Raw genomic sequence first — 86,126 nt, 5'->3', positions numbered from 1 at the left:
CCAGAGCGCCGTCTTCCAGTTCCGCTACCAGGAACGGATCCGGGCCGCCTCCGTGGCCATGAAGGACTACACCTTCAGGAACCCCGCCTACGCCCTGATGCACGAACACCAGGCCGACAGGCTTGAGGCCCAGCGGGAAGACTACCAGCACTACGATTACCCCGGCCGCTTCAAACAGGACGCCAGCGGCCAGCCGTTCACCGAAAGCCGCCTGGAGGCCCTCAGGAACGACGCCACAACGGCCAACGGCCAGAGCAACCGTCCTGATTTCACCGTGGGTGCCAAGGTCGAACTCACCGAACACGACAACCCGCGCCTGAACCGGGAATGGCTGTTCACCCGCATCAGCCACACCGGTGAACAACCCCAGGCCCTGGAAGAGGAGGGCAACAACGGCGCCACCACCTACCACAACGCCTTCAACGCCATTCCCGCCGACCGCACCTGGCGACCACAGATCCAGCACCGCCCACTGATGGACGGCCCCCAGATCGCCATCGTCACCGGCCCCGAAGGCGAAGAGATCCACTGCGACGAACACGGACGGGTGAAAGTCAGATTCCCGTGGGACCGCTACTTAAAAAATGATGAACACTCCAGTGCCTGGCTCAGAGTCAGCCAGGGCTGGGCCGGAGGCCAGTATGGCTTCATGGCCCTCCCAAGAATCGGCCACGAAGTCATCGTCAGCTTCCTGGACGGCGACCCGGACCAACCGATCATTACCGGCCGAACCTACCACGCTACCAACACACCGCCGTACGCGCTGCCGGAACACAAGACCAGAACCACAATAAAAACCCAGACCCACAAGGGCGAGGGCAGTAACGAACTGCGGTTTGAGGACGAAGCTGACAAAGAACAGATCTACGTCCACGCCCAGAAAGACCTGGACCTGTTGACCGAGAACAACCGCACCGAAGTCATCAAGAATGACAGCCACCTGACTGTGGAAAACCACCGCAAGGCCCACATCAAGGGCAATGACCACGCCACCGTGGACGGTGAGAAACGGGAGCAAACCGGCAAAGACCGCAGCTTCAACGTCACCGGCACCCTGCACCTGAAAGCCGGCACCGCCTGGCTCAGCGACTCCGGCACCGAACTGCACATCAAGGCCGGCCAGAAAGCCGTTATCGAAGCAGGTGCGGAAATCACCCTGAAGGCGGGCGGCAGCTTTGTGAAGATCGATCCGAGCGGCGTTGCGATGGGTGGCGCGGCTATCAAGCTTAATGCCGGTGGTTCGCCGGGTAAGGGGAGTGGGCAGGCGGTTCAAGCGCCGGAGATGCCTGGGTTGGTGGAGAAGAATGGTGGGGCTGTTGCGCCGGTGGACCTGTCGGAGACACCCCAAAGACCGATGGCCAAGCCAGATCAGATACGCGCCATCAAGAATGCAGCGAATCAGGGTAAGGGGATCTGCCAGGTCTGCTCACCAGAAACACAAGGTGCGGTCTGATGGGGAATCTGGCTAACCTTCCCGGCAACGGTAAGACGTTCCTGCTTATTGATGGCGCAAAAGTGAATGGCTTGTCTCAGGTCATATATCGTGAAATCGAAACCCCTCATTGCGAGGCGTTATACAGGGGGACCGAGCTCGCTGACCTGTTGGAAATCTCACCGTGGCTGGTTGAGGCAGGAATGAACAGTTCCCTGGCCCTGAAGTGTTTCGAGGAGTGGCAGCATCAGGGAGCTGCTATTGCCTTTCAGGCTGATTGCGATTTTGAAGAACTGACGGGGCACTTGCGTGGATTGCTTATGGCCAGGTTGGTCACGGGCGATGAGGTGGTATTCCGGTTCTACGACCCTGAAATCGCAAGACATTTGCTGAAACAGGATTCCATGGGTGAAGATACGAGGCGGCTGATGGGGCCTTGTAGCCTGTTTGCCATTCAGGATCGCCGCACGGGTGAGTGGGAGCACTTTTACAATGACCAGCCGTCAGGTGAGCGGCAAACAGAAGTGTTCAATATTCGTGAGGAACACCTGGTTGCCATGGAAAGGTCGGCAGAGCAGACAGCCCTCAGGAAGCTCGAGCTTCACACTTCGAACTACTTCCCCCACCTGCTTCAACAACCTGACGCAAACGAACAGGATTGGGGGGTGGTCTCTGTGCTAGTCGACGCGGCGAAGGCGCGGGGGCTGTACAGTACCCGCGATATCGCCCTGTATATCAATACGATTGGCTGGCTTGGGCACCAAGCATTCGAAGACAGTGATGTGCAGAGCCTGTGGAAAGAGAATTCCGCAGCGCCAGGAAAAGCCATAGCGCGAATTGCAGAATTCGCCGAGAAAAAGTCAACGGAGGGACTGGTCCATGGGTAGTGCTAACAGCTCAGCGTTCTTACAGGGTGGAGATGACATCGATTCAGCGGCACAGATGTGCCCGCTCCAGCTCAAAACAGTCGCGTTGTACCCGGTTCGTTGGGCGATCAGTCAGGAAGAGGTTGCTTTGCCCTCCAACTTCCGTCCGCCTTTCGTCGCGCTTGGAACCACTCATTACTGTGTTCGCAAACTGACGCCCGGTTGGGTCTACATGTTCTCCGACGTTTTCGGAACACTGCATGAATACCGAGTCAATGAGCAAGGCCTGATAACCGAAGTACAGCCCGGTGTGAACTCGGTACTGCTTCCAGATGCCGACGCACAAAGCGCTTTGCCCGCCATACACCATCCTGCGGAAGGCAAGGTGCTCCTGAAATTTGTACAGCATCGGTGGACTGTGCGTTTGCAGGAACTTGTACGAACGGATGCCCAAGTCCGTGAGGAGCACATGCAATCGTTCGACTTGAACGGCCTCCCGGAAAAGCGTGAAGGGATAAATATCAGTGAAACCGAGACTATAAACGGAGTGGTTGAAGACTTTCGGCCAGAGCCAATGGATTTCGAGTGGAGTCTGACGGGTTTTGCACAAGGTATCAGTGAGTCGGATTTGCAGGGGCAGTGCAAAAAAGAAACTGAATTTTCGTACTGCGTTGCCCTTGACGATGAAATCGGTATCACCTCCGAGCTAGGCCAACTGCATGCCCTTCATGTAAATCTGATTACGAATTACGCGGAGGAGAACGCGTACGCCTACACTACTTCCCAGATGGTGGACGCGCTCATCGCCCGCGAGGCCAGCAAGAAGGAATCTGAAGACGACCAACAAGAAGTGACCGAGGAACTGAAAGAACGAATTCGTTCAGGGGAGAAAGACGCATTCGTTGAAAGTTACCACAAACAGATTGAAGAGTATGACCAGTCCCGGGCATTGGTATTCGATGACTGGAAGCGATGGATTGACTCCGACCAGTTGGCCCGGAAATTGGAGTTCAACGACTGTTACTGCGCGGAAGGGTTCGAGGCGGTTGAGCAGGAACTGGCAGATATACTGGATGGCTATGTCGGTGCGGAAAAGGGCAAGGAAGACGCCGAAAAGTGGTTGGCTGCGGACGAAGGTGAAGCCGGTACGGTCGGGAACATGCTAAATACCGCGCTGTTCCTGGCATCTGCCACCAACGGTATTACTCAGAAACTGAAAGATCTCCCCGGTTTTGACTATGGCAGCCTGAAGATTGTGGACAGTATCTTCGACATGCCGGCGTATGTGCGCGTGAGCACCACCACCGACGTCCTGATGCTGGAATTTGCCGCCCCCGCCGCCAAGATGGGAGCCTGGGCAAAAGACCCCCAAACCTGGCCGCAGTGGAAAAAGTGGACCAAAGCCATCCAGAAACGCTATGGCATTGATGTCCATCGGCAGGGAGTAACGCTGAAAACCGCGACGGACCTGCTCACGGCGGTGCACCGCAAATCACTGGAAGCCTCCGGCCATAACCTTTCCGAACTTGCAATGACCCCCTTGGCCGCCGGTATGGCGGATGCAAGGATCAGGAACTACCTGAACGCTACCCTGATAGACATGTTCCACCTGACCCCGGACTTCAAGGACAATCCCTTTGGCTGGCTTCATACCCGGCTGGACCCGGTAGTTGAAAACATCAAGCAGAACCGGGGCAAGTTCATTGGGGCCGTAACCTTCTTCCACGCAATTAATGTGGCGAGCCTGTTCTCCGCCCTGGATAAAACCCAGCAGGATGTAATGCTGGGCGACCGATCCGTCATCGACCGGTGGGGGTATTTTGTATCTGGCCTGTGGAGCATCGGCGAAGGTGTGGTTAACCTCAGCGGGTTGCTGATCAAGGAGGAGTACGCGAAAGCTCTCGGGGCAAACCTGTCGGCAGCTGGGGCGAGGGTGTCGGTGGCTCTAAGTATCTTAAAGGATGTTAAGATTTTGTCTGTTGCTGCAAAGGGCTTCGTGACAATCACCACAAAGACCCTTCCCTACGTGGGTGTTTTACTGTCGATAGGTCTGGAAGGAAGGCGGGGCCTCAAGGCCTTGGACACAGGCCATCACGCTATGGTGGCCCTGTCCGGTGTCCAAATAGGGCTGAGCATCGGTATCACCTACCTGGCTACTCTGGCGGTGGCGGGTGCGGTTACCACCGGGGTAGGCGTGGCCGTTGTGCTCGTGGTAGGCGCGGTTCTGATTGCCATCTCCTTCGTTATCAGCGTGGTACAGCTATACATCGCCCGGTCCCGGATCGAGGATTTCCTTTCTATGTCATTCTGGGGCAATGCGCCCACGTTGCGTTACTGGGATGAGCAGTCCAGGCCATCGAGCGCGGAACTGCTGGAGGAAAGCCGAACCGTTATTTCTCAGGATGAAGGCGTCGATGTCAGGCGTTATTTTGAAGCGGAATTGGATGCGTTTTATTACATGCTGTTTTCTCCCATTGTTCGGATAACCGAGCACATCGGTCGACATTGGGATATAAACCGGGGTGAGCATCAGGTCATGTCGGAAATGACTTCTTTTCTGGTGTATTTGCCGGGTTACAGTGATGGGAGTTGCACGTATTCCATCAGGCTGTTTGAGGTGGATACCAACTGGTTTGAGAAAGATGAACCGAAGGATATCTCAGGCTTGTTTCATAGGAGGAAGCAGTTAGACGCTTCTACTGGGGGTGTTTTATTTCGGTTTGACCACTACAACCACAACAAGTGTGATCAGCTTGAAATGCTGATTGAGTACGAGAAGGACGGCCGGAAAGTCACGGGTGAAAACGGGCTTCGTATCATCCTGGACGGTAACGATGTGGAGGAATTGGGTGTCGATGAAAGACTCGCCTTTGAAGTGTGATTTTCCGGAGACGGACCTGGAGCAACAGCTGGAAAAGAAGCTGTACCGTACTCATGGTGCGCGGCTTGCCAGTTCGCCGGCCAGGAAGGTGGCGGGAGTGTCCGATTCCTCGGAAGATATGGATCAGGGCGTTGCTTACATTAGTGAACGGTTCATAGACATTAGAACGGCCTTCTTGTCTCTTCGAAGAGCCATGCCAGTTATCGTAAGTATGTTCATGATAATTGTCCTGGCGTTGGGTTGGGTCGTTAGCTTGTTCTACTCAAAGGCGTTGCTTGGAGTATTGATCGCCTTTGGTCCTGTATGGGTGGCCGTCTACCTGTTCGAGATCTTCTTTCCGTACACGCTGCCGGTCCGGATCGACCGTAAGGAGGGGTTCGTCTACATAGGGCACCGCGGTACCTTCTACCGGATTCCCTGGGACGAGCTGGAAGTGACCTTTTCCTACAACTGGCAGTATCTGGGCTCTGGCGTAGTGTGGGAGCGGCAGTACTACACCCACCTGTTCATGCGGGAAAAGCATTACTTTTGCGGGAAGCCCCCTAAGATGCCCCTGCAGCGCAAGAAGATCTCTTCTGGGTTTAAAGAAGAGGATATGTATCGGAAATGGAATTTTATTGTCAGGTATTACAATGAGGGGGTTGTTGAAGAGGATAAGGAGAATCTCTACGGAGCAAATTATGACTCATATAATCAGCACGTGGCTGGCCAAATGGGTCGTCGTACTTTGGGGCATGTATTATTTTTCTTCTTTATGCCGACCATAATATGGTCGAAGTATACACCCTTAAAGTACAAGTGGCCGAAGGAGATTGAAGAGATGTTTGGGAAGATTAACTATTACTGATCCAGTAATCGAGGTTTTCCGGACATTGCGTTCTGCCCTATTGAACTGACGACCGAGAGAGAAGGATAGCCGGAAAGTCACGGGTGAGAACGGGCTCCATATCATTCTGGACGGTAACGATGTAGAGGAGCTAGGTGTCGATGAAAGACTCGCCTTTGAAGTGTGATTTTCCGGAAACGGACCTGGAACACGAGCTGAAAAAAAAGCTGTACCGCACTCATGGTGCGCAACTTGCCAGCCCCCCGGCCCGAAAAGTGGAGGGGATATCTGATTCCTCGGAGGATATGAGCTACTGTGTCGCTTACGTTGGCGAGCGGTTCATGGACATCCGGACGGCCTTCTTGACTTTTCGAAGGGGTCAACTAGTTGTTGTAAATCTGTTCATGACGGTTGCGTTGGCTTTGGGTTGGGTAATTAGCCTGTTCTATTCAAAGGTGTTTCTGGGAGTATTGATCGCTTTCGGGCCCATTTGGGTAGCCATCTACCTATTCGAGATATTCTTCCCACTCACACTGCCGGTCCGGGTCGACCGCAAGGAGGGGGGTGTCTACGTAGGGCACCGGGGCACCTTCTACCGGATCCCTTGGGACGAGATGGAAGTGACCTTTTCCTACAACTGGCAATATCTGGGTTCTGGTGTTGTGTGGGAACGGCAGTACTACGCCCACCTGTTCATGAAGGAAAAGCACTACTTTTGCGGGAAGCTCCCCAAGATGCCCCTACATCGCAAGAAGATCTTTTCCGGGTTTAAGGAGGAGGACATGTATCGGAAATGGAATTTTATTGTCAGATACTACAACGAAGGGGTTGTTGAAGAGGACGCTGACAACCTTGTTATGGCCAATTACGACTCATATCGTAAGGACATACCATCTAAGTCAATGGCAGCACGTATCGTTGATACTTTATTATTAATAATTTTTATGCCAACTATGTATTGGTGGGCGTTCTCACCCTTCAAGTATAGGTGGCCACAAGAGGTTGAAGCAATATTTGGGAAGATTAACTATTACTGATTAATTGACCAGAACCAAAAGATTTCATTTTTTCTTTCTGCTAAATGGTATTTTTCCATTGAGTTGCTAATCAAAATAAGAAGGGTGGCTAAAAAAATAGGGAATTATGGTCTCGCTACTACCCTAGGCTATAACAATGTGAATTAGTTAGGTCGATAATTATCGAGGATAAGAATGCAACACCAAGACTTAGAAGATATTCGGTCTAGAAATAAAAGAGTAGCTTTTAGTGCCAAAGAGGCACTGGAGCTCAAAGACTTCATAGAAACGAGTATAGATAGAGGCTGCTATTTCTCTTTAGATTCAATAATTGGAAGAAATAATGCGGAAGTAAAAAAGGCCCTTCTCGATGGCGTTATTATTATTCGCACTGATATGTCAGATGTTTGTATTTTATTTATTAAGATGGACCTTGGTAAAGGAATTTTTGGTGGACAAAAAAGTAAAGTTATGTCCTTTACCGGAAGCTCTTCTGAGTCCTCATATACTCCGGGCCGTGTTTTCCGGAACCTGTCAGCCGCTCTTAACCGAATACTCCAGTTATGAGGAGTTGTGTATCGGTGAAAGACTCGCCTTCGATCTGTAATGTTCAAGAAATTAGAGCACTTCAAGAAACTATATCGCAACGACTACGATCAGTTCGGCAGACATCCTACTTGTAAAGTGTAACTGTAATCCCGTATACGGAGATTAAAATTGATGAAAGGACTCCTAATCCTCCTCTGCCTGTTAATCACCCCCATCACCCAAGCCGGAACCTACCGCTGGGTCGACGAAAACGGCCAGACCCATTTCGGTGACCGTCCGCCCGTGAACACAGCCTCTGATGAGGTGACGCTGAAAAGCGCAGCCCCGTCCTCGGACGCAGCCGCCCGTGAGCGTAAGCAGCGGATGAACGAGTTCCTGGAGCAGACTGAGCGGGAGCGCACTGAGCGCAATGAGGCGAAAGCCAGGCAGGAGGCGCAGGCAGCGAAGCATGAGGCCCGCTGCCAGGCTTTGCGGGCACGTTTGAAGTACCTGAAAAGTGTCTCGGGAATTTACCGGCTCAACAGCGAGGGCGAGCGGGTGTTTGTCGACGATGAAGAGAACGAGCGGATTCGTCAGGAGTTTCGGGCCAGGGTGCAGAGTGAATGCGACGCCTGATTCTGCTGTGGTTTGCCTTTGTCCTGGCTGCCACGCCCTGTGCTTACGCGGAGCCACCGGAACTGGCGCTTGCCGGCGTCTATGAAGAGGGCGTAGCCCTCGATGACTATTGGGTCAGTGAAAAGCTGGATGGTGTTCGGGCCTACTGGGACGGTGAGCGGTTCTGGTCCCGGGGTGGCAATGAGTACCGGGCGCCCCAGTGGTTTACAGACGGTTTTCCCGATATGCCGATGGACGGTGAGTTGTGGATGGGGCGGGGCCGGTTTGCGGAGTTGTCCGGGGCGGTGCGCCGGCTGGACCCGGTGGACGGTAGCTGGCGGCAGGTCCGGTTTATGGTGTTTGACCTGCCGGAAGTCGAACGGCCGTTTTCGGAGCGTGTCCGGATGATGGAGTCGGTGTTGATGCCATCACCGTCGCCGTTCCTGGCCATGGTGGCGCAGCGCAGGGCCACGAACCATGACAAATTGATGGCGGCTCTGGACAAGGTGGTGTCCGACGGTGGCGAAGGTTTAATGTTGAGGCGCGGCGCCAGCTTTCACTCGGTGGGCCGCTCGGACGATCTGCTGAAGGTTAAGCGTTACGACGACGCGGAAGCGGTCGTTGTCGCTCATTTGCCCGGCAGTGGAAAATACCGGGGAATGATGGGGTCGATACGGGTGGAGCGGGACGATGGCCGGCGGTTTAGCCTTGGTACGGGGTTCAGTGATGAACAACGCAGGAAACCACCGCCGGTTGGCGCGACCATTACCTACAAGTACTACGGTTACACTTCAACGGGCCTGCCAAGGTTTGCCAGCTTCATGAGGGTTCGCAATGACGAGCCGGGCGCGCCCTGAACCGGCGGGTTCCCGTTACGAGGTCTTAACATAAGCCCCGCGCTCGTGTGCTACAGTCATATTAACCATGGTTATTCTTCACGATGCCATGGTGCCTGAATGTCTGTCTGGAGATGATCGGACTTTCTTTTACAGGTATTCAGTCAACAGTTCGTGTCGTTACCAAAAGCCGAAATAGCAGTATTGTTTACTGATAAGGAGGCAACAAATGGAAGCGAAATCCAACCAGAACGATTATGAGCAGGTCAAAGAGGACCTGCAGAAACTCCGCGACGATCTCTCCAAACTCACCAAAACCGTTGCTGAAGGGCAAAAGAGCAACATCAGCAATCTGCGCGATGAAATCCGCCGTGAAAGCCGTGAGGCATTTGACCAGGTGAGGCAACGCGGAGATGAGGCCTTCAACCGTGCCCGTGACGCCGGCAGTAAGGCTGTACACGATGCCGAGCACAAAATAGAGGAGCGGCCGTTCCTCAGCATCGTGATCATGTTTCTTGCCGGACTGCTTGTTGGCCGGTTGCTGGATCGCTGATCATGCCCGATTCAGCCTGGTTACAGGGCGTCCTGCGTAAGGCAGTCGCGGCCGTTATCGGCTTTATGCTGGCCTTCGTGCTGCTGGTCGCCCTGTTGATCACCGGTTTTTATATGCTCGTCAATGCCGCCACACTGGCGTTGGCACCCGCCATGGGTGAAGCCGGTGCCATGGCGGTGACGGGCTTGTCCTGTCTGTTGTTGCTGGCGTTGTTCTTCTACCGAATGACACGGCCGGCCACTTCCAAAAAGCCTGCCAGTGAGAGAGAAGGGCAGTCATCGGCCTCTCCAATTGATGCCATCAGGGACCTTGTTCGCAACAATCCGCTGGAAGCGGTTTTTGCGGCGTTCACTCTTGGTGTGGTGGAACAGGGCGACCCTCGCCTGAAGTCGCTGCTGTTGCGGGGTGGCATGGTCTTGATGAAGGAGGCGGAGGCCGAGCAGGCCAGAGGGAAAGAAAAAACGGACTCACGGGAAAGCGGCACGGACGCACCAGTCACATGATCGTCACCACAACGTAACCCCCCGCGCCGACAATAACCGTGCAGTACCATTCATCGCACAGGGAGCTTGTTATGAAGTTACGTACGTTGCTGGTTATGGCATTACTGATGTCTCTATCCTCCGTTGCCAGTGCGGCACCGGATTGGCAGGGCAAGGGCGAGCACTGGACGCCGCCAGGCCTTGAAAAATGGCACGACAAGTGGCCGGATCTGAAAGACAGATTCCACCGTGGCAAACGCGAGGTCCATCTGGGGCCAAGGCCGTTCTGGCTGGTGGAAGACATGGATGAGGGGCGTCTGAAAGACAGATTGCAGTCCTGCCGCGCCGAGAAAGTCCGGCCCACGGATTTCTCCATCGGCCATCGCGGCGCGCCGTTGCAGTTCCCGGAGCACACTCTCGAATCCTATGTCGCGGCCGCCCAGATGGGTGCCGGCATCGTGGAGTGCGATGTCGCGTTCACCAAGGACAGGGAACTGGTCTGTCGCCACGCCCAGAACGACCTCCACACCACTACTAACATCGTGACGATTCCCGAATTGAACGCCAAATGCACACAGCCGTTTGTGCCGGCGGATCCGGGAAGCGGTACCGAGGCACAGGCGGAATGCCGCACCAGTGATATCACGCTGGAGGAGTTCAAGTCCCTTGAAGGCAAGATGGATGCGTTCAACCCCATGGCAACCACTCCCGAGGAGTACCTGGAAGGAACAGCCGACTGGCGTACCGAGTTGTACAGCAGCCGTGGCACGTTGCTGACCCACAAGGAAAGCATTGAGTTGTTCCAGGCGCTGGGTGTGAAGTTCACTCCGGAACTGAAAACACCGGTGGTGGAGATGCCGTTTGAAGGGGATTACAGCCAGCAGGATTATGCGCGCCAGATGATTCAGGACTATATCGACGCCGGCGTGAACCCGAAGGATGTCTGGCCGCAGTCGTTCCTGCTGGACGATGTGCTTTTCTGGGTCAACAACATGCCCCGCTTTGGCAAGCAGGCGGTTTTCCTGGACCAGGAGCCGATAACGGCGGAAAACTCGTCCCTGGCCTGGATGGAAAGCCTCTCCGCCCGGGGAGTGAATATCCTGGCACCGGCGTTGTGGAAAATGCTGACCCTCGACGGCCATCAGCAAATTGTGCCGTCGGAGTACGCGGAAAATGCCAGGGCTGCGGGGCTGGAGATGATCGCCTGGACGGTTGAACGCAGTGGCCCACTGGCCAGTGGCGGTGGCTGGTATCATCAGACCATCACCGATGCCATCAATAATGACGGTGACGTGTTCAATGTGATCGATGTGCTGGCGCGGGATGTCGGGGTTATCGGTATCTTCTCCGACTGGCCGGCGACCACTACCTTCTATGCCAATTGCATGGGGCTTGCGGGTCGGGGCCACTAGGGAGCGGTTGCCCCTACGCCGGAAACGGGTGCAAATTCAGCCAATCGCTGGTGTGGTTATCAGAGTAGACTGGTAGCAACAGCATCAGACGGTAGCGATTGTGTATGCAGACAGACACCAGTCCGGTATGGCAAAGACACGCCTCAGCCATTCTCAGCGGGTTCCTCGGGGACTGGCTGGAGGCTCGCAATAATCCCCTGACCATGCCCATGGCATTTTTTCATGGGCGCAACCCAGTCGAGCCGGACTCCCCTGATGTGGTCGAGGAGCCCGGCTCAACTTTGTGCCTCTGTATTCACGGGTTGATGGAGCTGGAATCAATATGGACTATTCCCCATGGTGACGGCGCTCACTACGGCTCCCTGCTTGCGGCCGGGAACAGTGACATCACACCCCTGACCCTCCGTTACAATACTGGCCGACCGATCTATCGCAATGGCGAAGATCTTGCCGACCTTCTGGAAACCCTGGTCAGCCATTGGCCGTTGCCTGTCGAGCGGATCATCCTGATCGGTCACAGTATGGGAGGGTTGCTGATCCGCAGCGCTTGCCACCATGGCCAACTTCGCGGCAATCGCTGGGTGGAGCAGCTCAGCGATTGCGTTTACATTGGCTCCCCCCATGATGGCTCCTGGTTGGCAAAAGGCGCCAAGGCAACGGCGGAGCTGATGAATGGGGCTCCACGGGATTATTTCCGGGTACTCGGTGAAGTGATTGATTTGCGCAGCGAGGGCATTCGCAATCTGTCCCGCGGTGACGTTGTCAACCCGGAAGATGGCGAGCCACCTTTGCTGCCGGGTGCCAGGCATTACGTTGTCTGTGGTTTGCTGGCTCGTTCCCGTCAACATCCGGTTAATGCGCTGTTCGGGGATGCACTGGTACACGAGTCCAGCGCCTGCGGCAGCGAGCGCAAGGGCTGGACACTCAGCGACGTGGCCAGCTTTCCGGGTATTGATCATATTCGCCTGGCTCATCACCCCGATGTGGCCGCCCAGCTTAAGGAATGGTTGTTATGAACGAGCAAAACCGGAACTGGTGGGTCGGGGTTGCTGATATGGCAGCCAGTGGTATCAACCATGGTGCGCTCAAGCTGGAACGGGTCCACCTGTCCATTGCGGATGAAACCTTCAATATCCTGCAGCAGGTGCCGGTGACCAGGCCCTGGAGTGAGAGCGTCCGCTATATTCACCACGGTATATCCCGCCTTTCCTACCGCAGTGTGTCGCTGGCGGCCGCTGGCCTCGGTGCCTTGGCCAGACGCGCAAATGTTACGAAAAGTTATGAAACTCACATTAAATAGCATGAAAAGGAGGTGAACAGACTGTATTGCGCATTTAATGCACATCCTGCTCATTTGTAGGTAGCCTGAGTTCAGTAACCGGCATAAAGCTTTACCGGTTAATCCATTAGGAAGTGATCAGCCTCTGAACTCAGAAGGATGGATGATATGAGTTATAAATCGGGTTTTGCATATGTAACGGTCCTGACATCGGCCATGCTGGCGGCTCCGGTTGTCTGGGCGCAGGATAATACCGACCGGGACAGTTCTGGCGTGTTTGTCAGCGGCAGTTATGGTGGCTATAAGTCCCATGGCGGCGAATTTGATGATGAGAACGATTTGTTCGGCGTGGGTCTGGGTTACCAGTTCAATGAATTCTTTGCCCTGGAGGCGGAGTACATTGATTTTGGCAACTTTGGTGATGACGAGGTCGATGGCAAGCTGAAAGGGACGTCCCTTGGCCTGCTTGGGCGGTTGCCGTTGACGGACACCTTTGGCGTTTACGCCAAGGCCGGCGCGTTTGCATCATCGTTTGATGTGGAGGCCTTCGATGAAAGTGAGACTTACGACGAGGTGAACCCGTTTGTCGGTGCCGGTGTTGATTTCAGGGTAACCGAGCAGTTAACCGCGTTTGCGGAATACAACCGCTACAACGTTGATATCGACGAGGACGACTTCAATGGTCAGGTCACCAACGACGGGCCGGATTTCGATACCGGCCGCGTTGGCATGCGGTTCCAGTTCTAAGGCGCCGGTATAATGGCCATTGCCCGGGGCAAATCTGCCCCGGGCCTCTTCATTACTGCACGTTTTCCAGGTCACCGAACCTGTCCGTGAACAGCGCGGACGACAGGTAACGCTCGGCGGAATCCGGCAGTACCACCACGATGTTCTTACCCTGAAACTCCGGTAGCTTTCCAATCCTGACGGCAGCCACAACCGCCGCGCCGCAGGAAATACCGCAAAGAATGCCCTCCTCCTGCATCAGCCGGTGCGTCATGTCCATCGCCTCCTGATTGCTGACCGTTTCCACCCGATCCACCAGGTCCATGTCCAGGTTGCGCGGTATAAAGCCGGCGCCAATGCCCTGGATTTTATGGGGTGACGGTTTCGGTTCTTCGCCGTTACGGGTCTGGGTAATGATCGGTGAGTCTTCCGGCTCCACGGCAACGGTCGTGATACCCTTGCCTTTGGTGTTGCGGATATAGCGGGTAACGCCGGTCAGGGTACCGCCGGTGCCTACCCCGGAAACCAGGATGTCCACGGCGCCGTCGGTGTCGTTCCAGATTTCCGGACCAGTGGTGTCCTCATGGATACGGGGATTGGCCGGGTTGTCGAACTGCTGTGGCATGAAGCAGTTGTCCGGGTCTTCCGCAACGATTTCCTCGGCCTTGGCGATCGCACCCTTCATACCCTTGGCCGGTTCCGTAAGGACCAACTCCGCCCCCATGGCCTTCAACACCTTGCGCCGTTCCAGACTCATGGAGGAGGGCATGGTCAGCTTCAGCTTGTAGCCCCTGGCCGCTGCAACAAAGGCCAGGGCGATGCCGGTGTTGCCACTGGTGGGCTCAACAATGGTCATGCCGGGCTTGAGGACACCACGTTTTTCCGCATCCCAGATCATGGCGGAGCCGATCCGGCATTTGACAGAGTAGGCCGGGTTGCGGCCCTCAATCTTGGCCCAGATGGTGGCGCCTTCGTTAACACGGTTGAGTTTTACGAGGGGGGTATTGCCGATCGATAGTGAGTTGTCGTCATAGATCTTAGCCATGGTGATCTCCTTTTCGTTGTCCTTGTGGCGTCAGGATAACACCCTGTGGCACGGTCTGGCTGCCGTTTAATCAGGCCGGGTCTTCGATGGTCATGGCCTCCATTCGATTGCGGCCGTTTTGCTTGGCAAGATACAGCGCCTTGTCGGCCCGCCTGAGAAATTCAGCAGGCACAGTGTCCTTGAGGGGGATGCCGGTAGCCAGGCCAATACTCACGGTAAAGTGAATCTGTTGGCCATTGCAGGTAGTCGTCTGCCCGGCCAGGCCCTCACGGAAACTCTCCAGACGCGACATCAACTCCTCACGATCACTAAAGCTGGTAAATATGACGAATTCCTCTCCGCCAAATCGGGTAAGACGGTCAGTATCGCGTCGGAAATGGCTCCGCATGGTATCGGCCAGCGCTACCAGGCATCGGTCGCCTGCGTCGTGACCATAGGTGTCGTTGATCTTCTTGAAATGGTCGGCATCCACCATGGCAACGGCAAACCCGGCTTTGTGTCTCTGGCACCAGTGAAAGCTTTTGCTGAACTCCCGGTCAAAATAGCTGCGGTTGCCAATCTGGGTCAGGTCGTCCGTTACGCTGAGATGGGCAAGGCGGCTATTGGCCGCGGCGAGTTCCCGGTTCAGCCGGCCGAGCTTTCGGTTCCAGTAGAACAACAGGCCCAGCACAACCATTGCGCCGATGATTAACTGGAACACCAGGGTGTAGTCCACGGCTTGTTCCAGCTTGAGGCTGGCCCATTGCTGTTCGATGAATTTGCGCTCGTCTTTCGTAAGGCTGGCAACCAGCTTTTGCATGATGCTGAACAGTTGGGGTTCGTCATTGATGGTGGCAACCCCAAGGGACCAGTCCACCGGAACTCGCCCAAGGACTTTCAGGTCCGCCAGGCCTAACTCCTGCATGTTGTAGCTGGCTGTGGGTAGCGTGCCCACATAACCAGCCAGCTCGCGTTCCTGGACCATGCGCAACCCCATCTTTTCATTAGGGACTGTCACCAGGTTGAGGCCGGGATTCGATGTTTTCAGCAGTTCCAGGAAGGCGTATTCCTCCACAACGCCGACCGGCCTGTCTCCCATATCATCAAGGGTATTGATAAACGGGGCCTCTACCCGCCCCAACAGCACACTTGGAATCTGGATATAGGGTTCTGTAAAGCTCAGGTAGTCAAGTCGCTCCGGTGTTTCCATGGCCATGGAAAGCAGGTCGCATTGGCGTTTCCTGGCTGCCTGGATGGATTCGGCCCAGGTGTCGACGGGAAGGGGGGTGAATTCTATACCGGAGCGTTCAGAAAACAGGGCGAAGATGTCGGCGGAAATCCCGACGTGTTCATTGCCTTCGTTAAGCCCCTCGAGGGGGAGCCAGTCAGGATCCACACAAATGGTAAGCTGCCGTTGCCGATCGGCCAGCCATGCCTGTTCGGCATCGGTGAAGGTCAGCGGGCCGGCGGCAGGTGGAGGGTGGCGGCTGGCAGAGGCGCCGAGCCAGCGGTTCTCGATGGTTCGCATTTCCGTCGGGCTGATGGCCCCCAATGCCGCATCCATAATGGCGGCGAGCGGTTCAAGGGCGGGGCGAACGCCGAAACGCAGATCTTCCCCGGGCATACCTTCAAGCGTTACTTCACCGGCAATAGTCACACCAGCGATGCGAAGTTCCCTTACCCAGTAGTTGCCATTGGGCAGGGCTGCCAGCGCCACATCCACCGACCCCTCCGCCAGGGCCTGGAACAGGGCCCGCTGCGAGGTAAAGGAGAACACGTTGTCACCCAGCGCCTCCCGCAGGGTACTTTCATAATAGATGCCCGCGCCGATGGCGACCTTAAGTCCTTTCAGGTCTGCGGGTGTATCGAATTGAAGGCTGTCATCCAGGGTGAAAGCGACGTTGGGCAGGATGTGATAGGGCCTGGTAAACCGTGTGAACTCCAGACGTTCTTCGGTCCGCGACATATTGGCCATGATGTCGATGTCACGTTCCAGGAAGCGGGGGTAGAGTTCAGACCATTGCCCCGTGACCGGTACCACCTGCAAGCCGGTCAGGTCGGATATCCGGTCCATTACGTCGACAGCCAGGCCCTGGGTTGCGCCTGCATCGCGGAAGCTGAAAGGGGCATAATCCCTCATGAACCCAACTCTCACAGGGCCGATCTCACTGATATAACGTTGGTGGGCATCACTGAGGGTAAATCCTGACGACTCGGCAATACTGGTACCACCGTATTCCTGCCAGCGCTCGAACAGTGCCTCAATGCGCTCCTCCGGAACCGCTGCCAATCCCTCACTGATCACTTCAAACAGTGCATCGTTTCCTTTCAGCACGCCAAGGCGAAAGTCCTCCCCGGACAACTCCCCCAGAGGGGCGGGGCCGGCAATTTCCAGAAACCGGAAGCCGGCACGGTTGGCGTAGTATTTCAGGGTCAGTTCCGGCCCGATGATGCCATCCACCCAACCGAAAGCGAGAGCACGCACCAGGCCGGGAATGGAATCGTAGGTGGCGAATTCAACGCCTGCATCTGTCAGCACATCGCGAAAATAAACGTCCCGTACCACACCGATGCGATAGGCCGAGAGCGCTTCCAGGGAACTGATGTCCCCCAGCGGGTTCACCGGATCGTGCATCAGGTAGGTCTGGCGGATGTGATAGGGCTCGGTGAACTGGATGGTTCTGGCCCGTTCCTCACGGTAGGAAATACCTTCAATGACATCAATTTCGCCACGCACGAAGGCCCCGAATACCTCGGGCCAGCTGCCTGCCCGAAACTCCAGGTCCACACCCGATTGTCGGGCCACTTCCCGAAGAACGTCGATGGAGAAACCGGAGGGCGTGCGGCCCTCAATAGAGGTATAGGGCTTGTTGTCGGCAACAATGCCCACGGAAACAGGCCCGTTAACCGATGGCCAGGCGGGCACAGACAGGAAAGTGAGCACCAGTACAGCAAAAAAGGCAGTAAGCAGTGTGGTCAGAGATGGCCGTTGCCAGGCAATTCCAGCGCTCATCGGGTGGTTCACAATCCTGTGTTGATTACCTTCTGAGTGTAGTCGTTGTATGCCGATTTCCCAATGGGAACTTGTGGTGCGGCCTGCGATTGGCCGTTTCCGGTGGTAGGATGTAGCGTTGCCAGTACGACACGGGAAATACCATGGGCCTTTTGTTTGAACAGATCGACAGCCAACCGTCAAAGTTGGGAGAGATTACCCTCCGTCGTCGCCGGATTCCGGCGCTGGGTGACCGCGATATCTACGAGGTAAAACTGGGTGAGGAATTTCTCATGTCCAGCATGTTCGTGGACGCGGAAGTGGCACTGGCGGACCTGGGCCTGAATGCCGTTGAAGGTGACCAGCCACGGGTTGTGGTTGGCGGTCTTGGGCTGGGCTACACCGCGGAAGCGGCCCTGAAGCACAAGAGGGTGAGCGAACTGCTGGTTGTTGACGCCCTGGACACGGTTATCCACTGGCACCAGCAGGAGAAAGTGCCGTTGGGCAAGGTGCTGAACGACGACCCTCGCTGCCGCTATGTACTGGGCAGTTTCTTTGACATGGCGGTGTCTGAAACCGGTTTCGATCCACAGTCGCCGGGCAAGGTTTTCGATGCCATCCTGCTGGACATCGACCACTCACCCCGGGCCCTGCTGAACGAGTCCAATGCCAGTTTCTACAATGCCGAAAGTCTGGGCCGAATGGCCGCCCACTTGCGGCCCGGCGGTGTCTTCGCCATGTGGTCCAATGATCCGCCCGACGAACCGTTTATGGAAACCTTGCGTACGCTGTTCACAGACGTGGAGGCCAAGGTGGTGGCTTTCTACAATCCCTTCCAGAATCGTGAATCAACCAACACGGTGTTCCTGGCCAGAAAGCCGCTCAGCTGACAGAGCGGCCGGTGTAGCTTGAGAAGTCCGGCTTTTTTGGCTGGTGCTGGTCGTCGGTCATGTAGGCGGACGTGAGGATGAACTCGGCGGTGGCGCGGTTGCAGGCCACGGGAATGTTCCACAACGCCGCGATGCGCAGCAGGGCCTTGATGTCCGGGTCGTGGGGCTGGGGCTCCAGCGGATCCCAGAAGAACACCAGCAGGTCGATCTCCCCCTCCGCGATCTTGGCGCCGATCTGCTGGTCGCCCCCGAGTGGGCCGCTGAGCAGGCATACAATATCATCCCGCCCCAGATTCTCCTTCAGCAGCCGGCCGGTGGTGCCGGAGGCGTAGAGCCGCAGGGAGGCGAAGCGGGTCTGGTTTTCGGCAACCCAGTCCACCAGTTCTTTCTTCTTGTTGTCGTGGGCGACGAGGGCGACGGATTTAACGGCCATTTGCGGTAAAGTCTCCTTTTTGGGGTAATGTCCGGTATCGGGCTCCAGTGTTTCATATTCATCATAAACGCGGAACAGGAAATAAGTGTTATGGCGACCGACCAATCCATCGACTGGGAAAAGACGCCGGCCGCCGTGTGGCGCCGCCATCGCCAGGGGCTGCGGGCCATCCGTCGGCTGGACCCGGTGGGCTGGAATGACCTGACCGGCATCGGCCGACAGCAGCAGGCACTGGCCCGTAACACCGAACGCTTCCTCGCTGGCGAGCCCTCGAATAATGCCCTGCTCTGGGGTGCCCGGGGCACGGGAAAGTCATCGCTGATCAAGGCACTGCTGAACCGTTACCAGGGCCAGGGCCTGCGCATGATCGAGGTGGACAAGGACGACCTCGTGAACCTGCCGGAAATTGTCGACGATATTGCCGGGCTGCCCTGGCGCTTCGTGATTTTTTGCGACGATCTCTCCTTCGAGGTGGGGGAGTCCGGCTACAAAGCGCTGAAAAGTGTGCTGGAAGGCTCGCTGGAACTGCCGCCTGAAAACGTGCGGGTCTATGCCACCTCCAACCGCCGCCACCTGATGCCGGAGTTCATGGACGACAACCTGAAAAGCGAGATGCGCGGGGGCGAGTTGCACCCGGCGGAGGCCATAGAGGAGCAGGTTTCCCTGGCCGACCGGTTTGGCTTGCAGTTGTCGTTCTATGGCTTTCCCCAGGATGTTTACCTGCAGGCCATTGATGCGCTGTTTCCCCAGGTGGGGGATCGCGAGGCGTTGCACCGGGAAGCCATCCGTTTCGCCACCAGCCGCGGCGCCCGCAATGGGCGTACGGCACAGCAGTTCTACCGCCAGTTTGCCGGCGACACTGAAGCCTTTGGTGGCTAGGAGGCGGGCTACTGCTGCCGTGCCAGTTTGATAAAACGGCGGTGAACCAGCCGTACCCCGAAGAACACCAGGCCCATCACGACCGGTATGGCAAGGCCGAGCACCAGCGACTTGTTGAAATCAAAACCGGCATCATGGGCCGAATCCAGTGCCAGTTTCAGCAGCCCGACCAGGTAGTAACTGATGGCCACCACGGAAAGTCCCTCCACGGTGTGCTGCATCATCAACTGTATTTTCGAACGCCGGTCCATGGAGCTTAATAGTTGCTGGTTCTGACTCTGGATCGCCAGCTCCACCCGCGTGCGCATCATATCCGAGGCGCGGTCCACCCGCCGGGACAGGTCTTCCAGGCGGTCCTTGACCGATTCACAGGTTTCCACCGCCGGTGTCAGCCGCCGGGTCATGAATTCGGTGATGGTGAGGTGCCCGGAGAGCTCGTCCTCCCGCAGTTCGTCCAGGCGCGTCAGCACCAGTTGGTGATAGGCGCGGGTGGCGGAGAAACGGAAGGTGGAGTGGGCGCGGAAGGCCTCGATACGTGCCGCGATGTTGGTCAGGTCCGCCAGCACCTCCCGTTCGTTGATGTCCTGGTGATCGGCCAGGGACTGGGTGATCACCGCCAGTTGCTGGTCCATGTCGTTCAGGTCGGGTGTCATTTCCCGCGCCAGTGGCAATGCCAGCAATGACATCAGGCGGTAGGTCTCGATTTCCATCAGGCGCTGGGTCAGGCGGCCAAGCTGGCTGTCGGACATGTCCCGGTTGAGCACCATGAAACGGCCAAAGCCGTCGCTATGAAGCTTGAACGTTCCCCAGACACGCGCCTTGCCTTCCCAGGGGCTGCTGCCCACCAGCCGTTCGCCCTCGAACCAGTGGCGGATCTGCGCCAGGTCGGTTTCCGGGCCATTGGTGGCCTGTTGCATGTCAATGTGAAAAGCGGCCACCACGGTGCCAGTAAGCTTTTCGAGCCATCCCTTGGGCAAGGATGAGATGCCGGTGCCCTGAAACGGCTGGTGATCGTTCCCGGCGCCCAGGTTGATAAAGGTGTAGGACGCAAACTCCATGTGCATTTCACGGCGGATACGGAGGGAGCCGAAGGTAGCTTCGTAGCAGCTGACATCCTCAAGGGGTTCCGGTTCTCCCAGCATGATATGCAGGTCCTGCCAGTGCCGGAACTGGGCGGCACGCTGCTCTGGCGTGGTCAGCAAGGCGATATGGGTAACCTGTGCCGGGCAGGGCAGCACGTGGAACGGCCGGGAGTGGAGTTCGTTGTAGAGTTCTGCCCGGAGGGGGTGCAGATCCAACTGGTCAAGCAGGCGGTTCAAGGTGTGTTCCTCTGACGGCGATGTGGGCCGGCGATTTTCAGTGTCAGGCTGAACATGAACATTAAAGGGTCTTGCGGTATCCCGAAAGGCGACTTGTGGCTTACGACTCTTGTCGGGGTGCCGGGGGCTCAGGGCACCGGTGGCAATAGTACCGTAAAGCGCACGCCGCCCGCTTCGTTGGTGGCCAGTACCTGGCCGTTGTGGTGTTCGGCAATCAGCCTCACGATCAGCAGGCCCTGGCCCAGGTGACCTTCCTGGTTGCCGGTTCTCATCGACACAAAGGGACTGAAAATATCGCTGGCGAGGTTTTCCGGCAATGACGAGCCCTCATTGAACACACTCAGTTCCAGCTGTTTCTGGCCCTGCCGCAGACGCACCTCAATCCTGCCCGGCACCGGCGTGAAGTCCCGGGCATTGTCCACCAGCTTGTCCAGCAACTGAACCAGTAGTTCCGGGGAGCCGTGGCAGGGGCAATCGCTGGCGGGGCCGGAATAGTGAATGCGGTGGTCCGGGTCCAGCGCCTGATAGGCATGGACGGTCTGGGACGCGACTTCGGCCAGGTCAAAGGTTTCTTTCTCGGCATGGTCAAAACTCTGTTCCAGCCGGGCTGCCTCGCTCATGCCCTGCAGTATCTGGCTAAGGCGTTCGGTGGCGGAGCGGGCGCGTTCGATGTAGCTGGCCTGGTCGGCCGGGTCCGTGGTCTGGCCCAGGTTTTCCAGGGAGGAACGCACCACTGCCACTGGGGTTTTGAGTTCGTGGGACAGGCGCCGGGAAAAGCTTTCCAGGTAATCCGTGTAGCCCTGAAGGCGATCAACCATATGGCTGAACTGTCGCGACAGGTCGCCGAGCTCGTCTTTTGCCCGGGCAGGCGGCAGGGCACCCAGAACGCGGCCATCGTCATCAATGCTGGCACTCACTGCCCTTTGCAGGCGGGTGATGCGCCAGGAAAGCCAACTGGCATACCCCAGCAGCACCAGCATAAGCCCGATGATCAACAGCACGCTGCGGGCAATTACCGAACCGAGTGTGCTGCCGGACAGGGCCAGCAACTGGTCCAGGGATTCTTCCAGCACCAGTACGCGGCCATCGTCCAGGGGCTGCTTCACCAGCATGTAGGTGTCGCCGTCCCGATGACGAACCAGGCCCTGGGGCGGCAGGCCTCCGGCCTCCATGCGATGGGTTTCGTCGTCCAGTGGGACTGGATCAGGCTGGTAGAAACGCACCAGTGCCCGCAGGCCATTCAGGCTGATGCGCTCAAGGATCTGGAGCGGGCTCAGGCTGTCGAACGCTGGTTCGTTGGTTTCAGAGTCACGGGTCTGGCGCGCAATCACCCATCCGTCCGGCTCCAGGACCCAGGCGCCCTGGCCCGGCGCGATCATTGCCTCAAGCCGGTTTTCGAGTTGCGGCAGCCGGGTAACGAGCTTTGCCGAGGCGGGGCCCGCAACAACGCGTTCGTCGCCGGTGGTATCGGTTTCGTCTGCAGGCCATGTCACCTGGAAGCCAAAACGGGACGAAGGATCAGGGCGGGGAATTCTCAGTTCGGCCTGGTAGCCGTTGCTGACAGCTTGCCAGTAGCCGCTGATGCGATAGTCTGTCGACCCTTCGCGCCCGGTTTCAACGGCGTTTATGGCACCTGGCGCCTGGGTACGAATAAGGCGCCGGGTTGTCTGCCTGTCGTCAATGAAGTAGAGCTCGATCTGGTCATGGGGCTGGCCAGGGTTGCCCGGGTTGAAAAAGTCCGCGGTCCTGCCGTTGACGCGGATCAGAAGGTAGAGATGATTGCGGTTCACGGCTGCCTGCCAGGAGAGCTCTGGCCCATTGTTTTCGCTGACTCTTTCGGTGCTTTGCCACTGCTGGCGGGATTCTTCCTCGTCGTATCCCGGCCAGTCGTCACCGTAGCCGTCCAGGTTGGGCGTGCGGGAGAGCAGGTCGGCATAAATCACGCGAGTACCCGGTTCAACGGCCGGGCTTTCCTCCAGCTGCTCGGTTGCCAGCCCGGCTGTACGGCCGGCCTGGCTTTGCAGTTGCCGGGCCGCCTGGTCCCGTAGGGCCTGGTCCAGCTCCAGAACGAACTGCAGGCCTGCCCAGGGAATCAGCAGCATCAACAGGCTGGCGATAAAGAGTTGGCGTTTAAGGGTCAAAACTCAGGCCTCATGGGCGTTCCAGCGGTAACCCATGCCATAGGCGGTGTGAATGCCGTCGAAGCCCTCATCGATCTGCAGGAATTTGCGGCGTATCCGTTTGATATGGGAGGTCACCGTATTGTCGTCCAGTACCGTGCTGGCGGCTTCCATCAACTGGTCACGGCTGCGCACATGGCCCGGGTGCTGAACCAGGGAGTGCAGCATCCAGAATTCGGTCACCGTCAGGTCGATGGGCTGGCCGTTCCATTCCGCGGTCATCCGGTCCACATTCAACACCAGCCGGCCCCGGTGTACCACTTCGTCTGGCTGTTTCAGGGCTTCGGCCCAGGCATCGGCGCGCCGCAGCAGGGCGGTTACGCGAGCCAGCAGGTGGTCCATGCTCATGTCCTTGGTGACATAGTCGTCGGCCCCCAGTCGCAGGCCGTGCACGGAATCGATGTCGCTGTCGCGGGCGGTCAGGAAGATGATCGGCAGGGTCTTCGACAGGCTGCGCAGGTCCTGGCACAGGGTAAAGCCGCCTTCGGGCTCGTCACCCAGGCCCACGTCGATAATGGCCAGGTCCGGCAGGGCGGTGCGCAATACCTGGAAGGCACTGGTGCGGTCACCATAGGCGGACACCCGGTAGCCCCGGCGCTCGAAGGCATCACGGTAGTTCTCCCGGATGGCGGGTTCATCTTCAATCAGCACGATGTGTCGCTTCATAACCTGCAGCCATTTCCCTGTTAATACGGGCTCCTATTTAACCATGGCCTGCGGCCAGAACAAGGTAAAGCCGCAGGTTTGCCACAATTCATCATTTTTTCATCGCCGGATCGCCAGATTGTGACACCGGATCGCCGCTTCCATGGGCTGAAATAGTCGCCAGTTGCCACCAGGCGTGCTTTTTCAACCACATTGAGACAAGGAAGCAAAACGATGCTGCTGACCAACCTGGGACTCTCTTCAACGGGCATTGTGAATGCCCGGCATCGGAACACCGGATTGACGGGGCGGAGGGTGTCTCCCCGAGCGCGACGCTGGCTCGAAGGAATTTCCCTTTGGCTGGCGGTTTTGCTGTTCCTGTTTGTCCACCCGGTGTATGCCGAGGCCTCTGAAACCGGGCACGAAGGCGCCGGGGAGTTCCATTTTGTCGATGATGCCGGCCAGCGGCTGGGCTCGGCGACCCTGCTTAACACGGACTATAAGGTGACCGTCAGCGGGCTGATTGCCGACACCCGCTTGCGCCAGAGCTTCCGCAATACCAGCCAGCAATGGCGGGAGGGTGTGTTCGTGTTCCCGCTGCCGGAAAATGCCAGTGTCTACGGCATGACCATGACCGCTGGCGAACGGGTGATTGTGGGCGAAATCCATGAAAAGCAGGAAGCGAAGCGCCAGTATACCCAGGCTAAAGAGGAGGGCCGCAAAGTAGCCCGCGTGGACCAGCAACGGCCCAACCTGTTCACCACCCGCATGGCGAATATTCCCCCCGGCGAAACCATTACCGTGGAGCTGAACTATCAACAGGCTGTGCGCTACCAGTCCGGTGAGTTCGAGCTGCGCCTGCCCACCACACTGACACCCCGCTACATGCCTGGCCAGGCACTGGATAACGGGCCGGCACAATGGTCCGGAGGCTGGGCGACGCCCACCACACAAGTGCCGGATGCGGACCAGATCAGCCCGTTCACGGTGCTGCCGGAAGATGTGGGGCCTGACAGCCACCGGGCAACGATTGCCCTGGAAATCAACGCTGGCCTGCCGGTCAGCCGCGTATCCAGCCCCAGTCACCGGATTAGCAGCACCTGGAACGGAAACACTGTTGAAGTGGCGCCGGAATCCGATGCCGTACTGATGGATCGTGACCTGGTGGTGCGTTGGGCACCGGCCCGGGGCATGGAGCCGGCCGCCGCAGTGTTTCACGAACAGTGGCAGGGCGAGGACTACCTGCTGGCCCTGGTGGTGCCGGGTCTGAACCGTGACCAGCAGCTGGCAAGGGAACTGGTGTTCGTGATTGACACCTCTGGCTCCATGGCCGGCGAGTCCATCCGTCAGGCCAGGCAGGCGCTGCTGCGAGGCCTGGATACCCTGGGCCCGGATGATCGCTTCAACGTTATCCAGTTCAACAGCCAGACCCATGCCCTGTTCATGGAATCGGTGCCGGCCAGCGCCAACAACATTGCCCGGGCCCGTCGCTATGTGAAGGGGCTGAATGCCGATGGTGGCACCGAGATGGCGCCGGCTCTGGATGCGGCGCTGGACGACAAACACGGTGACGGCGAGAACACCTCCGCGGCAAGAGTCCGACAGGTGGTGTTTATTACCGATGGGGCCGTGGGCAACGAAGCGGCCTTGTTTGGCAGGATCAGCAACAAGCTGGGCAGCAGTCGTCTGTTCACGGTGGGTATTGGCTCCGCCCCCAACATGCACTTCATGCGGGAAGCGGCGCGCTATGGCCGTGGAACCTATACCGCCATCAGTGATCTGTCAGACGTGGCGCGGCCGCTGGATGAACTGTTCGGCAAGATGCAGTCGCCGGTGTTGACGGACATCGCGGTTAGCTGGCCCGGGCAGACGGCCACCACCGAAGCTTTCCCTGGCCGTATTGGTGATCTGTTCCGGGGCGAACCCATGGTGCAGGTGGTGCGCGGGTTGCCGGGCAAAGGTGAACTGGAGGTGTCGGGGCTGCTTCCGGATGGCAGCCAGTGGCAGCAATCGCTGCGCCTGGACCAGGCCGCCAACGGTAAGGGCCTGCACCGCCACTGGGCGAAGCAGAAAATCAACAGTCTGATGGACAGCGGGCTTACCGGCCAGGTTGATGAGGATGCGCAGGCGGAAGTGACACGCCTGGGGCTGAAATACCAGTTGATGACGAAATACACCAGCTTCCTGGCGCAGGACAAAACCCCATCGCGGCCGGCAGAGGAAACCCTGGCCGCCGACAGCGTACCCACACTGCTACCCGCCGGAAGCCAGGGCACCATGCTGCGTTATCCCCAGACCGCCACCCTGTCGCCCCTGTTGATCGCCATCGGCCTGGTGGGGCTGATGTTCTCGGCGGCGATTACCCTGTTGCAGAGGAGGGTGTTTGCATGAACCGATTGATCCTCCTGCTGGCAACCACCTTTGCCACCGTCCTTGCGGTGGGTCTGTGGATCCCTTTCAAGGCGCTGGTGGCGCAGGAACTTCTGGAGCTGGCCTGGGCCGAGAGCCAGGCCCGTCAGCAGCAAACCCGGCCCTGGCCCTGGGCGGATACCTGGCCGGTCGCGCGCCTGACACTGCCGGAAACCGGCCAGTCGCTGATTGTGCTGGAGGGGGCCCACGGAGAAAGCCTGGCATTCGGGCCCGGGCAGGTGATCGGCAACGGTGGCCAGGCAGGGCCAGTGGTGATCGCCGGCCACCGGGATACCCATTTCCGGGGGCTGCAGCATCTGGAAACCGGAAGCCGGGTTCAGTTACAAAGCCGGGACGGGGATTGGCGCATCTTCCGGGTCGACCGTATTCGGGTGGTTGATAGCCGCCACGAGCAGATCAACACCGCGCAGTTGCCCCGGGATTCCCTGCTACTGGTGACCTGTTACCCCTTCGATGGCCTGGAAAACAATGGTCCGCTACGCTATGTGGTAGAGGCTACAGCCGAGTCACTGGTGACCGCGGACGAGGCCAGGAGCGCCTTGCCCGTGGAGGCTGTTGCCGGAACCTGATTTTGGCGTACACTTGTGCGCTAAAAATTGCATCAGGGTTGTATTCGATGGGAATGCTGAGAAAACTGCTGGCCTGGCTGTCGGTGCCAGTGATCTGTCTGTTTGCGCTGGCTCTGTACGCTGTCAGGCCGTTCAACCCGGACAATAACCGGTTGCTGGGGTGGGCGGTTGCCCGGGTGGGCCGTTTCTTCCTGGGGATGGAGCGCCCATTGGAAGGGACTGAAAACATGCCGCAGGACCGGCCAACCGTGGTTATTGCCAACCACCAGCATAATGACGACCTGTTCGTGATGGGCGACCTGCTTCCACCCCGTACGGTGACGGTGGGTAAGTCCTCTTTGATCTGGGTACCGTTTTTTGGCCAGGTATTCTGGCTTGGTGGCAACGTCATCCTCAACCGGGGCCGCTCCCACAAGGCCATCGCGGTGATGCAGGCCACCAGTGAGGCCATCAGCCATGACCGCAAGAGCCTCTGGGTATTCCCGGAAGGCACCCGCAGCCGTGGCCGGGGCCTGCAGGGCTTCAAGAAAGGCGCCTTTCATGCTGCGGTAGCCTCCGGCGCCCCCATCACCATGGTCTGTGCCAGTCAGTATTATGACCGCACCCTGGGCTGGTCCGGGTGCCGCGAACCGGTGGCCGTTTGCGTGCTTCCTCCCGTGGAGACAGCAGGGCTCACCACCGAGGACATTCCACAACTGATGGCCCGTTGTCATCAGCGAATGGAAACGGCCATCGCCTCCCTGGCTCCCCCTTCCTGAACCCTTTCGAGGAAACTCTTGGCCCCCGTACCGGAAGTGCTTGAAGCGTCAGGCAAAACAGGGCAGTCTTTCGGAGACTGTTTCGCTGCAGGGAGATGCATGCAATGAATCTTATTCTGTTCCTGATTATTGGTGGTGTGGCCGGCTGGCTGGCGGGCCTGATCATGAAGGGCCGCGGTTTTGGCGTATTGGCCAATATTGGTATCGGTATTGTCGGTTCCGTTCTCGGCGGTTTTGTTTTCCGCTTGCTGGGGCTCGCTGCGCAGGGGGCTGTGGGTGAACTGGTCACCGCAACTGTTGGCGCGGTGCTCCTGCTGGCGGTAGTCAGCGCCATCAAGAAGGCTTAACGATGATTGTACCTGTTTCAGCTGTTTTCGCGGCCGTTCTGGGGCTGTTGTTGCTGGTGTTGTCGGGGATGGTGTCCCGCTTTCGCCTGAAGTACAAGAAGAGCCTGGGGGTGACCGACGACCGGGACTTCCAGGCCGCTGTGCGCGCCCAGGCCAACCTGGTGGAATACGCGCCCTTGGGGCTGGTTATGCTGGCGATTGCCGAATTGAACGGCGTTGCCAGCGGGTTGGTGTACTGGACGGGGATGGCCTTCGTGGTAGGGCGTGTGTTGCATGCCTTCGGCATGATCAACGGCCGCGGCGGCCCACACATTGCGCGGATGACGGGCATCCTGCTGACCTGGGGTGGCATTCTTGCCATTGCGGGGTTACTGCTCTGGAACGTGTTCCAGGTCTACGGCTGAGTTTTTTGTTGGGGGCTGAATAGCCCCCGATTCATCTCTGTTTTGGGGCGGTTTTACAGCGCCCGTGCCATTTCCATGGTGAGGTATTCCAGCTCTAGCCTGCGGTTGGCGGCATGGTCTTCCGGGCGAGCAAGTGGGCGGTCGCTGCCCCACCCGCTTACCAAGATCTGGCTTTCCCTGACGCCTTCACGAATAAGCAGCTTGGCGGCACTGCTGGCCCGCAAACGCGACAGGAATTCATTGTATTCACCAACGCCGAAATTATCCGCATGGCCATGGATGCGTATCGTCACACCCGGGTTATGCCTCAGGTAGGCGGCATGCTGTCGCAGGATGGCCAGGTCCTGATCATCCAGGCGATGCTTGTTGAATCCATAATGGAAACGCAGGCGATGTGGTTTACGGGGGGAGCTGTCCGGCACCAGTGCTGGCATCGGAAGGCCGGATTCGATGGCCGCTCTGGCAAGTAGCTCCGGGTTGTCCAGAATGAGTACAGTCATGGCAGTTTCCTTGTTTGCACGTCCGGTTTTTCTTGTTGTCCCGGCAACTATTGGCTGTGGCCGGGACAACGGCAATTGGCGATTGGTCGAAACCCTCATCCAATACCCGTTTCGAGCATTGGCGATTCGCCCCTTAGCGGCTGCCCTGATTGAATGTCATTTGTGTGACCATCGTGTGACAGCCGCAGAGTAGCCTGTTTGTGGTGCCACGCACAGTTTGTTTTGCCCGTGGCCGGCTAAATCGCTTCAGGATTCATTACAACGCGAAAAACTGGCCATGCTGTGGTAAAAAGCACATCTCCAGGGACAAATTATGATGAATTGTGACCACCCATGCTGATTATCCCCGCTGAAAACGCCGTTAACTGGAAACGCCCGCCCTGGGTGACCCTCGGGCTGATCATGTCCTGCCTGCTTGTTTTCCTGTTTTACCAGGGTGACGACAACCAACTGATTGAACAGGCCATTGAGCAGTACCTTGAGTCGGACCTGAAGTCTCTGGAAGCGCCGGTGTACGAGGACTACCTCCAGCGCCAGATCCAGTTTGAAGGGGATGAAGACCGGGTTTACGAGCTGCAGAATTTCCAGCAACTGCGGCAGGAAGGCGAGGAGCTGTGGCTGGCCTACAGCCTACTGTCTGACCGCGAGTTCTACCAGTACATGCTGGCCAACCGTGACAGGCTCTGGGCACCGGCCGAGCGCAGGCTCTGGATGGAGCAGCGGGGCGACATCCAGACCCGGCTGATGGATCGCCTCAGTGCGAACCAGTTGGGGCTGGTGCCCGCGGAATTCTCCCTTTACACATTGATTACCTACCAGTTCCTCCACGGTGGCTGGGGGCACATCATCGGCAACCTGGTGTTCCTGTTCCTGTTGGGCTTTACCGTTGAGAAGGCCCTTGGTCCTGGCCGCTTTCTGCTGGCCTACCTGCTTTGTGGCGCACTCTCCGGCGTAGTGTTTACGGCGTTCTCCACCGGTAGCCACATCCCGCTGGTGGGTGCGTCCGGCTCCATCTCCGGGCTGATGGGTATGTACGTGGCCATTTACGGGCTGCAGAAAATCCGTTTCTTCTATTTCGTCGGTGTCTACTTCAATTATTTCCGGGCTCCGGCTTTGGCCATCCTGCCGGTGTGGCTGGGCAAGGAAATCTACGACTACTGGTTTGCCGGTGCCACCGGCATCGCCTACATGGCCCACGCCGGAGGCCTGGTGGCGGGGGCCGGTATGGTCTGGTTGCTGGGTAAGAGCTGGCTCCAGGTAAAGGAGGAGTTTTTTGAGCCAGAGGAAGACGAGCAGGACGAGCGTTTCACCACCGGCTACAGCCAGGCCATGGCCAGCCTGGGGCGGATGGACTTCGACCTGGCCCGGCGCCAGTTCGAGGCACTGAGGGAGCACTACCCGGATCGCACTATCCTGTTGGAGCACCTTTACCAGTTGGCGAAGTTACGCCCGGACCTGCCGCAATACCGCGAGCGGGCCCGGGAACTGATGAACGAGTCCCTAAGCCACCGCCAGCCTGAACAAATGATTGAGATATGGCAGGAATACCTGGGTAAAGGTGAAAGTCATCAGCCTCTCGCCGCCGAAGACCACAATCGGGTTCTGTTCATCAGCCTGAAACAACATGATCTCAAAGCCGCAGAAAAGGCCTTCGAAAGGCTTAAAAGCACCGGCGATAAGCTATTAACAACGGAAGCCTGTCGATTGCTGGTAGAAGAGTTCGAAAAGCACCAGATGACGCCAAAAGCCCGCCACTACAGACAGTTATTGCAGGAAGGCTAACTCACTGTTGGGCGGCACTTGGCCTTACTCCTGAGGTGCGAACGAGGCTTTCGGGCCCTTCAACGGCTCATGGTTTTCAACCTGTTGCAGGTAAACGTCGATCTGCTCATGCAGCGGGTGGTTCAGGCACCGCTTCTTGATGAAATTCAGGAATGCCGAAGCCTTTTCCCACTGTCCCAAACCATTGGCCAGGGCCTGCGCCACCAGCAGGTAGGCCGGAGCCAGTTCCTCGCTGTCCGGGAACCGCTTGTGGAAGTCCTGCAACAGCTTCAATGCCGGCTTGAACTGCCCACGCTGGTATAGGCAGCGGGCACAGCGCACCGACAGCTCTGGGTCTTCCAGTCGAAACCCTGGCTCGATGGTTTCAATAGCCGCCAGCAATGCCGCAATACCCTCGCCATCATTCCGATCCGTGAGCATGTTCAGCAACCGCGGGTGGTAACGGTAAAGCTCCGGGATATCGTTGCGGGCTGTCAGCAACTGGTGCAGTTGCCCCAGCCGCAGGGTGTTCTGGGAGTCCCGTTTCAGGGCTTCCTTGAGCATCGACTGAACGCGGTCGTAGTTGCCGTCCTTCAGGTTCATGTCGATGTCGGCATCAAACCTCTGGGTCCGGTCCCGGTTCTGTGCTTCCCCGGCGTGTTCCTCATCCTGCAGGTCGCTGGCAAACCCCAATTCTTCCTGGTACTGGAACAGCAGGTAACCCAGCATATGGAACAGGATCAGCGTGAAGGTACTGTTGAGGAAACCGGCCAGTGTCATCGCCATGCCCGGTGCAAAGTGGGTCAGGGCGAAGTCCTGGGCCGCGCCAGAGGCGAGCGTGAGCAGGATCAGGTAACCGTACAGCAGAAAGTAGGGCGTGCCGATGCGTGAAATCAGCACCGCCAGGTTCATGGGGTTAACGGCGGCGATAACGGAACGCTCCATGGCCAGCACCATGATGCTGGCGGGCAGGGCCAGGATCACGAATGCCAGGGCCAGGAACATCAGCAGCGGCCCGCCGACCATGGCGGCGGCAGTGACCATGCCGCCCATCAGCACGAACACCAGCAACTGCAGGATTACAATATCAAAACCGCTACCCGTAAACGCCACGGCAACCGGAGGCGGTTTCATGTGGCCTTCAGCGGTGTGGCTGATCACGGCATAAGTGTATTTCAACAGCGCCAGGGCCAGCACCAGGGTGATAATCAGCCCGATGATGTTGCCACTGACCAGCAATGGCACCAGGGTGCAGATGGCGATAACGATCAGCGGGTCGGTGTGGAACGGGTAGCGGAAGAAAGCGCCGATGCGATTCCAGAAGGGCACCGCTTCCGTGGCCGCGCCAAGATAGCGCATGGCACGGCTGCAGTGAGGGCACAGAGCGTGTTGTTTACGGGTGTCGGCATCCGGCATGCAACGGGTGCAATAATGTATCTGGCAGTCGCCGCAGTGCCATTTTGCGGGTTCGCCGGGATGGTAATGGCAGTCGTGTTTCACAATGGGCCCGGTTCTGGTACATCAAGGGATTAAGGGGCAATGATGGCAGAAGGTCGGGTAGACTGTCACCGAATTTGCTGCGTATCCGTCTTGATGCACATGTTTTAATGGGGGATTTTTTGGAACAGTCGGCAGATCTGAATGCAGTCGGGTCGGATACGGCAGGCCGGCACGACAACCGGTATAGCTGGAGGGGCATCCTTTCCCTTGCCCTGAAGCACAAGCCGAGGCTGATACGGGCGAACCTGCTTGCCATCCTGGCCACGGTGGTCAGTGTGCCGATTCCCCTGTTGCTGCCAGTGCTGGTGGACGAAGTCCTGCTTGATGAAGCCGGCCCGGTGCTGCCTGTTATGCAGGCCATTCTTCCCCAGGCGTGGCACCTGCCGGTGGTGTATATCGGGCTGATGGTGGTGGCGGCGTTCCTGCTGAGATTGCTGTCGCTGACCTTCAATGTCCTCCAGTCCCGTGAATTCTCGAAGATCTCCAAGGACGTGGTGTTTCGCGTCCGTTCGCGTCTGCTGGGCCGGCTGCAACGGGTAGCCATGTCGGAGTACGAAACCCGGGGTTCCGGCGGTATCACCAGCCACTTCATCACCGACCTGGACACCATTGACCAGTTCCTCGGCACCACCATCAGCCGCTTCCTGGTGGCCAGCCTGACGGTCACCGGGACTGCCATCGTGCTGATGTGGGTGCACTGGCAGTTGGGGCTGCTGATCCTGCTGTTCAATCCGCTGGTGATCTTCGCCACCATGCTTATCGGCAAGCGGGTCAAGGAGCTCAAGCGCCAGGAAAACAGCGCCTACGAGGATTTCCAGGGCGACCTGACTGAAACCCTCGACGCCATCCATCAACTAAGGGCAGCCAACCGGGAGCAGCATTACCTGCGCCAACTGATCAGCCGTGCCCGCACGGTGCGTGATCATGCCATCCAGTTTGAATGGCGTAGCGACGCTGCCACCCGGGCCAGCTTTGCGTTGTTCCAGTTTGGCGTGGACACCTTTCGCGCAGCCGCAATGGTGACGGTGCTGTTCAGTGACCTGAGTATCGGCATGATGTTCGCCATCTTCGGCTACCTCTGGTTCATGCTCACCCCGGTGCAGGAAATGTTGAACATGCAGTACGCCTGGTTTGCGGCCAATGCGGCGCTGGGGCGCATCAACCGGTTGCTGGAACTGGAAGAGGAACCCCGTTATCCCGCCCTGGAAAATCCCTTCAAGGACCGGCACACCGTTGGTCTGACCCTGAAAAACATCCACTTCAGCTACGGTGAGGAAGCCGTGCTCAAGGGTATCGATCTGCACCTGGAGCCAGGCGAAAAAGTGGCGGTTGTCGGCGCCAGCGGCGGTGGCAAGTCCACCCTGGTGCAGGTGATCCTGGGTATGTACACGCCGCAACAGGGGGAAGTGCTGCTTGGCGGTGTGCTGGTCCAGCGCATTGGGCTACCCTGCCTGCGTGAGCATGTGGCTACCGTGCTTCAGCATCCTGCCCTGTTCAACGACACCGTACGCCAGAACCTGACGCTTGGCCGTGACAAAACCGACGCAGAAATGTGGCAGGCGCTCACTATCGCCCAGTTGGACAGAACCGTCGCCGACATGCCCCACCAACTGGACACCATGATCGGCCGCCAGGGGGTGCGCCTCTCCGGCGGTCAGCGCCAGCGGTTGGCCATTGCACGAATGGTGCTGTCCGATCCGTCGGTGGTGATCCTGGATGAAGCCACCTCCGCGCTGGATGCAGAAACCGAGTTCCAGTTACACCAGGACCTGGAAGCCTTCCTGCGCCAGCGTACCACCCTGATCATTGCCCATCGTCTCAGTGCCGTGAAACAGGCGGACCGGGTGTATGTCTTCGAGGATGGCTACATCTCCGAGGAGGGCCATCATGACGAATTGATTGCCCAGCAGGGGCTCTATGCGCAGCTATACGGCGATCGGCAGGCCTGAGGCGTGGTGGGGTATTCACCGCCGCAATACCGAACATTCACCGAACCGCGGTTGAAGTCTCGCGAATCGGTGCGATAGTTATAGGTGGCTTTCAAAATCAGGATCTTTGCATCAGCCTATTCACATTTGCCGGTGAGTACACTGATGCAAAGGCTCCTGCAAAGCCTTCCGGAATCCCTGGATAACGAAAAGGAGGCACCTCATGTCGAAAGAAAGCCTGAGTAAAGACAGTCTCAATACCCTTTCCAGCCTGGAAGCTGGTGATAAAACCTATCATTACTACAGCCTGCCGAAGGCTGCCGACACCCTGGGCAACATAGACAAGCTGCCATTCTCTCTCAAGGTGTTGCTGGAAAATCTGCTGCGCAATGAGGATGACACCACCGTGGATCGGGGCCATATCGATGCCATGGTGCAGTGGATGAAAGACCGCAAATCCGATACTGAAATTCAGTTTCGTCCTGCCCGTGTGCTGATGCAGGATTTTACCGGTGTGCCGGGCGTGGTGGATCTTGCTGCGATGCGAGAAGCGGTCAAGGCCGCAGGCAAGGATCCTGCGATGATCAACCCGTTGTCACCGGTGGACCTGGTGATTGACCACTCGGTGATGGTGGACAAGTTCGGTGATCCATCGTCTTTCCGCGACAACGTCACCATTGAGATGGAGCGCAACCAGGAACGCTACGAGTTCCTGCGCTGGGGCCAGCAGGCGTTTGACAACTTCCGGGTAGTCCCGCCCGGCACCGGCATCTGTCACCAGGTGAACCTGGAGTACCTGGGCAAGACGGTCTGGAGCAAGGATCAGGACGGTAAAACCATTGCCTATCCCGACACCCTGGTGGGTACCGACTCACACACCACCATGATCAACGGCCTGGGCATTCTGGGCTGGGGTGTTGGCGGTATTGAAGCGGAAGCAGCCATGCTTGGCCAGCCGGTATCCATGCTGATTCCGGAAGTGGTCGGTTTCAAGATAACCGGCAAGCTTCGGGAAGGTATTACCGCCACCGACCTGGTGCTCACGGTTACGGAAATGCTGCGCAAGAAAGGCGTGGTGGGCAAATTTGTGGAATTCTACGGTGATGGCCTGAAAGACATGCCTGTCGCTGACCGGGCCACCATCGCCAATATGGCTCCGGAGTATGGTGCCACCTGCGGCTTCTTCCCGGTGGACGAGCAAACCATCAAGTACATGAAGCTGACCGGCCGGGAAGACAGCCAGCTTGAGCTGGTGGAGGCCTATGCCAAGGCCCAGGGCCTTTGGCGTCAACCCGGTCAGGAGCCGGTGTACACCGATAACCTGGAACTGGATATGGGCGAAGTCGAGGCCAGCCTGGCCGGCCCCAAGCGCCCCCAGGACCGTGTTGCCCTGAGAAACATGAAGGCTTCATTTGAACTGCTGATGGAAACGGCCGAAGGCCCGGCGGAATCCCGTGAAGCCAAGCTGGAGTCTGAAGGTGGGGGTACCGCAGTCGGCGCCCAGAGTGCCTATTTCGAGCATCCCTTCAGCCAGCCAATGATGATGAACGGCGAAACCACGCGGCTGGACCCGGGTGCGGTGGTGATTGCTGCCATCACGTCCTGTACCAACACCTCCAATCCGAGCGTCATGATGGCCGCCGGCCTGATTGCCCAGAAAGCGGTGGCGAAAGGCCTGACCACTAAACCCTGGGTGAAGACCTCACTGGCTCCGGGCTCCAAAGTGGTCACCGACTACCTGCGGGTTGGCGGTTTCCAGGAGGATCTCGACAAACTCGGTTTCAACCTGGTGGGATATGGTTGTACCACCTGTATCGGTAACTCCGGGCCCCTGCCCGAAGAAGTCGAAAAGGCGATCAACGACGGCGATCTCACGGTGGCCTCGGTGCTTTCCGGCAACCGCAACTTCGAAGGCCGCGTGCACCCGTTGGTGAAAACCAACTGGTTGGCGTCGCCGCCGCTGGTGGTGGCCTATGCGCTGGCCGGCAACGTGCGCCTGGACCTTTCCGAGGATGCGTTGGGTGAAGACAAAGACGGTAACCCGGTCTATCTGAAAGACCTGTGGCCGAGCCAGCAGGAAATCGCCGAAGCGGTCGAGAAAGTGAAAACCGAGATGTTCCACAAGGAATACGCGGAAGTCTTCGACGGAGACGCCACCTGGAAATCCATCAAGGTACCTGAAAGCAAGGTGTATGAGTGGTCTGACAAGTCCACCTACATCCAGCATCCGCCCTTCTTCCAGGGCCTGAAGGAAGAGCCGGACGCCATTGAGGACATCAAGGATGCGAACATCCTGGCCCTGCTTGGGGACTCCGTCACTACCGACCATATTTCCCCGGCCGGGTCGTTCAAACCCGACAGCCCGGCAGGCAAATACCTGCAGGAACGTGGTGTGGAGCCGAAGGATTTCAACTCCTACGGTTCTCGCCGGGGTAACCACGAGGTGATGATGCGCGGTACCTTCGCCAACGTTCGCATCAGGAACGAGATGCTGGACGGCGTCGAAGGCGGGTTCACCAAACACGTACCCAGTGGCGAGCAGATGCCCATCTACGATGCGGCGATGAGGTACCAGGAAAACGACACCCCCCTGGTGGTCATCGCTGGCAAGGAATACGGCACAGGCTCCAGCCGGGACTGGGCTGCGAAAGGTACCCGGTTGCTGGGTGTGAAGGCGGTGGTTGCCGAGTCCTACGAGCGTATCCACCGTTCCAACCTGATTGGCATGGGCGTTATGCCGCTGCAGTTCCAGGACGGGGTGGATCGCAAGAGCCTGAAGCTCACCGGTGAAGAAACCATCAGCATCAAGGGCCTGTCAGGCGACATCAAGCCGGGCCAGAAGCTGGAGATGACGGTAACCTATCCGGATGGCAACACCGAAACCTGCGAACTGCTGTCGCGGATCGATACCGCCAATGAGGCGGTGTATTACCGCCATGGCGGCATTCTGCACTATGTGGTCCGGGAAATGCTGAAGTCAGCCTGAGTGAGGTGGAAGTGGCCCCGATTCTTTGGGATCGGGGCCCTTGCAACAGGTGCTCCGTGAGTGGTTTTGAGGTAAGCTGAAGGCATACAGCAGCGGTTCCAAAGCCAACAGCAACACAGGAGTGATCAAGAGCTGACCATGTCCTCTTCCCACCAGTCCCCCGACGACATCAAGGCAAAACTGAATCTGGAAACTTCCCGGATCGCCTGGCACGATCTGCAGGTTTACTATGCCCGTGGGCATGTGGTGAAGGTGGTTCCAGAACTGGATCTCCTGGATGTGGCAGCAGAACTGTCGGCTGATAACAAGGCCCAGTTTGAACGCTGGCTGGCTGAGGAGAAAGTAGGCGATGTTGCACCTGATCTTGCCCGCCATTGGTATGACGAAAACACCGAACTCTGGGCAGTGGTTATCGCGCCCTGGGTGCTGGTGCAGGACAGGTCCGGCCATGTACTTCACTGAACATTCCGGATCTGCGCCGTGAAACTGCACTATTTCCACGGACGTGGCCCGTTGCGGGCCTTGGTGATGGTTCGGGACCAACGTCGGGTCGAGCTGTTCATCAAGCCGGTCGGTGTCGAAATATGGGCGCTGGTTGCACTCAGCGGATCGGTGGATGGCCAGCCCGAGAAACACCGATGCCAGGGGCCCTACCGCTCTATCGCCCAGGCTGAGGCGGTGCTTCGCAGTGTTGCGGGTGCGCTGATGGGGCAGGATTACCAGCCCCAACCCCACGACTACGTAGTATGGTCAGTGATGGCCCAGCGTCTTGCCCGCACCATACGTACCGATCGCGACGCCAGTGCTGGCAAATTTCATTTTGATCCGGATCAGTACGAACCTATCGGCTGAACAGCCCTACCCATCAACATTTTCCGAGGACTTCATGCTGACCGGCGCACTGCTGATTCTGGCACCGCTTTTTCTGGGTTTTGCCCTGGCATTGGAGAACCGTCACCTGATGACGGCCATTCACTACGGGGTTGAAGGCCTGGTTTATTTTATCCTTGCCCTCCTGGGGCTGGGCCTTGGGCAGATGGAAGGCGTTGGCAGCCAGTTGGCCAATATGGCCTCTCAGGTCGCGGCCCTGGTCCTGGTGCTGTTGGTGGCCAATATGGCGGGTCTCTGGCTGTTCCACCGCTGGCAGCCAATGGCGGCCAGGGAAGATCATGTGGACCAGCCCCGGGGTTATCGTCGCCTGTTCCTGGCGGGGATGAAACCACTGGTGGCTGTTGTGGTGGGCGGTCTTGCCGGTTTCTACGTGCTGCCGGACCTGCCCATGGCGGAGGACGTGGCTACCTGGTCACTGATGTTGCTGCTGTTCTTGATCGGCCTGCAGCTGCGCAATGCCGGGCTGTCCCTGCGCAAATTGCTGCTGAACCGGCAGGGCCTGGGCATTGCCCTGGCCATGGCCGGCAGTTCCTTGCTTGCCGGCTTGGCACTGGTGCCCTGGCTGGATGCCGCCTGGAATGAATCGCTGGCGCTGGCTTCCGGGTTTGGCTGGTATTCGCTGTCCGGGATTGTGATCGGCGACGCCCTCGGGCCAGCCTGGGGTGGTGTGGCGTTTCTCAATGACGTGATCCGGGAGATCATTGCACTGGCCATTATTCCCCTATTAATCGGTCAGCGGCCCGCCATGGCAATTGGCTATGGTGGCGCGACCGCCATGGACTTCACCCTGCCGGTGATTCGCAGCAGTGGCGGTCTGGCCTGCGTGCCCGTGGCGATTGCCTCGGGGTTTATCCTGTCGTTCCTGTCACCGGTGCTGATGGCGGTGTTTCTGTCCCTTGGGGGATGATGGCCAGTTCGCCGATACAGGGTGTTTGATCATTGCCGCTGGAAGAACGTTCTCAGGCTATTGTCATAGGTCGTAGCCAATACGTCTTCCAGCGGCAGTTGTTTCACTTCGGCGATTTTCTCGGCAACAAACGGAATGTAGAAGGGGGCATTTTCCTTGCCGCGATAGGGTACCGGGGTCAGGAACGGAGAGTCCGTTTCCAGCAGGATCTGCCCGATGGGCGCCATGCGCACGATATCGCGAACGTTCTCGGCCTTGTTGAACGTGGTGATACCGTTAAAACCCAGGCACCAGCCTTCATCCAGCGCGTATTGAGCCAGCCCGGGGCCGGAGGTGAAGCTGTGGATCACGCCACGACGCTTGAGAGTGCCTTCGAACTCTTTCAGTATATCGATGGTGTCTTCGTCGGCTTCACGGCTGTGGATGACCACCGGCCGATCCGTGTCGCAGGCGATCTGGAGCTGGCGGCGGAAAACCTCACGCTGTACATCACGGTCCGCATTGTCGTAGAAGTAATCCAGACCAATCTCGCCCACCGCCACGATCTTGTCGTCGCCGGCATGGGCGCGGATCTCTGCTTCGGCATCGTCGGTGTATTTCTCGGCGTCGTGGGGGTGAACCCCCTGCGTGCCGTAGACCCAGGGCGCCGTCTGGCTCAGTTCACGCACCGTGGCCAGGTTGTCCGGTGACACGGCGATGGTGATTACGCGCTCGATATTGACCCGCTGCGCCTCGGCCAGGGTTTCCTCAAGGGGGCGGTCCTTGAGGTAGTCCAGGTGGCAGTGGGTTTCGATAATCGGCTGATCAAAAACGGGAATCTCGCGACGTTTCTTGCTCATTGTCGGCTTCTTTACTCCATCGCAACCCTGGAATTGGCTGCTATCCTGAGAACTTGGCCTCGTTAGTTTATCAGCTTGTTCGATTGTTGACCTGCATCGCTGTTATAGGGAGATATACATGCATATTATAGTTGTTGGCGGTGGCGTGGTTGGCGTAACCACGGCGTATGAACTGAATCGCCGGGGCCATCAGGTGACTGTACTGGAACGTCACGGCATCGCAGGCAATGAAACCAGCAAGGGTAACGCTGCCCAGCGCTCCTACGGCGTGGTCTATCCCTGGGCCGACCCCTCCATGGTGCTGAAGGCCATACCCTGGCTGTTCAAAAAAGACGGCCCTCTGAAAATGAGGATGCCGCCATCCATGAAAGCCCTGCGATTCATGTTGGCCACCCTGCGTTACGCCCGGTCACCTGGCCTGTTTGGCCTCAACAGGCGCGCCATGCTCCGCCTTGGCATCCACAGCCGCAAGCGCTTTCTGGCCCTTGAAAAGGAACTGGGCCTGCATTTTGACGGCGAGCACGAGGGGCTCCTCCATCTGGCCAGCACCCCGGAAGCCCTCGAAGGCTATCGCCAGACTCACCGAGTGCTCAACGAGCTTGGCATTGCTTCTCGCCTGCTGACTCCGGAGCAGGTTCGCGAAGCCGAACCCGGCATGACCGGTAACGGCCCACTCTACGGTGCCCTGAGCTACGACACCGACGGCACCGGCGACTGCCACCTGTTCTCCCGTGAACTGGCCAAAGCCTGCGAGTCCAAGGGCATAAGCTTCCGCTACAACACCGAAACCGAGCACCTCATCGCCGACGATCACCGGGTAACCGGCGTCGCTGTCCTCAACAAAGAAGGGAAAGCGGATACCCTTGAGGCGGATGCAGTGGTGGTCTGCGCCGGTTGCTGGTCCAACTCCCTGACTCGCCCCTTGGGCCTTGAACTGCCTATTTACCCGGTCAAAGGCTATTGCTTCACCGTGCCCCTGAAAGATCCCGACCGGGCGCCGGTCTCTACCATTCACGATGACAACTACAAAGTTGTCTCTACGCGGCTGGGTGACCGCTTACGCGCCTCCGGCTTTGTGGAACTGGCCGATTTTAACCGGGATATTCCCGAAGCCCGGTTGGCCACCATCCGCAAATCCGTGGAATCCCGCTTTCCGGGCTGCGCTGATTTGAAGGCCGCCGAATCCTGGACCGGTTTCCGCCCCATGACCCCGGACGGTCCTGCCATTATCGGCCGCGGGCCCCGGGAAAACCTGTTCCTGAATACCGGCCATGGCACGTTCGGCTGGACCCTCTCCGCGGGCAGTGCGTCGGTTATTTCCCAGTTGATTGATGGCGAGGAGCCTTCGGTGTGCCTTGATGCGTTTCGGCCTGGGCGGTTTGCCGAGTAGTGTTTTATCTGCTTCTGTGGGTGCTTGAGCCGTTCCGGTGGCCTCTCCCAAGATACGCTGTGAATACGTCCCTGTACGCTCGACGAAAACATCCATGTTTTCGACGATCTTGGGAGAGGCCACCGGAACGGCTCCCGTAGTTCGCAGTTGCCTATTACTCAGAATCAGAAGGTTTCCCAAGGCACCGCTCGATATTCCCACAGAGAGTATGCACAAAGCCGACGTCCCGCTCCGTGAGCAGGGGCAACCGTTCAAACACCCATTGAGACAGCTTACCGTCCGCCGGAGTATCTATCCGGGGCAGAAGGTGTTCCAGGCGCTGGCGTAAGGCACCGAGTTGGACGGCCGGGAGGGCTTGCTCGGGTTGTGTTACAGCCTTAGAGGCCAATTCGGACAACTCCCAGGCATAAAGCATGACGGCCTGGGACAGGTTCAGCGATGGGTAGGACACCGCCATGGGAAAGCCCGTCAGCAGATCGCACAGTGCCAACTCGTCGTTGGACAGGCCCCGGTCTTCGCGGCCGAACACCAGGGCCGCTGTGGCCACCGAGGCACCCTTGCTGGTGATAACCTCCCGCAGTTGCGCCGGCTCGTGCCAGTCCTGCCGGTTGTGGCGGGGTTTGGCGGATGTGGCCATCAGCAGGTCTACGGAGTTTCTTACCGCTGCCAGATCAGGGAAAATGCGCGCATTGTCCAGGATATGATCGCTGCCATGGGCCAGCCAGTGGGCCTCCGGGCGGGTGTGCAGGTCCGAATTGACCAGCCATAACTCCGCGAAGCCCATGGTACAGAGTGCGCGGGCGGCTGCTCCCACGTTTTCGGGAACCTTCGGTTCAACAAGTACAAAGGCCAGTTGCATGACGTTACCTCCGCCGGCAAGTTTACACGACCCGGACGCCTGTTTTTATCGCCACTGGCAGCAACTGAACGATTGGCTGGTGGCGCATCGGGAATTGTGGCAGCCGGCCCCGTTCACCGAGCCCGCTCCAGCCTGGACCCGCAAGTGGCCGGCGCTGGCGGAGCGGGTGGCGAATCTCTCAGATAATGACTGCGAACAACTGGATGATGACCCCGGCAAGCTTGCCAGAATGGCGGCCCGGGAGCTGCCTTCACTCGAAGCGTTTGACGATCTGACCCGTGTGCCGGCGTTGACCGGCGACCCTGCACAGCCGAACACGCTGCCTGAAACACGAGCCACCGACATGCCGGGCCGCAAGCGCCTGCAATCCGGCGCGTTTGCTTCCGCCATCCGGCCACTGGAACACGATGTACTGGACTGGTGTTGTGGCAAAGGTCACCTGGCTCGAACCCTGGCGCCGCTGTGTGACGGTAAGGTGACTGGGTTCGAGTGGAACCGGGCTCTGGTGGAAGACGGTAACCGCCTGGCGGCAAAGTTCGGGGATTCGGTCACTTTGCACTGCCAGGATGTGATGGCGGAAGGGTTGGTTATGCCCCGGGCCGCCCATGGCGTTGCCCTGCATGCCTGTGGTGATCTCCATCGCCGGTTGGTGCGTCGGGTGGCTGACGATGGCCTTCCGCGGCTGAGCTTCTCACCCTGTTGTTACCATCTCACGGAAACGCCGGACTACTGGCCTCTCTCTCAAAGGGCCGGGAGTTGTAGCAACGCGCTGGAACTGGCCCGGAACGATCTGCGGCTGGCGGTGCAGGAAACGGTCACTGCGCCGGAAAGGGTGCGGCAGCAAACCCACCAGATCAGCCGCTGGCGCCTGGGCTTTGACGGCCTGCAGCGTCAGCTGAGGGGTGTGGATACCTACCTGCCGGTACCGTCGCACCCGCCTGGCCTGATGAATGGGGATTTTGCCGGCTTCTGTCACTGGGCGGCCGGGAAGAAAGGCCTGGATTTGCCTGTGGAAACCGACTTTGGCCACTGGCGGGCCCATGGCGAACAACGGTGGCAGGAAGTGCGCCGCCATGAGCTTGTGCGCCATCTGTTTCGGCGGCCACTGGAGCTCTGGCTGGTGCTGGATTACGCGCTATTCCTGGGAGAGCAGGGCTATGAGGTTCGGTTGGGCACTTTTTGTGAGCGGCAGCTCACACCCCGCAACCTGCTGATCGACGCTGTGAAGCGAGCCGATACCCGCTGAGAAACGGTTAAACGCTCAGGGCTTGCGATACAACACTTTTTCCACACAGCCGTCGCGGAAATACACGTAGGTCAGTTCGTAAAGGGCACCGTAGTATTTTGTCTGGTACACCCAGGTTTCCTGTGGTGTGGGGTAGGTTTCCGGCGGGCGGCCAAAGGCTTTCAGTACGTGTTCCTTGGTCATGCCTTTCACCACCTGTTCCCGCACCAGATACCGTCTCAGATCGGTGGAGTTGATGAAGCGGCAGGTGCCTTCGGCCTGTTCCGGTTCAGGCTCATCCTCTTCAATGTTGGGCGCCTCGGAGCTTTGCTGTGGTGGCAGGTTCTGGCCGAAGCTGCCGCCAATCCGGTTATCCCGAACGGTGATCTCCTCGGAATCCTCGCCACAGGGCTGGTCAGAGAAACGGGTCCCATTGCCGGCTTCGCAGCGATAGATCTGTGCCCAGCCCAGGGCGGGGAAGGCCATCACAAGGATCAGCAAAAACCGGAGGCGGGCCACGGAGGTGAGCATAAGTCAGTCCCGGGGTGCCCGTGCCGTGCTGCTGCGCACAATAAGCTGGGTCTTGAGTGACTGGTCGAGCGGCACATTGCGCTGTTTCAGGATGTCCAGCAATAGCCGCATGGCGGTGCGGCCAATGGCCTCACGGGGCTGATGTACGGTGGTCAGTTCCGGCTCGCAGTACTGGCTGAAGCCGATATCATCGAAACCAATCACCGACAGCTGCTCTGGCACAACAACACCGGCATCCCGCGCCGCTTTCAGTACACCGATGGCCATTTCATCGTTCTGGCAAAAAATCGCCGTCGGGCGTTTTTTGTCTTGCTGCAGCAGGATGCGGCCTTGCTCATACCCCGAGTGGAAGGTGAAGTCTCCCTCCACAATCCAGTCGTCCTGAATGTTCAGCCCTGCATCTGCCAGCCCATGGCGGTAGCCCCTGAGGCGGTCCTTGCAAATCGGGTTTCGGGCCGGGCCCGTGATGGTGGCAATGCGCTGGTGCCCCAGGGCGACAAGGTATTCGGTGGCCTTATGGGCTGCCTGTTCGTTATCAATATGAATGGTTGGCAGCGACAGGTTGTCGAAGTACTCGCAGGCCATGACCAGAGGAAAACCGGCATCGGCCTGGCGCTCCCTCACCAGAGCCATTGGCACTTCAGTGGACAGCAGAATAATGCCGTCTGCCTGGTTGGAAGGCACCAGGTTGAAATACGACGCAACGCGATCGGGATTGTTTCCCGCATCGCCCAGCAGAACTTGATAGCCCGCCTGATGGGCGACGGATTCCAGGCCGCTGATCACGTCAGAGAAGAAGGGATTGGCAATATTTGGCAGGATAACGACGATGGTTCTTGATTCACTGCGTCGCAGGTTTCGTGCCGCGGCATTGAGTGAATAACCGACCTTGGCCACCGCCTGGGCGACACGATGACGGGTAGCGTCGGACACTTTTTCGGGGCTGGCCAGCGCACGGGATACGGTTGCAGTAGAGCAATTCGCCGCCCGGGCAACGTCTTTGATCGTCGGCATCGAATGACTTCTTCTGTGCGAGTTTCGCGATGGTACCACAGTCTTCACGTGCCCCGGTCTCAACGGTGAATGGTGCAGGTTAATGATAATAATGTAATGCTTTACATAAATCTAAGCCTAATCTCAGCTGCTGGTTGCAGAACCCCTCTAATTGGCACTTTTATACGATTAATGGCCTATCAGTATTGCTGAATAATCGAGCTTGACGCGCGTTTTTATGGCTGCTTAAATGTAATCGATTACAAACAAAAACAAGCAAGGCAAATCTTCATGAAAACCATACAGGGGCCAGGACTCTTCCTGGCACAGTACGTCAGCGACGAAGCGCCCTTCGATTCACTGCCAACACTGGCCGAATGGGCCTCGAAGCTTGGTTTCAAGGGCGTTCAGATCCCCACCTGGGACGAGCGACTGTTCGACCTCAAGCGCGCCGCAGAAGACCTGGACTATTGCCGGTCCATTCAGGACATGCTGAGCAAGCACGGCCTGGTCATTACCGAACTGTCTACTCACTTGCAGGGCCAACTGGTTGCGGTGCATCCGGTCTATGACGATGTCTTCGACGGTTTTGCACCACCGCACCTGCATGGCAACCCCGAGGCCCGCCAGGCCTGGGCAGTGGACCAGGTAAAGCTGGCCGCCAGGGCGAGCAAAAATCTTGGGCTCAAGGCGGTCGCAACCTTCTCCGGTGCACTGCTCTGGCCGTTTCTCTATCCCTGGCCGCAACGCCCGGCAGGCCTGGTGGAAGCCGGGTTCGAAGAGCTGGCCAAGCGCTGGCTGCCGATCCTTGAGGTGTATGACGAGGCCGGCATTGATCTGTGCTACGAGATCCATCCCGGCGAGGACCTGCATGACGGCGCTACCTTCGAGCGTTTCCTCAAAGCTACAAACCACCATCCCCGCAGCTGCATCCTCTACGACCCGTCCCACTTCCTGCTGCAGCAACTCGACTATCTGGCCTTTATCGACCATTTCCACGACCGCATTCGCATGTTCCATGTCAAGGATGCCGAATTTAACCCCACCGCCCTGCAGGGCGTGTACGGCGGCTATGAATCCTGGATTGAGCGAGCCGGCCGCTTCCGCTCCCTCGGCGACGGCCAGGTGGACTTCAAGGGCATTTTCTCCCGGCTGACGCAATACGATTTTGACGGCTGGGCGGTGATCGAGTGGGAATGCGCCATGAAACACCCCGAGCAGGGTGCCGCAGAGGGTGCGCGCTTCGTGAATGAACACATCATCCGTGTCACCGACCGCGCCTTCGACGATTTCGCCGATGCCGGTGTGGACGACGCGGGCAACAGGCGGTTGCTGGGCCTGAAAGACTGAGAGTGGTGTAACCATGACAATCACAAACCGCATTCGGCTGGGTATGATTGGCGGCGGCCAGGGCGCCTTTATCGGCGGTGTTCATCGCTACGCTGCACGGCTGGATGACCGCTACGAGCTGGTCGCCGGTGTGTTCAGTGCCCGGCCAGAGGTCAATCGTGCCTCAGCCGAAGAACTCAGGGTTGACCCGACACGTTGCTACGATGATGTATTGGCGTTGATTGCCGGCGAATCCGGCCGCGAAGATGGTGTCCAGGCGGTGGCCATCGTCACGCCCAATCACCTGCACTTCGAGGCGGCCAGAGCCTGCCTGGAGGCGGGCCTGCACGTGATCTGCGAAAAGCCGATGACGCTCACCGCAGACGAAGCGGAAACCCTGGCTGACCTGGCCCAACAGAAACAGGTGCAATTCCTGCTCACCCATCCCTACGTGGGCTACCCCCTGGTCCAGCACGCCCGGAAGATGGTCAAACGCGGTGACCTGGGCCAGCTGCGCATGGTTAACGTGGAGTATGTGCAGGAATGGCTGGCCGAAACCCCGGGGCCGGATAACAAGCAGGCGGACTGGCGGCTGGACCCCGCACGGGCCGGCGCCGCGGGTTGCCTGGGGGATATCGGCACCCACGCCTACCAGCTCTCAGCCTTTATTTCCTGCCTGACCCTGGACTCCGTCAGCGCCGACCTGAGCGCGATGGTCAAAGGCCGCCAGCTTGATGACAACGTTCACGCCCTGTTGCGCTATACCTCCGGCGCCAAGGGCATGCTCTGGGCCAGTCAGTGCGCCCCCGGGTTCGAGAACGGGCTGCGTATTCGCGTGGTCGGTGACCGGGCCTCGCTGGAATGGGCCCAGGAAAATCCCAACGAGCTCTGGTTTGCGCCACTCAACGCACCCCGCCAACGCATCACCCGGCGCGATGACTGGCTGGACGATGACATCGGCCGCAGCGTGCGCATTCCGGGCGGCCATCCGGAAGGTTACATCGAGGCTTTTGCCAATCTTTATCAGGCCCTGGCCGACGCACTCGACGGCGGTTCCGTGAGTTGGCTTCCTGATGCCAGCACCGGTGTGGATGGCCTGCACTTTATCAGCGCCGTGCTACGCTCCAGTCAGGCCGATGGCGCCTGGGCCGCGGTACCACCAGCGGTGGGCAAGGAGCGTCGATCGGGGAGGCGCAGCGATGACTGACCCGATTATCCGCACCCACAACCTGTGCAAGTCGTTCGGGCCGGTCAGCGTGTTGAAGAACATCTCCCTGGATATCCAGCCCGGTGAAGTGCTGGGCATCCTGGGCGAGAACGGCGCCGGCAAGTCCACGCTGCTCAAACTCATCAGCGGGGTCTACACGCCTACCAGCGGCACCATCGAGATCCAGGGCGAAGCCTTCAAACAGCTGGACCCGATCCTGTCCCGGCACAAGGGCATCGCCATGATCCCTCAGGAATTCAACCTGGTGCCCACGCTCAAGGTGTACGAGAACGTTTTCCTGGGCCAGGAACGCCGCCGCAGGGGGCTGCTGGACAAGGCCACCATGCGCGCGGAAACCGCCCGGGTGCTCAAGTCGCTCAAGGTCACTCTCAATCCCGATGCCACCATCAGCGAACTCAGTGTCGCGGAGAAGCAGATGGTGGAAGTGGCGCGGGTGCTGGTGAACGACGCCCGGGTGGTGATCCTGGACGAGCCCACTACCGTGCTCACAGATCGCGAAGTAACGGTGCTGTTCGATGTGGTTCGCGCCATGCAGGCGCGCGGCGTTGCCGTGCTGTTCATCTCCCACAAGCTCAAGGAGGTGAAGAACCTCTGCCAGCGCCTGTTGATCCTGCGGGACGGCGAGCAGGTGGATCTCTGTGATGTGGCCGATGTGAACGAGGACGATATGGCCCGCAAGATGGTTGGGCGTGAACTGTCCCAGACCTTCCCGGAGAAACAGGACCATCCTACCTCCGTGGCTCTGGAACTGAAAAACCTGAACATTCCTGGCCTGGTCCGGGACGTCAGCCTGAAACTCCACCACGGCCAGGTGCTGGGATTATCCGGACTGGTGGGCTCGGGCCGCACGGAAATCGCCGAGGCGCTGATGGGTCTGCGCCGCCATACCAAAGAGAAACTCGTCATCAACGGCAAGGAGCCGGTCATTCGCTCGCCCAGCGATGCCCACGCGGCGGGCTTGGCCTACCTGTCGGAAGACCGGCAGGGCAAGGGCCTGGTGATGAATTTCAGCCTGACTGAGAACATCACCCTGCTTAGCCTCAGGAAGTACACCGCCGGGCTGATCAGCCGCTCCAGGGAGCGCCGCCAGGCCCGGGAGTTCCAGTCAAAACTGGCCATCAAGGCTGCCAGCCTGGAGACCCCTGTCGGCCTGCTCAGTGGTGGCAACCAGCAGAAGGTGTACCTGGCCAAGCTGCTGGATATCGACCCGGACATCCTGATCCTGGACGAGCCCACCCGTGGCATCGACGTCAACACCAAGCGCGAGATCTATTACCTGATCCGCGGCCTGGCCGAGCAGGGCAAGGCGGTGATCGTGATTTCGTCGGAGTTGGAAGAAATTATCGGCCTGTGTGATCCGGTGCTGGTGGTGCGCGAGGGGCGCATCGCCGCACAACTGACGGGTGACCAGATCAACGAAGAAGACATCATGCTATACGCGGCCGGCGCGCGGGAGACCGCCGCCGGAACGACAGAACAACAAGGAATAACTCCATGAACCAGGCCAGACTCGCCGGAGCCCGGCTCTCCGACCGCCTCCGCAGCAGCGGTCTTGATTTCAGTATCCTGGCGCCGCTGATCGCGTTGGTCGTGCTGCTGGTGATTTCGTCACTCGCCAGCGAATACTTTCTCGACCTGCGCAACCTGACCAACATCGCCCGCCAGGTGTCCTACACCGGCATCATCGCCATTGGCGTTACCTTCGTGATCATTGCCGCAGGCATCGACCTGTCGGTAGGCTCGATGGTTGCTCTGGTGGGTGTGGTGTTGGTGTACATCATCAACCAGTTCGCCGACCCGGTGCAGGGTGTCATCATCGGCCTGGCCATGGCGGTACTGAGCGGTGCACTGTTCGGGCTGGTCAATGGCGCACTGGTCACCTGGGGCCGGATTACCCCTTTTATTGCCACCCTGGCCACTATGTCGATCTACCGCTCGCTGGCGCTGTATTTCTCCGATGCCGGCGAAATGGTCTCGACCAACTCCCTGTTCCCGGAAATCGGTGGCGGCTATCTGCTGGGCCTGCCGATTCCGGTCTGGACGTTCCTGATCATCGCCGTGCTTGCCCATATCCTGCTGGCGCACACGGCTTTCGGCCGCCACCTGTGCGCTGTGGGTTCCAACGCGCAGGTGGCCCGCTATTCAGGCATCCGGGTGCAGCGGATCATTCTCACCACTTTTGTAATTGCCGGGGCCTGCGTAGGGATCTCGTCGATCATGCTGGCTTCGCGCCTGAATTCCATCAGCCCCAGCGATGCCGGGGTGTTCTACGAGCTGGATGCCATTGCCGCCGTGGTCATTGGCGGCACGGCCCTTTCTGGTGGGCGCGGCTCGATCTGGGGCACGGTACTGGGTGCTCTGATCCTGGGTGTGATCAACAACATGCTCAATATGTTGGGGGTCTCCCCGTACCTGCAGGGGCTCGTTAAAGGCGGCGTCATCCTGGTGGCGGTGCTGATGCAGTACAAACAAAGCCGTTAGCCCGTAGCGCTGGCGGCTGAAAACCATGGCGCAAGCCATTTGATCGCAACGGCATGCTGTATGCCGGTTACAACAACAAAACAGAAGGGATCATCATTATGAGACTCAAACGACTGATCAAAGGCGCCCTGCTCGTCGGGGCTTTGGTATTGGCGCCCTTTGCCGCCAGCCAGGCGGACTACCGCATCGGCGTCAGCGTACCGGCCGCTGACCATGGCTGGACCGCCGGCCTGCTCTGGTGGGCACAGAAGGCCGCCGACGACCTGGCCAAGAAGTACCCGGATACCGAATTCTTCGTGGTCGCGGCCAACTCCGGCACCAAGCAGGTGGCGGATGTGGAGGACCTGATGGTCAAGCAGATCGACGCACTGGTCATCCTGCCCCACAACCCGGCCACCCTGCAGCAGGTCATTTCCGAGGCCTACGACAGCGGCATTTACACCGTGGTCGTTGACCGGGAGCTGGAAACCCCGGCGCAGAATGTCTTCATCGCCGGTGATAACGCGGGTATGGGACGCGAGGCCGCCAGGTTCATGGCCGAGAAGATGGATGGAAGTGGTAACGTTATCGTCATCGAAGGCATGCCGATTCCTATCAACGCCCAGCGGGTCAATGCCTTTAACGAAGTCATGGCGAAACACCCGGATATCAAGATCCTCGACTCGCAGCCTTCGGACTGGTCACCGCAAAAGGCCTTGCGCGTCATGGAAAACCTGCTGCGCAAGCACCGCGACGTGGATGCTGTCTGGGCCGGTGACGACGACGTGCTGAAGGCCGTCATGCAGGCCATCGAGGAAGCCGGCCGTGACGACATCAAGCTGGTTGTCGGCGGTGGCGGTTCGAAAGATGTGATCGGCATGATCAAGGATGAGCATGAGGTGGTACAGGCCACTGTCACTTATCCGCCATCCATGGTGGCCTCGGCCATCGCCCTGGCCAATACCGGAGTACGTGGCGAGAACCTGGGTGATATGTACCACCATGTGCCCGCGCGCATTGTGCTGGATGCCGAATTGATCACCGAAGAAAACGCTGAAAACTATTACGTGGAAGACGCCGCTTACTGAACGGTAGGAGCGTCCAGCCCCCAAACGAAAAATGCCCCGGAACGGAGTCCGGGGCATTTCGGTTTTCTGCTCAACGCTATGGTTAGCGGCGAACCTGGATGCGGGCTTCGACCCGACGATTCTCCGCACGGCCTGCCGCAGTGTCATTGCTGGCAACCGGTTGGGACTCACCGTAACCGACCGCGCTCACACGATCCGCGCTGATGCCCAGCGCATCGGTCAGGCGGGTGGCAACGGCTTCAGCGCGGCGCTGGGACAGGAAGCGGTTGTATTCCGCCTCGCCAATGCTGTCACTGTGACCGGCGATTTCCACGGTGGTTTCCGGGTATTCGAGCATGAAGTTGGCGACACGGCGAATCTCATTGTCGAAGGCGTCGCCGATGACTGAACTGTTGGTCGGGAACTGCACATTCAGTTCGATGGTTTCAACGGTTTCTGATACTCCTTCGCAACCAGTGGCGTCAACGTCTGCTCCTGCAGTGGTGCCATGGCACTGGTCCGCACTGTTGACCACGCCATCGTTGTCGCTGTCCAGTTCACATCCACGGTTGTTTACGCTGGCACCCGCAGGTGTATTGGGGCATTGGTCCATTCTGTTGGCAACGCCGTCACCGTCGTTGTCCCGCTCACAGCCGTTGCTGTCGACACTGACACCGGCCGCTGTGCCCGGGCACTGATCACGATTGTCGGGCACGCCGTCATTGTCGGCATCCGTTGGCTCGCGGGGCTCGGGCTTTGATTCAGAGACGGTACGGTTGAAGGCAAAGCTCAGGCCCAGGGACGCCTGGGTGTCAAAAGTGCTTTCATCAAGGCCGTGGAACTCACGCAATTCAGCGCGGATGGACACGCTGTCACTGACGTTGTAGCGGAAACCTGCCCCTACGTTGACCCGGGTCTCTTCATGGTTGGAGCCGGCGGTCTGGTAACTCAGGACATCGTCGCCGAAGTCAGCGTGACCGGCGCCAGCCGACACGTACGGGTTCCAGGCCTGGTCCTGCCCGGCGAAGTAGTAGATGCCGTCCAGGCGATATTCATTGAAGTCGCTACTGCCGCTTACGTACTTGCGGTCAGCATCGGCCTTGGAATAAACCCCTTCAACGGCCCAGTTGGGATGGAAACGGAACTCGGCGCCGATGCCCAGAGTACCGGTTTCACTCAGGTCACGCTTGTCGTCAAACAGCTGAAAGCCGGCAAACGGGTTCAGGTAAATGGTTTGCTCGCGTTCGGCAAGTGCGGGTGTTGCAAGGGATGTCGTCAAGGCCGCAATGGCCAGTGGGCGTATGATGTTCATGCAGAACCTCCTGTTCGATTATCATTATTAAAAAACTCAACGCGTACTTTCTCATAAAGCAATGTTGCTGCGTACTTACGTGAAATTTAAGTCAGAGGATTCAAAAAAACAAAAAAAGAGACTCAGTGTTACGTCCGCAATTGTACTCAGGCCCTTGATGACAGGGGGGTGAAATACAAGTGGGCGCTTTTTTTGCTGAAATTGAGTGTTTCGCCATTGTCGAACGCAACCTCGAAGGAGCTGTCGTCCTCTCCCGTCACCGAACCGGATCCGAAGATCGCGTGGCTGAGCCGGCCCATGGCCCATAACGGCGCCGACTGTTCCGTTGTCGCTTCGGCACTACCGTTGAGTGTGATGCCCTGCCGTTTGGCATAGCGAAGGCTGGTGGGCGTTAGCGGCGCGGTCGTGGTTAATGTGTTGTCCGTGCCGGTCTCGCGCTTGTCCAGCCACTGGCCGAACTCCCGCGAGAGTGGAAAACACAGCTCATCGACGAACCGGCTCGGCCCCTGGTCACCGTCCAGGTGCCGTTTTTCGCCGAAGGGGCGGGTAATCAGGTGAAGCTGTTCCCGGGTGCGGGTCATGGCCACGTAAAGCAAACGGCGTTCGCTCTCCAGGAAAGCCTTGGGGTCGTCCTGTGCACGGGGGCTGTAGGGCAGGTACTTTTCCTGTAGCCCTGGCAGGATAACGGTGGGCCACTCCAGCCCCTTGGTGCGGTGTATGGTGGATAGCAGGGCACCGCCCCGGCGGTTCTCACCTGCCTGTTTTTTCAGGGCCTTCAGGTGCTCAAGCGCACCTTCGATGCTGACATCCAGCCCTGCCAGGTACAGCCTGAAGCCACGGACTGTCTCGATGCGTTCGTCTGCGGTTTCATGGGTCAGTGCCAGGCTGCGGATCCCCTCGTAGAGCTCGGTTTCGTCGGCGTAGCGAGTGATCAGCTCCGCCACCGAGCCCCTGAAGTTGCGCAGTTGTGCCAGTATCTCTCCCAGTTTGCGGAGTTTTTTGGCGGCCATGGGAGCCAGGGCGTCGAAGTCCATGGCCAGCAGCCGTTCATGCCAACCATCGCCAAAGCCGGCCAGGAAGCGGGCGAGTTGTTCCAGCTCCGGCTCCTTCAGGCCCACATGGGGGAAGCGCAGCAATTGCCGGGCAACCTCGAGTCGGTCGTCGTCGGGCAGGTTGCTGATACGCCCGGATACCACCATCAACAGGCTGGTGATGGCCTGAACCTCACGGCTGAACAGGGCACCCTTGCCAGCGTCTATGCGATAGGGCACCTGCCGCGCCAGCAGTTTCAATTCAATGGGCACGCTCTGGCTCCATACCCGGAACAGGATGGCGGTGTTGCCAAGGGCTGCTTCGTCCATGGGCTGGAGCAGCTTGAGGACGATCTCGCTGTCGTTTTCCTGCTGGTGCAGGGTGATCGCCGTTTGTGGTGTGGACGGGTGGGAGTGACACAGCACGTCCTTGCGCCCGGTGTTGTGACAGATCAGGTGGTTGGCCAGCAGGGCCACCTGGTGACCGTAGCGAAAGGTGTAGCTCAGGGTCTGTTCCAGCGGGCTTTCGAATTCCTCGCTGAAGCGCTTGAGGATAAAGTCGGGCTTGGCCCCCCGGAACTCATAGATGGTCTGGTCCGGATCGCCGACCACGGTAACCCTTGCGCGCTCTCCGGCGACGTATCGCAGCAGCAGGTGCTGTATCTCGTTGGTGTCCTGATACTCGTCCACCAGCACCAGGTCCATCTTGTTGCCCACTAACCGTTGCAGCGGCGGGTTCTGGTGGATGGCCATCACCGGTTCGTAGAGCATGTCGGCGTAGCTGATCCGGCTCTGGGATTTGCGCCATTGCTCGAAACTGTGGAACAAATCGATCAGGTAACGGTGCTTGTCGGAGTAACCGAGTTCCTCGAAAACGATGTCCACCGGCGACAGGGTGGTTTTCACCAGATCGATGAAGTTGACGGCGGTTTCCACGAAGTCTTTCTTGTTGCGGCGGATTTCATCCGCCAGGTCTTCCGGCGCCAGCCGGCGGGTGAGTTGCCAGGCCTGGTAGCTGATTTCCTGGTCGGTCAGGATTTTGTCCGAAAACCCAGGCAGGAAGCCTTCCCGTACAAACCGTTTGTACAGCCGCAGGCCCATGGCGTGGTAGGTGCGAATTTCGGGTGTCGCAAGGCCGAGATTGCGGGTTGTTTCCTGTAGTTTACGCTCGAAATCCACCCTTGCGCTGCGGTTGAACATCAGTACCAGCATCCGGTTCGGGTCGTGCCCCTGTTCCAAAAGGTAGCGGATGCGCCAGGCCAGTGTTGAGGTTTTACCACTGCCGGCCACGGCCGTAATCACCACATGCTCAAAGCCTGCGGTGATGATGGCCCGCTGCTCGTCGGTGAGGTAATCCGGTAGCGTGGTCGTTTCGAGGTTTTGGGGTGGAGGTTGCATGGCGTGTATTGTACCGGGCTGCTGGTAGTGCTGATACTGGTGCCGCATAATCCTGTTACTTTTGTGCATGGTATCTGGAGTTAATCGCTTATTGGGTGCAGGAGGGTTTGGACGGTCTCTTCCAAAACACGCTCAAGCACATCCCTGTGGCGCTTGGGCTCCGCCATCCATGGCTCCGCACAGTTTTGGAAGAGACCATCCAAACCCTCACTCTGAATTAGGAGAATGATTTTATGGCTACAACCGCTGAACCGGTGAACGTGCTTGGTGAAAAATTGGAAGTATGTGGTACTGATCCGGAAACCGGATTTTATCGTGATGGGTGTTGTAACACCGGACCGGATGACCTGGCAGCGCACGTGGTATGCGCGGTCGTTACGGATGACTTTCTGGAGTATTCCGCCGCCAAAGGCAATGACCTCAGTACCCCTCGGCCAGAATTTGGTTTTCCCGGCCTGAAAGAAGGGGATTCGTGGTGTCTTTGTGCATCCCGGTGGCAGGAGGCATTTGAAGCGGATTGTGCGCCCCGGGTAAAACTTCGGGCCACGCATCGTTCGGCGCTGAAGTATTCGAAGCTGGAAGACCTCAAGCGCCATTCCATGGATCTGAGCTGAGCCCATCGTGGATCGGTCCGGGAAGGAAGCCCCTGATCTGAGCCGCTGGTCGAAGCTGCAAAGTGACTTGCGGGCAGCAGGGCATCGGCGCCTGATCGTTGTGGAGGGTGATCGTGACGCGTCTCTGGCGTGGCTTCGTTCACTCCTGCCTGCATTGTCGATTACCCCGGGCGTCTGGACCGGGCCGGTTGAGGATCAGCCGGAATCTTCGTTGAAACCAATTAAACCGGTCGAAGGACGCCGTTGGCTGGGTCAGGAGTTGGCCTGTGTGGTTTGGGATGGTTGGCAGGGGAATCCGCCAGACAGTTTTGCGGCGTTGTCGGGGACACTTTCCGCCGGTGGGTTGTTTTTCTGGTTGATGCCGCCGTTGGACAAATGGGGCGGTTTTGCGGATCCGGATTACCGGCGTACCGGGCTGGACGGTGCTGTAGAGCATCCGTTTTCTGCTCGTCTGGCTCGCATTGTGGACAGTGACCCGGACGCTATCCGTATCAATCCGGCGCTAAATCCGCAGCCGGACTTACCGAAAGTTGTTTCTCCACCAGAGGCATTTCAGGTCGGCGCTACGGAAGATCAGAGTGCGCTTGTGGAAGATGTGGTCAGAACCGGGCTGGGGAGGCGTCGGCGGCCACTGGTGGTGACTGCTGATCGAGGCCGGGGCAAGTCGGCGGCGTTGGGTATGGCGGCGGTTCGGCTGCTGGAAGAGGGACGGCAACGGGTGGTGGTGACGGCCCCGGAGCCAGCGGCGGTGAAGACGCTTTTTCATCATGCCCGTATGGCTGCGGGGCAGGTTTCCGACTCGGAGATGGGCACGGACGATGTGGTGGTGGGCGATCATGGCCTGTTGCGGTTTTGCCCCCTTGATCGGTTGCTCACTGAGAAGCCGGAAGCAGAGGTGGTGATGGTGGATGAAGCAGCCGCCATTCCGGCAGACGTGTTGAAGCAGGTATTGCTGGGTTGGCCTAGGGTGATTTTCTCCACCACGGTGCATGGTTATGAGGGCTCGGGGCGGGGCTTTGCCATCCGGTTTCGTTCGGTGTTGGATTCTGAAACGCCGCACTGGCGCAATGCATCGCTCACGGCGCCAATCCGGTGGGCGGCGTCTGACCCCCTGGAACCGTTGACCCGGCGGATGTTTCTGCTGGATGCGGAGGCGCCTTCCGGGAGCGGTGATAGTTCCGGCCTATTGGTTGAACCCTGGGACCCTGCCACGGCCGGGGATGAGGAACTGAACGACGCCTTTGGCCTGCTGGTGGATGCCCACTACCGGACCTCTCCCGGCGACCTGCGCCAATGGATGGATGACCCCGCTGCCGTGAGCTGGCGCCTGACCTGTGATGGCGTGCTGGCCGGCGTGCTCTGGGCGACCGTGGAGGGTGGCCTGGACGGGGCGCTTGCAGAACAGATCATGCTGGGTAAGCGCCGTTTGCGGGGGCATCTGTTGCCCCAGTCGCTGGCCACCCACAGCGGGTTTGCCGAGGCGGCGAGCCAGCGTATTTTGCGGGTAGTGCGGATTGCCGTGAACGCGCCCGAACGCGGTCGGGGGTTGGGGAAGAAACTGGTGGCTGCGGCACAGGAACATGCCCAACAACAGGGATTGGACGGCATCGGCACCAGTTTTGGTGGAAACACCGGCTTGGTGAGCTTTTGGCAGCGTTGTGGGTTGGAGCCCGTGCGCCTGGGCATGAAACGAGAAGCGAGCAGTGGCGAGTATCCGGTGCAAATGCTCTTGGGAGTGTCTGCCGATGGCAAGGCGCTGGCGTATCACCTGCGCAGCAGGCTGGCCGAACACTGGCTCACCCTGCTGCCACGGAACTGGCCCGATGTGGAGCCGGGCCTGATACTGGCATTGACCAGCAGTCTGCCACCCGTCGGTTTCATCAACGAGGACGACCGCCGGGATCTGCACAGTTTTGCCAACGGCTACCGAGGCTTTGACCTGGCGTTGCCGGTGCTGGGAAAGCTGTCCACTCAGCCGGAGGTGGTCAACCTGGTGTTGGCAACAGATTCCCGCTCCCTGTGGGCAAGGGCAGTGCTCCAGGGCTGGTCGTGGCGCGGTTTGCAGGTGGTAGGCGAGTGCCAGGGCCGGGAGCAGGGTGAGGCCACCTTGCGCTTGGTGGTTCGTTATATTCTGCAAAACCGGCCCGACTTGTGAACAGCTCGATTTAATTCGGGCCGGTTACTGACCAGAATACGGGCAAAAATGAATCAACAGAGACAGAATCACCATGGCCCAGGGAACCGGCACCATCCTTCCTAGACTCCTGTTTGCCCTGATCACAAGTACGCTGGTAACTGCCTGTGCTACCGGCGGAGATCCCTCCAATCTGGAACAGCGGCAATCCTCGGTGGCTGATACGCCGCTGATGGCGGCAGTCAGCGATGGCGATCTTGATCGGGTTGAGTCGCTTGCCGCCTCGGGGGCGTCACTGAACACACTGACCGAGGAAGGCACGCCACTTGCGGCGGCCGTGAGGGCGGGCGAGGATCGTATTGTCTGGTATCTCCTCAGTGAGGGTACGGCGCCGGATCGCGCTCCCGCAAGCGGAATTACGCCGTTGATGATTGCTTCTGGCGAGGGCCATCGGCGCATTGTTCAGCTGTTGTTGTCCGCAGGGGCGAGTGTGAACGCATCGGACAGTGAAGGCACCACACCGGTGATCCGGGCGGCACGTAATGGTCATCTATCGGTGGTGAAAGTGCTGCTGGCTGCCGGAGCGAATGTGAACGTAAGCCAGGGTGGGCGGTCACTGCTGATGCACATTGTTGATGGCGGGGATCTGCTGACCGCGGAGATGCTGCTGGCTGCCGGTGCCGATGTTAATTATCAGGGCAATAACGGCGAGACTGCGCTGGACTTGGCCCGTGCCAGCAACAACCGCGATATCGAGATGTTGCTGATCCAGGCCGGCGCCGAACTCTGAATTCGGGCCTTCAACCTGTTTACTGCAGGCCCATGGGGTCGTTGCTGTCGTCCAGTTCCGGCTCAAAGTGCTCATCAACGATGCTCTCGGGCACATCCCTGACGGTCGGGAAGGACCATGTGGGGGATTGATCCTTGTCGATCAGCCTCGCCCTGATGCCCTCCCGCAAATCCGGTCGCCTGGTGCACCGGGCCGCCATGGTCAGCTCCATCCTGAAAACGTCCTTCAGTGACATTTGCTGGGCTTTCTTCAACTGGGTCCAGACCAGCCAGGCAGTCACCGGACAGCCACCGCGAAGATTGGCCATGCAGCCGCGCCACCAGTCGCTGTCAACGTCTGCCTCCAAAAGGTTTTCCACAATGACCGGTAATTCATCGCCGGCGCCGAGCCTGGCAATGTCCTGTTCATGCCGGGCCAGCTCACTGGCTGGCAGTGCCCTATAGTCCGGGTGCTCAAGCTGGTTGACCAGCCGGAACAGACGGCTGTCGTCGGCAGCCGACTCGCCACTCCAGCGCTCCTCCCTCAGCCGATCAATCAACGAGTCCACCTGGTCCGGCAGGATGGCCATGTCAGCCAGCCCAACTCGCAACGCGTCAGAGACGTTGAGGCGTGCTCCGGTGAGGCCCATGAAAAGCCCGATACGGCCCGGCAGGCGGTTGAGGAACCAACTGGCACCCACGTCGGGAAACAGGCCGATGGTGATTTCCGGCATGGCCATTATCACGTTCGGGGTGACGAGGCGGTAGCGGCAGGCCGATAGGATGCCAAGCCCTCCGCCCATCACCACGCCATGGCCAATGGCGATCACCGGCTTGGGAAAACAGTGGATGGTGTAGTCCAGGCGATACTCGTTGGCAAAGAAACCGGCGGGGGCATCGGGGTCGCCGTCACCGGACAGGGCGCCATACAGTTCGCGGATATTGCCCCCCGCACAGAACGCACGGTCACCGGTGCCCCGGAAGATCACCAGGCTGATGTGGTCGGCATCGGCCCACTCGTCCAGTATTGCCTGGGTTTCGGTGATCATCGACCCGGAGAGGGCGTTCAGGGTAGTGGGGGAATCCAGGGTGATCAGGCCGATGTTGCCTTCCCTGCACGCGATTTCCTGAACCTGAATGGGCATGTCGACTTCTCCGCATCGAATTAAGGTGACGTAAACGATGACCGGTTACGTACAGACTATTGATTTATCGCATTTGAGCTTTGTTTTTGCTGTGCTATAAGTTCGGTCAGATTGCGCACCGGCAGGTTCCTGTCGGGCTGTAAAACGATGAGAGGGTAAAACCAATGAGACTGAAATACCACACCTTAGCCGCCCTGTTTCTAATGGGCACAGCCGCTCCCGCCATCACGAGTGCTGCTGGCGACGTTGAGGCCGGCAAGGCCAAGGCAGCTGTGTGTGCCGCCTGTCATGGCAAGAACGGCATTGCGGTCATTCCGGGCTATCCCAACCTGGCGGGGCAGAACGAGCAATACCTCGTGTCCGCGCTCAAGGCCTACAAGAACAAGCAGCGCAGTGGTGGCCAGGCAGCCATCATGCAGGGCCAGGCCGCAGGCCTCAGCGATGAGGACATTGCCAACCTTGCAGCCTATTATGCGAGCCTGCCGGCGGATGGCGGGGAATAAACCCCGTCACCCTCAGGGAGCAGCTTGCACCGCTCCGCTGACGATTCGGTAACTGGGCTCGTAGGCGCCTGAGCCGGGCAGTTTCATCCGGTCCTGGGCCACAAATTCCTTCAGCATTGCTTCAAGGGGTGCCAGCAGTTCCGGATCGCCAGCGATTTCGAACGGCCCTTTCGCCTGTACATGGCGTATGCCGCTCTCCTTGACGTTACCCGCAACGATGCCGCTGAATGCCTTGCGCAGGTTGGCGGCAATCAGGTGGGCCGGTTGGTCGCGATGTAACTTCAGCGCCCTCATGCTCTTGTGGGTGGGCTCGAACGGCATCTGGAATACCGGATCAATCTTTAGCATCCAGTTGAAATAATAGGCGTCCTGCATGGCCCGGCGGAAGGTTTCAACGTCCTTCATGCCCTGCTTCATGGTGCGGGCGACCTTGTCCGGGTCATCAATGATGATCTCGTACTTGTTGGCGGCCTCATCACCGAGCGCGTTGCGGATGAACTGGTCAATCATCTCGAAGTATTCAGCGTTTTCCTGCTGGCCGGTAAACACTACCGGGAAGGGCAGGTCGGCGTTGTCCGGATGCAACAGAATGCCCAGCAGGTAGAGGATTTCCTCGGCAGTACCCACGCCACCGGGGAACACAATCACGCCGTGGCCGGTGCGGACGAAAGCCTCCAGGCGCTTCTCGATGTCCGGCATGATCACCAGCTCGTTAACGATGGGGTTGGGGGCTTCGGCACCGATAATGCCCGGTTCCGTCAGGCCGATGTAACGGCCGTTTTTCACCCGCTGCTTGGCGTGGCCGATAGTTGCACCCTTCATGGGGCCCTTCATGGCGCCGGGGCCACAGCCGGTACAGATGCTCAGCCCCCGCAGGCCTAACTGATGGCCCACTTCCTTGCTGTACTGGTATTCCCGCTCGTTGATGGAATGTCCGCCCCAGCACACCACCAGGTCCGGATGACGCCCGGCCTGGAGCACGCGGGCGTTGCGGAGAATGTGGAAAATCAGGTTAGTGATGCCTTCCGGGTCGTCCCGCCGCAAACCCGCCGCGGACTGGGGGATGGAATAGGAATAGATGATATCCCGCAAAACCGAGAACAGGTGTTCGCGGATGGCGCGCAACATCTGTCCGTCCACAAAGGCGTGCGCGGGTGCGTTGACCAGTTCCAGTTTGAGGCCTCTTGGCTGTGGCACCAGGCGGACATCGAAATCCGCGTGGGCTTCCATCAGGGTTTTACAGTCGTCGGTTTCCACGCCGGTGTTGAGCACAGCCAGGGCGCATTGACGGAACAGCCGGTAGAGCCCCCCTTCGCTTCTGTCCTTGAGCCGGTTGACTTCAAAGTTGGAGAGGATTTCCAGGCTGCCCTCGGGGGAAACCAGGGCATTGATGGTGGATTCGGTCATGAATGGCGAAAGCTCCTGAATGTTCTGCGGGCACCTTTTGGGTGTTCGGGTGATGCCTTTTTCTCTGATTATAACGGATATCGGGAATGCCTGATTTTGAGGCATACAGTGAAACCGTTACACTAAGCGCTTTACTGTGATTACGCTACCCGGCAGACGTCTGATTTATGAAACTCCTTATACGCCCCGCGGCTGAAGTGGCCATCAAGAGCAAACCCGTTCGTCGGCAACAGATGCGGCATCTCAGGCAGAATATCCGCAAGCTGCTGGCTCGCCTGGATAGCGATATCCATGTCGAGGGTTCCTGGGACCGGGTGGACGTGGAGGTTCCCGACGACCGCAGCCTTGCTGGTCCCGTCATCGACGAACTGCAACGCATTCCGGGGATATCCACGATCCAGGAAATCGGTGTGTTTCCCTGGGTAAGCATGGACGATGTAGCCGAACAGGCCGTGGCGGCTTTCGCGGAACGTATCCGTGGCAAGACGTTTGCGGTGCGGGTTCGCCGCCATGGCAGCCATTCGTTTCGTTCTATTGATCTGGAGCGCTTTGTGGGTTCCGCCCTGTTTGAAGCGTCGGAGCCGGAAGGCGTGAACCTGAGCCGACCGGATGTCGAGGTGCGCATTGAGGTTCATGACGATCATTATCACATTGCCCACCGCAAGCACCGGGGTACTGGCGGTTATCCGTTGGGGGCCGTGGAGACGGTAATGACCCTGGTTTCCGGTGGCTACGATTCCTCGGTGGCGGCCTACCTGATGATGCGTCGTGGGCTTCGCTCCCACTTTCTGTTCTTTAACCTTGGCGGACCGGCCCATGAAATTGGCGTGCGGCAGGTGGTCCACTATATCTGGGATCGCTACGGAGCCTCCCATGGTGCCAAGTTTATTTCCGTGCCCTTCGAAGGTGTGGTGGCGGAAATCATGCGCTCGGTGAACCATCGTCACTGGGGCGTGGTGCTCAAACGCCAGATGCTGAAGGCGGCCTCTGAAATTGCCTTGATTAACAATGCTGCTGGCCTGGTGACCGGTGATGCCGTGGCGCAGGTCTCGAGCCAGACCCTGTCCAACCTCAATGTGGTGGACAGGGCCAGCGACGAAGTTGTACTGCGACCGCTGGTCTCCATGGACAAGGAAACCATTATCAATATCGCCCGGGAGATCGGCACCGAGCCCTTTGCCCGTACCATGCCGGAATACTGCGGTGTGATTTCCCGCAAGCCGGCAACCCGCGCCAAGCTCCATCGGGTAGAGGAAGACGAGGCCAATATGGATGCTGGGGTGCTGGAGCAGGCCATTGCAAGCCGTCAGGACACCCCGGTCAACCGGCTGCTGGAAACCACACAGACCCCGGAAGAAGTGGAATTGGTACACACGCCGGAAGTGAGCGATGTCATTATCGATGTACGCCATCCCTCAGAGGGAGAGCAGTCACCCTTGCGCCTGACCAGTAACCGGGTGATGGAGATTCCGTTCTACGAACTGAACGAGCGCATCAATTCCCTGCCAACTGACAGGCAGTACCTGTTGTATTGCGACCGCGGCACCATGAGCCGGATGCACGCCTGCCACCTGAAAGCCGAGGGGCACACCAATATCAAGGTGTACGCCCCAGCAAGCTGAATCCTTGTTTAACCTTCCAGGCCCTTGAAAAACTGCTGTACGTTTTCGCTCAGGGTTTCCAGGTCGTAACCGCCTTCCTGTACAACCAGTGTGGGCAGGCCGGTCTGGCGGATATGGGTGGCCAGGCGGCAGAATCCTTCGGAAGATACCGACACCTTGGCCTGGGGGTCGTTGTGGTAGATGTCGAATCCCAGCGTGAGTATCAGCGCATCCGGCTGGAACAGACGAATGGCAGCCAATGCCTCGTCCAGCTTGTGGAAAAAATCCTCTTCGGACGAGCCGTGGGGCATGGGCAGGTTGATGTTGTAACCGAAGCCGTCGCCTTCTCCACGCTCATCCTCATAGCCACTGACCACCGGGTAGAAATTGGTGGGGTCGCCATGGATGGACACGTAGAGCACATCACTGCGGTCGTAGAAGATTTCCTGAATGCCCTGGCCGTGGTGCATGTCGGTGTCCAGTATTGCTACACGGGGAAAACGGGTTTTCATGTGTTCCGCGGCGATGGCGGCGTTGTTGAGGTAACAGAAACCGCCAGCGGCATCTCTGCGGGCATGATGTCCCGGTGGACGACAGACTGCGTAGGATGTGCGATCACCGGCGATCAGGGCATCGGCGGCACCGAGCGCGGTCTGGGCTGACCAGTAGGCGGCGTTCCAGGTATTGGCGCCGATCGGGCAACTGCCATCGGCCTGATAGCGGCCCGCTTCAGCGAGGATGCCTTTAAGGGCATTGGGTGAGCGCACGAAGATGTTCGAAATCACCTCGTCGCCCCAGTCCCCCATTTGTGACCAGCGGCGGTGTGCGGATTCCAGAAAGCGCAGATAGCCCAGGTCGTGGACCTTTGAAATCGCCCCTGCACCCTGGTCCGCCGGCTGCAACACCGGAATCCCCATGGCTTTCAGCCCTTCCAGCATCTGCCCGGTACGATCGGGGACTTCCTGGGGCTGACGCATCTGGCCACGGGTAAAATAGGTCTTTGGGAGATGCTGATCCTGCGAGGGATGAAAAAACGCCTTCATGTTCCTGCCTCCTGATAATGACATTCTTCGAGTATAGGCGCCCGCTGGTGCTGGTCAAAACACCTTGGTCTGACTTTACAGTGGCGGTTTCTGCATCCACTATGAGAGACATATCACACTGACGCAAACTCCAATTTGTACATTCCGAAAACATTGTGAAAAGGAGCCGAGATGATCGAGTCACCACTGCTTCCCAAGCTGACTGGCTACATCGGCGGTCGCTGGTCTGAATCGCCGGACGGTAACACCTTCGATGTTTATAACCCGGCGACGGGTAAGGTGGTTGCCAGTGTGGCATCGATGTCTGAAGACGAAGTGAAGGCGGCGGTTGAAGCGGGCAAGGGCGCGCTTCGCCTGACCAGTCCCTACACCATCGAAACCCGGCGCAAATGGCTGGAAGATATCCGCGATGCGCTCAAGGCCAATAAAGAGGAAGTGGGCCGCATCCTGTGCATGGAACATGGCAAGCCTTTGAAGGAAGCGCAGGGTGAAGTTGACTACGCTGCCGGTTTCTTCGATTACTGTTCCAAGCACATCCAGGCACTTGACGCCCACACCATTCCCGAGAAGCCGAAGGACTGTACCTGGACGGTGCATTACCGCCCGATTGGTGTTACCGGCCTGATCACGCCCTGGAACTTCCCCATTGGCATGATCGCCAAGAAGCTGTCCGCCGCCCTGGCAGCCGGTTGCCCCTCGGTGATCAAGCCGGCCAGCGAAACGCCTCTGACCATGATTGCGCTGTTCGCGCTGATGGACAAACACGTCGACCTGCCCGACGGCATGGTCAACCTGGTGATGGGCAAGGCCAGCGTGATCGGCAAGGTGCTGTGCGAAAGCCCGGACGTGCCCATGCTCAGCTTCACCGGCTCCACCGAAGTGGGACGCAAGCTGATCCTGGACACCGCGGACCAGGTCAAGAAACTGGCCCTGGAACTGGGCGGCAATGCGCCGTTCATCGTCTTTGACGACGCCGACCTGGATGCGGCAGCGGATAACCTGATTGCCAACAAGTTCCGTGGCGGCGGCCAAACCTGTGTGTGCGCCAACCGGATCTTCGTGCATGAGAAGGTGGTGGATGAGTTCGGCAAGAAGCTGGCGGAGCGGGTCAACCGCATGACCGTTGGTGACGGGCTGACAGAGGATGTGGATCTTGGCCCCCTGATCAACAAGGCCGGATTCGACAAGGTGAAGCGCCACGTGGAAGACGCCCTTGAGCGGGGCGGGCAGTTAGTGGCCGGCAAGAAACCAGCGGACCTGGGAGAAGGTCACCTGTTCTTCCCGCCGACGGTGATTTCCGGCGTTACCCGGGATATGTGCTGTTCCCGTGAGGAAACCTTCGGCCCGTTGGTGCCCATGGCCAGCTTCCGCACTGAAGAAGAGGTGGTCGAAGCCGGTAACGACACCGAATTCGGCCTCGCGTCCTACGTGTTTACCTCCGATGCGGAACGCGCCCAGCGGGTGGCCGCCGGGCTGCGCTTTGGCCACTGTGGCTGGAACACCGGCACCGGCCCCACGCCGGAGGCGCCGTTCGGTGGTATGAAGGCGTCCGGCATCGGCCGCGAAGGTGGCCTGGAAGGCCTGTTCGAATTCGTCGAGGCCCAGACCGTTCCGCGAGGCTTTTAAGGTTCCGGCGCCAACAGCACCTTAACGGAGTCATCCACCAGGGTGGAATCGAGATAGCCGATACTGCCCAGGGTGGATGACACCACGCTCTTCATACCGTTCGCCGAGGATACCTCCCTCGGCGGATGTCCCTTCCCGGTCAATACCTGCCGCGACCAGAAAGACTTGAGCCAGGCGTCATTGCGCTCGGTGACCAATTTGTTGAACTCATCCCGCATGCTGTTGCCCGCTGGCAACTGGAACGCGACAACACGCTGGTCATCGGGCATTCGCGAACTGCGGTTCAGGTAAATGTCCTTTACCTGCTGCACAGTGATGGTATCCGGGCCACCGTGGTGGCCGATAATCACCAACTCTGCATGCAGGGCGCTGCTAAACAGGCACAGTGCGATAAGCAATGCGTGCACGGGTGCGCGTCGAATCGCCATGGTGTCCCTCCCTGATCAGAATGCGGCGTCAAGCCGGACGGTGTAAACATCCGTGCTGTCGAAGCGGCCACCCGGGTTGCCGGCCAGAACGTCCAACTGGTTGCCGATCAGGCCACCGGTGGTTTTGCCAAAGCCACGGGCGTGGGTCCAGTCCGCTTTCAGGGCAACCGAGGTGGTCATGTCCCAGCGGAAGCCCAGGCTGTAGGCTTGACGGCGCACGTCGAGAACTTCAAGCGGGGTGCCATCGCGCTCGTAGTTATCCTGGCTTTCGATCCAGGAGGCCGTCACATACGGAGTGACTTCCTTTACCCGATAGCCGAGGGTGATATAAGCCGAGTCGGTGTCCTGGTAGAAGCCGTCCACCTCAATCCGGGTCAGTTCCGACATCAGCAACCAGTTGCCGTCGTCGTAGGAAAGGCCCAGCCCCATGAACTCGGATTTCTCGTCGTCGCCAATCGGTGGCGTGCCGCCGATGGTGGCTTCGGCCCGGGCGTAGACACCTCGGAAAGTCCAAAGGTAGTTGGTCCAGTTAGCGGTCAGGCCGGTAATGTTGCGCAACTCCACGCTCACGGTCTGGCCCAGGGAGTCGGCGTCGTCATCCAGATGCCCGGCAAAGGCGCGTGCCTGTATGGAGGAGCCTGACAGGTTCAGCGTGTAGGCTGCATCGGCGCCCACGTAGCTGCGAACCGGTACCGGGTCATAAACGGCCTCAGGCGGGCGTGCCCAGGGTTGGCCGTAGCCGATTTCCAGGGTCTCGGACTCCATGAACAGTGGCAGGCGCATCTTACCGGCGCGCAGTTCGGAACCGTTGCTGAACTGGTGGCGCAGGTAGCCCCATTCCAGTTCCGTATCCCAGTCATCGCTGCCACGGGATACGAGCTGAAGCACCGCGTCGGTATTGCGGCCAAGGGCAAAGGTGCTTTGCAGCCCGAACAGGCTGAGAGTTTCCAGGTCGGACTTTTCCGTGGCCTCGTCATAGCCGGCATCGTTGTTGGCACGGGTATAACCGGTGCTGAAAAAGCCATTCAGGCGGACCTTTTCCAGACTGGATTCGGTCATCTGCTTCTGCATGGAATCCAGGCGCTGCTCCAACTGGTCAATCCGGTCGCTATCATCGGCCATGGCCGGTAACGACAGGGTCGCGGTCAGTGCGAGGGCGGTAAAGGCAAAACGGGGGGTGGTTCGGTATACGGAGTACATCGTACATCATCTCCTTTGATGTCTGGTCGCAAGATGCGGGCGCCTTCCTGGCTTCAGGGGACTTATGTCTTGCCCCTGCAAATTGTCTGGTGCGGGAAAACGGTGGCCAGCGGACGAACTGAAGGTTCTTCCGGGCGACCCGCGGCGGGGAGTATACCCAAGTTGACGCCAGTTTCATAAAAAGTGTTCACATTTTCTGTATCGTCACCCGACAGGTACGCGCATAAATCGTAGGTCGGATTAGGCAAAGCCGTAATCCGACAAGCCAGCTCCATCAAACCCCCACCCGGCAAACCCTCCTTTCTCCTGTTATAATTCCGCCCCTGTTCATTTAACCAGTAGCGACCGGATCTCTATGGATGTCTCCCACATAATCGACGCCCTCAACGACGCCCAGCGCGAGGCGGTCACCGCCCAGAACGACCACCTGCTGGTACTGGCCGGAGCGGGCAGTGGCAAGACCCGGGTACTGGTTCACCGGATTGCCTGGCTGATGCAGGTGGACAAGGTGCCGCCCACAGGCATCCTGGCGGTGACCTTCACCAACAAGGCGGCGAAGGAGATGCGCTACCGCATCGAGCAGATGATGCACATCCCGGCTCGCGGCCTCTGGTTCGGCACTTTTCATGGTATCGCCCACCGGTTGCTGCGGGCGCATCACCAGGATGCGGGCCTGCCGGAGAATTTCCAGGTGTTGGACAGCGACGACCAGCTGCGTCTGATCAAGCGGGTGATGCGAGAAATGCAGATTGACGAGAGCCGCTGGCCGCCGAAGCAGGCCCAGTGGTTCATCAATGGCCAGAAAGACGAAGGGTTACGGGCGGAACACATCCAGGAGAACCCCGGCGACCATTTCACCAGTACCATGCTGACGGTTTACCGCCGGTACGAGAAGCTCTGCAATCTGAGTGGGCTGGTGGATTTCGGTGAGCTGCTGCTGCGCTCCCACGAACTGTGGCTCCATCGCCCGGAGCTGCTGAGTCATTACCAGGGCCGCTTCCAGCAGATCCTGGTGGACGAGTTCCAGGACACCAACACCATTCAGTACGCCTGGCTGCAGATCCTGGCCGGAAACCGGGTGCCGCTGACGGTGGTGGGCGACGACGACCAGTCGATTTATGGCTGGCGGGGCGCCAAGGTCGAGAACATTCAGCAGTACCAACGGGACTTTCCCAACGCACGGCTGGTGCGGCTGGAGCAGAACTACCGCTCCACCCAACTGATCCTGAAGGCCGCCAACGCTGTGATTGCCAACAACGTCGGCCGCTTGGGCAAGGAGCTGTGGACCGACGGCCCGGATGGCGAGCCGATCAGTCTTTACGCCGCCTTCAACGAGCAGGACGAGGCCAACTACATCGCCGACACCATCGGCAGTTGGGTCAGCGAGGGTAACCTTCGCAGCGAGTCGGCCATTCTCTACCGTTCCAACGCCCAGTCGCGGGTGCTGGAAGAATCCCTGATCCGCCAGGGCATTCCCTACCGCGTCTATGGCGGTCTGCGGTTCTACGATCGCCAGGAAATCCGCAATGCCATCGCCTACCTGCGCCTGGTGCACTACCGCCGGGATGATGCGGCCTTCGAGCGGGTGGTGAACATCCCGGCTCGTGGCATCGGCGCCAAGAGCCTGGCGGATATGCGGGCGTTTGCCACCGAGCGCAGTATCTCCCTGTGGGAATCCGCCGAGCGGCTGCTGGAAGCCGGCCAGGTCAAGGGCCGCGCCAAGACCGGCCTGCAATCCTTCATGGGTATCATCGAACGCCTGACGGAAATGGTGGACGACGCCTCCCTGCACGGGCTGATGAAGACAACCCTGGAGCTGAGCGGGCTCAGGGATTATCACGCCAGTGAAAAAGGTGAGAAAGGTCAGGCACGGGCGGAGAACCTGGATGAACTGGTGAATGCCCTGTCGGATTACGAGGTGGAAGAGGGCGTTGATCCGCTATCGGAATTCATCGCCCAGGCAGCGCTGGACGCGGGTGAAGCGCAAGCCGAGGTGAACGAAGACTGCGTACAACTGATGACCCTGCATTCCGCCAAGGGCCTGGAATTTCCGCTGGTGTTCCTGGCCGGTGTGGAAGAAGGCCTGTTCCCCCATAGCATGTCGCTGGAAGAACCGGGGCGGATGGAAGAGGAGCGCCGCCTGGCCTACGTGGGCATCACCCGCGCCATGCAAAAGCTGGTACTCACTTACGCCGAATCCCGCCGGTTGTACGGCCAGGAGAAATTCCACGCCCTGTCGCGCTTTGTCCGTGAGATCCCCGGTGACTGCATCCAGGAAGTACGGCTACGCAATACGGTCACTCGCCCGGCCATGATGGCCCGCCCGAACGAGGGCCTGTTCAGCCAGGAGCCGGACGTTGGCACGGGGTTTAGCCTGGGCCAGCGGGTACGTCACCCAAAGTTTGGCGAGGGTATCGTGATGAACAGCGAAGGCAGTGGTCATCATACCCGGGTGCAGGTGAACTTTGATGAGGGGGCTAAGTGGTTGGTTTTGGCCTACGCGCCGTTGGAGGCATGCTGAAATCGGGAGTCAGCGTTGTTTGCCAAAGCTGATAGTTCGTGAGTCGGCCCAAGAGCCAAACAAGATTTTGCCGGACATATTGCCGGACATATTGCCGGTCATTTGGCCGGACAGGAAAACAGCAAATATGACCAGATGAAACTGAGTTCCAAAAACTGGAAATGATGTCAGTGCCTATTTATACTGGCTCCAAGGAAAATATATTGCCATCAGCGGGAACTCTGTGCCGCTGCTGGCGACCGGTCATAATGCCGGACAAATACCCGGACAAACTGCCGGACAGAAACTCAGAATCACTACACGAATTAAGGTATCAGATGACATCCTGGATGAGTGCCGCGCCTTTTGCGCCAAACGAGAAATCCTGTACGGAAGAGGGGCTTCTCGATCTGGCCAGCATCCTGAACAGGAAGGCCGCTCAGGTCTCCGGCCAGCTTGAGCCGGAGACAGCGGATACGTTGCGCCGGCACATGGCTGTCATCAACTCGTACTACAGCAATCTGATTGAAGGCAATCGAACCCTCCCTCACCAGATCCGCGAGGCCCAGCGGGGAAATTTTGAGGACGATCCGGTTGCTCGGGACAAACAGATTGAGTCTCTTGCCCACATCGACGTACAGGCGTGGATAGCTTCTGAGGATCGGAGTCTGGAAGAAGTTATTTCCGTGGACTTCATCAAAGAGCTGCATCGCCGATTCTACAGGGACTTGCCTAGCGATCTTAAAAAGGTCGAGCTGGATGAAACGGGGGAAGTCGTCTGGGTTGAGGGTGGAAAGTTCAGGGATCGAGGGGTAAAGGTTGGTCGGCACATACCGCCTGACGCCGAACACTTGGAACAGCTAATGACGCAGTTCTGCAACGAATATAAAAGTGTCAGACACCAAGGTGATCGACGTCTGATCGCAATCGCAGCTGCACACCACCGATTCCTCTGGATCCACCCATTCCTGGATGGCAATGGCCGAGTTGTTCGTCTTTGGACGGATGCGGCATTCCGGGCGGCTGGACTGGAAAGCGTGGGCGTCTGGTGTTTGAGCCGTGGGCTTGCGATTTACTCCGAGAAGTACAAAAGCAACTTGGCTCAAGCTGACGCCGTCCAGCAGGGCCAAACCGATGGCAGAGGCCCGCTCAGTGAGCTTGGTCTGGCCCGGTTCTGTCATTTTGTTCTGGACACCTCCGTTGACCAAGTCAGCTACATTTCAGAACTTCTGAACCTGAAATCGATGAAACGTCGAATCGAAGACTTCGTGGCGAGCAGGGATGACCTGAAACCCGCTTCTACATGGGTTCTGTATCAGGCGTTCATTCAGGGATCGATCTCAAGGTCTGATGCCCTGACATTAACTGGGGAGCGTGATGAGCGAACTGCCCGGCGACTGCTTAAAAAGCTTCGCGATCAAGGCTTGCTGGTCGATGCAGACCCAAAGGATAGTCGCTCGCCACTTCTGTGGTCTGTTCCGGAACATGCTGAGCCAGTCTATTTCCCCAAACTCTCACCCCAGTAGGTGGTTCCATGGAAAAGCCCGACCCAGAGTGGACCGGGGTAAGTCCATAATCCATACCTGATAGTCCGCGAAATTCGATCCATGCTTCGACCGATTTGCGAGTCTTTTTGGTTATCTCAAACTGAACAGGTTGACTGGTTTTCTGCTGGATGACTTGCGCCCGATCCAAAACCTCTCCGTTTCTGGAAATATCTCGCACCAAGAGCTTTACCATATCGCAGGATCGGAGTTTGCAATCAATCGCCATGTTGAACATCGCCAGTTCGCGGATATTCTTTGCAATCTCCAACCGAATACGGATAGCCCATATTTGCTCGAGTTTGAGCGGTAGCTTCTGGCCAACGAGCTTTCCCTTGTTCCAGGGAGCCTTACTGATAGGAAACGTCATGACATGGCCCTCTTTGGAGGGTAAGGGCCTTTAAGTATGGTTCAGAAAATTGTTTTCTGCTGGCCAGCTAGGTCGCAAAGCGAACGTTCAGATTTGGGGATAACGCCAGGATCAGGATCACTCCCGACAGAGCCATGCTCCGCAATCGCGTTACTAACTATAATTCAAAGGCACTGTCCGAGTGTCCATTGTTCGGGAGTTATTGCTCAGTACTCTTGACTGTTAAATCCGCGATTACAGATCGGATTTCAGATCTCCACTTATCACCCGTCACCTTCCCTGAGAGCCACGCTCCTGCGAATCATTGCAGCGAATTCGTTTACGGCGGCATTCTCACGTCCCCCTTTCTTCCACAACACACCAGGGGTGCGTATTGGTGTGGGGTTCTCAAGGGCCACAGCGGAGAGGCCTTTTGCAGAGTCCAGGGCGGTTTCGCCAACGATAGCCACAAGATCTGTTTGCCTTACCAGTTCCAACATGGGTGAAATTGCGTTCATTTCAACGACAATCTGCGGTTCGGCTCCGCAGGCGCGAAAGCACTCGTCCAACTGTTGCCTTGTATTGAAGATTTTCGGGAGCAATGTCATTCGCATGTTGTTGAGTTCAATCATGCGTACGCGTTTGCGTTTCGCAAGAGGATGATTGACACCTGTAATCAGGACCATCTCTTCGTTGAAGAGCGGCTCAAACCATAGATCGTGCCCCTCATTGGGCCGATAGGCTATTCCGAGATCCAGGGAATCCTCCTCCAACTTTCGGATAATCTCAGCTTGCGGAAGTTCTTCGGAAACAATCTTCATTTCGGGGTTTTTCGAGAGAAACGTCGCCAGGTATTTTGGAACGAGGTTTGTGTTGAACGTGTAGGTTGCCCCTATACGAATGCAGCCAGTCATCGTTCCTGGCGACGTCAACAAGGCATTCACTGCTAGGTCAATTTGCTTCAGTGCGGGTGTGATCTGCGCCAGTAAACTGTCCCCAGCCTCGGTAATCAGGACTCGTTTCCCAACCCGTTCGAATAAAGGGACGCTCAACTCCTCTTCCAACTGCTTTATTTGATGTGACAGTGTCGATTGGGTCACGTGGTTCTTTTCTGCTGCCCGCGTGAAGTTGAGTGTCTCCGCCAGAGCCGAAAAATAACGCAAGTGTCTGAGTTCCACTACAAGCTCCTCAACTAGTGATGGCATCGATTGTTTGCATGTAAATTTATCACTTTTTTCCAGTATTGCTAAGCGCTAAGGTTAAAAACAGTTGCCGAGTAAGTTCAAAAACAAGAGGGCGTAGCGATGGTGAGTTTTGATACGGATGCACATCTCAAGGAGGTGTTGAGCAGTTTTGACCAATGCGAGGATCAGCGCTTCAAAGAGATTATGCGCAGCGTGGTCTATCACCTGCACGCATGCGTTTCCGAGCTGAAGTTGTCTCCGGAGGAGTGGGAGGCAGCAATCAGGTTTCTCACTGAAACGGGACAAATCTGTACCTCCAAACGGCAAGAATTCATTCTTCTGTCAGACCTTTTGGGCGTATCAACCCTCACTATCGGATTAAACCAGCACCGAGGCGATCATTGTCTGGAAGAGACTGTGGAGGGGCCGTTTTATTGGGAAGGCGCGCCCGAAATGGCGCTCGGCAGTGATATATCTCAAGGTGCGGTTGGCGAGAAAGCCTATTACTTCGGTCGAGTTCTGAATTCGGCGGATGAGCCTCTGGCGAATGCCTTGCTTGACGTCTGGTCTGGCGATGGTGAAGGCCACTATGACATGCAATCGCCGGATGAAGACAGAATGCAAGCCAGGGCCAAGATCCGAACCGACTCTGAAGGTCGATACTCCTTTTGGTCTATCAAACCGAATTATTATCCAATCCCGACCGATGGCCCTGCCGGAAAAATGCAAGCCAAATCAGGTCGTCATCCTAACCGTCCCGGGCATGTTCATTTCAAAATCAGCACTCCTGGATACCATTCTGTAAATACGCAGATATTTGTTGCAGGTGGCCCGTATCTCGACACCGATTGCGTGTTCGGGGTCAAACGAAGCCTGATCGTTGACTTCACCCGGCACCCGGCCGGGAGTGCTCCGGACGGTTCTTATCAGGATGCTCCGTACTACACCGCCAACTTCGATTTCCGGCTTACCGAATACAAGTAAATCAGGGAAACAAGGAGATTTTGAATGAAAATTGGTAAAGCAACCACCCCGAGTAGCGCCATCTGTACATCGGATGAAGACACCATCGTGGTCCGCGGGCGGGATCTTTGTGCAGAGGTTATTGGAAAACTCTCCTTCACAGAATATTTCTTTCTGCTTTTGACGGGTAAGGCACCAACGAAAGCAACGCTGAAAGTGCTGGATGCCACTCTCGTTGCTATCACCGAGCATGGACTTGTCCCGAGTGTTCAGGCCGCTCGGATGACTTACGCCGCCTCACCCGAGGCTCTTCAGGGAGCCGTTGCTGCTGGTCTGCTTGGTTGTGGCTCAGTGATACTGGGTGCCTCCGCCAATGCCGGTGAGATGTTGGATGAAGTTAAGCAAAGAATGTCGTCCGGCAAATCGCTACAGGACTCTGCACGCGATGTGGTTTCGGAGTATCGCGCGGCCAGGAAGCCTCTCCCGGGGTATGGGCATCCCCTCCATAAATCACGAGACCCCAGAGTTTCCGCTTTGTTTAATACAGCTTCTGAGGCTGGCTCAGACTTGAGCTATGTCGAAATCGCGGAGGAGATCGAAAAAGTCATTCCCGAGATTGTAGGGAAACCTCTGAAGCTTAATGTTTCTGCAGCAATTCCTGCGGTCCTGCTTGGCGCTGGCTTCCCTCTTCAAGCACTGCGCGGGGTACCTATTCTGGCTCGTAGCGCCGGGCTGGTCGCTCATCTTTATGAGGAGCAACAGTCTCCAATTGGCTTTGCACTCTCTTATCAGGCAACACGGGAATATGAATATACAGGTGATATGCCTTCTAACGATTGAGAATTGGCTCCAATTCATTCGCGTGAAACACGCAACGGCAGAATCGCCTTAAGAACTACATCAGGTCGAAGGAGGCATTTAATGGATAAGGTCTTGTCTGGCATAAAAGTAATTGAACAAGGAACCTTCATAACGGGCCCGAACGCAGGAATGCTATTGGCGGATCTCGGCGCGGAAGTGATCAAGGTGGAAAAGCCTGGTACAGGTGACCCGTTCCGATCCTTTAAAGGCGGTCTCTACAGCCCTCACTTTCAGACGTATAACCGCAATAAACGCAGTATCACGCTAAACACCAAGCTCGACGAGGATTTGGCCATCTTCGATGAGCTCATCAAGGACGCTGACATTTACATTCAGAACTTCCGTCCTGGAACGGCCGATCGCCTTGGTGCCGGTGAAGAAAGGCTGAGAGCGCTCAATCCCCGACTTATTTACTGCTCAATAAGCGGATTTGGCAAGGACGGCCCAGCGTCGGACCGTCCAGCCTACGACACCGTGGCACAAGCAGCTAGTGGGTTTTTGCATCTGCTGATTAATCCTGAAAACCCCAGAGTGGTTGGCCCTGCGATGGCGGACTCTCTGACTGGTTTCTACGCGGCTTACGGCATCCTTGGCGCCTTGCATGAACGCAACACCACAGGCAAAGGGAGAACCGTTGAAGTGTCGATGCTGGAATCGATGTGCCACTTTAATTTGGATGCATTCACCCACTACTTCTCGGAGGGCGAGATTATGGGGCCTTACAGTCGACCCAGCGTCTCTCAGTCGTATGTTGTTGAGTGCAAGGACAAGAAGTGGATCGCGCTGCACATGTCGTCTCCTGAGAAATTCTGGCAAGGCCTGGCGAATGCAATTGACCAGCCAAACCTGTTTGAAGATCCCTTGTTTTGCAGTAGAGAAAAGCGTATCGAAAACCAGGAGCGATTGATCAAGCTCCTCGGTGAAGCTTTCGCCGGTCGTGATCGTGACGAGTGGTGCCGACGGCTAATCAGTGAGGATGTCCCGCACTCGCCAATGTATGACTCTAGTGAGGCACTCAATGATCCGCAGGCAAAACACTTGGGGCTTGAGGTCAGTGTCGACCACCCCGAGGGTGGCGTTTGGCGCACGGTTCGCTCTCCAATCTCATACGATGGACAAACCCTTCGAGACATCAAGGCTCCTCCTGTCCTCGGTGATTTTGACGAAGAAATTCGGCAGAAGTACAAGCCCAAATCAACAGCCCAGGTTGAGTGATGCTCAAATTCGCCGCCAACATCAGTCTTATGTTTCAGGAATTACCGTTTGAAAGTCGGTTTGAAGCTGCAAAGCGAGCCGGTTTCGACGGAGTTGAATTCATGTTTCCAGAGGGTCTGACCTGCTCCGAGGTTCGAACCCTGCTGGACGATAACGAACTGAAGCAGGTATTGGCTAATCTGCCGCTGTTACCCGGAACCAAAGGGTTAGCGGCGACTCCTGGTCGAGAATCCCTGTTCAAAGAGCAGTTTCAGCGCGGAATGGATTTCGCATTGGCGGCAGGTGTCCCCCTCTTGCACGTTACAGCAGGAGTGGTGCGTGATAGTGAGTATGAAGACGCTTGCTGTACTTTCAGGTCCAACGTGATGTGGGCGAGTGAGCAAATTGAAGGAACTAATCTGAAGCTCGTTGTTGAGGCAATAAATCAAGATGACGTTCCAGACTATTTTTTTAGATCATTGGACGATGCCCACCAGTGGACCCAAAGTCTCGAACCGCTTGGTTTACTTTTTGATCTCTACCATTGCGCGAAAGAAGGCTTAAATGTCCTGAGTGCTTGCAAAGAAAATTGTGAGAAAGCTGCTCACATACAGATTGCTGGCCATCCGGGGCGTCACGAACCAGACCACGGAAGCCTGCCGTATCGATCGCTGCTAGAGGCTATAGATAAAAGTCGTTATCGAGGTTGGGTTGGCTGTGAGTATATTCCGGCTAAAAGGACTCTCCCGGGACTTAGCTGGGTGGGTGAACTTACAACTTAGGTCGGGTCATACCTATGCCTTCTACTCTGTACGACAAACTGTGGGAAAGTCACAAGATCCATGATCTTGATAAGGACGAGGCGCTGATTTACATCGACAAGCACCTTATCAACGAAGTGACAAGCCCTCAGGCCTTTGCAGGTATGAGGGCGAAGTCCAGAAAGGTCTGGTCTGAGTCAAGTATTGTGGCCACCGCTGATCATAACACCCCAACGACCGATCCCGAGGCTGGAGTGTCTGACGACCTGGCCAGAGCGCAGATTGATGCGCTGGACGACAATCTGAAAAGCTTGACCGGAGCGGAATACTACCCCTACCCATCCAATGAGCAGGGCATTGTCCATGTGATTGGACCCGAGCTGGGTATCACCCAGCCCGGACTGACGATCGTTTGCGGTGACTCTCACACTTCTACCCACGGCGCATTCTCTGCACTCGCTTTCGGAATCGGGACTTCAGACGTTGAGCACGTTTTGGCTACTCAGACACTCGCTCTCAAAAAGTCTAAAAACTACCGTATCAGTGTCTCTGGCTGTCTGCCGGCAGGCGTCTATGCAAAAGACTTAGCGCTGCATGTGATAAAGAGAATCGGTACTGCCGGCGCGACTGGACACGTTATTGAATTTACCGGAGAGGCGGTCCGGGCACTGAGCATGGAAGCGAGAATGACGCTCTGCAACATGGCGATAGAAGCGGGTGCACGGACAGGGCTGGTTGGCGTAGACGAGACCACACTGGAATATCTGAAGGACCGGCCGAAAAGCCCATCGCAAGGTCTCTGGCCGGAGGCTGTCCATTATTGGACTTCGTTAAACACCGATGAAGGAGCCCTATTCCATAAGTCATTAGCCCTTGATGCTGGCGAGGTTGTGCCGTTGGTGACATGGGGGACATCGCCCGAAATGGTCGTATCGGTGACCGACGTTGTTCCTAATCCTGGGCTAATTGATGATCCAATCAGAAGGGCTGGCTTCGAGCGAGCCCTTACCTATATGGGCCTGGAACCTGGCCAACGAATGCAAGACCTCCGTTTGGATAAAGTTTTCATTGGATCTTGTACCAACTCACGTATTGAGGACCTCCGCATCGTTGCCGATTTGGTTAAAGGATGTCGTATCGCAGAACATTTAAAGCAGGCACTAATTGTTCCGGGTTCGGGCGCAGTGAAACGGCAGGCCGAAAAAGAAGGTCTTGATAAGATATTCATTGAGGCCGGATTTGAATGGCGCCGACCAGGATGTTCGATGTGCTTGGGAATGAACGAGGATCGTTTGTTGCCTGGAGAGCGTTGTGCGTCAACATCGAACAGAAATTTTGAGGGCCGTCAGGGTCAAGGTGGGCGAAGTCATCTCATGAGCCCGGCTATGGCAGCTGTCTCGGCGCTGAATGGTCTCATAACCGACGTGCGGGAGTACTTGTAATGGAATCGTCTGTTTCGGTGACTGGGCAAGCCGCGGTACTTGATCGGAGCAACGTGGACACAGATGCAATCTTGCCTAAACAGTTTATGAAATCAGTCAAGAGGACAGGGTTCGGGCAGTTTGCCTTTGATGAGTGGCGGTATCTAGATGCCGGAATTCTCGGCATGGATTGCTCGAAACGCCAACTGAACCCTGATTTTGAGCTCAACCAGAGGAAATATCAGAACGCCAGCATCCTCTTCACCCGGGAGAATTTTGGTTGTGGTTCGTCACGAGAGCACGCGCCTTGGGCTCTTTCTGAGCTCGGTTTCCGAGCAATAATTGCAATCAGTTTCGCGGATATTTTTGAAAGGAACTGCATTAAAAACGGGATCATTCCTATTACACTAAGTGCATCTGAAGTTGATAGGTTAATGTTTTTAGTTCGCACTTCTGAACGTTTTATTGTAGTTGTCGATCTGGCAGAAGGTCTCATCTGTCCTCAGAAAGGCGAAGCAATCAGCTTTGATATGAATGAGTCGGCTAGAAAGAAGCTTTTAAGGGGTGGTGATGAAATCGAATACACCCTGGGGTTTTATGATGAAATTAAAGAATTCGAGGAGAGGCGGCGACAACGTCTACCATGGTTGTCTGGTCAATAGTTTCATTAACTGAAATTTAGAGTCGAGAAATAGGTTTAACGTTTTATCTAATATTTGTTATGGGTAAAACTAAAACAAGTATGGTATTCCCTATGACGAAGCTCAAAAGAAAGCCTGAAACAAGAAAAAAATTGGTATCTGCTGCCTTAAAGATTTACACCAGCGACGATTATAAGAAATTGTCAATAGACGAAATAATAAGGCAAGCTGATGTATCGAGAGGAACTTTCTATAATCATTTTCAAACAGTCGAGGAAGTTTTAAGCGCTATCAGTCATGACTTTTCTGACCAAATGGTTTCTGACATATTGCCTATGTACGATATTTTGAAAGAGCCTTGGCAGCGAATATCCGTTGGATACCGCCTTTTTCTAGTGAGGGCGTTGCTAGACCGAAAGTGGGCGATGTTTGTCACCAGGCACGAGGCTTGGGAAGAAAATACACTGGTTTCCTCCTATGTTTTTAAAGATATTGAGTTGGGAAAGTCAAAGGGAAATTTTTGCGTCGAATCGACTGAGGCAGCAACTGATTTTCTGATGGGAGCGTCCGCCAAAGCGATTGAACGTCTTATTCAGGGTGTCGAAAATCCCAGCCAATACATAGATACTCAAGTACGAATGATCATCTCAAGTATGGGCTGCAACAGCGAGATCTGCGAGATGGCAACGGAATTCTCATTGACTTACCTTAGACACTGGGCAAAAGGTACTTTGCAAGGTAAGCCTAGAAAACCAAATTGGGCTAGAAATATTGAAAGCAAGGAAGGTAATTATTTTCTAAACAATGACTAATTAATGCTGTGACTTTTCCCTTCTGTGCCTACCTAGCCGACTGCATATTCGCTGCTGCCAACCGAAATCATCCCCGAAAATAATCATAAAATAGACAATCCTATAGCTATTACTTATATCCAAGGCATTGATTGTCTTAAAGGCACCATTCATGTCGAAAGGCTAAATGTGACGATTCGTCAGATCAATGCCAAAAAAACCTTTTAAAACAGAGCTTTGCAAGATTTATGTGAATTTTGCGAAATTTGGCGTGACTGGATAATCTTGTTTCCAGAGGTGCTTGGATACTTTCCTGTAATTGCAATCAAGGAATTTCAAAGTGCCAGCCATTCGACATACATTGAACAAAAACAATAGGTGACTTATGAATATTGCCTCCAATATTGCATTCAATAAAGCAAGCAATCCATCAATTGAAGAATTAAAAAATGCTTTGAAGCCAATCATCAAAACTCTGTCTGATAATGCCAGAGACTCGGAAGCTAATCGTCGAGCAAATGAAGAAAATATTCGCCAGCTGCAAGAAGCAGGTGCTTTCAAGTTAATGGTGCCAAAGCGGTATGGCGGTTACGAAGGATCAATTCGCTCTCATCTTGAAGTCACATCTCTGCTTGCAGAGGGGTGCGGTGGCACTGCTTGGGTGACGGCACTAACAAATGTGTGTGCCTGGCTGACAGGCTTGTTTGGCGAACAGGCTCAAAATGACATTTTCGGAGCTGATCCGGACGCCCGAGTAGCTGGTGTGTTTGCCCCATCTCCAGAAACCGAGCGTGTTGACGGAGGTTTGAAGATTTCGGGCAAATGGTATGCGTCCTCAGGTATTTTGCACGCGGATTGGGCACTTGTTGGTGTGTTGGAGTTCAATTCGAAGCAAGAGGTTGCTGGCCATTATATGGCGCTGGTTCCCAAGGATCAGTTTGACATCGATGACACCTGGTTCACCTCAGGTATGCGTGGCTCTGGAAGCAACTGCATTGTTATCAACGACGTAGTTGTGCCCAATCATCGTTTGCTAGACATGAATCAGGCCCTCAATTCCGAGTATGCCACCGAATTCAAAGACGAGATTGCATATCAGAAGCCGTTGATGCCGATTGCAGCTCTCGTTCTTGTCGGTGCTCAACTTGGCCTTGGCAGAGCGGCTCTTCAGCATGTGATCGAGAAAGCCCCGAATCGCGGAATCGCCTATACAAACTTCCAAAATCAGTCCGAATCGTCGGTATTCCAAGCCCAGGTCGCTGAGGCGGCTTTGAAGATACACACCGCTGAGCTCCTTGCCTTCAATGCCGCCGATGAAATCGATGACTGCGGTGAGCGCGGTGAGAAGATGGACTATCTAAGCCGGGCTCGCATTCGTGCAGTCACTGGTGAGGTCGCCCGGAATGTCACTGAAGCAATTGACATCCTTCTGTCAGCCCATGGCGCGGGATCATTTGCGGAGTTCAATCCAATGCAACGTTTCTGGCGGGATGCCAACGCTGCAGCCAGGCACGCCATTGTACTACCAGCAGTTGGAAAGGAAGTTTATGGCGAGGCCCTGCTGGGCGCTACACGCAAAGTCACCAATCTGGTTTGATGCAGGGGGAGACCGTTATGAATACAGCAAAACAACATCAGAGTTGCATTACTGAGATGGGAGCAATCGATAAACAACTGATGCGGAAGGCTATGGGCTCCTTCGCAACGGGCGTGACGGTTGTATCCTTCTTCGCCGATGGCGAAGCAGCCGGCATGACAGCGAACGCGTTTATGTCGGTCTCGCTGGATCCGGCATTAATCGTCATTTCAGTCAGAGCGGAGTCTAAATTCAATGACTGGGTGAACGTAGGCGATTGTTACGGTGTAAACATTCTTGTTGATGAGCAGGAGCACCTAAGTTCGCATTATGGTGGCAAGAGCATTGATGGGCTGCAATGCCCGTTCGATACCACCGGCGAAGTTCCCCTGCTTCCAGAGAGCTCTACACAAGTCGTTGCAAGGACAGTGGACATTCATAGAGCTGGAGATCACCTTCTTTATATTGCGGAAGTTGAGTATTTGAATGTTGAGGAATGCCGATCTCCTCTGCTTTTCCATAATGGAAAATACAGAAGAGTAGATAACAAGGTTGCTCATATTTAATAATTTCTGGCCTGACGTTGCTTTGTGTCTTTTGGGTGGCAAGTTGCCACCCTTTTTTGTCTTAAATTTAAGGGTGTAATCAATGAAGCATAACGAAGTACTTCTTTAATTTTAATTGGCGATGCACTTTCTAATAAAGGATCTCGATTTCATGAAATTACTTTTGCCAATTTTGGTGGTGTTGACAGTAATATTTACGCACAAGTCTTATAGTCAAGATGTGGGCCATAGTTCCCTTCCGGCCAGGTCGTACTTGGTTGGCGAGGAAATGCTATTAAACGGTTATGCGACAAGACGCCGAATGAATGGAAACCCAATTTATACTTCCGCTCTTTATCTAAAGGATAAAAGCTCTGATTCGGAACAGATAATGGACCAGCGTAGTATTAAAAGGTCAGTTGTTATTTTTCATATGGATATACCGATGTATATTGCAAAAAAGGTATTTTTAGAGGATTTGTTTATTAATATGCGAAAGGAAGAGCTAAAAGATATTTTTCCTATCGTTCGAAAGTTCATAGAGATGTCACCTGAGAATGGATTCATGCAGCATGATGAATTGAGGTTTGATTTTCTTCCTGGGGAGGGAACAAAGATTTATCTAAATAGTGTTGAAATGGCCACTATTGTAAACCCTGAGTTTTACAACGCTATATTGTCTCAATGGATAGGGCCATTTCCAATCACGCGAGAATTCAAAAACGCGATGCTAGGTGTTGCAAAGCAAAAAAGCTCAGCGATTGAGGCGTCATTAGAGCACTGAGTTAGCCTATAAATTTATATTTTTCAGAAGGATAAAGAAGGGGTATTCGCGCTGTAACTACCCTCTTTCTTTGGTAACTTCGCTCCTCACATGATCGACAGCATCAATCATTTGGAGCGAAATAAATCATTTTTGTAAGGGAAATTTTTGGCATACGCTGAAAATGAAAATTGAGGGATTTCTTAAATAGTATCCTCGTTTTTGGTCGGAATTCATCAGATAGTCGTTGCCTGTTTGCGGAGGAATTTCTCAGTGACTGGGCCAAAGTCCCAGCTGTTTCCAGTAGTCGTAACCTCTTTATAACAAAGATAAAACGGAGAAGATCGATGTCTAAACATATGGTGAGTGATCAAAAAATTGATCTTGCCTACGAGCCACTCAATGAAAATGTGAGTTTTGAGCAAGGGGTGAAAGTCCCCATGCGCGACGGCGTAGAGCTGAGCGTTAATGTCTTTAAGCCGAAAGGCCCGGGTAAATACCCTGTCGTAATGGCGGTTTCACCCTACGGCAAAGATTCTTTCGATAAACTCGATATCTTCAGGAACGTGCCCAGCATGCATCTGGGTAAGATTACCGTTTCGGACCATACCTCTTTCGAAGCACCGGACCCCAATTTCTGGGTGTCTCAAGGTTATGCTGTAATTCAGGTGGATACTCGGGGACAGGGAGAATCAGGAGGTGAAACCGGGCCATTTCACATCCAGGACAGCGAAGACTATTACGACCTGATCGAATGGGCCGGAGCCCAAAGCTGGTCCAATGGACGGGTGGGATTAAATGGTGTTTCCTATCTCTGCGTCTCTCAGTGGGGGGTTGCTGCCCTTTCCCCTCCAAGCTTGAAGGCCGTCGTACTCTGGGAGGGATGGAATGATTTCTACCGGAGATTCTATAAAGGTGGCATTCCTGAAACCACCTTCATGCCGTGGCTGTGGGAAAACTGGATCAAAGCGGCTCATAACCCCAGCTCAGGTTACATCGAGCCTGACTACATCCAAAACGGTTTCAGTCACCCACTGAACGACCAATACTGGCGCAAGTTTGATATTCCACTCGAAAAGATCAAGGTTCCTGCGCTTGTCTGCGCCAGCTTTTCAGACCAAGGGCTCCATACGCCAGATACCTTTGAAGGGTTTAAGAAAATTTCCTCCGAAGATAAATGGTTGGTTACTCATCGACAGCCAAAGTGGGAAGCCTATTACTCAGAAGAGTCACTGGATCTGCAGAAGACTTTTTTTGATCATTATCTTCTGAATAAGGGGGACGGCCTGAAGGATCAGAGCCGAGTGACAATTAAATCATATCGGGACAGAGATACCTTTGAAATACTTGAGAGGAATTCTTGGCCTCCCGCAACTGAAGTTTACGAAATCCTTCATCTCAATGCCAATGACAGCTTACTGCAGGTCAATCGTCCAGCAATCGCTGGCAGCGCGAAATACGACTCAACTTCAGAAGAAGGATTGTATTTTGACTACCGAATTTCCGAGGAAATGATTATTGGAGGCGAATCCAAACTGAGTCTTTCGCTATCCATTGATGACGCAGATGACACGGACCTTTTCATCGGCATTGAGAAGCTGGATTCAAACGGTGATCGCGTTCTGTTCTACGGATTTGGAGGGGTTAACCCGAATGACATTGTCACACGTGGGTGGCTAAGAGTCTCACATCGAGAAATTGATGAAACTGCGTCAGCCCCTTTACGACCGGTTCACAAACATCAAAGGCTGATGCCAGTTAACGCCAATGAAGTGGTTGCCGTTGAAATTGAGCTGTTGCCGCATTCGACTACGTTTTTGCCGGGGGAAACTCTGAGGATCCGCGTGCAGGGAAAACCCATCCAACCTGATGCGCCTCTCCTTGGATTCGAGGACTCCGTGAATAAAGGCAAGGTATCCGTCCATACCGGAGGTGAGCACCTCTCCTGCATTTCTTTCTCGCGTTTAGATAAATAAAAAAAGTCAATTGGAGTATAGTATGAAAAACCTTAATAAAATTATTGCAGCTATCATCTTCTCTAACATTGTCGGCTTGTCCTCCGTCGCGAATGCGACGGAGAGTGGTCGGATGATTTATCCGTTTGGAGTAAATACTGTTCTTAACGGTATCATGCCCAGGCCTGGCTCAACCCAATTTTATAGTTATACACAGTATTATTCAGCCGATGAGTTTGCCGGACCAGACGGTAATAATGTCATTCCTGATTTTGAGGTAGATGTTTTCGTAGAGGCGCCCAGAATCATGCACACCTGGGAGAAGCCTCTCGGCCCGTTTACCGTGTCATCTGGTGCTATTTTACCGATTGTATATACCTCTTCCACGATTTTCGGTATGAGCGAAAGCGATACTGATATTGGAGACATCATCGTTCAACCATTCAATCTCGGCTACGTGAGTGAGAGCAAAACTGTTTTTTCATATCTGGCATTCGACTTCAGCCTTCCTACAGGCTCCTATTCCCAAAATAGCGTAGCCAACACCGGTGTTAACTACGCTTCTTTTATGCCGAGTTACAACCTTACTTGGTTTTTCAAGCCAGGTTGGGAACTTTCAGCATCTCTGGTTGGCCAGTTTAATCAGAAAAATGACGATACAAATTACGAATCCGGAGATGTGGCCATGTTGGACTATGCAATTGGCTACTCCGTGACGCCCAAAGTACAAGTAGGGTTGCAGGGTTTCGTTCTGAATCAGTTCAGTGATGACAAGCTGAACGGAAATACTGTTGGAGATGGTAATCGCGCCAAAGTTAATGGGATTGGCCCTCAGATCAGGTACGATTTCTCTCCAGCATCCGGAATTGCATTCAAATACCAAAAGGAATTTGGAGCTGAAAATACTTCGGAAGGCGATAAATTTTGGATTCAGTTTAGTATGCCAATCTAAGGATCTCTTTACTGGCCTGGCTGGTACAGTTGGCCAATCAGCGTTCCTTTTGTTTCCTGCAAAACCCATAGGCAGTTACCGCCTGTGGGTTCTTCATTTTCCAGTAGGAATATTGGTTAGTGCCTCAACACAGAGGAAGCGCTGGCATTTTTTGGGAACCATTGGAGAGTGGATAAAAAATAGCCTCAGCAGACCGTCCTGCGCCGCAAGCGTTCGCTTTTGTTTAGCTCGGCCTGGTCGCAAAGCGGACATTCGGTTACGACATTTAACGCCTAAGCGAACCGGCGCACTTTAGTGCCTCGGAGTAACGCAACTTGTTATGCTTTTTCCGCATACAGCCGTGGTTTAATGAACTCATAAAGTTCTTCAAATTCAGCATATTCCGGAAATTCTGTACCATAAGAAGGCTTCAGCATCATCAAACACTCCCAAAGTGCTTCACAGGTTCTCCGAGGATGCAAAGGAGTCATACTCGAATAGAAGCTATCGACGGTTCGATAGTGATGGGTGTGAATAAAATCGCTCCATCTTTCCGCCAATTCGTCACTACTCAATAAGTCAATTATCTCGATTTCTTCAAGAGCTTTTTTATCCGGGGATCCCCAAGCAGTTTTGAGAAGATCAACGGCCTCAACATCAGAAACGGGGGCTCCGTATCCAAATATGGTAAAGATATAGCCTTGCTTGAGGTAATGCTTAAATGCATCCCATTCATTGCTTATAAAAGGATCTGCTGTGTAATTCTTCTGCGTTACAGGGTATAGAATATTCGACCTTTCAACAGGCTGATGGCATTTCGGACAAAGAGCACCCGCATTTATTTTTAGCCTACAGTCGTTACAAATTCCTACTGCAACCGATCCATGGAGGAAAAACAGTTTCGGTGGTTTTTTGATGTGGCTATTCCTTGCTGCTGCCTGAAAGAGAAAAGGATCCCAGTTAAAGGTAGCAATCACGTCCTTTTCTCTAAGCGAGAGTATTAAGTGGTCATAGATGGTTGGTTCATCTGGTAACTCCATACCTTCGAAATAGTTGAAAATAATGTTTTCCAAATCTTCGATGAGCTCACTATTTTTCTCATCCTCAGAAAGATTTGCGTAAATGGCCTCAAAATCATCATAGGGCGGTAATCCCCCCATTTTTAACGGGGTTCAAAAGTAGACCTCAGGCCATCATGGCCAACTTCTGTTGAGGGGTAAT

Annotated in this window: 75 protein-coding genes; 54 read left to right on the top strand and 21 right to left on the bottom strand. The window is 56.8% G+C overall.

Annotated elements, in window-relative coordinates:
* The 14 genes from NLU14_RS20665 to NLU14_RS20600 all read left to right on the top strand — a co-directional run.
* Positions 1 to 1,453, top strand: a 1,453-nt coding sequence (locus tag NLU14_RS20665; RefSeq protein WP_275710167.1) for a type VI secretion system Vgr family protein, incomplete at its 5' end; no start/stop codon positions are given.
* Positions 1,453 to 2,319, top strand: coding sequence for a DUF4123 domain-containing protein (locus tag NLU14_RS20660; RefSeq protein ID WP_275710165.1), 867 nt, complete (start codon positions 1,453 to 1,455; stop codon positions 2,317 to 2,319). The genes NLU14_RS20665 and NLU14_RS20660, both read left to right, overlap by 1 nt.
* Entirely contained in the window at positions 2,312 to 5,179 is a 2,868-nt protein-coding gene (locus tag NLU14_RS20655) for a toxin VasX (RefSeq protein WP_275710164.1), read from the top strand. Before NLU14_RS20660 ends, NLU14_RS20655 begins: the two co-directional genes overlap by 8 nt.
* A complete protein-coding gene (locus NLU14_RS20650; RefSeq protein WP_275710161.1) occupies positions 5,154 to 6,026 on the top strand; it encodes a hypothetical protein in 873 nt (290 codons plus the stop codon). Before NLU14_RS20655 ends, NLU14_RS20650 begins: the two co-directional genes overlap by 26 nt.
* A gap of 140 nt (positions 6,027 to 6,166) precedes the next feature.
* A complete protein-coding gene (locus tag NLU14_RS20645; protein WP_275710159.1) occupies positions 6,167 to 7,042 on the top strand; it encodes a hypothetical protein in 876 nt (291 codons plus the stop codon).
* A 174-nt stretch (positions 7,043 to 7,216) separates the two neighbouring features.
* The gene (locus tag NLU14_RS20640; protein WP_275710157.1) at positions 7,217 to 7,588 is read left to right on the top strand and encodes a hypothetical protein; all 372 of its coding nucleotides are present in this window, start codon (positions 7,217 to 7,219) and stop codon (positions 7,586 to 7,588) included.
* Between the two features lie 153 nt (positions 7,589 to 7,741).
* Positions 7,742 to 8,185 (top strand): DUF4124 domain-containing protein, encoded by a 444-nt coding sequence (locus NLU14_RS20635; RefSeq protein ID WP_275710155.1) that lies wholly within the window; start codon positions 7,742 to 7,744, stop codon positions 8,183 to 8,185.
* Positions 8,173 to 9,021 (top strand): DNA ligase, encoded by an 849-nt coding sequence (locus tag NLU14_RS20630; RefSeq protein WP_275710153.1) that lies wholly within the window; start codon positions 8,173 to 8,175, stop codon positions 9,019 to 9,021. The genes NLU14_RS20635 and NLU14_RS20630 overlap by 13 nt, the downstream gene beginning before the upstream one ends.
* 208 nt (positions 9,022 to 9,229) lie before the next feature.
* Positions 9,230 to 9,553, top strand: coding sequence for an ElaB/YgaM/YqjD family protein (locus NLU14_RS20625; RefSeq protein WP_275710151.1), 324 nt, complete (start codon positions 9,230 to 9,232; stop codon positions 9,551 to 9,553).
* A 2-nt stretch (positions 9,554 to 9,555) separates the two neighbouring features.
* Complete coding sequence (locus tag NLU14_RS20620) at positions 9,556 to 10,056, top strand: hypothetical protein (RefSeq protein WP_275710149.1); 501 nt, start codon at positions 9,556 to 9,558, stop codon at positions 10,054 to 10,056.
* 71 nt (positions 10,057 to 10,127) lie between these two features.
* Complete coding sequence (locus NLU14_RS20615; protein WP_275710147.1) at positions 10,128 to 11,447, top strand: glycerophosphodiester phosphodiesterase family protein; 1,320 nt, start codon at positions 10,128 to 10,130, stop codon at positions 11,445 to 11,447.
* 104 nt (positions 11,448 to 11,551) lie between these two features.
* Complete coding sequence (locus tag NLU14_RS20610; RefSeq protein ID WP_275710144.1) at positions 11,552 to 12,463, top strand: esterase/lipase family protein; 912 nt, start codon at positions 11,552 to 11,554, stop codon at positions 12,461 to 12,463.
* Positions 12,460 to 12,747: a hypothetical protein gene (locus tag NLU14_RS20605; RefSeq protein WP_275710142.1), complete on the top strand. Its 288-nt coding sequence runs from the start codon at positions 12,460 to 12,462 to the stop codon at positions 12,745 to 12,747. Before NLU14_RS20610 ends, NLU14_RS20605 begins: the two co-directional genes overlap by 4 nt.
* Before the next feature lie 147 nt (positions 12,748 to 12,894).
* On the top strand, positions 12,895 to 13,473 hold the full coding sequence (locus tag NLU14_RS20600) for an outer membrane protein (protein ID WP_275710140.1): 579 nt from the start codon (positions 12,895 to 12,897) through the stop codon (positions 13,471 to 13,473).
* Between the two features lie 52 nt (positions 13,474 to 13,525).
* On the opposite strand, the gene cysK is transcribed toward NLU14_RS20600, so the two are convergent.
* Together cysK and NLU14_RS20590 are read right to left on the bottom strand one after the other, a co-directional pair.
* Positions 13,526 to 14,497 (bottom strand): cysteine synthase A, encoded by a 972-nt coding sequence (gene cysK / locus NLU14_RS20595; RefSeq protein WP_275710138.1) that lies wholly within the window; start codon positions 14,495 to 14,497, stop codon positions 13,526 to 13,528.
* 70 nt (positions 14,498 to 14,567) lie between these two features.
* Complete coding sequence (locus NLU14_RS20590; protein ID WP_275710136.1) at positions 14,568 to 17,489, bottom strand: transporter substrate-binding domain-containing diguanylate cyclase; 2,922 nt, start codon at positions 17,487 to 17,489, stop codon at positions 14,568 to 14,570.
* A gap of 143 nt (positions 17,490 to 17,632) precedes the next feature.
* Between NLU14_RS20590 and NLU14_RS20585 the strand changes: the two genes are divergently transcribed.
* A complete protein-coding gene (locus NLU14_RS20585) occupies positions 17,633 to 18,358 on the top strand; it encodes a polyamine aminopropyltransferase (protein WP_275710134.1) in 726 nt (241 codons plus the stop codon).
* On the opposite strand, the gene NLU14_RS20580 is transcribed toward NLU14_RS20585, so the two are convergent.
* Positions 18,351 to 18,791, bottom strand: coding sequence for a methylglyoxal synthase (locus NLU14_RS20580; RefSeq protein ID WP_275710132.1), 441 nt, complete (start codon positions 18,789 to 18,791; stop codon positions 18,351 to 18,353). The genes NLU14_RS20585 and NLU14_RS20580 overlap by 8 nt on opposite strands.
* Positions 18,792 to 18,881: 90 nt before the next feature.
* Between NLU14_RS20580 and NLU14_RS20575 the strand changes: the two genes are divergently transcribed.
* Positions 18,882 to 19,670, top strand: a complete 789-nt coding sequence (locus NLU14_RS20575; RefSeq protein WP_275710130.1) for an ATP-binding protein — start codon at positions 18,882 to 18,884, stop codon at positions 19,668 to 19,670.
* Between the two features lie 8 nt (positions 19,671 to 19,678).
* Here NLU14_RS20575 and NLU14_RS20570 read toward each other — a convergent pair whose 3' ends face one another.
* The 3 genes from NLU14_RS20570 to pdsR form a co-directional block, all read right to left on the bottom strand.
* On the bottom strand, positions 19,679 to 20,989 hold the full coding sequence (locus NLU14_RS20570; RefSeq protein ID WP_275710128.1) for a DUF3422 family protein: 1,311 nt from the start codon (positions 20,987 to 20,989) through the stop codon (positions 19,679 to 19,681).
* A gap of 128 nt (positions 20,990 to 21,117) precedes the next feature.
* Positions 21,118 to 23,130 carry an ATP-binding protein gene (locus tag NLU14_RS20565; RefSeq protein ID WP_275710126.1) on the bottom strand — a complete coding sequence of 671 codons (2,013 nt, stop codon included), beginning with the start codon at positions 23,128 to 23,130 and terminating at the stop codon, positions 21,118 to 21,120.
* 3 nt (positions 23,131 to 23,133) lie between these two features.
* Positions 23,134 to 23,835, bottom strand: coding sequence for a proteobacterial dedicated sortase system response regulator (gene pdsR / locus NLU14_RS20560; protein ID WP_275710124.1), 702 nt, complete (start codon positions 23,833 to 23,835; stop codon positions 23,134 to 23,136).
* Between the two features lie 213 nt (positions 23,836 to 24,048).
* Here pdsR and NLU14_RS20555 point away from each other — a divergent pair, with 213 nt between their 5' ends.
* The 5 genes from NLU14_RS20555 (at position 24,049) to NLU14_RS20535 (ending at position 28,322) form a co-directional block, all read left to right on the top strand.
* Complete coding sequence (locus NLU14_RS20555; protein WP_275710121.1) at positions 24,049 to 26,205, top strand: marine proteobacterial sortase target protein; 2,157 nt, start codon at positions 24,049 to 24,051, stop codon at positions 26,203 to 26,205.
* On the top strand, positions 26,202 to 26,813 hold the full coding sequence (locus NLU14_RS20550; RefSeq protein WP_275710119.1) for a class GN sortase: 612 nt from the start codon (positions 26,202 to 26,204) through the stop codon (positions 26,811 to 26,813). The genes NLU14_RS20555 and NLU14_RS20550 overlap by 4 nt, the downstream gene beginning before the upstream one ends.
* 47 nt (positions 26,814 to 26,860) lie before the next feature.
* Entirely contained in the window at positions 26,861 to 27,571 is a 711-nt protein-coding gene (locus tag NLU14_RS20545; RefSeq protein WP_275710117.1) for a lysophospholipid acyltransferase family protein, read from the top strand.
* A gap of 104 nt (positions 27,572 to 27,675) precedes the next feature.
* The gene (locus NLU14_RS20540; RefSeq protein ID WP_135804062.1) at positions 27,676 to 27,918 is read left to right on the top strand and encodes a GlsB/YeaQ/YmgE family stress response membrane protein; all 243 of its coding nucleotides are present in this window, start codon (positions 27,676 to 27,678) and stop codon (positions 27,916 to 27,918) included.
* 2 nt (positions 27,919 to 27,920) lie between these two features.
* A complete protein-coding gene (locus NLU14_RS20535; RefSeq protein ID WP_275710115.1) occupies positions 27,921 to 28,322 on the top strand; it encodes an MAPEG family protein in 402 nt (133 codons plus the stop codon).
* A gap of 53 nt (positions 28,323 to 28,375) precedes the next feature.
* Here NLU14_RS20535 and NLU14_RS20530 read toward each other — a convergent pair whose 3' ends face one another.
* On the bottom strand, positions 28,376 to 28,822 hold the full coding sequence (locus NLU14_RS20530; RefSeq protein ID WP_275710113.1) for an OmpA family protein: 447 nt from the start codon (positions 28,820 to 28,822) through the stop codon (positions 28,376 to 28,378).
* Between the two features lie 333 nt (positions 28,823 to 29,155).
* Between NLU14_RS20530 and NLU14_RS20525 the strand changes: the two genes are divergently transcribed.
* A complete protein-coding gene (locus NLU14_RS20525; protein ID WP_275710111.1) occupies positions 29,156 to 30,604 on the top strand; it encodes a rhomboid family intramembrane serine protease in 1,449 nt (482 codons plus the stop codon).
* 24 nt (positions 30,605 to 30,628) lie between these two features.
* On the opposite strand, the gene NLU14_RS20520 is transcribed toward NLU14_RS20525, so the two are convergent.
* A complete protein-coding gene (locus NLU14_RS20520; protein ID WP_275710109.1) occupies positions 30,629 to 32,083 on the bottom strand; it encodes a tetratricopeptide repeat protein in 1,455 nt (484 codons plus the stop codon).
* A 119-nt stretch (positions 32,084 to 32,202) separates the two neighbouring features.
* On the opposite strand from NLU14_RS20520, the gene NLU14_RS20515 reads away from it, so the two are divergent.
* From NLU14_RS20515 to NLU14_RS20495, 5 genes are all read left to right on the top strand, one after another.
* Positions 32,203 to 34,032, top strand: a complete 1,830-nt coding sequence (locus NLU14_RS20515; protein ID WP_275710107.1) for an ABC transporter ATP-binding protein — start codon at positions 32,203 to 32,205, stop codon at positions 34,030 to 34,032.
* A 202-nt stretch (positions 34,033 to 34,234) separates the two neighbouring features.
* Positions 34,235 to 36,997, top strand: a complete 2,763-nt coding sequence (acnA, locus tag NLU14_RS20510) for an aconitate hydratase AcnA (RefSeq protein WP_275710105.1) — start codon at positions 34,235 to 34,237, stop codon at positions 36,995 to 36,997.
* A 138-nt stretch (positions 36,998 to 37,135) separates the two neighbouring features.
* Positions 37,136 to 37,459, top strand: coding sequence for a DUF2288 domain-containing protein (locus NLU14_RS20505; protein ID WP_275710104.1), 324 nt, complete (start codon positions 37,136 to 37,138; stop codon positions 37,457 to 37,459).
* Positions 37,460 to 37,477: 18 nt separating this feature from the next.
* The gene (locus NLU14_RS20500) at positions 37,478 to 37,849 is read left to right on the top strand and encodes a PA4575 family protein (protein WP_275710102.1); all 372 of its coding nucleotides are present in this window, start codon (positions 37,478 to 37,480) and stop codon (positions 37,847 to 37,849) included.
* 34 nt (positions 37,850 to 37,883) lie between these two features.
* A complete protein-coding gene (locus NLU14_RS20495; RefSeq protein ID WP_275710100.1) occupies positions 37,884 to 38,795 on the top strand; it encodes a LysO family transporter in 912 nt (303 codons plus the stop codon).
* A gap of 29 nt (positions 38,796 to 38,824) precedes the next feature.
* On the opposite strand, the gene NLU14_RS20490 is transcribed toward NLU14_RS20495, so the two are convergent.
* On the bottom strand, positions 38,825 to 39,634 hold the full coding sequence (locus tag NLU14_RS20490; RefSeq protein ID WP_275710098.1) for a TatD family hydrolase: 810 nt from the start codon (positions 39,632 to 39,634) through the stop codon (positions 38,825 to 38,827).
* A gap of 118 nt (positions 39,635 to 39,752) precedes the next feature.
* Between NLU14_RS20490 and NLU14_RS20485 the strand changes: the two genes are divergently transcribed.
* The gene (locus NLU14_RS20485) at positions 39,753 to 41,024 is read left to right on the top strand and encodes a D-amino acid dehydrogenase (RefSeq protein WP_275710096.1); all 1,272 of its coding nucleotides are present in this window, start codon (positions 39,753 to 39,755) and stop codon (positions 41,022 to 41,024) included.
* A gap of 154 nt (positions 41,025 to 41,178) precedes the next feature.
* Here NLU14_RS20485 and NLU14_RS20480 read toward each other — a convergent pair whose 3' ends face one another.
* Positions 41,179 to 41,883 (bottom strand): tRNA/rRNA methyltransferase, encoded by a 705-nt coding sequence (locus NLU14_RS20480; RefSeq protein WP_275710094.1) that lies wholly within the window; start codon positions 41,881 to 41,883, stop codon positions 41,179 to 41,181.
* Between NLU14_RS20480 and NLU14_RS20475 the strand changes: the two genes are divergently transcribed.
* Positions 41,882 to 43,129, top strand: a complete 1,248-nt coding sequence (locus NLU14_RS20475) for a methyltransferase (RefSeq protein WP_275710093.1) — start codon at positions 41,882 to 41,884, stop codon at positions 43,127 to 43,129. The two genes, NLU14_RS20480 and NLU14_RS20475, sit on opposite strands and share 2 nt — an antisense overlap.
* 15 nt (positions 43,130 to 43,144) lie before the next feature.
* Here NLU14_RS20475 and NLU14_RS20470 read toward each other — a convergent pair whose 3' ends face one another.
* Positions 43,145 to 43,639: a DUF4124 domain-containing protein gene (locus NLU14_RS20470; RefSeq protein ID WP_275710091.1), complete on the bottom strand. Its 495-nt coding sequence runs from the start codon at positions 43,637 to 43,639 to the stop codon at positions 43,145 to 43,147.
* Positions 43,640 to 43,642: 3 nt separating this feature from the next.
* A complete protein-coding gene (locus tag NLU14_RS20465) occupies positions 43,643 to 44,653 on the bottom strand; it encodes a LacI family DNA-binding transcriptional regulator (RefSeq protein ID WP_275710089.1) in 1,011 nt (336 codons plus the stop codon).
* Positions 44,654 to 44,923: 270 nt separating this feature from the next.
* Between NLU14_RS20465 and NLU14_RS20460 the strand changes: the two genes are divergently transcribed.
* The 5 genes from NLU14_RS20460 to NLU14_RS20440 all read left to right on the top strand — a co-directional run bounded on the left by NLU14_RS20460 (position 44,924) and on the right by NLU14_RS20440 (position 50,737).
* Positions 44,924 to 45,982: a sugar phosphate isomerase/epimerase family protein gene (locus tag NLU14_RS20460; protein ID WP_275710087.1), complete on the top strand. Its 1,059-nt coding sequence runs from the start codon at positions 44,924 to 44,926 to the stop codon at positions 45,980 to 45,982.
* A 13-nt stretch (positions 45,983 to 45,995) separates the two neighbouring features.
* Complete coding sequence (locus NLU14_RS20455; RefSeq protein ID WP_275710085.1) at positions 45,996 to 47,168, top strand: Gfo/Idh/MocA family protein; 1,173 nt, start codon at positions 45,996 to 45,998, stop codon at positions 47,166 to 47,168.
* On the top strand, positions 47,161 to 48,687 hold the full coding sequence (locus NLU14_RS20450) for a sugar ABC transporter ATP-binding protein (protein WP_275710083.1): 1,527 nt from the start codon (positions 47,161 to 47,163) through the stop codon (positions 48,685 to 48,687). The genes NLU14_RS20455 and NLU14_RS20450 overlap by 8 nt, the downstream gene beginning before the upstream one ends.
* Positions 48,684 to 49,670: an ABC transporter permease gene (locus NLU14_RS20445; RefSeq protein WP_275710081.1), complete on the top strand. Its 987-nt coding sequence runs from the start codon at positions 48,684 to 48,686 to the stop codon at positions 49,668 to 49,670. Before NLU14_RS20450 ends, NLU14_RS20445 begins: the two co-directional genes overlap by 4 nt.
* A 98-nt stretch (positions 49,671 to 49,768) precedes the next feature.
* The gene (locus NLU14_RS20440; protein ID WP_275710079.1) at positions 49,769 to 50,737 is read left to right on the top strand and encodes a substrate-binding domain-containing protein; all 969 of its coding nucleotides are present in this window, start codon (positions 49,769 to 49,771) and stop codon (positions 50,735 to 50,737) included.
* A gap of 82 nt (positions 50,738 to 50,819) precedes the next feature.
* On the opposite strand, the gene NLU14_RS20435 is transcribed toward NLU14_RS20440, so the two are convergent.
* Both NLU14_RS20435 and NLU14_RS20430 read right to left on the bottom strand, forming a co-directional pair.
* The gene (locus NLU14_RS20435) at positions 50,820 to 52,028 is read right to left on the bottom strand and encodes an OmpA family protein (RefSeq protein WP_275710077.1); all 1,209 of its coding nucleotides are present in this window, start codon (positions 52,026 to 52,028) and stop codon (positions 50,820 to 50,822) included.
* Between the two features lie 146 nt (positions 52,029 to 52,174).
* Positions 52,175 to 54,505 (bottom strand): ATP-dependent helicase, encoded by a 2,331-nt coding sequence (locus tag NLU14_RS20430; protein WP_420845087.1) that lies wholly within the window; start codon positions 54,503 to 54,505, stop codon positions 52,175 to 52,177.
* A gap of 185 nt (positions 54,506 to 54,690) precedes the next feature.
* Between NLU14_RS20430 and NLU14_RS20425 the strand changes: the two genes are divergently transcribed.
* The 3 genes from NLU14_RS20425 (at position 54,691) to NLU14_RS20415 (ending at position 57,995) form a co-directional block, all read left to right on the top strand.
* Positions 54,691 to 55,071: a DUF2237 family protein gene (locus NLU14_RS20425; protein WP_275710073.1), complete on the top strand. Its 381-nt coding sequence runs from the start codon at positions 54,691 to 54,693 to the stop codon at positions 55,069 to 55,071.
* Positions 55,072 to 55,078: 7 nt separating this feature from the next.
* Positions 55,079 to 57,226 carry a tRNA(Met) cytidine acetyltransferase TmcA gene (locus NLU14_RS20420; protein WP_275710072.1) on the top strand — a complete coding sequence of 716 codons (2,148 nt, stop codon included), beginning with the start codon at positions 55,079 to 55,081 and terminating at the stop codon, positions 57,224 to 57,226.
* Between the two features lie 73 nt (positions 57,227 to 57,299).
* A complete protein-coding gene (locus NLU14_RS20415; RefSeq protein ID WP_275710070.1) occupies positions 57,300 to 57,995 on the top strand; it encodes an ankyrin repeat domain-containing protein in 696 nt (231 codons plus the stop codon).
* 19 nt (positions 57,996 to 58,014) lie between these two features.
* Here NLU14_RS20415 and NLU14_RS20410 read toward each other — a convergent pair whose 3' ends face one another.
* The gene (locus tag NLU14_RS20410) at positions 58,015 to 59,118 is read right to left on the bottom strand and encodes an enoyl-CoA hydratase/isomerase family protein (protein ID WP_275710068.1); all 1,104 of its coding nucleotides are present in this window, start codon (positions 59,116 to 59,118) and stop codon (positions 58,015 to 58,017) included.
* A gap of 203 nt (positions 59,119 to 59,321) precedes the next feature.
* Here NLU14_RS20410 and NLU14_RS20405 point away from each other — a divergent pair, with 203 nt between their 5' ends.
* Entirely contained in the window at positions 59,322 to 59,621 is a 300-nt protein-coding gene (locus NLU14_RS20405) for a c-type cytochrome (protein WP_420845088.1), read from the top strand.
* 12 nt (positions 59,622 to 59,633) lie between these two features.
* Here the strand turns inward: NLU14_RS20405 and ppnN are convergent, their stop codons facing one another.
* Positions 59,634 to 61,028, bottom strand: coding sequence for a nucleotide 5'-monophosphate nucleosidase PpnN (gene ppnN / locus NLU14_RS20400; protein WP_275710064.1), 1,395 nt, complete (start codon positions 61,026 to 61,028; stop codon positions 59,634 to 59,636).
* 167 nt (positions 61,029 to 61,195) lie between these two features.
* Here ppnN and thiI point away from each other — a divergent pair, with 167 nt between their 5' ends.
* Positions 61,196 to 62,650 carry a tRNA uracil 4-sulfurtransferase ThiI gene (thiI, locus tag NLU14_RS20395; protein WP_275710062.1) on the top strand — a complete coding sequence of 485 codons (1,455 nt, stop codon included), beginning with the start codon at positions 61,196 to 61,198 and terminating at the stop codon, positions 62,648 to 62,650.
* An 8-nt stretch (positions 62,651 to 62,658) separates the two neighbouring features.
* Here thiI and NLU14_RS20390 read toward each other — a convergent pair whose 3' ends face one another.
* Complete coding sequence (locus NLU14_RS20390) at positions 62,659 to 63,672, bottom strand: histone deacetylase family protein (RefSeq protein WP_275710060.1); 1,014 nt, start codon at positions 63,670 to 63,672, stop codon at positions 62,659 to 62,661.
* A gap of 171 nt (positions 63,673 to 63,843) precedes the next feature.
* Between NLU14_RS20390 and NLU14_RS20385 the strand changes: the two genes are divergently transcribed.
* Positions 63,844 to 65,298 (top strand): NAD-dependent succinate-semialdehyde dehydrogenase, encoded by a 1,455-nt coding sequence (locus NLU14_RS20385; protein WP_275710059.1) that lies wholly within the window; start codon positions 63,844 to 63,846, stop codon positions 65,296 to 65,298.
* Here NLU14_RS20385 and NLU14_RS20380 read toward each other — a convergent pair.
* Positions 65,295 to 65,726, bottom strand: coding sequence for a phosphate ABC transporter substrate-binding protein (locus tag NLU14_RS20380; protein ID WP_275710057.1), 432 nt, complete (start codon positions 65,724 to 65,726; stop codon positions 65,295 to 65,297). The genes NLU14_RS20385 and NLU14_RS20380 overlap by 4 nt on opposite strands.
* 15 nt (positions 65,727 to 65,741) lie before the next feature.
* A complete protein-coding gene (locus tag NLU14_RS20375) occupies positions 65,742 to 66,926 on the bottom strand; it encodes a porin family protein (RefSeq protein ID WP_275710055.1) in 1,185 nt (394 codons plus the stop codon).
* Positions 66,927 to 67,281: 355 nt separating this feature from the next.
* Between NLU14_RS20375 and uvrD the strand changes: the two genes are divergently transcribed.
* Both uvrD and NLU14_RS20365 read left to right on the top strand, forming a co-directional pair.
* The gene (uvrD, locus tag NLU14_RS20370; RefSeq protein WP_275710053.1) at positions 67,282 to 69,447 is read left to right on the top strand and encodes a DNA helicase II; all 2,166 of its coding nucleotides are present in this window, start codon (positions 67,282 to 67,284) and stop codon (positions 69,445 to 69,447) included.
* 248 nt (positions 69,448 to 69,695) lie between these two features.
* Positions 69,696 to 70,952 carry a Fic family protein gene (locus tag NLU14_RS20365; RefSeq protein ID WP_275710051.1) on the top strand — a complete coding sequence of 419 codons (1,257 nt, stop codon included), beginning with the start codon at positions 69,696 to 69,698 and terminating at the stop codon, positions 70,950 to 70,952.
* 651 nt (positions 70,953 to 71,603) lie between these two features.
* On the opposite strand, the gene NLU14_RS20355 is transcribed toward NLU14_RS20365, so the two are convergent.
* Positions 71,604 to 72,497, bottom strand: a complete 894-nt coding sequence (locus NLU14_RS20355; RefSeq protein ID WP_275710048.1) for a LysR substrate-binding domain-containing protein — start codon at positions 72,495 to 72,497, stop codon at positions 71,604 to 71,606.
* Positions 72,498 to 72,623: 126 nt separating this feature from the next.
* On the opposite strand from NLU14_RS20355, the gene NLU14_RS20350 reads away from it, so the two are divergent.
* From NLU14_RS20350 to NLU14_RS20295, 12 genes are all read left to right on the top strand, one after another.
* The gene (locus NLU14_RS20350) at positions 72,624 to 73,487 is read left to right on the top strand and encodes a dioxygenase family protein (RefSeq protein ID WP_275710046.1); all 864 of its coding nucleotides are present in this window, start codon (positions 72,624 to 72,626) and stop codon (positions 73,485 to 73,487) included.
* Positions 73,488 to 73,511: 24 nt separating this feature from the next.
* Positions 73,512 to 74,306 (top strand): citryl-CoA lyase, encoded by a 795-nt coding sequence (locus tag NLU14_RS20345; RefSeq protein WP_275710044.1) that lies wholly within the window; start codon positions 73,512 to 73,514, stop codon positions 74,304 to 74,306.
* An 81-nt stretch (positions 74,307 to 74,387) separates the two neighbouring features.
* On the top strand, positions 74,388 to 75,542 hold the full coding sequence (locus tag NLU14_RS20340; protein WP_275710043.1) for a CaiB/BaiF CoA transferase family protein: 1,155 nt from the start codon (positions 74,388 to 74,390) through the stop codon (positions 75,540 to 75,542).
* Complete coding sequence (locus NLU14_RS20335; protein WP_275710040.1) at positions 75,542 to 76,303, top strand: hydroxypyruvate isomerase family protein; 762 nt, start codon at positions 75,542 to 75,544, stop codon at positions 76,301 to 76,303. Before NLU14_RS20340 ends, NLU14_RS20335 begins: the two co-directional genes overlap by 1 nt.
* A 14-nt stretch (positions 76,304 to 76,317) precedes the next feature.
* Entirely contained in the window at positions 76,318 to 77,724 is a 1,407-nt protein-coding gene (gene leuC / locus NLU14_RS20330) for a 3-isopropylmalate dehydratase large subunit (RefSeq protein WP_275710037.1), read from the top strand.
* Positions 77,724 to 78,365: a 3-isopropylmalate dehydratase small subunit gene (gene leuD, locus NLU14_RS20325; protein WP_275710035.1), complete on the top strand. Its 642-nt coding sequence runs from the start codon at positions 77,724 to 77,726 to the stop codon at positions 78,363 to 78,365. Before leuC ends, leuD begins: the two co-directional genes overlap by 1 nt.
* Positions 78,366 to 78,457: 92 nt before the next feature.
* Positions 78,458 to 79,156: a TetR/AcrR family transcriptional regulator gene (locus NLU14_RS20320; protein WP_275710033.1), complete on the top strand. Its 699-nt coding sequence runs from the start codon at positions 78,458 to 78,460 to the stop codon at positions 79,154 to 79,156.
* 364 nt (positions 79,157 to 79,520) lie between these two features.
* Positions 79,521 to 80,732, top strand: coding sequence for an acyl-CoA dehydrogenase family protein (locus tag NLU14_RS20315; protein WP_275710031.1), 1,212 nt, complete (start codon positions 79,521 to 79,523; stop codon positions 80,730 to 80,732).
* A gap of 17 nt (positions 80,733 to 80,749) precedes the next feature.
* Positions 80,750 to 81,277 (top strand): flavin reductase family protein, encoded by a 528-nt coding sequence (locus tag NLU14_RS20310; RefSeq protein ID WP_275710029.1) that lies wholly within the window; start codon positions 80,750 to 80,752, stop codon positions 81,275 to 81,277.
* A 151-nt stretch (positions 81,278 to 81,428) separates the two neighbouring features.
* Positions 81,429 to 82,040, top strand: a complete 612-nt coding sequence (locus NLU14_RS20305) for a chalcone isomerase family protein (protein WP_275710027.1) — start codon at positions 81,429 to 81,431, stop codon at positions 82,038 to 82,040.
* A 326-nt stretch (positions 82,041 to 82,366) separates the two neighbouring features.
* Positions 82,367 to 83,995 (top strand): CocE/NonD family hydrolase, encoded by a 1,629-nt coding sequence (locus NLU14_RS20300; RefSeq protein WP_275710025.1) that lies wholly within the window; start codon positions 82,367 to 82,369, stop codon positions 83,993 to 83,995.
* Positions 83,996 to 84,017: 22 nt separating this feature from the next.
* Positions 84,018 to 84,926, top strand: a complete 909-nt coding sequence (locus NLU14_RS20295) for a SphA family protein (protein ID WP_275710023.1) — start codon at positions 84,018 to 84,020, stop codon at positions 84,924 to 84,926.
* 317 nt (positions 84,927 to 85,243) lie between these two features.
* Here NLU14_RS20295 and NLU14_RS20290 read toward each other — a convergent pair whose 3' ends face one another.
* The gene (locus tag NLU14_RS20290) at positions 85,244 to 86,065 is read right to left on the bottom strand and encodes a hypothetical protein (protein WP_275710021.1); all 822 of its coding nucleotides are present in this window, start codon (positions 86,063 to 86,065) and stop codon (positions 85,244 to 85,246) included.
* Positions 86,066 to 86,126: the final 61 nt, after the last annotated feature.

Origin of the sequence: Marinobacter iranensis, assembly GCF_029207565.1 — a bacterium.
GTDB lineage: Bacteria > Pseudomonadota > Gammaproteobacteria > Pseudomonadales > Oleiphilaceae > Marinobacter > Marinobacter iranensis.
Note: the sequence above shows the minus strand (reverse complement) of the source record. Positions and strands in the feature narration are given on the sequence as shown.

Bases quoted from the DNA above. Each gene is read 5' to 3' on its own strand.
- NLU14_RS20660 (WP_275710165.1), top strand. From the start codon at position 1,453: ATGGGGAATCTGGCTAACCTTCCCGGCAACGGTAAGACGTTCCTGCTT.
- NLU14_RS20655 (WP_275710164.1), top strand. From the start codon at position 2,312: ATGGGTAGTGCTAACAGCTCAGCGTTCTTACAGGGTGGAGATGACATC.
- NLU14_RS20650 (WP_275710161.1), top strand. From the start codon at position 5,154: ATGAAAGACTCGCCTTTGAAGTGTGATTTTCCGGAGACGGACCTGGAG.
- NLU14_RS20645 (WP_275710159.1), top strand. From the start codon at position 6,167: ATGAAAGACTCGCCTTTGAAGTGTGATTTTCCGGAAACGGACCTGGAA.
- NLU14_RS20640 (WP_275710157.1), top strand. From the start codon at position 7,217: ATGCAACACCAAGACTTAGAAGATATTCGGTCTAGAAATAAAAGAGTA.
- NLU14_RS20635 (WP_275710155.1), top strand. From the start codon at position 7,742: ATGAAAGGACTCCTAATCCTCCTCTGCCTGTTAATCACCCCCATCACC.
- NLU14_RS20630 (WP_275710153.1), top strand. From the start codon at position 8,173: ATGCGACGCCTGATTCTGCTGTGGTTTGCCTTTGTCCTGGCTGCCACG.
- NLU14_RS20625 (WP_275710151.1), top strand. From the start codon at position 9,230: ATGGAAGCGAAATCCAACCAGAACGATTATGAGCAGGTCAAAGAGGAC.
- NLU14_RS20620 (WP_275710149.1), top strand. From the start codon at position 9,556: ATGCCCGATTCAGCCTGGTTACAGGGCGTCCTGCGTAAGGCAGTCGCG.
- NLU14_RS20615 (WP_275710147.1), top strand. From the start codon at position 10,128: ATGAAGTTACGTACGTTGCTGGTTATGGCATTACTGATGTCTCTATCC.
- NLU14_RS20610 (WP_275710144.1), top strand. From the start codon at position 11,552: ATGCAGACAGACACCAGTCCGGTATGGCAAAGACACGCCTCAGCCATT.
- NLU14_RS20605 (WP_275710142.1), top strand. From the start codon at position 12,460: ATGAACGAGCAAAACCGGAACTGGTGGGTCGGGGTTGCTGATATGGCA.
- NLU14_RS20600 (WP_275710140.1), top strand. From the start codon at position 12,895: ATGAGTTATAAATCGGGTTTTGCATATGTAACGGTCCTGACATCGGCC.
- cysK (WP_275710138.1), bottom strand. From the start codon at position 14,497: ATGGCTAAGATCTATGACGACAACTCACTATCGATCGGCAATACCCCC.
- NLU14_RS20590 (WP_275710136.1), bottom strand. From the start codon at position 17,489: ATGAGCGCTGGAATTGCCTGGCAACGGCCATCTCTGACCACACTGCTT.
- NLU14_RS20585 (WP_275710134.1), top strand. From the start codon at position 17,633: ATGGGCCTTTTGTTTGAACAGATCGACAGCCAACCGTCAAAGTTGGGA.
- NLU14_RS20580 (WP_275710132.1), bottom strand. From the start codon at position 18,791: ATGGCCGTTAAATCCGTCGCCCTCGTCGCCCACGACAACAAGAAGAAA.
- NLU14_RS20575 (WP_275710130.1), top strand. From the start codon at position 18,882: ATGGCGACCGACCAATCCATCGACTGGGAAAAGACGCCGGCCGCCGTG.
- pdsR (WP_275710124.1), bottom strand. From the start codon at position 23,835: ATGAAGCGACACATCGTGCTGATTGAAGATGAACCCGCCATCCGGGAG.
- NLU14_RS20555 (WP_275710121.1), top strand. From the start codon at position 24,049: ATGCTGCTGACCAACCTGGGACTCTCTTCAACGGGCATTGTGAATGCC.
- NLU14_RS20550 (WP_275710119.1), top strand. From the start codon at position 26,202: ATGAACCGATTGATCCTCCTGCTGGCAACCACCTTTGCCACCGTCCTT.
- NLU14_RS20545 (WP_275710117.1), top strand. From the start codon at position 26,861: ATGGGAATGCTGAGAAAACTGCTGGCCTGGCTGTCGGTGCCAGTGATC.
- NLU14_RS20540 (WP_135804062.1), top strand. From the start codon at position 27,676: ATGAATCTTATTCTGTTCCTGATTATTGGTGGTGTGGCCGGCTGGCTG.
- NLU14_RS20535 (WP_275710115.1), top strand. From the start codon at position 27,921: ATGATTGTACCTGTTTCAGCTGTTTTCGCGGCCGTTCTGGGGCTGTTG.
- NLU14_RS20530 (WP_275710113.1), bottom strand. From the start codon at position 28,822: ATGACTGTACTCATTCTGGACAACCCGGAGCTACTTGCCAGAGCGGCC.
- NLU14_RS20525 (WP_275710111.1), top strand. From the start codon at position 29,156: ATGCTGATTATCCCCGCTGAAAACGCCGTTAACTGGAAACGCCCGCCC.
- acnA (WP_275710105.1), top strand. From the start codon at position 34,235: ATGTCGAAAGAAAGCCTGAGTAAAGACAGTCTCAATACCCTTTCCAGC.
- NLU14_RS20505 (WP_275710104.1), top strand. From the start codon at position 37,136: ATGTCCTCTTCCCACCAGTCCCCCGACGACATCAAGGCAAAACTGAAT.
- NLU14_RS20495 (WP_275710100.1), top strand. From the start codon at position 37,884: ATGCTGACCGGCGCACTGCTGATTCTGGCACCGCTTTTTCTGGGTTTT.
- NLU14_RS20490 (WP_275710098.1), bottom strand. From the start codon at position 39,634: ATGAGCAAGAAACGTCGCGAGATTCCCGTTTTTGATCAGCCGATTATC.
- NLU14_RS20485 (WP_275710096.1), top strand. From the start codon at position 39,753: ATGCATATTATAGTTGTTGGCGGTGGCGTGGTTGGCGTAACCACGGCG.
- NLU14_RS20475 (WP_275710093.1), top strand. From the start codon at position 41,882: ATGACGTTACCTCCGCCGGCAAGTTTACACGACCCGGACGCCTGTTTT.
- NLU14_RS20480 (WP_275710094.1), bottom strand. From the start codon at position 41,883: ATGCAACTGGCCTTTGTACTTGTTGAACCGAAGGTTCCCGAAAACGTG.
- NLU14_RS20470 (WP_275710091.1), bottom strand. From the start codon at position 43,639: ATGCTCACCTCCGTGGCCCGCCTCCGGTTTTTGCTGATCCTTGTGATG.
- NLU14_RS20465 (WP_275710089.1), bottom strand. From the start codon at position 44,653: ATGCCGACGATCAAAGACGTTGCCCGGGCGGCGAATTGCTCTACTGCA.
- NLU14_RS20460 (WP_275710087.1), top strand. From the start codon at position 44,924: ATGAAAACCATACAGGGGCCAGGACTCTTCCTGGCACAGTACGTCAGC.
- NLU14_RS20455 (WP_275710085.1), top strand. From the start codon at position 45,996: ATGACAATCACAAACCGCATTCGGCTGGGTATGATTGGCGGCGGCCAG.
- NLU14_RS20450 (WP_275710083.1), top strand. From the start codon at position 47,161: ATGACTGACCCGATTATCCGCACCCACAACCTGTGCAAGTCGTTCGGG.
- NLU14_RS20445 (WP_275710081.1), top strand. From the start codon at position 48,684: ATGAACCAGGCCAGACTCGCCGGAGCCCGGCTCTCCGACCGCCTCCGC.
- NLU14_RS20440 (WP_275710079.1), top strand. From the start codon at position 49,769: ATGAGACTCAAACGACTGATCAAAGGCGCCCTGCTCGTCGGGGCTTTG.
- NLU14_RS20435 (WP_275710077.1), bottom strand. From the start codon at position 52,028: ATGAACATCATACGCCCACTGGCCATTGCGGCCTTGACGACATCCCTT.
- NLU14_RS20430 (WP_420845087.1), bottom strand. From the start codon at position 54,505: ATGCGGCACCAGTATCAGCACTACCAGCAGCCCGGTACAATACACGCC.
- NLU14_RS20425 (WP_275710073.1), top strand. From the start codon at position 54,691: ATGGCTACAACCGCTGAACCGGTGAACGTGCTTGGTGAAAAATTGGAA.
- NLU14_RS20415 (WP_275710070.1), top strand. From the start codon at position 57,300: ATGGCCCAGGGAACCGGCACCATCCTTCCTAGACTCCTGTTTGCCCTG.
- NLU14_RS20410 (WP_275710068.1), bottom strand. From the start codon at position 59,118: ATGCCCATTCAGGTTCAGGAAATCGCGTGCAGGGAAGGCAACATCGGC.
- NLU14_RS20405 (WP_420845088.1), top strand. From the start codon at position 59,322: ATGGGCACAGCCGCTCCCGCCATCACGAGTGCTGCTGGCGACGTTGAG.
- ppnN (WP_275710064.1), bottom strand. From the start codon at position 61,028: ATGACCGAATCCACCATCAATGCCCTGGTTTCCCCCGAGGGCAGCCTG.
- thiI (WP_275710062.1), top strand. From the start codon at position 61,196: ATGAAACTCCTTATACGCCCCGCGGCTGAAGTGGCCATCAAGAGCAAA.
- NLU14_RS20390 (WP_275710060.1), bottom strand. From the start codon at position 63,672: ATGAAGGCGTTTTTTCATCCCTCGCAGGATCAGCATCTCCCAAAGACC.
- NLU14_RS20385 (WP_275710059.1), top strand. From the start codon at position 63,844: ATGATCGAGTCACCACTGCTTCCCAAGCTGACTGGCTACATCGGCGGT.
- NLU14_RS20380 (WP_275710057.1), bottom strand. From the start codon at position 65,726: ATGGCGATTCGACGCGCACCCGTGCACGCATTGCTTATCGCACTGTGC.
- NLU14_RS20375 (WP_275710055.1), bottom strand. From the start codon at position 66,926: ATGTACTCCGTATACCGAACCACCCCCCGTTTTGCCTTTACCGCCCTC.
- uvrD (WP_275710053.1), top strand. From the start codon at position 67,282: ATGGATGTCTCCCACATAATCGACGCCCTCAACGACGCCCAGCGCGAG.
- NLU14_RS20365 (WP_275710051.1), top strand. From the start codon at position 69,696: ATGCCGGACAAATACCCGGACAAACTGCCGGACAGAAACTCAGAATCA.
- NLU14_RS20350 (WP_275710046.1), top strand. From the start codon at position 72,624: ATGGTGAGTTTTGATACGGATGCACATCTCAAGGAGGTGTTGAGCAGT.
- NLU14_RS20345 (WP_275710044.1), top strand. From the start codon at position 73,512: ATGAAAATTGGTAAAGCAACCACCCCGAGTAGCGCCATCTGTACATCG.
- NLU14_RS20340 (WP_275710043.1), top strand. From the start codon at position 74,388: ATGGATAAGGTCTTGTCTGGCATAAAAGTAATTGAACAAGGAACCTTC.
- NLU14_RS20335 (WP_275710040.1), top strand. From the start codon at position 75,542: ATGCTCAAATTCGCCGCCAACATCAGTCTTATGTTTCAGGAATTACCG.
- leuC (WP_275710037.1), top strand. From the start codon at position 76,318: ATGCCTTCTACTCTGTACGACAAACTGTGGGAAAGTCACAAGATCCAT.
- leuD (WP_275710035.1), top strand. From the start codon at position 77,724: ATGGAATCGTCTGTTTCGGTGACTGGGCAAGCCGCGGTACTTGATCGG.
- NLU14_RS20320 (WP_275710033.1), top strand. From the start codon at position 78,458: ATGACGAAGCTCAAAAGAAAGCCTGAAACAAGAAAAAAATTGGTATCT.
- NLU14_RS20315 (WP_275710031.1), top strand. From the start codon at position 79,521: ATGAATATTGCCTCCAATATTGCATTCAATAAAGCAAGCAATCCATCA.
- NLU14_RS20310 (WP_275710029.1), top strand. From the start codon at position 80,750: ATGAATACAGCAAAACAACATCAGAGTTGCATTACTGAGATGGGAGCA.
- NLU14_RS20305 (WP_275710027.1), top strand. From the start codon at position 81,429: ATGAAATTACTTTTGCCAATTTTGGTGGTGTTGACAGTAATATTTACG.
- NLU14_RS20300 (WP_275710025.1), top strand. From the start codon at position 82,367: ATGTCTAAACATATGGTGAGTGATCAAAAAATTGATCTTGCCTACGAG.
- NLU14_RS20295 (WP_275710023.1), top strand. From the start codon at position 84,018: ATGAAAAACCTTAATAAAATTATTGCAGCTATCATCTTCTCTAACATT.
- NLU14_RS20290 (WP_275710021.1), bottom strand. From the start codon at position 86,065: ATGGGGGGATTACCGCCCTATGATGATTTTGAGGCCATTTACGCAAAT.